This window comes from Mesorhizobium sp. M6A.T.Cr.TU.014.01.1.1 (assembly GCF_004022765.1).
Lineage (GTDB): Bacteria > Pseudomonadota > Alphaproteobacteria > Rhizobiales > Rhizobiaceae > Mesorhizobium > Mesorhizobium mediterraneum.
Window position 1 is genome coordinate 55,793 of record NZ_RZPG01000018.1, and the last position, 89,305, is coordinate 145,097.

86 protein-coding genes, 3 tRNA genes and 2 pseudogenes (1 of these 91 only partly in view) are annotated in these 89,305 nt (G+C 62.0%); 32 read left to right on the forward strand and 59 right to left on the reverse strand.

The window, feature by feature from the left end; genetic code table 11:
- On the reverse strand, nt 1–156 hold the 5' end (the start) of the coding sequence (locus tag EN885_RS20555; protein ID WP_128242697.1) for a heme o synthase. Its footprint begins 792 nt before the window's first position; 156 of the gene's 948 nt are visible here — the first part of the coding sequence; it begins with the start codon at nt 154–156; the stop codon falls past the left edge of the window.
- 87 nt (nt 157–243) lie between these two features.
- Entirely contained in the window at nt 244–624 is a 381-nt protein-coding gene (locus EN885_RS20560) for a cytochrome c family protein (protein ID WP_095485453.1), read from the reverse strand.
- Nucleotides 625–908: 284 nt separating this feature from the next.
- Here EN885_RS20560 and EN885_RS20565 point away from each other — a divergent pair, with 284 nt between their 5' ends.
- Nucleotides 909–1,796, forward strand: coding sequence for an alpha/beta hydrolase (locus tag EN885_RS20565; protein WP_128335212.1), 888 nt, complete (start codon nt 909–911; stop codon nt 1,794–1,796).
- A 23-nt stretch (nt 1,797–1,819) separates the two neighbouring features.
- Nucleotides 1,820–2,146 (forward strand): hypothetical protein, encoded by a 327-nt coding sequence (locus tag EN885_RS20570; RefSeq protein ID WP_095485455.1) that lies wholly within the window; start codon nt 1,820–1,822, stop codon nt 2,144–2,146.
- Nucleotides 2,147–2,341: 195 nt separating this feature from the next.
- Here the strand turns inward: EN885_RS20570 and tig are convergent, their stop codons facing one another.
- Nucleotides 2,342–3,814 (reverse strand): trigger factor, encoded by a 1,473-nt coding sequence (gene tig / locus EN885_RS20575; protein ID WP_095485590.1) that lies wholly within the window; start codon nt 3,812–3,814, stop codon nt 2,342–2,344.
- A gap of 343 nt (nt 3,815–4,157) precedes the next feature.
- On the opposite strand from tig, the gene EN885_RS20580 reads away from it, so the two are divergent.
- Nucleotides 4,158–4,242, forward strand: a tRNA-Leu gene (locus EN885_RS20580).
- Between the two features lie 9 nt (nt 4,243–4,251).
- On the opposite strand, the gene EN885_RS20585 is transcribed toward EN885_RS20580, so the two are convergent.
- From EN885_RS20585 to EN885_RS20595, 3 genes are read right to left on the reverse strand one after another with little or no spacing between them, the layout of a single operon-like run.
- Nucleotides 4,252–5,700 (reverse strand): aromatic amino acid lyase, encoded by a 1,449-nt coding sequence (locus tag EN885_RS20585; RefSeq protein ID WP_128241833.1) that lies wholly within the window; start codon nt 5,698–5,700, stop codon nt 4,252–4,254.
- A 36-nt stretch (nt 5,701–5,736) separates the two neighbouring features.
- Nucleotides 5,737–6,321 (reverse strand): GDYXXLXY domain-containing protein, encoded by a 585-nt coding sequence (locus EN885_RS20590; RefSeq protein WP_128241832.1) that lies wholly within the window; start codon nt 6,319–6,321, stop codon nt 5,737–5,739.
- Nucleotides 6,318–7,436 carry a DUF2157 domain-containing protein gene (locus tag EN885_RS20595; protein WP_128241831.1) on the reverse strand — a complete coding sequence of 373 codons (1,119 nt, stop codon included), beginning with the start codon at nt 7,434–7,436 and terminating at the stop codon, nt 6,318–6,320. Before EN885_RS20595 ends, EN885_RS20590 begins: the two co-directional genes overlap by 4 nt.
- A gap of 237 nt (nt 7,437–7,673) precedes the next feature.
- On the opposite strand from EN885_RS20595, the gene EN885_RS20600 reads away from it, so the two are divergent.
- Nucleotides 7,674–7,814 carry a DUF1127 domain-containing protein gene (locus EN885_RS20600; protein WP_006335194.1) on the forward strand — a complete coding sequence of 47 codons (141 nt, stop codon included), beginning with the start codon at nt 7,674–7,676 and terminating at the stop codon, nt 7,812–7,814.
- Between the two features lie 54 nt (nt 7,815–7,868).
- Nucleotides 7,869–8,009 carry a DUF1127 domain-containing protein gene (locus EN885_RS20605; RefSeq protein ID WP_095485458.1) on the forward strand — a complete coding sequence of 47 codons (141 nt, stop codon included), beginning with the start codon at nt 7,869–7,871 and terminating at the stop codon, nt 8,007–8,009.
- 365 nt (nt 8,010–8,374) lie between these two features.
- Here the strand turns inward: EN885_RS20605 and EN885_RS20610 are convergent, their stop codons facing one another.
- A complete protein-coding gene (locus tag EN885_RS20610) occupies nt 8,375–8,953 on the reverse strand; it encodes a hypothetical protein (RefSeq protein ID WP_245493114.1) in 579 nt (192 codons plus the stop codon).
- Between the two features lie 123 nt (nt 8,954–9,076).
- On the opposite strand from EN885_RS20610, the gene trmFO reads away from it, so the two are divergent.
- The 3 genes and pseudogenes from trmFO (at nt 9,077) to EN885_RS34315 (ending at nt 11,147) form a co-directional block, all read left to right on the forward strand.
- The gene (gene trmFO, locus EN885_RS20615; RefSeq protein ID WP_128241830.1) at nt 9,077–10,489 is read left to right on the forward strand and encodes a methylenetetrahydrofolate--tRNA-(uracil(54)-C(5))-methyltransferase (FADH(2)-oxidizing) TrmFO; all 1,413 of its coding nucleotides are present in this window, start codon (nt 9,077–9,079) and stop codon (nt 10,487–10,489) included.
- A gap of 77 nt (nt 10,490–10,566) precedes the next feature.
- Complete coding sequence (locus EN885_RS20620; RefSeq protein WP_128241829.1) at nt 10,567–10,857, forward strand: type II toxin-antitoxin system ParD family antitoxin; 291 nt, start codon at nt 10,567–10,569, stop codon at nt 10,855–10,857.
- A pseudogene (locus tag EN885_RS34315) lies at nt 10,841–11,147 on the forward strand (type II toxin-antitoxin system RelE/ParE family toxin). The gene EN885_RS20620 and the pseudogene EN885_RS34315 overlap by 17 nt, the downstream one beginning before the upstream one ends.
- Before the next feature lie 60 nt (nt 11,148–11,207).
- Here the strand turns inward: EN885_RS34315 and EN885_RS20630 are convergent.
- From EN885_RS20630 to yajC, 4 genes are all read right to left on the reverse strand, one after another.
- Nucleotides 11,208–12,059 (reverse strand): phytoene/squalene synthase family protein, encoded by an 852-nt coding sequence (locus EN885_RS20630; RefSeq protein WP_164897886.1) that lies wholly within the window; start codon nt 12,057–12,059, stop codon nt 11,208–11,210.
- Nucleotide 12,060: 1 nt separating this feature from the next.
- Nucleotides 12,061–12,450: an Mth938-like domain-containing protein gene (locus EN885_RS20635; RefSeq protein WP_095485461.1), complete on the reverse strand. Its 390-nt coding sequence runs from the start codon at nt 12,448–12,450 to the stop codon at nt 12,061–12,063.
- Nucleotides 12,451–12,464: 14 nt separating this feature from the next.
- Nucleotides 12,465–15,017 carry a protein translocase subunit SecDF gene (gene secDF, locus EN885_RS20640; protein WP_128241828.1) on the reverse strand — a complete coding sequence of 851 codons (2,553 nt, stop codon included), beginning with the start codon at nt 15,015–15,017 and terminating at the stop codon, nt 12,465–12,467.
- Between the two features lie 331 nt (nt 15,018–15,348).
- Nucleotides 15,349–15,687 carry a preprotein translocase subunit YajC gene (yajC, locus tag EN885_RS20645; RefSeq protein WP_008876289.1) on the reverse strand — a complete coding sequence of 113 codons (339 nt, stop codon included), beginning with the start codon at nt 15,685–15,687 and terminating at the stop codon, nt 15,349–15,351.
- A gap of 282 nt (nt 15,688–15,969) precedes the next feature.
- On the opposite strand from yajC, the gene EN885_RS20650 reads away from it, so the two are divergent.
- Nucleotides 15,970–16,845, forward strand: a complete 876-nt coding sequence (locus EN885_RS20650) for an ATP-binding protein (RefSeq protein WP_128241827.1) — start codon at nt 15,970–15,972, stop codon at nt 16,843–16,845.
- A gap of 206 nt (nt 16,846–17,051) precedes the next feature.
- On the opposite strand, the gene EN885_RS20655 is transcribed toward EN885_RS20650, so the two are convergent.
- The 14 genes and pseudogenes from EN885_RS20655 to EN885_RS20715 form a co-directional block, all read right to left on the reverse strand.
- Nucleotides 17,052–18,551: a peptidoglycan DD-metalloendopeptidase family protein gene (locus EN885_RS20655; RefSeq protein ID WP_128241826.1), complete on the reverse strand. Its 1,500-nt coding sequence runs from the start codon at nt 18,549–18,551 to the stop codon at nt 17,052–17,054.
- A 269-nt stretch (nt 18,552–18,820) separates the two neighbouring features.
- Nucleotides 18,821–19,486 (reverse strand): protein-L-isoaspartate(D-aspartate) O-methyltransferase, encoded by a 666-nt coding sequence (locus EN885_RS20660; protein WP_206437509.1) that lies wholly within the window; start codon nt 19,484–19,486, stop codon nt 18,821–18,823.
- Nucleotides 19,483–20,241, reverse strand: a complete 759-nt coding sequence (surE, locus tag EN885_RS20665) for a 5'/3'-nucleotidase SurE (RefSeq protein ID WP_128241825.1) — start codon at nt 20,239–20,241, stop codon at nt 19,483–19,485. The genes EN885_RS20660 and surE overlap by 4 nt, the downstream gene beginning before the upstream one ends.
- Nucleotides 20,241–20,903: a serine--tRNA ligase gene (gene serS / locus EN885_RS34870; protein WP_348631650.1), complete on the reverse strand. Its 663-nt coding sequence runs from the start codon at nt 20,901–20,903 to the stop codon at nt 20,241–20,243. The genes surE and serS overlap by 1 nt, the downstream gene beginning before the upstream one ends.
- 117 nt (nt 20,904–21,020) lie before the next feature.
- A pseudogene (locus tag EN885_RS34875) lies at nt 21,021–21,695 on the reverse strand (serine--tRNA ligase); the annotation flags it as partial.
- Between the two features lie 348 nt (nt 21,696–22,043).
- Entirely contained in the window at nt 22,044–22,853 is an 810-nt protein-coding gene (gene tatC / locus EN885_RS20675) for a twin-arginine translocase subunit TatC (protein WP_095485595.1), read from the reverse strand.
- A 44-nt stretch (nt 22,854–22,897) separates the two neighbouring features.
- Nucleotides 22,898–23,587 (reverse strand): Sec-independent protein translocase protein TatB, encoded by a 690-nt coding sequence (gene tatB, locus EN885_RS20680; protein WP_126106220.1) that lies wholly within the window; start codon nt 23,585–23,587, stop codon nt 22,898–22,900.
- A 29-nt stretch (nt 23,588–23,616) separates the two neighbouring features.
- On the reverse strand, nt 23,617–23,838 hold the full coding sequence (locus EN885_RS20685) for a twin-arginine translocase TatA/TatE family subunit (protein ID WP_013895102.1): 222 nt from the start codon (nt 23,836–23,838) through the stop codon (nt 23,617–23,619).
- 178 nt (nt 23,839–24,016) lie between these two features.
- Nucleotides 24,017–24,796, reverse strand: a complete 780-nt coding sequence (gene scpB / locus EN885_RS20690; protein ID WP_128241823.1) for an SMC-Scp complex subunit ScpB — start codon at nt 24,794–24,796, stop codon at nt 24,017–24,019.
- Nucleotides 24,793–25,593: a ScpA family protein gene (locus EN885_RS20695; protein WP_095485469.1), complete on the reverse strand. Its 801-nt coding sequence runs from the start codon at nt 25,591–25,593 to the stop codon at nt 24,793–24,795. Before EN885_RS20695 ends, scpB begins: the two co-directional genes overlap by 4 nt.
- Before the next feature lie 127 nt (nt 25,594–25,720).
- On the reverse strand, nt 25,721–26,740 hold the full coding sequence (gene nagZ, locus EN885_RS20700) for a beta-N-acetylhexosaminidase (RefSeq protein WP_128241822.1): 1,020 nt from the start codon (nt 26,738–26,740) through the stop codon (nt 25,721–25,723).
- Between the two features lie 180 nt (nt 26,741–26,920).
- Nucleotides 26,921–30,592, reverse strand: coding sequence for an SPOR domain-containing protein (locus tag EN885_RS20705; protein ID WP_128241821.1), 3,672 nt, complete (start codon nt 30,590–30,592; stop codon nt 26,921–26,923).
- Nucleotides 30,593–30,695: 103 nt separating this feature from the next.
- On the reverse strand, nt 30,696–32,453 hold the full coding sequence (gene argS / locus EN885_RS20710; protein WP_128241820.1) for an arginine--tRNA ligase: 1,758 nt from the start codon (nt 32,451–32,453) through the stop codon (nt 30,696–30,698).
- Between the two features lie 61 nt (nt 32,454–32,514).
- A complete protein-coding gene (locus EN885_RS20715; protein WP_128241819.1) occupies nt 32,515–33,729 on the reverse strand; it encodes a deoxyguanosinetriphosphate triphosphohydrolase in 1,215 nt (404 codons plus the stop codon).
- Between the two features lie 73 nt (nt 33,730–33,802).
- On the opposite strand from EN885_RS20715, the gene erpA reads away from it, so the two are divergent.
- The 4 genes from erpA (at nt 33,803) to EN885_RS20735 (ending at nt 35,740) form a co-directional block, all read left to right on the forward strand.
- A complete protein-coding gene (gene erpA, locus EN885_RS20720) occupies nt 33,803–34,150 on the forward strand; it encodes an iron-sulfur cluster insertion protein ErpA (RefSeq protein ID WP_095485474.1) in 348 nt (115 codons plus the stop codon).
- A gap of 2 nt (nt 34,151–34,152) precedes the next feature.
- Nucleotides 34,153–34,545 carry a VOC family protein gene (locus EN885_RS20725; protein ID WP_128335213.1) on the forward strand — a complete coding sequence of 131 codons (393 nt, stop codon included), beginning with the start codon at nt 34,153–34,155 and terminating at the stop codon, nt 34,543–34,545.
- A gap of 7 nt (nt 34,546–34,552) precedes the next feature.
- Complete coding sequence (gene xth / locus EN885_RS20730; RefSeq protein WP_095485477.1) at nt 34,553–35,347, forward strand: exodeoxyribonuclease III; 795 nt, start codon at nt 34,553–34,555, stop codon at nt 35,345–35,347.
- Nucleotides 35,348–35,446: 99 nt separating this feature from the next.
- On the forward strand, nt 35,447–35,740 hold the full coding sequence (locus EN885_RS20735; protein ID WP_126106212.1) for a hypothetical protein: 294 nt from the start codon (nt 35,447–35,449) through the stop codon (nt 35,738–35,740).
- 260 nt (nt 35,741–36,000) lie between these two features.
- Here EN885_RS20735 and EN885_RS20745 read toward each other — a convergent pair whose 3' ends face one another.
- The 4 genes from EN885_RS20745 to EN885_RS20760 form a co-directional block, all read right to left on the reverse strand.
- On the reverse strand, nt 36,001–36,837 hold the full coding sequence (locus EN885_RS20745) for a tetratricopeptide repeat protein (RefSeq protein ID WP_126106211.1): 837 nt from the start codon (nt 36,835–36,837) through the stop codon (nt 36,001–36,003).
- Entirely contained in the window at nt 36,824–38,548 is a 1,725-nt protein-coding gene (ilvD, locus tag EN885_RS20750; protein ID WP_128242598.1) for a dihydroxy-acid dehydratase, read from the reverse strand. Before ilvD ends, EN885_RS20745 begins: the two co-directional genes overlap by 14 nt.
- Nucleotides 38,549–38,829: 281 nt before the next feature.
- Entirely contained in the window at nt 38,830–40,050 is a 1,221-nt protein-coding gene (locus EN885_RS20755; protein ID WP_127205942.1) for an outer membrane protein transport protein, read from the reverse strand.
- Between the two features lie 436 nt (nt 40,051–40,486).
- The gene (locus tag EN885_RS20760; RefSeq protein ID WP_128242599.1) at nt 40,487–43,270 is read right to left on the reverse strand and encodes a valine--tRNA ligase; all 2,784 of its coding nucleotides are present in this window, start codon (nt 43,268–43,270) and stop codon (nt 40,487–40,489) included.
- A 277-nt stretch (nt 43,271–43,547) separates the two neighbouring features.
- On the opposite strand from EN885_RS20760, the gene EN885_RS20765 reads away from it, so the two are divergent.
- Nucleotides 43,548–44,192, forward strand: a complete 645-nt coding sequence (locus tag EN885_RS20765; RefSeq protein WP_128242600.1) for a VOC family protein — start codon at nt 43,548–43,550, stop codon at nt 44,190–44,192.
- Between the two features lie 57 nt (nt 44,193–44,249).
- Here the strand turns inward: EN885_RS20765 and EN885_RS20770 are convergent, their stop codons facing one another.
- The 5 genes from EN885_RS20770 to EN885_RS20790 all read right to left on the reverse strand — a co-directional run bounded on the left by EN885_RS20770 (nt 44,250) and on the right by EN885_RS20790 (nt 48,366).
- Nucleotides 44,250–45,125, reverse strand: coding sequence for a PopZ family protein (locus EN885_RS20770; protein WP_128242601.1), 876 nt, complete (start codon nt 45,123–45,125; stop codon nt 44,250–44,252).
- Nucleotides 45,126–45,337: 212 nt separating this feature from the next.
- Nucleotides 45,338–46,750, reverse strand: a complete 1,413-nt coding sequence (locus EN885_RS20775; protein ID WP_127204445.1) for a TolC family outer membrane protein — start codon at nt 46,748–46,750, stop codon at nt 45,338–45,340.
- A 184-nt stretch (nt 46,751–46,934) separates the two neighbouring features.
- Nucleotides 46,935–47,603, reverse strand: a complete 669-nt coding sequence (locus EN885_RS20780) for a protein-L-isoaspartate O-methyltransferase (RefSeq protein ID WP_128242683.1) — start codon at nt 47,601–47,603, stop codon at nt 46,935–46,937.
- A 107-nt stretch (nt 47,604–47,710) separates the two neighbouring features.
- A tRNA-Cys gene (locus EN885_RS20785) sits at nt 47,711–47,784 on the reverse strand.
- A 321-nt stretch (nt 47,785–48,105) separates the two neighbouring features.
- Complete coding sequence (locus EN885_RS20790; RefSeq protein ID WP_029353198.1) at nt 48,106–48,366, reverse strand: hypothetical protein; 261 nt, start codon at nt 48,364–48,366, stop codon at nt 48,106–48,108.
- A 221-nt stretch (nt 48,367–48,587) separates the two neighbouring features.
- On the opposite strand from EN885_RS20790, the gene EN885_RS20795 reads away from it, so the two are divergent.
- Nucleotides 48,588–48,662 (forward strand) — tRNA-Asn (locus EN885_RS20795).
- Nucleotides 48,663–48,799: 137 nt separating this feature from the next.
- Here the strand turns inward: EN885_RS20795 and EN885_RS20800 are convergent.
- The gene (locus tag EN885_RS20800) at nt 48,800–49,255 is read right to left on the reverse strand and encodes a BA14K family protein (protein WP_128242602.1); all 456 of its coding nucleotides are present in this window, start codon (nt 49,253–49,255) and stop codon (nt 48,800–48,802) included.
- Between the two features lie 998 nt (nt 49,256–50,253).
- On the opposite strand from EN885_RS20800, the gene EN885_RS20805 reads away from it, so the two are divergent.
- Nucleotides 50,254–50,973, forward strand: coding sequence for a DUF1236 domain-containing protein (locus EN885_RS20805; RefSeq protein WP_128242603.1), 720 nt, complete (start codon nt 50,254–50,256; stop codon nt 50,971–50,973).
- Nucleotides 50,974–51,645: 672 nt separating this feature from the next.
- On the forward strand, nt 51,646–52,215 hold the full coding sequence (locus EN885_RS20810; protein WP_245493115.1) for a hypothetical protein: 570 nt from the start codon (nt 51,646–51,648) through the stop codon (nt 52,213–52,215).
- A gap of 34 nt (nt 52,216–52,249) precedes the next feature.
- Here the strand turns inward: EN885_RS20810 and EN885_RS20815 are convergent, their stop codons facing one another.
- The 3 genes from EN885_RS20815 to EN885_RS20825 form a co-directional block, all read right to left on the reverse strand.
- Nucleotides 52,250–52,924, reverse strand: coding sequence for a response regulator transcription factor (locus EN885_RS20815; RefSeq protein ID WP_095485519.1), 675 nt, complete (start codon nt 52,922–52,924; stop codon nt 52,250–52,252).
- Complete coding sequence (locus EN885_RS20820; RefSeq protein ID WP_127294228.1) at nt 52,924–54,333, reverse strand: sensor histidine kinase; 1,410 nt, start codon at nt 54,331–54,333, stop codon at nt 52,924–52,926. The genes EN885_RS20815 and EN885_RS20820 overlap by 1 nt, the downstream gene beginning before the upstream one ends.
- A 303-nt stretch (nt 54,334–54,636) precedes the next feature.
- Nucleotides 54,637–54,828, reverse strand: coding sequence for a DUF3606 domain-containing protein (locus tag EN885_RS20825; RefSeq protein WP_095485520.1), 192 nt, complete (start codon nt 54,826–54,828; stop codon nt 54,637–54,639).
- Nucleotides 54,829–55,135: 307 nt separating this feature from the next.
- Between EN885_RS20825 and EN885_RS20830 the strand changes: the two genes are divergently transcribed.
- Both EN885_RS20830 and EN885_RS20835 read left to right on the forward strand, forming a co-directional pair.
- Entirely contained in the window at nt 55,136–55,435 is a 300-nt protein-coding gene (locus EN885_RS20830) for a DUF1236 domain-containing protein (protein WP_095485521.1), read from the forward strand.
- Nucleotides 55,436–55,507: 72 nt separating this feature from the next.
- The gene (locus EN885_RS20835) at nt 55,508–55,942 is read left to right on the forward strand and encodes a hypothetical protein (protein WP_128242604.1); all 435 of its coding nucleotides are present in this window, start codon (nt 55,508–55,510) and stop codon (nt 55,940–55,942) included.
- An 81-nt stretch (nt 55,943–56,023) separates the two neighbouring features.
- Here the strand turns inward: EN885_RS20835 and EN885_RS20840 are convergent, their stop codons facing one another.
- Nucleotides 56,024–57,196: an amidohydrolase gene (locus EN885_RS20840; protein WP_128242605.1), complete on the reverse strand. Its 1,173-nt coding sequence runs from the start codon at nt 57,194–57,196 to the stop codon at nt 56,024–56,026.
- Nucleotides 57,197–57,303: 107 nt separating this feature from the next.
- Between EN885_RS20840 and EN885_RS20845 the strand changes: the two genes are divergently transcribed.
- Complete coding sequence (locus tag EN885_RS20845) at nt 57,304–58,122, forward strand: AraC family transcriptional regulator (RefSeq protein WP_128242606.1); 819 nt, start codon at nt 57,304–57,306, stop codon at nt 58,120–58,122.
- Nucleotides 58,123–58,192: 70 nt separating this feature from the next.
- On the forward strand, nt 58,193–58,627 hold the full coding sequence (locus tag EN885_RS20850; protein WP_126106197.1) for a cupin domain-containing protein: 435 nt from the start codon (nt 58,193–58,195) through the stop codon (nt 58,625–58,627).
- A gap of 55 nt (nt 58,628–58,682) precedes the next feature.
- Here the strand turns inward: EN885_RS20850 and EN885_RS20855 are convergent, their stop codons facing one another.
- The 4 genes from EN885_RS20855 to EN885_RS20870 all read right to left on the reverse strand — a co-directional run bounded on the left by EN885_RS20855 (nt 58,683) and on the right by EN885_RS20870 (nt 61,341).
- The gene (locus EN885_RS20855; protein ID WP_158302569.1) at nt 58,683–59,129 is read right to left on the reverse strand and encodes a nuclear transport factor 2 family protein; all 447 of its coding nucleotides are present in this window, start codon (nt 59,127–59,129) and stop codon (nt 58,683–58,685) included.
- A 62-nt stretch (nt 59,130–59,191) separates the two neighbouring features.
- Entirely contained in the window at nt 59,192–59,797 is a 606-nt protein-coding gene (locus EN885_RS20860; protein ID WP_128242607.1) for a nuclear transport factor 2 family protein, read from the reverse strand.
- The gene (locus tag EN885_RS20865) at nt 59,794–60,780 is read right to left on the reverse strand and encodes a CocE/NonD family hydrolase (protein ID WP_128242608.1); all 987 of its coding nucleotides are present in this window, start codon (nt 60,778–60,780) and stop codon (nt 59,794–59,796) included. Before EN885_RS20865 ends, EN885_RS20860 begins: the two co-directional genes overlap by 4 nt.
- A gap of 57 nt (nt 60,781–60,837) precedes the next feature.
- Nucleotides 60,838–61,341, reverse strand: coding sequence for a nuclear transport factor 2 family protein (locus EN885_RS20870; RefSeq protein WP_128242609.1), 504 nt, complete (start codon nt 61,339–61,341; stop codon nt 60,838–60,840).
- Between the two features lie 100 nt (nt 61,342–61,441).
- Here EN885_RS20870 and EN885_RS20875 point away from each other — a divergent pair, with 100 nt between their 5' ends.
- Complete coding sequence (locus EN885_RS20875) at nt 61,442–62,350, forward strand: LysR family transcriptional regulator (protein ID WP_127294162.1); 909 nt, start codon at nt 61,442–61,444, stop codon at nt 62,348–62,350.
- Between the two features lie 46 nt (nt 62,351–62,396).
- Here the strand turns inward: EN885_RS20875 and EN885_RS20880 are convergent, their stop codons facing one another.
- Nucleotides 62,397–62,849: a carboxymuconolactone decarboxylase family protein gene (locus EN885_RS20880; protein WP_128242610.1), complete on the reverse strand. Its 453-nt coding sequence runs from the start codon at nt 62,847–62,849 to the stop codon at nt 62,397–62,399.
- A 249-nt stretch (nt 62,850–63,098) separates the two neighbouring features.
- Between EN885_RS20880 and EN885_RS20885 the strand changes: the two genes are divergently transcribed.
- Together EN885_RS20885 and EN885_RS20890 are read left to right on the forward strand one after the other, a co-directional pair.
- Nucleotides 63,099–63,863: a copper homeostasis protein CutC gene (locus EN885_RS20885; protein ID WP_128242611.1), complete on the forward strand. Its 765-nt coding sequence runs from the start codon at nt 63,099–63,101 to the stop codon at nt 63,861–63,863.
- A 20-nt stretch (nt 63,864–63,883) separates the two neighbouring features.
- Nucleotides 63,884–64,381 carry a GNAT family N-acetyltransferase gene (locus EN885_RS20890; protein ID WP_245493116.1) on the forward strand — a complete coding sequence of 166 codons (498 nt, stop codon included), beginning with the start codon at nt 63,884–63,886 and terminating at the stop codon, nt 64,379–64,381.
- A gap of 10 nt (nt 64,382–64,391) precedes the next feature.
- Here the strand turns inward: EN885_RS20890 and EN885_RS20895 are convergent, their stop codons facing one another.
- The 5 genes from EN885_RS20895 to EN885_RS20915 form a co-directional block, all read right to left on the reverse strand.
- Nucleotides 64,392–65,414 (reverse strand): acyltransferase, encoded by a 1,023-nt coding sequence (locus tag EN885_RS20895; RefSeq protein WP_128242613.1) that lies wholly within the window; start codon nt 65,412–65,414, stop codon nt 64,392–64,394.
- 230 nt (nt 65,415–65,644) lie between these two features.
- Nucleotides 65,645–66,442, reverse strand: coding sequence for a xanthine dehydrogenase family protein subunit M (locus EN885_RS20900; RefSeq protein WP_128242614.1), 798 nt, complete (start codon nt 66,440–66,442; stop codon nt 65,645–65,647).
- A gap of 115 nt (nt 66,443–66,557) precedes the next feature.
- Complete coding sequence (locus EN885_RS20905) at nt 66,558–68,906, reverse strand: xanthine dehydrogenase family protein molybdopterin-binding subunit (RefSeq protein ID WP_128242615.1); 2,349 nt, start codon at nt 68,904–68,906, stop codon at nt 66,558–66,560.
- Between the two features lie 114 nt (nt 68,907–69,020).
- A complete protein-coding gene (locus tag EN885_RS20910) occupies nt 69,021–69,515 on the reverse strand; it encodes a (2Fe-2S)-binding protein (protein ID WP_126106187.1) in 495 nt (164 codons plus the stop codon).
- Nucleotides 69,516–69,774: 259 nt separating this feature from the next.
- A complete protein-coding gene (locus tag EN885_RS20915) occupies nt 69,775–70,206 on the reverse strand; it encodes a hypothetical protein (protein WP_095485535.1) in 432 nt (143 codons plus the stop codon).
- Nucleotides 70,207–70,450: 244 nt separating this feature from the next.
- Between EN885_RS20915 and EN885_RS20920 the strand changes: the two genes are divergently transcribed.
- The gene (locus tag EN885_RS20920; protein ID WP_245329864.1) at nt 70,451–71,581 is read left to right on the forward strand and encodes an FIST signal transduction protein; all 1,131 of its coding nucleotides are present in this window, start codon (nt 70,451–70,453) and stop codon (nt 71,579–71,581) included.
- Between the two features lie 9 nt (nt 71,582–71,590).
- Nucleotides 71,591–72,931: a hybrid sensor histidine kinase/response regulator gene (locus EN885_RS20925; RefSeq protein WP_126106186.1), complete on the forward strand. Its 1,341-nt coding sequence runs from the start codon at nt 71,591–71,593 to the stop codon at nt 72,929–72,931.
- A 468-nt stretch (nt 72,932–73,399) separates the two neighbouring features.
- On the opposite strand, the gene EN885_RS20930 is transcribed toward EN885_RS20925, so the two are convergent.
- Nucleotides 73,400–74,083: a response regulator transcription factor gene (locus EN885_RS20930; RefSeq protein ID WP_126106185.1), complete on the reverse strand. Its 684-nt coding sequence runs from the start codon at nt 74,081–74,083 to the stop codon at nt 73,400–73,402.
- Nucleotides 74,084–74,239: 156 nt separating this feature from the next.
- Here EN885_RS20930 and maiA point away from each other — a divergent pair, with 156 nt between their 5' ends.
- Entirely contained in the window at nt 74,240–74,890 is a 651-nt protein-coding gene (maiA, locus tag EN885_RS20935; RefSeq protein WP_127294182.1) for a maleylacetoacetate isomerase, read from the forward strand.
- A 32-nt stretch (nt 74,891–74,922) separates the two neighbouring features.
- The gene (locus EN885_RS20940; RefSeq protein ID WP_128242616.1) at nt 74,923–75,963 is read left to right on the forward strand and encodes a zinc-dependent alcohol dehydrogenase family protein; all 1,041 of its coding nucleotides are present in this window, start codon (nt 74,923–74,925) and stop codon (nt 75,961–75,963) included.
- Between the two features lie 216 nt (nt 75,964–76,179).
- On the opposite strand, the gene EN885_RS20945 is transcribed toward EN885_RS20940, so the two are convergent.
- Entirely contained in the window at nt 76,180–77,043 is an 864-nt protein-coding gene (locus EN885_RS20945; protein ID WP_128242617.1) for a DMT family transporter, read from the reverse strand.
- A 105-nt stretch (nt 77,044–77,148) separates the two neighbouring features.
- Between EN885_RS20945 and EN885_RS20950 the strand changes: the two genes are divergently transcribed.
- Nucleotides 77,149–78,552, forward strand: a complete 1,404-nt coding sequence (locus EN885_RS20950; RefSeq protein WP_128242618.1) for a PLP-dependent aminotransferase family protein — start codon at nt 77,149–77,151, stop codon at nt 78,550–78,552.
- A gap of 39 nt (nt 78,553–78,591) precedes the next feature.
- Here EN885_RS20950 and EN885_RS20955 read toward each other — a convergent pair whose 3' ends face one another.
- The 3 genes from EN885_RS20955 to EN885_RS20965 form a co-directional block, all read right to left on the reverse strand.
- On the reverse strand, nt 78,592–79,089 hold the full coding sequence (locus EN885_RS20955; RefSeq protein ID WP_095486635.1) for a MaoC family dehydratase: 498 nt from the start codon (nt 79,087–79,089) through the stop codon (nt 78,592–78,594).
- A 260-nt stretch (nt 79,090–79,349) separates the two neighbouring features.
- A complete protein-coding gene (locus tag EN885_RS20960) occupies nt 79,350–79,778 on the reverse strand; it encodes a phasin family protein (protein WP_095486636.1) in 429 nt (142 codons plus the stop codon).
- A gap of 96 nt (nt 79,779–79,874) precedes the next feature.
- Nucleotides 79,875–81,170: a DUF445 domain-containing protein gene (locus tag EN885_RS20965; RefSeq protein ID WP_128242619.1), complete on the reverse strand. Its 1,296-nt coding sequence runs from the start codon at nt 81,168–81,170 to the stop codon at nt 79,875–79,877.
- Nucleotides 81,171–81,372: 202 nt separating this feature from the next.
- Here EN885_RS20965 and rirA point away from each other — a divergent pair, with 202 nt between their 5' ends.
- Complete coding sequence (gene rirA / locus EN885_RS20970) at nt 81,373–81,834, forward strand: iron-responsive transcriptional regulator RirA (RefSeq protein ID WP_126106178.1); 462 nt, start codon at nt 81,373–81,375, stop codon at nt 81,832–81,834.
- A 156-nt stretch (nt 81,835–81,990) separates the two neighbouring features.
- Here rirA and EN885_RS20975 read toward each other — a convergent pair whose 3' ends face one another.
- The 5 genes from EN885_RS20975 to hemP are packed head-to-tail and all read right to left on the reverse strand — an operon-like array spanning nt 81,991 to nt 86,129.
- Nucleotides 81,991–82,779 (reverse strand): heme ABC transporter ATP-binding protein, encoded by a 789-nt coding sequence (locus tag EN885_RS20975; RefSeq protein ID WP_128242620.1) that lies wholly within the window; start codon nt 82,777–82,779, stop codon nt 81,991–81,993.
- 10 nt (nt 82,780–82,789) lie between these two features.
- The gene (locus EN885_RS20980; protein ID WP_128242621.1) at nt 82,790–83,890 is read right to left on the reverse strand and encodes an iron ABC transporter permease; all 1,101 of its coding nucleotides are present in this window, start codon (nt 83,888–83,890) and stop codon (nt 82,790–82,792) included.
- An 11-nt stretch (nt 83,891–83,901) separates the two neighbouring features.
- Entirely contained in the window at nt 83,902–84,810 is a 909-nt protein-coding gene (locus EN885_RS20985) for a hemin ABC transporter substrate-binding protein (protein WP_128242622.1), read from the reverse strand.
- 11 nt (nt 84,811–84,821) lie between these two features.
- Nucleotides 84,822–85,901 carry a hemin-degrading factor gene (locus tag EN885_RS20990; RefSeq protein WP_128242623.1) on the reverse strand — a complete coding sequence of 360 codons (1,080 nt, stop codon included), beginning with the start codon at nt 85,899–85,901 and terminating at the stop codon, nt 84,822–84,824.
- A 21-nt stretch (nt 85,902–85,922) separates the two neighbouring features.
- Complete coding sequence (gene hemP, locus EN885_RS20995) at nt 85,923–86,129, reverse strand: hemin uptake protein HemP (protein WP_095494491.1); 207 nt, start codon at nt 86,127–86,129, stop codon at nt 85,923–85,925.
- A 301-nt stretch (nt 86,130–86,430) separates the two neighbouring features.
- Between hemP and EN885_RS21000 the strand changes: the two genes are divergently transcribed.
- Both EN885_RS21000 and EN885_RS21005 read left to right on the forward strand, forming a co-directional pair.
- Entirely contained in the window at nt 86,431–88,590 is a 2,160-nt protein-coding gene (locus tag EN885_RS21000; protein ID WP_245493117.1) for a TonB-dependent hemoglobin/transferrin/lactoferrin family receptor, read from the forward strand.
- Between the two features lie 5 nt (nt 88,591–88,595).
- Nucleotides 88,596–89,039, forward strand: coding sequence for a hypothetical protein (locus EN885_RS21005; protein WP_128242625.1), 444 nt, complete (start codon nt 88,596–88,598; stop codon nt 89,037–89,039).
- Nucleotides 89,040–89,305 lie beyond the last annotated feature (266 nt).

The window sequence follows — 89,305 nt, forward strand, 5'->3', positions numbered from 1 at the left end:
CGGATTCATCACCCCGGGTGCCACCATCAGACCAACGAAAGCGGTAAAAACAGCAAGCGCCATGACGCGTGGTTTCAGAAGCGCGAAGAAATCACTGACCGTCGCTTCCGAGATCTGGATACCGGTATCCTTGAGGCCGCTTTCCCGAGCCGACATTTCAGGCGACCCCAGACGGGGGCATGCAATCTGGCCGGCAGATCGGCCGGCGGAAGAACCGGGTTACTTCCTGGCGGAAGAACCGGGTCATTTGGAGAATTGCTTCAGATAGGCGATGACGTTGGCAAGATCCTCGTCCTTCTTGAGGCCGGGAAACGCCATCTTCCCGCCTTTGATCATGGCTTTGGGATCGCGAAGATAATTCGTCAGCGTGGCTTCATCCCATTTGACGCCGGATTTGCCGGCCTCGGTCATGGCTTTGGAATATTTGAACCCCGGATGCGTGCCGGCCGTTCGGCCGATGACGCCACTCAATGACGGACCGACCTTGTTCTGGTCCTTGTCCACGACGTGACAGACCTTGCACTTGGTGAAGACCTTCTCGCCCGCGGCGGCATCTTGTGCCTGGGATTGGTTCGTGATGAACGTCGCAGCGGACACGGCGGCGAAAAACGCGATTGCGCGCATGGCATTTCCTCCCCGATCGCCAAATCTGCCTTGGACGATCTGCGCGTGCCGACACGGCATGCGCCCCTTTGCACGACAGAGCGGAATATCCGCTTCTGGCGTATGGAATTGCGGCATCTACATACCACAGAATCTGGCTGGCAGATAGAAGAAGCCGACCAGCAAGATTTGCCGCCGAAGCAATGAGGCAACTCGATCGGCGCACAGCCGGAACGCATCCCGGCCAAAGGCGTTAGACCAGCTACGGTTCAGCGTCAGCAAGATCAAATATCAGAGAAGCGTCCATGAACGACAGCAGCGTCCTGGAGGTGCGCCACAGCGCCCTCACGATCGACGGCGAGACGGTCTTCTACAGAGAGGCAGGCCCTGAAGCCGCGCCGGTGTTGCTGCTTCCGCATGGCTATCCCTGCTCATCCTTCCAGTATCGCCGGCTGATGCCGGCGCTCGCCGATCGGTGGCGGACTGTCGCGCCGGACTTCCCCGGCTTTGGCTACAGTGGGACCCCAGATCCGGCACGGTTCGGCTATGATTTCGACGCCTACGCGACTTTCCTGGAGCGGTTCACCGACGCGCTGGGGCTCGAAAGCTATGCGCTGTGGCTGCACGACTACGGCTCGCAGATCGGCCTGCGCCACGCAATAGCGCATCCATCCCGGATCAGGGCCCTCATCATCCAGAACGGCGACATCTACGCGGATGCCCTTGGCCCCAAATACGAAACGATCCAGCGCTTTTGGCGGGATCCTTCACCAGAGAACCGCGCGCCGCTGGAAGAAGCGGTAAGCGAGGACGGCTTTCGCGCCGAGTTCGTCGGCGAAGTCGATGACGACGTCGCCCGACGTGTGCCGCCCGATATGTGGAAATTGCATTGGCCGCTGATGGATACGCCGGTGCGCCGTGCGCTTTCGGTCGGACTGATGGAGAAGCTCAAGGCTAACCTCGACTGGTTCCCTCGTTACCAGGAATACCTGCGCGAACAGCGGCCGCCGGCAATGATCCTTTGGGGGCCGAAGGACGAATACATGCCCGAGCCGGCAGCGCGCGCCTATCTGCGCGATCTCCCCGAGGCCGAACTGCATTTGCTAAACGACGCCGGGCATTGGCTGCTGGAAACCCATTTCGAGGCCGCCCTGCCCTTGGCGCGAGGGTTTCTCGGCGAGGTCCTGCATTAATCGCCCGCACAGAGGAGCACTTCATGAACGACAACGCCACAATTGCCCGGATCTGGCGGGGAAGGACGCGCCGCGATCTGGCAGACGCCTACGAGCCATATCTGCGCCGCGAAGGCATTCCGCCGCTTCAGGAGAAGGCGCTTGGCGTGCAGTTGTTTCGCGAAGATCGCGAAGAAGAAACGGAGTTCGTGACGATCTCATACTGGCCAGACGTCGACGCCATGGCGAGCTTCACCGGCGGCGACCCGCGCAAGATCCATCACCTGCCGCGCGACGAAGAGTTTCTCGTTGAACTGCCCGAACGGGTGACCGTGATGCGGATCCTCGTCACTCAATTGCCTCGCGATTAGAGCAATTCCAGGAAAAGTGTGAAACGGTTTTCCGTCCGGAATTGCGCAAAAACAAAGAGATAGAGCGGTTCGGCGTTTCCGTGAAACGATGAAGCGCTCTAGGGCGGTGGCGGTGACGGTTGCGGCCTTGCGGCATCGACAGCAACGAAAAAGGCCGCCTCGAGGGCGGCCTTTCACCATCCGCAGAACGCGGTGTTATTCGGCGTCCTTGGCAGCCTTTTTCTTCGGCGCGGCCTTTTTCTTCGGCTCTTCCGCATCGTCGGCCTGCTTGGCGTCAGCCTTCTTCGCGGCGGTTTTCTTCGCCGGCTTCGCCTTGGCCGTCTCGGTGTCCTCGTCGTCGGCCATCAGCTCTTCCTTGCTGACCTTGACGTCGGTGACGGAGATCTGGCCGAGCAGATGGTCGACCACCTTCTCCTCGAACAGCGGTGCGCGCAGCGTGTTCAGCGCTTCGGGATTGCTGCGGTAGAATTCGAAGGCTTCCTGCTGCTGGGCGGCCGGATAGCGGCGCACCTGCTCGAACAGGCCGCGCTGCAATTCGTCGTCCGACACGGTGACGCCGGCCTTCTCGCCGATTTCGGCGAGAACCAGGCCGAGACGCACACGGCGCTCGGCAAGCCGCATATATTCGGTGCGCGCCTCTTCTTCCGTGGTCTCCTCGTCGGCGAAGGTGCGGCCGGCGGTTTCCAGATCGCGGTTGACCTGGTTCCAGATGTTGTTGAACTCGGCCTCGACGAGCTTCGACGGCGCCTCGAACGAGTAGGCTGCATCGAGCTGGTCGAGCAGTTGGCGCTTGATCTTCTGGCGCGTCATCGAGCCGAACTGGTTCTCGATCTGGGTGCGCACCACTTCACGCAGGCGCTCCAGCGACTCCAGGCCGAGATTCTTGGCCGTTTCGTCGTTGATCTCCAACGCACCGGGCTTGGACACTTCCTTGACGGTGACGTCGAAGGTCGCTTCCTTGCCGGCGAGATGCGCCGCCTGGTAGTTTTCCGGGAACGTGACCGTGACCTGCGTCTCGTCGCCGGCCTTGCTGCCGATGAGCTGATCCTCGAAGCCGGGAATGAATTCCTTGGAGCCGAGCACCAGCGGCTGGTCCGTGCCGGCGCCGCCGCTGAAGGCTTCGCCGTCGATCTTGCCGACATAGTCGATCGTCACGCGGTCGCCTTCGGCGGCCTTGCCGGTCTTCGGCTCATAGCTGCGCGCCGATTCGGCGACACGCTGGACCTGCTCGTCGATCTCGGTGTCGGGCACGTCGAATACCTGACGCGTCACCTTGATGTCGGAGAAATCCTTGATCTCGATCGGCGGAATGATCTCGTAATTCAGCCGGAACTCGAAGTCGGCGCCGCCGGCCAGGATCTTCTCGGCCTCCTTCTCGTCCTCGGTCATGATCACTTCGGGCTGCATGGCGGCCTTTTCGCCGCGCCCGGTAATGACCGAACGGGTCGAATCGTTGAGGATCTCGTTGACCACTTCGGCCATGAACGACTTGCCGTAGACCTTGCGCAAGTGCTGCACCGGCACCTTGCCGGGACGGAAGCCGTTGATGCGGACCTTGTTCCTGGCATCGGAAAGCCGCGCCATCAGCTTGGCTTCCATGTCACCGGCCGGCACGGTGATCTTGATCTCGCGCTTGAGACCGGAGTTGAGCGTTTCGGTGACCTGCATCATAGAACCTTTGTTTTCACCAATGAGGCCGCCAAACGGCTCCTGCCGTTTACAACCTGCCGGTATGATCTTGCCGAGAATGGCTTTTGGTGCGGGACTTGGCGATCTGTCCGCCCAAAGCGGCTCAAATCCTCCAGAAATACGCTCCAAAATGTGAATAAGTCTTTGTTTTTCCTACTTCTTATCACATTCTGCAGAAGCGGATCGTCGCATCCCGTCACATTCGACACGCCTTTTGTCACAGGCGCGGCTAATTTTCAACCATCTTCGCGCACCGACCAACGGCCCCTATTTTGACCGCGACATTGACAGAATGATGGCTACATGGGATTGGCCGGGCAATGCGGATGTGGCGGAATTGGTAGACGCCCTGGATTTAGGTTCCAGTGCCGAAAGGCGTGGGGGTTCGAGTCCCTTCATCCGCACCAATATGGTGCCTACTCCTCGAAGACCTGGCGCGTGAACCATTCGGTCAAATTCGCAAGCTCGGGTCCCAGCACGCGATCCTCGCCGACCGGCGGCACGATGCTCCTGATATCCGCGACGAACGACTGAAGCGCCGGAGGCGCCACGCGCTCGGTGACATGCAGCGCCTGCGAGGCGATCACAGCCAGCATCGCCATCGCGGCATCGAGGCAGCGGCCGGCGCGTGCTTCCTTCGCCCATGCGAGGAAGACCGTCGTCGCGACATCGTCCTGCCCGGCGCCGGCCGATTCCGTCCCCGGGATGAAGGTGCGCTGGGCCGAAAGTTTCGCCTGCTCCAGATAGCCCGTGATCGCCATCGGCACATAGCCGACATTGCCGTGACCGTCGCTGTCGCTCCAGTCCCGCCCCGTCAGAAGCAGATCGGGTAGGAGCGACACCTTGCCGTTCAGAAGCTTCGAGGCGTGGCGGTCGCACAAGAGGCAGATATCGGCCCATATCGCCGCCAGATCATCCAGGGCGGGAGTTGCCATGGCATTGTGATAACCGCCCGTGCTGATGCAACGCCCGAGCGGATGCCCGTCGTCAGGCGGGATGTAGACAGGGTTGTCCGAGATCGAAGCGAGTGACACGGTGGCCGCACGCTCTGCCGATGCCAGCGCGCGATGCGCGTGTCCGAGGATGCGAGGGACGATGCGGTAGCTGACCGGCGCCTGATAATTACGGCGCCCGGTGCCGGCGCCGGCAAGAAACTCCCTCAATCCCCGCAGGGCCGCTGCTTCATGTTCATCGCCCCAAAGCGCATCGAGCGCCGGGTCGTAATGTTCGAGCGGCGCGCGAAACGCTTCGATCGAAAGCGCAAAGACTTTTTCGGCAAGGCGAATACGGCGGCGAGCCGCCAAGGCCGCATCGGCCACAAGTGCGGCAGCGCAAGGCGAGCCGTTGATCAGGGAGCCCCGTTCCTTGACCTCCAGGTCGAAGCGCGTCGAAAGCTCAGCAAACAGCGGATAGAGCGCGAGGATTTCACCGGCGCCGCCCTGGCCGGAGGATGGCACCATGGGCATCGGTCCGCCGTCCAGCATCGCGGCGACGGCGAGCGCCATGCGTGGTGTGGTCGCGGCGTTTCCTTCGAGGAAATTCGCCAGCCGGGCGAGCACGATCGCCCTCACCACGCGGCCCGGCAAAGGCTCGCCGAACGAAGTGGCGGCTGCAAAGGCCTTGATGCGCGCATGGCGATCCCGCTCGCCAAGTTCGAGCCGCCGGCTCGCCAGTTCTCCCATGGCGGTGGTCACGCCATAGATGACCGGTACAGGGTCGGTTTCAATGAGACGCAGGAACGACGCGCGACACTCTGCGATGCGCTGCAAGGCCTTGCCGCTGATTTGCACCGTGTCTTTCTTCCAGGCGACGCGGAAAACCGAGTCGAGATTTATGTCTTCTCGTGTCGTCAGGATAATTGTCATGTTTGATGCTGTCCGAGCCGGCCACGCTTTTCAATTCTAATAAAGCGGTTCCTCGAACAGCGTCTTGTCGCCGTCCATCAGCGCCTTGATCTGCGCCGTGCCATTGGCTGCGATTGCAACACGGACGCCGAATGGCCGCACCCGCATGTCGTTCTGGATCGCCATCCCCTCGCCTTCGGGCAGATAGAAGCGCTGGATGCCATAGTCCGGCGCGATCGCCGTTGCTTCCGGGCTGAGATCCCAGCCTGCGGATACGTGTCCGACGATGTCGGCTTCGTCCGATGCTGCCGGCGCAGGTGCCTGGCCGAACCAGGCCGAGGTCGCACCCCAATAGCCGTCGGCGCCCTGCTTCAGCCTGACCACGATCGACGTGTCGTCACTCGTCAGCTTGCCGGCCGGAATGTTGCCGATCAGTTGCGTCGGTATGCGCGAAATATCGTAGCTGAGGAAAATGTAGTCGCCTCGCAGGAGATCGCGCGGATCGACCGGTTCCACCCTCAGCAGCACTTGCCTGCCGTCGCGCAGGATCGCTGCCCGGCCGGCGATGATCCAGCTCAGGAAACCGATCTGGACGAGCGCCAGCACCACCGCCGAAATGATCAGTTTTTTACCGGTCATCATGCCGCCGCTCCTTCCATGCTCGGGGACCTCATGCGCTTTTCAATGCGGATGATGACAAGGGCAAGGATGCCGAGAAGCACTGCTGCCGCAAGGAAGAAGCCTGCCGTGTCGAGCATGGACTGCAACATCACCATGTAAATGATGGCGAGTTCGAAGGCGAAGCCGGCATAGGCAACCCAGCGCAAGCCCCTGCTCTCGCGGCCGCCCAGCACGATTGCTGCTACAATGCCGGCGAGCGCAATGGCCGAGGCAATGCCGAAGCCGCTTTTGTAGCTGCTCAAATCGGCTAATTCGAACTGGATCATCGCCAGGCCGGTGAGAAATCCGATCAGCGCGTGCAAGGGCAACCTGCCACCGAGTTGCAAGACCCTGTCGACAAGCTCGGCAGCAAAGATCGCAGCGGCGAAAAGGACCGCCGACGTGACAACGAGCGGGATGGCAACCTGCAGCGTGTCCTGACGCGTCACCAGGAGCACGAGATAGAAGAGGACCGACAGAATGATCAGGTGGCGCGCCGCCTGGCTGCGCGTCCAGAATGAAATGGCAAACAGCACCAGCGCCATGACGATGAAGAAATGCGGGAACTCCGTGCGACTAAAATAATCGAAGCCCTTCAGGAACAGCCAGGCATCGGCAATGCCGACAGCAGCGACTGTCAACGGGTTCGAGCGCAGCGCAACCGCCGCCAAGGCCGTGCCTGCGCCCCAGGTGATCAAGGCCGATGCCTCGTCGCCAGACAGATGATACATCTGGCCGATCAGCGCGATCGATCCGCCGAATGCCGCCGCGGCGACGATCCAAAGCGCCTCGCCGATCGCAGCATGGTCGCGTGTCTTCAGCACCGCGCCGCCGACATAGCCGGCGATGATGATCGCGAAGAGCGCCGCCACCCGCGCCAGCCGCGGGATGGCTTCCCAATTGGCGGCGACGAAGATCAGGACGGCCGCGCCAAACAGCAGCGCCGCCATCATCGCCAGGATCGAACCGAAGCTCAGCGATCTCCGTTGATTGGCTTCGACGTCGCGCGTCAGCGCGTCGGCTGTCGGGGCATCGATCAGGCCGGCCTGCAGCCATCGTGCGATATCGGCCCTGACGCGTGACGAATAGCTCGCCATACCTTTCTCCCCCAGCTTGGTCTTTTTTTCAGCCGACCCGGCCAAATCGTTGACGCCACGACATTTTCCGATTCCGGCTTATCTATGTCGAACACGTGAGCGCCGCGTGATGGTGCATTGCACAATTTGCATTGCTGCCATGCACCAATAGCGCTTTTAAATCGATATGACCCCACCTATCTTCAGGGCGTACACAAAGACGGAATGATCCGAAAGAAAGACGAAACGAGAAATACCATGAACCTGATCCGCAACTACCGCAACTGGCGCCGCTACCGGGACACCGTTTCCGAGCTGAGCCGCCTGAGCAACCGCGAACTGACCGACCTCGGCATCAGCCGCAGCGACATCCACTACGTCGCCCGCAAGGCGGTCTAATCCTCTTCGGACCGCAAATGGTCCGAACCAGTTTGACTTGAAAAGAGAACGACAATGAACCTGATCCGCAACTATCGTAACTGGCGCGTTTATCGCTCGACGGTTACCGAGCTGGGTCGCCTTTCGAACCGCCAGCTGCATGATCTCGGTATCGTCCGCGACGAGATCAAGATCATCGCCCGCAAGGCGATCTAATCAAGGAATTTCGCCAGGGTCGACCTCCTCCCCGACCCTGACGAATACGGTCAGCCTTCACCTCCTCCCGAGGGTTGACCACAAAAACGGCGCCCGCCGCACCTCCTCCCGCGGCGGGCGCTGTTCAAAAGGACGAAACGAGTTTCGTCCTGGGGTTTCGCCCCTTTCATCAGGCGAAAGGAATTTCGTCAAAGCCGACCTCCTCCCCGGCGATGACGAATACGGTCGATCTTCACCTCCTCCCGAGGATCGGCCAGCAAAACGACACCCGCCGGACCTCCTCCCCCGGCGGGTGTTGTTGTTTTCAGGGTCGAGGCACTCTGAGCGGATTTTGGGAGAGCCGTTTTGGCGGGACGTCGCTGTCGTCAGTCCAGCGCACCGCTTTCCAGCACGCCCCGTTTCTTCCACTGGCTCAGCGGAAAAATATCCGGCGCGCCGCCCATCGCCGCATACCAGGAATCCACCACCCATTCGGTGCCTTCGCGGTCGCTGATCACCGCTGTCCAATGGGGATAGCGCCCATCGACAAACAGGCCTCGCGAGGCATTGTCCTCGACCTTGTGAAACCTGAGCAATTTTCGCTCGGCAAGGTAGACCAGCAGCGAATGCGTATTGGTCGATTCGTCGACACAATCCATCTGGCCCCTAATGCGCGATGCACCGAATTCCGACTGCGGCAGATCGCGAACGCCGGTAGCCCGGAAAATGCGCTGCTCGAAATAGCGGACAGCTTTCTTGACAGCGGAACGCTCTGCTTGGGGCGAACCCGCGCCCGCACGCAGGATGGAGCGGAAACGCGCGCTGTCACCGGGGCCAAGCACCAGCATCGTGCGATAGTTGCAACTATAGCCATGGCATATGGGGATCCGCTTGGAAGCCGTCGCGGCCAGTTCGCCGGCGGCCGCTGATCCGCTCGTGGCGATGACGGCTATCAGAAAGATCACTCTGGCAAAGATCCCGAGACTCCCGTCCATTCTCCGACAGTAGACGATTGCGGCACTTGGCGCCAACAGCGCGGCCAACTCGGGCAATTGCAATCGCAGCTACAAGCGACTATTTCGGCGCTCATGAACAAGAATCCCATTCACGTCATCGGCGGCGGTCTCGCCGGCTCCGAAGCCGCTTGGCAGGCGGCCGAAGCCGGCGTTCCCGTTGTCCTGCATGAAATGCGCCCCGTCCGCGGCACCGATGCGCACAAGACGGATGGGCTGGCCGAGCTGGTCTGTTCCAATTCCTTCCGTTCCGACGATGCGCAGACCAACGCCGTCGGCCTGCTGCATGCCGAAATGCGGCTGGCCGGTTCGCTGATCATGAGCGCCGGCGATGCCCACCAGGTGCCGGCCGGCGGCGCGCTTGCCGTCGACCGCGACGGGTTTTCGCAAGCGGTGACCAAAAAGCTCGAAGCGCACCCGCTCATCACCATCCAGCGCGAGGAAGTGCCCGGCCTGCCGCCTGCGGACTGGGACCAGGCGATCATCGCCACCGGCCCACTGACCGCACCTGGGCTCGCCCAATCGATCGCGGAAGCGACCGGCGCCGATGCGCTCGCCTTCTTCGATGCCATCGCGCCGATCGTCCATTTCGACACGATCGACATGGACATTTGCTGGTTCCAGTCACGCTACGACAAGGTCGGACCCGGCGGCACCGGCAAGGATTACATCAACTGCCCGATGGACAAGGAGCAATATCTCGCCTTCGTAGGGGCGGTTCTGGAGGGCCAAAAGACCGAATTCAAGCAATGGGAAGGCACGCCCTATTTCGACGGCTGCCTGCCGATCGAGATCATGGCCGAGCGCGGCGTCGAGACGCTGCGCCATGGGCCGATGAAGCCGATGGGGCTGACCAATGCGCACAATCCGTCGGTGAAGGCCTATGCCGTCGTGCAGCTTCGCCAGGACAATGCGCTGGGCACGCTCTACAACATGGTCGGCTTCCAGACCAAGCTGAAGCACGCCGAGCAGGTGCGCGTGTTCCGCAGCACTATCCCGGGCCTGGAGAACGCCGAATTCGCCCGCCTCGGCGGCCTGCACCGCAACACCTATATCAATTCGCCGACGCTGCTTGACCATTCGCTGCAGCTGAAATCCCGGCCCGGCCTGCGCTTCGCCGGCCAGATCACCGGTTGCGAAGGCTATGTCGAAAGTGCGGCCATCGGCCTGCTTGCCGGTCGCTTTGCCGCCGCCGAACGGTTGGGCCACGCACAGGCGCTGCCACCGTTGACCACAGCCTTTGGCGCGCTGCTCAACCACATCACCGGCGGTCACATCGTCTCCGACGACGAGCCGGGAAAACGCTCCTTCCAGCCGATGAATGTCAATTTCGGCCTGTTCCCACCGGTGGAAGCACCGAAGTCAGAGGGAAAGCGCCTGCGCGGCAAGGACAAGACCGTCGCCAAGCGGCGTGCGGTGACATCGCGCGCGCTGGCCGACTGCCGCGAATGGCTGGGGCTGCCAGCGCGGGCGGAAGCGGCGGAATAGTCCGCCTGTCTGTTCTTGTCGATCGGGCGCCAGGAGAGTAGGATACTATCCTACTCTCCATCATAGGGAGCAATTCCATGGAGCCCGCCGAGAAGCTGTCAGTCACCATCACGCCTGCCATGGCGCGCATGATCCGTGAAAAAGTCGAGGACGGCTCCTTCGGATCGGCAAGCGAAGTCATCCGCGCAGCACTTCGCGCCTTCCAGCGCGAGGAGGAAGAGCATGCCGAGCGCATGGCCTCGATCAGGGCGCGCGTGATGGCATCGATCGAGGATACAAGGCCGGGCTATTCGGGAGAAGAGGTTCGCGCTCACCTTCGGGGATTCGTCGCCCGACATTCGAGCCGTGCTGATGATTCAGCGGCTTGAAGTCGAGTATCGAGAAACTGCCAGGAATGATCTGCCGACATTTTCAGGAACATCGTAGAGGCCGGCGGAAGTCCGGATGTCGCGCTGAAGTTCGTCTTGCGCATCGAAGACCGCTGTCAGAGCATCGGCAATGCGCCTCGCGGTGGCCGATCGCGTGACGACCGTTCGAGCACTCCGCGATCATTGCTTACGTTGTCAGCGACGATCTCGTTCGCATCGTCAACATCTTCTATGGTGGTCGCGACTACGAGATGCTGATGCGCGATGCCGGATCGAGCGATCCATCGTGACAGACCTCAACGGCTGCGGTGGTAGTTCCGGCTTTCTGGATTCCTCATACTTGGCAGCCTTCAGGCGTCCGGCCAGCCTCGCGTCGCGCAGCGCAACAGCAGCCAATGCCGGCGCACAGCCGAGAGTCGCGCCACCTCTCTGAGAGGCGAGCGGCGGGCGCGCTCCATCTTGCCGAGATAGGCGCGCGAGAGGGCCAGCGGCAGAAATGCCGGGCGCACCGAAACCGGCAAAGCCGACGCGCCGCCTTCGAATGCCGCAAGATGTTCCCGCGCCAGCGCGATCATCGCTGCGACAGCGCGTTGCGCTCCAGGCCCACCATCGCCCGCAACGAATTCTTCGGGCGACGACCCTGCCGCGGCCAGAATGTCGGCCGGGAGAAAGCATTGCCCGCGCTTGCGGTGCTGCGGCAGCAGCAGCAACAGGCCGGTCATCGCCTGTGCGCAGCCTGCCCTGCCCGCAAGTTCGGCAAACCGCGGCGCTTCGACGGGATCGAGCACCATTGCTGCCAGCTGGATGAGCGCCGCTGCGGTCTCGCCGCAATAGCCTTCCAGATCGGTGCGCGACGGCATGGGGTCGTCATAGAGATCGAAAATGCGAGCTTCGAGCATGTTCTCGAAGGCGGGTTTTGGAAGACCGTAGGTGGAAATCGTCGCCTTCAACGCGTCCGCGACGGGATGGCCGCTGCCTGCCACGTCGTCATCGGCTGCGATGACATCGCGCCACCATTGCAGCCGCACCTCGCCCGGCAGCGCCTCGCGGATACGGTCGCGGATGCCAGATATCTCGGCATTGAAGGCATAAAGCGAAAACAGCGCGTCACGCTTGTCCTCAGGCGCATAGAGCGCGGAAACATAGCGGTCATGGTCGGCGGCTCGCACCGTTCCCATGACGATTTTGGCGTTTTCGCTCACGTCACTCGACGGCAATTAGTGCGGCGGCCACCGCACGGTTTTCCGCCAGAAGAACATTATAGGTCCGCACGGCAGCACCAGTCGACATCGGATCGGCCGTAATGCCCGCCGTCTTCAGCGCGGCACGCAGCGCTGCCGGCAACGGCTTGAGATCCTTGCCGGCGCCGACCAGCAGGATCTCGACCTTGTCAGCCTCGTTGAGCAGCTTGGCGAAATCCGCCGCCGTCAGCGCCAGGGGGTCGGCCGGCTCCCAACCGTAGATGCCCGACGGCAGGCACAGCAGCGAGCCGCGATGCGACATGTCGGCGAAACGGAACCCGCCATTGCCGTAGGCCTCGATCGGCGCGCGGCCAGGGAAATGCGCTTCGCGGATGACGATGCCTTTTGCCACGGGCGCAGCAATCGTCAGGTTGCCACGGCTTTGCCGCCGCTCACCCGCTTCTCCTCATCGGCCGCCGCGGCCTGTGGCCGCAGCTTGAACAGGATGAGCAACGGAGCGGCGATAAAGATCGACGAATAGGTTCCGAAGACGACGCCGAACAGCATCGCCAGCGTGAACGAACGGATCACCTCGCCGCCGAACAGGACCAGCGCCAGAAGCGCCAGGATCGTCGTCACCGCGGTCAGCGTCGTTCTCGACAGCGTCTCGTTGATGGCGTTGTTCAACAATTCCGGCAGCGGCATCTTCTTGTATTTCCTGAGATCCTCGCGAACACGGTCATAGACCACGATCGTGTCGTTGAGCGAATAGCCGATGATGGTCAGGATCGCCGCCAGCGACGATTGGTTGAATTCGAGCCCAGTGATGACGAAGAAGCCGATGGTCATGACGATGTCGTGGACCGTGGCGATGATGGCGCCGACCGCGAACTGCCATTCGAAGCGGAACCACACATAGGCCAGGATGCCAAGCAGCGCGACCAGCATGGCGATCGTGCCTTGCTTGGCGAGCTCGCCGGAAACCGTCGGCCCCACCACTTCGACGCGGCGGAAATCATACTGGTCCTGCAGCTCGCCGCGCACCTTGTCGATAACGGTCTGCTCGGCATTCTCGCCGCCATCCTGTGTGCCGACGCGGATCAAAACGTCGTTCGGCTCGCCGAATTGCTGGACCTGCACTTCGCCGATGTTGAGTTCCGTCAGCCTGCCGCGGATATCGGCAAGATCGGCGGTGCCATCCTTGGCCTGCACCTCGATCAGCGAACCGCCCTTGAAGTCGATGCCGTAATTGATGTCGATGGTCATGAACAGCACGACCGACAGCACCGATAGCAGGCTCGACAGAGCGAACGTCCAGCGGCGGATGCCCATGAACGGAATTCTCGTACCGGGCGGAATGAAGGTCACCGGCGCCCGCGGCAATTCCTTCGGCCGCGCCCGGCGAAGCCAGATCGACACCAGCAACCGGGTGAAGGTGAAGGCGGTGAAGACGGTAGTCAGAATGCCGATGGCGAAGGATATGGCAAAACCCTTCACCGGCCCCGTGCCGATCCAGAACAGCACCACCGTCGCGATCAGCGCTGTGACGTTGGAATCGACGATGGTCGCCAGAGCCTTGGTGAAACCGGTGTCGATCGCCTGGATGACCGAGCGGCCGGCTCTTCGCTCCTCGCGGATGCGCTCGTAGATGAGAACGTTGGAATCGACCGCCATGCCGATGGTCAGCACGATACCGGCAATGCCCGGCAAGGTCAGCGTCGCGCCCAGAAGCGACAGCAGCCCGATGATCATCGCCACATGCACCGCCAGCGCAAGGTTGGCGAGGAAGCCGAGGAAGCCGTAGGCGACGAACATGAAGGCGACGACGAGAATCGACCCGACCACACCGGCGACCTTGCCGGCGTGAATGGAATCTTCGCCGAGCCCAGGACCTACCGTGCGCTCTTCGATCACCGTCAGCGTCGCCGGCAGCGCGCCGGCACGCAACAGCACGGCGAGGTCGTTGGCGCTCTCGGCGGTAAAATTGCCCGAGATTTGGCCGCTGCCGCCAAGGATCGGTTCGCGGATCTGCGGCGCCGAAATCACCTGATTGTCGAGGATAATGGCAAACAGCTTGCCGACATTCTGCGAGGTCGCCTGGCCGAAGCGCGCCGCTCCCTTGGAATCGAAGGTGAACGAAACCACCGGCTCGTTGGTCTGGGAATTATACGTCGCCTGCGCATCGGTGAGATTTTCGCCCGAAACGATGACGCGGTTCTCGATCAGGTACGGAACCGGCGGATCATCCTGCGAATACAATACCGACGATCCCGCTGGCGGACGACCGTTGAGCGCGTCCTGCACCGGCATCGACTGGTCGACCATCTGGAAGGTCAGCTTGGCGGTCTGACCAAGAATGTCCTTCAGCCTCTGCGGATCCTGCAGGCCCGGCACCTGGACCAGAATGCGGTCTTCACCTTGGCGTTGCACGATCGGCTCGGTGGTGCCGAGCTCGTTGACGCGGCGCTCGACAACCTCGAGCGACTGCGCCAACGCCGTCGACGTGCGGTACTTGATGCCGGCATCGGTGACGGCGAACTTGAGCAGGCCGGGCTCGGAATCATCAAGCGACATCTCCTGGACGGAGCCGCCGCTGAACAGGCCGGCTGCCACCGGGTCGGTCAATGTCTTCAGCGCCGTCTTGGCGGCTTCGAGCTGACCGGGATCGGTGATGCGGACCTGCACGGCCCGGCCTGATCCGGAAAGGCCGGTGTAACCGATCTTGGCGTCGCGCAGGCGTGTCCTGATTTCGTCGCGTGTCGTCTCCAGCCGATCCTTGATCAGATCGTTCGGATCCATCCTGAGCAGGATATGCGAGCCGCCCTGCAGATCGAGGCCGAGCGTCATCTGGCGCTTCGGCACCCAGCTGGGAAGCTGGGCCAGCGTGCTGGCAGAGAACAGATTGGGCGCAGCGAGGATCACTGTGGCGGCCACGGCCAGCCAGATCAGGATCATCTTGAAGCGCGAGAAATAAAGCATATGGCTTCGTCCGTCAGGGCGTTCTGGCGGATCGTTCCGCCTGGAATGGGGTTATTTCTTGGCGTTCTGGTTCGCCAAATGCTCGCCTCGAGCACAAGGCAGTTCACTTTGGTGCTGCCATCGGGCTTTCTTCAACTATTGTCAATCTTGCTGGCAAGGCACCAGCGGGCAATAGCACGACGAGATCGTTGGCGCCCTGGACGGGGCGAGCGGGCTGGCAGCGAGAAGACTGGGCGCATCAGAGCCCCTGCGATGGCCACAGCCACCGCAGATCAGAGTCGTCGGCGTCGTCCGTCAGGGCGTTCTGGCGGATCGTCCCGCCGACATCCGATTATTTCTTGGCGTTCTGGTTCGCCACCGGCTCGCCCTTGACGCGCACGTCTGCGATCGTCGAGCGCAGCGCCGTTACCTTGGTGCCACCGCCGAGATCGATCTCGAGCTCATTGTCGTCGATCACCTTGGTCACCTTGCCGACGAAACCGCCACCGGTGACGACTGTGTCTCCGCGGCGGACCGCCGCCAGCATCTCGCCGCGCTTCTTCAACTGGGTGCGCTGCGGCCGGATGATCAGAAAATACATGATCACGAAAATTAGGACGAACGGCAAAATGCTGATGAACATATCCGGGGAGGCGCCGACGCCTTGGGCGTATGCCGGTGTCACGAACATCTAGGTACTCCTGAATTTTGAAAGACAGCCGCCAAACCGTCCTGGGGAAATTTGGCGGCCCCGTGAAATTTCGCCGGAATATAGTCGGTAAAGTTGCCAATGCAACTGCGGCCAAGCATTTCAGCTGCTTTTCCGGCTGGTTGAGCCGTGTTAGAGCATGATCCCAAAAAACGACGCCCGGTTTTCGGAAAAGATCATGTTCTAACAAAAGGTTGGAACTGGTTCCGAAACGCCGGAACCAGATTAGGTTCCGTGTCATCCCCTCCTGAGTGCAAAGATAGAATGAGCGACAGCACCATCGAAGCCCTGAACAAGAAGCTCGACCGCCTGATCGAGGCGGTCGCCAGCCTCGCTCCGCCGCCGGTGCCGGAAACCGATCTCGGCAAGGCCGATTGCTTCGTCTGGCAGGCTGATGCCGGCTATCTGGAGCCCGTGCTCAAGGTCAATCGCGTCGACATCGGCCTGATCCGCGGCGTCGACCGCGTCCGCGACATATTGGTCGACAACACCGAGCGCTTCGCTTCCGGTTATGCAGCCAACAACGTGCTGTTGTGGGGAGCGCGCGGCATGGGCAAGTCCTCGCTGGTCAAGGCCGTGCATGCGGCGGTCAACGCGTCGGCAAAGCTGGACCTGCCGCTCAAGCTCATCGAGATCCATCGCGAAGACATCGACACGCTGCCAAAGCTTATGAATTTGCTGAAGGCAGCACCTTACCGCTTTATCCTGTTTTGCGACGACCTGTCCTTCGACCATGATGACACGTCCTACAAATCGCTGAAAGCGGCGCTCGAAGGCGGCGTCGAGGGCCGCCCGGCCAATGTGATCTTCTATGCCACCTCGAACCGGCGACATCTATTGCCGCGCGACATGATCGACAATGAACGCTCGACCGCGATCAATCCGTCGGAGGCGGTCGAGGAAAAAGTTTCGCTGTCCGATCGCTTCGGCCTCTGGCTCGGCTTCCACAAATGCTCGCAGGACGAGTATCTCGACATGATCGACGGCTATGTCAGCCATCACGGCCTTGCCATCGATCCCGAGACGCTGCGCGCCGAGGCGCTGGAATGGGCGACGACGCGCGGCAGCCGTTCGGGCCGCGTTGCCTGGCAGTTCACCCAGGATCTGGCAGGCCGGCTCGGCAAATCGCTCAAGGATTAGACCATGATCCCGAAAAGTGGAGCCCGGTTTTCGGACAAGATCATGGTCCAGAAAAGCGACTGAAAAAGCCCGCCCCTTACGGAGCGGGCTGAGCCGGCGGGCCGGACTGGAGGTCAGGCGGCGCGCAATCGCTTTTCTTCTTCTATTCGAGATAGGTCGAAGGATCGACTTCCTTTATTCGAGATAGGTCGAAGGATCGACTTCCTTTATTCAAGATAGGTCGAAGGATCGACCGGCGCCGAGTTCTTGCGGACTTCGAAATGCAGTTTCGGCGAGTCGGTGGTGCCGCTCATGCCGGACTGCGCGATTTCCTGGCCGCGCTTGACCTTCTGGCCGCGCTGGACCTCGATCGAACGGGCGTGGCCATAGACCGTGACCAATCCGTTCTCGTGGCGCACCAGCACCGTATTGCCGAATTCCTTGAGACCATCGCCGGCATAGATGACGACGCCGTTCTCGGCCGCCTTGACCGGGGTTCCTTCCGGCACGGCGATGTCGACGCCGTCCTTGCCGCCGCCAAAGCCGGAGATCACGCGGCCGCGCACCGGCCACCGCATCTTGCCGATGCCGGTGGCGTTGGGCGCCACCGCGTCATCGTCCTCGGCCTGCTGGATGACCTTCGCATCCTTCTTCGGCGGCGTGTAGGCGGCGAGCGTCTCCGACGGCGTGGTCTTTGCCGCAGGCGGAGTGGTGGCTGTCGTTACCGGATCGACCTTTGCCGGCTTGGCGCTGGCAACCGTCGCGGTTCCGCCGGCCGGCACCTTCAGGGTCTGGCCAATCTTGAGCAGGCCGTCCTGCATGCCGTTCGCCTGCTTCAACGCAGCCACGCCGACGCCGGTTTTCCTGGCGATGGCCGACAGCGTATCGCCCTGCTGGACCGTGTAGGTGCCACCGGCACCAGCCGTCCTGGACGCGGGTTTTCCGTCCTTCGGCTGGCTCGCGGCCGCCGAGGCATCCACCTGCGCGGCGGACTTGCCCTCCTTGAGCTTCGGCTGCTGCGGCAGCACGGCTACCATCTCCGGCGCCTTGGCCGGCAAATCGTGCTTGGTGTCGTTCGCAGGCTTGGCGTCGGCAAGCTTCGGCGCCGGTTTCTTGCCCGAATAGGCATAGGCCGGGATGACGAGCTTCTGGCCGGTCTTCAGCCCGTTGGTCGCGCTCAGCCCATTGACTTTCATAAGGGCATCGGCGGGCACGCCGTAGCGCCGCGACAGGCCGGAAATGGTCTCGCCATCCCTAACGATGATCTCGGTGGCGCGCGGTTCGCCGCCTGCCGTCGCCATGCGCGGAGCGTCGGGCTGTGCGTCCTTGAACGGCTTTGCCACTGTCCCGGTTGCAGTCCGGTCGACCTGGGGGGCGGCTGGCGCCGAAGCGGTGCGGGCCGGCACCAACGCGGGGGCTGGCTGCGACTGGCTGACCGGCGGCAATTGCTGTGTCGTAACCGGTTCGAGGCTTGAGCGGCTGACCGACTGGGTATGGCTGCCGTCGAGCGGCGCGGCCGAGACCGGGACATCGCCGGGATAAGGCTGGGCGGCGTCCTGCTTGTCGATGATGGTGCGCTGGTTGTTGGTCGAGGAGGTGAAGACGTCATCGACGCTGTTGAACCGCGAGACCTGGGAACTGCATCCCGCCGCGGTGCCCGCAACCATAAGGACGGCGAAACCGCGCGCCAGGTTGCGTCCGTTTGCCTTCAAAATACTGAATTGCATCGCATTTACCCGCAGATACCCGGTACAGACTGACCGTGATTAAAGCGCGTTAATGTTACTGGTCGGTTAAACCTCTAGAATCAGACGCAAATTTTCTTAAAATATTTAAGGCTGAACGTAGGGGATCGAGATTCAGGCCGAGCCGGAGACGAAGAATTGGCCGAAGGCCCTCAGCTTCGTCATCCTAGGGCGAAGCAGGAGCGAAGCTCCGTCGCGGGGACCCTAGGATGACAAAACACCCGCCCCCAAGCGCGCGATGCTTCGGATAATCAGATGACCGCGGCTACGCTGCGCAGGATCGGCTGCAGGCGGACGAGGCCGATGTCCTCACGTTCGAATCGGCTGCCGACCTTGGTCAGTTTGGCCAGCACCTGCTCGCCCTCCTCGGGTCCGATCGGTGCGATGACGATGCCGCCGCTCGACAATTGATCGAGCAGGAAGCGCGGCAGGCTGTCGAAGGCCACCCATGCGACGATGCGGTCGAACGGCGCTTCATTGGCCAATCCGTTGGAGCCGTCCGCCTGGCGCACGATGACATTGCCGATGCCGAGCGCCTCGAAGCGCTGTTTGGCCTGCTCGGCCAGCGTCTTGTAGCGGTCGATGGTGACGACGCGCGCGGCAAGCCGCGACATCACCGCCGCCGTGTAGCCCGACCCGGTGCCGATCTCGAGCACGCGGTTGCCCGGCTCGATGGCAAGCGCTGCGATCACCGCGGCTTGCAGATCGGCGCCCTCGATCGCCTCGCCGCATTCGATCGGCAGCATCCGGTCCGACCAAGCGATCGGATGGAACTGCGCGGAAAGGAAGCCGCGCCGCGGCGTCGCCTCGAAGGCGGCAATCAGCGCCTTCGGCACGACGCCCTTGCCACGCAAGCGGAGCAGGAACGCGGCGAAGCCTTCCCGGTCGTCGACCGTCGGACCGTGGTTCAGGTTCATGCGAGCGCCTTGGTCAGTTGATCTCGGATTTCATGAGCGGTGAGATCGAGCTGCAGCGGCGTCACCGACACCAGCCGGTTGCGCAAGGCATACAGGTCAGTGCCTTGCTTGCCCTCGACCGGCTCGCGCCCGAAGCGCAGCCAATAATAGGGAAGTCCGCGGCCGTCGCGGCGCTCGTCGACCCACAGGCTGTGGACGAGCTTGCCTTGCGAGGTGACCACCGTGCCGGCGACCTCTTCTGGCGCGCAATTGGGAAAATTGACGTTGAGCAGCACGCCGTCCGGCAGCGGCATGGCGACAAGCTTCTGGAGCAGCGCCGGCGCCAGCGCCTCGGTGGTCTCGTAGGGAACGACGCGATCCTCGCCGACGTAGGAATAGGCCTGGCTGAGCGCGATCGAGCGCACGCCGAGCAGCGCGCCTTCCATGGCGCCGGCGACGGTTCCCGAATAGGTGACGTCGTCGGCGATGTTGGCGCCGGAATTGACGCCGGACAGGATCAGGTCGGGTGCTGCGGGCAGGATCTTCTTCACGCCCATGATGACGCAATCGGTCGGCGTGCCACGCACGGCAAAGTGTTTTTCGCCGATCTTCCTCAGGCGCAGCGGCTCCGAGATCGACAGCGAATGCGCATAGCCGGACTGGTCCTGCTCCGGCGCCACCACCCAGACATCGTCCGACAGCGTCCGGGCGACGCGTTCAAGCGATGCGAGGCCTTCGGCATGGATGCCGTCATCATTGGTCAGGAGGATGCGCATTATTTCGATTCGATCTTTTCCAGACCGCCCATGTAAGGCCGAAGCGCTTCAGGAATGGTTACGCTGCCATCCTCATTCTGATAGTTTTCGATGACGGCAATAAGAGCGCGGCCGAGGGCGGTGCCGGAGCCGTTCAGCGTGTGGACGAAGCGGTTGCCCTTGCCGTCCTTGTCCTTGTAGCGGGCGTCCATGCGCCGCGCCTGGAAATCGCCGCACACCGAGCAGGACGAAATCTCGCGATAGGCGTTCTGGCCCGGCAGCCAGACCTCGATGTCGTAGGTCTTGCGCGCGCCAAAGCCCATATCGCCGGTGCATAGCGTCATGGTGCGGAACGGCAATTCCAGCCGTTTCAACACCGCTTCAGCGCATTCGGTCATCCGCTCGTGCTCGGCGAGCGACGATTCCTGATCGGTGATCGAGACCAGCTCGACCTTGTAGAACTGGTGCTGGCGCAGCATGCCGCGCGTGTCGCGCCCGGCCGAGCCCGCTTCCGAACGGAAGCATGGCGTCAGCGCCGTATAGCGCAGCGGCAGCTTTTCATGCGGGGTGATTTCTTCGCGCACGAGGTTGGTCAGCGGCACTTCGGCGGTCGGGATGAGATAAAAGTTCTCTGCGAACTTCCCACTTTCGAAGTCATTCACCCATTTGCGCTGCCTTGCCATCCCTTCGGACTTAATTCTGTCGAGGCTGGCTTTGCTGTTTCTAAAATCCTCATATTGCTCGTTGCGCGCTTCCTCGTACTCTTTCCAAAACCGATTCAGATCATTGATCGAAGCGCGAAACAAATCCTCCTTGAATTTTGGCAGCTGCCCGGTGCCAAACATCGCATCGTCGCGCACCATCAGCGGCGGCTGGATCTCCTCATAGCCATGCTCGGTCGTGTGCAGATCCAGCATGAATTGGCCGAGCGCGCGTTCCATTCGCGCCAGCCCACCCTTCAGCACCGTGAAGCGCGAGCCGGACAGCTTCGCCGCCCGCTCGAAATCCATCATGCCGAGCGCTTCGCCGATCTCGAAATGCTCCTTCACCCAGTTCGGACGCGTTGGCACCTTGCCGACGATGCGCTTGACGACATTGTCGTCCTCGTTCTTGCCGACCGGCACGTCGTCGAGCGGCACATTGGGCAGCTCGGCCAATGCGTCATTCAGCGCCTTGTCGAGTTCGCGTTCGCGCGCCTCGCCGTTCTGGATGAAAGCCTTGATCTCGCCGACTTCGGCTTTGAGTTTTTCGGCAAGGGCGGCGTCGCCCGAACGCATGGCATTGCCGATCTCCTTCGAGGCGGCATTGCGGCGCTCCTGCCTGGTCTGCAGCTCGGTGAGATGCTCGCGCCGCGCCTCGTCCCTGGCGATCAGATCATCGACCGTGGACTGCGCGTCATCGCTGGACCACGAGCGCTTCTTGAGCGCCTCGACAAGGGCCTTCGGGTTGTCGCGAATCCATTTGATGTCGAGCATGGTTTGATCGTCCTCGGCGGGCATGTCGCCCAAAAGTGCACAGCGGTTTTGGGACAACGACATGCCCAAAACAAAGACCTAAAACGCATCGCGTTTTAGGTCAGAGGGCGTAAACCGCATCCTTGACCGATGCAAGACGTCAAAGTCGAGTTCCTTCGCGCCCCCTCTGTCCTGCCGGACATCTCCCCCGCGGGTGGGGAGATCGGCCGTCACTGCGGCTTTCGCCAACCTCCAGCGCTAAAGAAATGAGCCGTCGCCGAAGCTGCCAATCTCCTCCGTGTGGGGGAGATGTCCGGCAGGACAGAGGGGGCGCTGTCCCGCAAACCTTGATTAAGGCCTCCGGCCAGCCTACGTCGAAGGCGCGTCCGCGGGCTTTTCGGCCACCTCTTCTGCGGCCTCCCGCTTCTCGCGCGCCAGACGTTCCCGTTCCTTGCTACGCTCGATCAGCCGGGCCGACCAGATTGAGACCTCGTAGAGAATGATCGTTGGGATGGCGAGGCCGATCTGGCTTATCGGGTCGGGCGGTGTCAGCACAGCCGCGACGACGAAGGCGATGACGATCGCCCATTTGCGCTTTTCGACCAGCGCCTGCGACGACAGCATGCCGACCCGCGCCATGAGGCTGGTCACCACCGGCAACTGGAACACCAGGCCGAAGGAAAAGATCAGCGTCATGATCAGGCTGAGATATTCCGACACTTTCGGCAGCAACGAAATCTGCACTTGGTCGTCAGTGCCGGCCTGCTGCATGGCGAGGAAGAACCACATCACCATCGGCGTGAAGAAGAAATAGACCAGCGACGCGCCCATCAGGAACAGGATCGGCGAAGCGATCAGGAACGGCAGGAAAGCGTTGCGTTCGTTCTTGTAGAGGCCGGGCGCGATGAATTTGTAGATCTGCGTGGCGATCAGCGGAAAGGCGATCACCATGCCGCCGAACATTGCCAGCTTCACCTGGGTGAAGAAGAATTCCTGCGGCGCCGTGTAGATCAGCTCAACCTTGTGCGGGTCGAGCCCTGCCCATTGGGTCGCCCATTTGAACGGCACGACCAACAGGTTGAACAGTTGCTTGGCGAAAAAGAAGCAGAACAGGAAGGCGACGAAGAACCCGCCGATCGACCACATCAGTCGCCGGCGCAATTCGATCAGATGCTCCATCAGCGGAGCCGCCGATTTATCGATCTCGTCCTTTTCCGAAACGCTCACTTGCTGGCTCCCGCCGTCTTTTTGGCGGCTGCAGTCGGCTTCTTCACCGCTGCCGGTGCAGGCTTCGGCTCGGCCTTTTTAGCTGCGGTCTTTGTCACGGCAGGTCTTGCTGCTGCCGCTGGCTTGGCTGCGGCCTTGGGGGCCGGCATCGCTTTCGCTGGCGCAGGCTTCTTCTTCGCTGCCGAGGCCTTTTGCGGTGCAGCCGGCGTTGCCGTCCCGACAGGCGACGGCACCACCGACTCATCGGTCATCGCCGGAAAGATCGGCGCCGCCGGCGCCGCTTCCGGAGCACTGACGCCCGGCAGCACCGTCGCGCCATTCTTCAGCTCGGTCTCCTGCGGTGGCGAAGCAGCTGGCGTGACCGGGTCGATGGCCGGCTTCGGCTTCATCACCGCATCGACACCTGAACGGACATCGGCTGCCGCCTGCTCGAACGGATTGAGCTGTTTCCTGATCTCGGCGGCCGGGTTGAGGCTCCTGAGTGAATCGACCGACTTCTTGACGTCGTCAAGCTCGGCCTCCTTCAGCGCATCGTTGAACTGTTTCTGGAAGTCGGCTGCCATGCCGCGCAGCTTTGTCGTCGTGCGCCCGAAGGTGCGCAGCATGTTGGGCAAATCCTTGGGCCCGACGACCACGATCATGACGATCGCGATCACCAGCATCTCGGTCCAGCCGATGTCGAACATGGCGATACGTTCCGACTAAAGTTTTGGGCTCAGCTCTTGCTGGCCTTTTCCTTCACTGCCGAAACGGTTTCGTCGGCACGATGTTCGACGGTGCGCTTGTCCTCGGCAACATCGTCGTCGGCCATGCCCTTCTTGAAGCTCTTGATGCCCTTGGCCATGTCACCCATCAGCTCAGGTATCTTGCCGCGGCCGAACACCAGCAGCACGATCACCAGCACGATCATCCAGTGCCAAATCGAAAATGAACCCATAACAATCTCTCTCGAATGTTTTCTCTGACGATGATCTATGCGCTTTCGCGTCGGGATTCAAACACAACCGCGACAGAGTTTATAAATGAGTGGCCGAAGTCACGCACTTTCGGCGCCGTAGCCCGCTACCAATCGGCGCAGCCCCGAAAACCAACGGCTTTCGGCGCGTCGTTTGCGGTCAATCATCCTCGACACGCGGCGTCAACAGGCCGAGTTCCTCGAGGTCGATGTCGGTCAGCGGATCCTCGTCGTCGGTCAGCGCATCCGGATCGGCCGGCGGCAGCGGAATGGAGAAATTCGACGGCATGCGGCCCGAAAGCAGCCCGGCGCCCTTCAATTCCTCCATGCCGGGAAGATCGCGGATCTCCTCCAATGCGAAATGGTCGAGGAAAATGTCGGTGGTGCCGTAGGTGACGGGACGGCCGGGCGTGCGGCGCCGACCGCGCATCTTCACCCATTCGGTCTCCATCAGCGTGTCCAGCGTGCCCTTCGAGGTCTCGACGCCTCTGATGTCCTCGATCTCGGCTCGCGTCACCGGCTGGTGATAGGCGATGATCGCCAGCACTTCGAGCGCCGCGCGGGAAAGCTTCCTCTGCTGCACTGTGTCGCGGCTCATCAGGAAAGCGAGATCGCCGGCGGTGCGGAACGCCCAGGCCTCGGAGACGCGCACCAGATTGACGCCGCGCCGCGCATAAATCTGCTGCAGTTCGGCCATCGCCGCGGCAATGTTGATGCCGTCGGGCAGGCGCGCGGCAAGCTGCTTTTCGCTGACCGGCTCGGCGCTGGCGAAAACGATCGCCTCGGCCATGCGCACGGCTTCCGCCATATGCAGCCGCTCGCCAGGATTCTGGGAAAAGTTCTGCGCCTGATTTTCTGCCGGAGTCTCGCCGAGCATGCCGTCTTCGGTCTCGTCGTCGACCTTGAACGGAATGACCGAAGCGTTGGCGCGTTCACTCATGATGCCACCTCGACTGCCCTGATGCCTTGCGCACGGCCGCGCAGATAAAGCGGCGCGAACACCTCGTCTTGCCGCATTTCCATTTTGCCTTCGCGCACCAGTTCCAGCGTGGCCGCAAACGAGCTGGCAATCGCGGTACGCCGCTCATCCGGGCCGGTCAGATATTCGACCAGGAAACTGTCCAGCGCCGTCCAGTCGGCAAACGTGCCGATCAGCCTGTTCAGGATATCGCGCGCGTCCTTGAGCGACCACACACCGCGCCTGGCGATGGTCACATTGGTGATCGCCTGTTTCTGGCGTTGCTGCGCATAAGCGGTCAGCAGATCGTAGAGCGAGGCCGAATAGGCGTTGCGTTTCTCGACGATGACCATTTCCGGCATGCCGCGGGCGAACACATCGCGTCCGAGCCGGTTGCGGTTAACCAGGCGTGCCGCCGCGTCGCGCATCGCTTCCAGCCGCTTCAACCGGAATTGCAGCACCGCCGCCAGCTCCTCGCCGCTTTCGCCGTCGTCGCCGGGTTGTTTGGGGATCAAAAGCTTCGACTTGAGAAACGCCAGCCACGCCGCCATCACCAGATAGTCGGCGGCAAGCTCCAGCCTGAGCGCCCTCACCTTCTCCACGAAGGCCAGATATTGCTCGGCCAGCGCCAGGATCGAGATGCGCGACAGATCGACCTTCTGGTTGCGGGCAAGATGCAGCAGAAGATCGAGCGGGCCTTCAAACCCGTCGACGTCAACGACCAACGCAGGATCGCCGGTCAGCCGCGAATCGTCGTTCTCGGCCCACAGACGGTCCATCGGTGCGGCCTTGCCGGCCTTACTGTCCAATGTTTCCGCCACCTACTGTCGCTTTCCTTTGCTTCTATCTTCTTGTTTGACCATGATCTGTTCCGAAAAACCGGCTCCCACTTTTCGGGATCATGGTCTAGGCCACCGCATCGAAATAGGTGGCGAATTCGGCGCGTATCTCGGTCTCATCAGCCCGATCGCGGTTCTTGATATAGGTCAGCGCCCGTTGCGCGCGGCGCAGCGACGTGCCTTCAAGCCCTGTTGTGCGCGACGCAATGCCGGCCATCTCCTCGAAAACGCCGTTGCAGTGAAGGACCAGATCGCAGCCCGCCGCAAGGATCGCGGCCGCCTTTGTCGGGAAATCCCCAGAAAGTGCCTTCATCGAGGTGTCGTCGCTCATCAACAGCCCGTCGAAACCAATTTCGCCGCGGATGATCTCATCGATGACCTTGCCGGACGTCGTGGCCGGGTTCTTCGGGTCGATCGCGCTGTAGACGACATGCGCCGTCATCGCCATCGGCAAATGATTGAGCTCCCTGAACGGGGCGAAATCATGCCGCTGCAAGTCGCTCATCGAGGCATCGACGGTCGGCAATTCGAAATGCGTGTCGGCAAAGGCACGTCCATGCCCCGGAATATGCTTCATGACAGGCAGCACGCCGCCCGACATCAACCCTTCAGCCGCCGCGCGACCCAGTTCGGTGACGGCGCGAGGCTCCTTGCCATAGGCGCGGGCGCCGATGACGTCGCTGGCGCCCTCGATCGGCACGTCGAGCACCGGCAGGCAATCGGCTGTGATGCCATAGCGCGAGAGATCGAAGGCATGCAGCCGCGCCAACAGCCAGGCGGCGCGGTTGCCGGCGTCATGGTCATTGCGCCACAAGGCGCCGAGCGCACCACCGGCCGGATAGTTCGGCGCCAGCGGCGGCCGCAGGCGCTGCACCCGGCCGCCTTCCTGATCGATGAACACCGGGGCGTCCGGGCGCTCGATACAGTCGCGCATTGCGGCGACCAGATCGCGGATCTGCTCGGTCTCGCCGATGTTGCGCGCAAACAGGATGAATCCCCACGGGCATTCATTGCGATAGAATTTGATTTCGTCGCGTGTGAGCGATTTCCCGGCGCAGCCGAGGATCATGGATTTTGATTCGGTCATGGACAGGAGTTTAGAGCTTCACGCGAACAAAGGGAATCGCATCGAGCCACATGCGGTTGAGCCAGAATCCCTTCCCACAAAGATCTCCCTTCCACATAAAAAAACCAGCCACATAAAAAAACCGGCGCGGTCTGTGACCGCGCCGGCTCTTTCCGCCCAAGGGCGGGAGATTTGAAACGGCTAGCGCGACACGAAGCAGTTGCCGCCGGCAGCCTTGTAGCTGGTGCACAGGTTGATCGCATCGTTGCGCGACTGCGCCGGCACCCGGACGCGGTAGAACGTTCCCTTGCCGGCGATCTCGGCCTTGACGATGTTGGCGGTGCGGCCAGCCAGCACGCTGCCGTAGCGGCGCTGCAGGTCAGCATAGCTGGACTGGGCGCTTTCGACAGTCGGCTGCGAGGCGATCTGCATCGACCACGAGCCACCGCCGGTCGAGGCCGCCGCCGGATTGATGGACGCAACCTGGTCCGGCTTGACCTCGCCGACGACGTCGACAGGCTGGTCGGACGGACGTTGCGGCGCCACCGGAACCGTGGCCGGCGTATTGGCAGGCTGGCTGGTTTGGGCATCGGCCTCAGACTTGGGCGCGGCTGCCGGCTCGGCTGTTTCCGGCCTGGCGGTTTCGGTCTGGTCGCCACCCAGTTGGTCGCCACCCAGTAAGTTACCACTTGCCTGGTCGGCAATAGGCGGGACCGTGCCGGTCTGCTCCGCTTCGCCGGCCTGACCCGCCGGGGCCACATGCTGCGGCGCCGGATCGACAGGGTCGACGGCAGCCACCTGCGCCACCGCAGGCGCCGGATCCTCCCGCGCAACCAGTGAGCCATCTGATTTGACGACCATGGTTCTCACCTTGCGCGGCGCGACGGCGACGACATCGGGGTCTATGCCTTTGTCAGCCTCTTGCAGAACCTGGGCAATACGATCCTCGGACTTGGGCGTCGGCGCGGCGGCGACGTCGGCATTTCCGGCCGCTTGCGTGCCGCCGGCCGCATCGACGCCTTCAGCCGCGTCGAAGTCGTCGGGCGAAAGATCGACCACACGGCTCTGCGGCGGCTCCTTGGCCGTGACGTCCACGGGCTCTTCGGCGTTGGTGACCAGTTTTTCCTGGACCGGTTCGGCAGGCTTCGCGCCACCCTTGGCCACGGCGTCATAAACCTTGTTTTCCTGGTTCGGCACGACGGTGCCGCCCGGATTTTCAGGCCTGATCTTGATCGGTGCGTTGTCCGCCTTGACGATGACCGGCGCGTCGTTGCCGCCGTTGCCACCGAAAGACAGCGCGAAGGCGCCGAGACCGCCGGCGATCGCCACGGCGCCTACAACCGCGGCGACCAGCAGGCCGCGGCGCCGGGGCCTCGCGGTATCCTGCTCCAGGCCTGGAACCGACATGGCCTCATCCAGCTCGGGATCGTAGTCGAGTTCGTCTAAGCCAAAGTCGTTGGCCTGCGGAGCCGGCCGGCCGGCTGGCAAGTCGCCCAGATCGAAGCCGCTGGCGGCATCGGCATAAGCCGCACTGACGGGCGCTTCTGCGGGTCTCGCCGCATAGGTCCGCGTTTCAACGCGGTCGGGCTCATAGCCTGACTGGAACCCGGCCCCCGACTGAAACCCAGCCCCCGACTGGAACCCAGCCCCTGACTGGAATCCGGCATTGTAGGATTCGTCGTCATACGTCGCGCTGCGCGCCGGGGCGGCAGCGACGTCCACGGCATTCATTTCCGTGAGAAGGCTGGCGAACTCGGTGTCGAGATCGTCATAAGCAGGCGCCGCCGGTTCGTCTTCATTGAAGTCGAGGTCCGGAATATCGAGGTCGTCCGCCAGCGCCACGACGCGCTCGGGCACATCGACCGTCTCGACATCGGGCATCTCGTCATACGCCGAAGACTGTTCGCTTTGCGCTGGCGCAGATGCCGCATTGGCGGTATCGTCTTCGGCCGGCTCATCCTGATAGGCCAGGTCGTCCTGATAGGAGGGGGCCGCAGCCATTGGCGGTGTCGTTTCCGTGGTCTTCACCGAGGCCACTTCCGTGGTCCTCGCCGAGGCCGTCGGCTGGGCTGCAAAGGCAGGCTGCGACTGTGCGACCGGCGTTACGCGGCTCCACGAACGGGCCGGCGCCGGCGCAGCGGAGCGTGCCGCCATCCAGTTGAGCGAATCATCCGGATCTTCCTGGTGAGCGGCGGCCGCAACGTTATCGTCGTCGCCATGATCCAGACCGATGTCCTTGGCGAAGGCAGCATGCAATGTATCCTCGTCGAAATCGACATCGGCCGGCCCGGCGGCATCTTCAGCGCCGAAATCCTGGCCCTCGAGCTCATCGAAGAGAACGGTGTCGAGATCGGCATCGGCGGCTTGAACCGCGCCATCCTCCGGCTGCTCCGAAAGGTCTTGCTCGTCAAGGCTCCAGTCCAGTTCGTCGACAGTATCCGTTGGTTTGCCGGCGACCTTTTCAGCTGCGGCCACAGGCTGCTGAACCACGGGTGGCTCGTTGGCCGCGGACGCCGCCACGGGGGCAGTCCGTGTGCTCATGGTGCCCAACAGCGCGTTCAACTCGTCTTCGAGGCTCCGCTCATCAGCGATAGCGGTTGGCGCCGTCGGCTGGGCTGCAACGCCGGAGGCCGGCGCAACCGGCTCTTCGGCTTTCTCGGCAAGCGCGTCCTCGAAACTCAAATCGAAATCGGCGTCGAACGCGTCTTCCAGGGTCGTGGCGGACGGCTCGTCCTTGGCGGCGATAGCCTCCGGTTCGTCAATTTCGGGCGCGTCAATTTCGACTGGTTCATCCGTGCGAACGTCGAAATCCATATCGACATCGGCCATGGCGTCGTCGAAATGGCCGGCAAAGTCCTCCTCGGACTCTTCCGAAACGGCTCGAACAGGCGCAGCAGGAGTTTCAACAGCGGCCTGCTCTAACGGCATATGTTCGTCGAGCATCAACTCGTCTTCGAGCGAGCTTGCGACGGCATTGTCGAATTCGTCGTCGAAGGCGGGCTCGGCGGCCGGCGCGGAGATTTCGGCGGCTTCGGCAGCGGCGGCGTGCTCCGTCGGAACATATTCGTCGAGCGTCAGCTCGTCTTCGAGCGAGCTTGCGACGGCATTGTCGAACTCATCGTCGAAGGCGGGTTCGGCGGCCGGTGTGGAGACTTCGGCAACGGCCGCCTGCTCCATCGGCACGTGCTCGTCCAGCATCAGCTCGTCTTCGAGCGAGCTTGCGACAGCGTTGTCGAATTCTTCATCGAAGGCGGATTCGACCGGCGCGGAAACGGCGGCAGTATTCTGTTCAGCCTCGTCCGTTGCATCGTCGTCGAGCAGGAAATCCGGTTCGAGCGAGGCGGTAAGCTCGTCGTCCCCGAGCTCGACGTCCCCAATCTTGTCGTCCATCGCCAAATCGTCTTCGAATGGCGACACATCTTCGAGCGAACTGGCGAGCGCATCGTCGAAATCGTCATCGAAAGCAGCTTCAACAGCCGGCGCCGATGCTTCGGCAACACCAGAACGCATGTCGTCGGCAGCAACGGCATGGGCAGCCTCATCCGCCGCTTCGTCGTCCAGCAGGAAATCCTGTTCGAGCGCCGCGGCAAGCTCGTCGTCCCCAAGCTCGTCGTCCACCGCGTCAGTGGCATCGAAAACCGGCTCGCGAACCTCGGCGGCGCTGTCATTATCGTCGGCGCCGAATTCGCCCATCAACTCCTTCTCGAGGTCGATGTCGAAATCGCCGTCGTCCACCGGCTGGGTGACGGGAGCCGCCTTCGGCTTGACCGGCTGGCGCGGGTCGAACCCCATGATCCTGGTCAGTTCCGCGAACGGATCATCGTCGGCGATATCGTTTTGGGCGGCTGCTCTCAGCTGGGTTCTGTCTGCCATTATTGTTCCCGAACTCGCACTCATTCGGACGCCATGGACGTCGCGTAGGGTTGGCCCTTACCAGCGCAATGTGGGCAAAAGGTGACAGGTTTTTTAGTCAAACCTAACGCATTTCGGTGGGCGCATCGGCTCCGATCAGCGTCAGGCCGGACGTCAAAACGTCCGAAACAGCCTGCACCAGCCCTAGTCTGGCATGCGTCAATTGTCGGTCGTTAACCTTAACAAAACGTAAGTCCGGATTTTCGGTGCCGCGGTTCCAATGTCCGTGGAAGCTGGAGGCGAGATCGTAGAGGTAGAATGCCAGCCGGTGCGGCTCGAGCGCAAGGGCCGCGGATTCGATCAGCCGCGGATATTCCGCAAGCTTCCTGATTAGGCCGATCTCGCCTTCGTCGGTCAGCCAGGCGGTGGCGGCGGCCAGCCGACTGCGGTCGAAATTGGCCTCGCCCAACTGCTCGCTCGCTTGCCGGAACACCGAATGGCAGCGCGCCGAGGCGTACTGCACGTAGAACACCGGATTGTCCTTCGACTGCTCGGTCACCTTGGCGAAGTCGAAATCGAGCGGCGCATCGTTCTTGCGGTAGAGCATCATGAAGCGGATCGGATCGCGGCCGACTTCCTCCACCACTTCGCGCAGCGTCACGAATTCGCCCGACCGCTTCGACATGCGCACCGGCTCGCCTTCGCGAAAAAGCCTCACCAGCTGGCAAAGCAGCACGGTAAGTTTCACCTCGTCGCCGGCGATCGCCCGGGCGAGCGCTTCCAGGCGCTTCACATAGCCGCCATGATCTGCGCCGAGCACATAGATCAGCTCGACGAAACCGCGATCGACCTTGTCCTTCAAATAGGCGACATCCGCGGCGAAATAGGTGAAGGTGCCGTCGGACTTGACCAGCGCCCGGTCCATGTCGTCGCCGACTGCTGTCGAGCGGAACAGCGTCTGCTCGCGATCCTCCCAATCGTCCGGCTTCTCGCCCTTGGGCGGCGGCAGCTTGCCTTTGTAAATATGGCCCTTGAGCGTCAGGTCGTTGATCGCCAAGCGGATTTTCCGGGCGTTGTCCGCATGCAGCGTGCGCTCCGAGAAAAAGACGTCGTGATGCACGTTGAGCAGCGCCAGATCCTCACGGATCATCGCCATCATCGCATCGATCGTCCTGTCCTTGACGATGGCAAGCGCTTCCTCGTCCGGCATCTGCAACAAGGAGCGGCCAAATTCGCCTGCCAGAGCCTGGCCGACCGGTACAAGATAATCGCCCGGATAAAGCCCGGCCGGAATCTCGCCGATCTCGTCGCCAAGCGCCTCGCGGTAGCGCAGCATGACCGAGCGGCCAAGCACGTCGATCTGCGAACCAGCGTCGTTGATGACATATTCCTTGGTCACGTCATAGCCGGCGAAAGCCATCAGATTGGCGAGCGCATCACCAACCACGGCGCCGCGGCAATGGCCGACATGCATCGGTCCGGTCGGGTTGGCCGAGACATATTCGACATTGGCCTTCCTGCCGCCGCCAACCGTCGAGCGGCCGTAGTTGCGGCCTTCGCCGAGCAGCGCGGTCAGATGCACCTGCCAGAACGCATCCTTCAGCCTGAGGTTGACGAAGCCCGGACCGGCAATTTCGGCGGCGGCAATGTCGGTGTCGGCGCGCAGCGCCTGCGCCAACCTTTCAGCCAGAGCACGTGGCGACTGGCCGGTCGGCTTGGCCAGCACCATTGCCGCATTGGTCGCCAAGTCGCCATGGCTGGCGTCGCGCGGCGGCTCGACGGCGATGCGCGATAGGTCCAGCGTACCGCCGTCCTTGTCTTTCAAATCAAGCGCTTCGACAGCTCTGGTGATTCGCGCGTTGAAATCGGCGAAGATGTTCATTGGTGTGGCTCTGGCGGCTTTGCAGGGATCCGGCTCATTGGCCGGCAAAATCGAGCCCGCCCTAGCTCAATTCAGGCGTATGGTCAAACAAACGGCGGTGTTCTTTCAAAGCGTAGGTATCCGTCATGCCCGCCAGGAAATCGGCAACGCTGCGCGCCTTGATGCGATCGTCGGCCCGGTCGAGCCCTTCGCGCCAGCCATCGGGCATGGCGCGCGGATCGGCGAAATAGACCTCGAACAGGTCCTTGACGATCTGCTCGGCCTCGGTGCGCACGCGCATGACCTCTCTGTGCCGGTAGAGATGCTTGTAGAGAAAGGCCTTCAATTCCTTTTCCGACGCGGCCATTTCGGCGGAAAAGGTCACCATCGTCTCGCCTGCCGCCCTCACCGCGTCGGCGCTCTCCGGCTTGATGCGCGCAAGGTTCGCGGTTGTCGACACGATGACATCTTCGACCATCATCGTGATCTGCCGTCGCATCAGTTCGTGCCCTGTCCTCACATCGTCCAGCGCCGGATAGCGCTGGCGCACGCCTTCGAGGATCGATCCAGGCAAAGAGATCTTTTCCAGCATGTCCAGCGTCAGGAGGCCTGATCTCAGGCCGTCATCGATGTCATGGGTGTTATAGGCGATGTCGTCGGCGATTGCCGCGCACTGCGCCTCGATACCGGCGAAGCGGTCGAGCTTGAGGTCGTGCAACTCCGAATAGTCGCGGATCGCTTGCGGCACCGGCCCCTTCAAGCCCTTTCCCCTGGCGTCGGTCAGCGGTCCGTTGTGCTTGACCAGCCCCTCCAGCGTTTCCCAGGTGAGGTTCAGCCCGTCGAACTCGGCATAGCGGCTCTCCAGCCGCGTCACCACGCGCAGCGATTGTGCATTGTGGTCGAAGCCGCCCCATCCGGCCATCTTCTCGTTCAGCGCGTCCTCGCCGGTGTGGCCGAAGGGCGTGTGGCCGAAATCGTGCACCAGCGCCACCGCCTCGGCCAGATCCTCATCGCCCCGCAGCGCCCGCGCCAAGGCGCGCGCGATCTGCGCCACCTCGATCGAATGCGTCAGCCGGGTGCGGTAATGGTCGCCCTCATGCGCGACGAACACCTGCGTCTTGTGTTTCAGCCGGCGAAAGGCCGTCGAATGGATGATGCGATCGCGGTCGCGCTGGAACGACGTGCGGGTCGGGCTCTCCACCTCGTCGAACAACCTCCCGCGCGACTTCGCCGGATCGCAGGCATAGGCTGCGCGCGGCCGATAGCCGAACCCGATGTCGCCCAACTCGTTGGTCATCGCCGATACCGCAGTTGACTTGCCCCCTCGCGCTTCATACCTATCATGTGAAACCGAAAGCAAGGTGACGCCCATGGGCGCTGATGCCAAGACTGCCATGAAAGTCGAGATGACCGACTCTGCCGCCAGGCGGATCGCCAAGATCGTATCTGGCGAAACCGGCAAGACGGCGCTGCGCGTTTCGGTCGAGGGCGGCGGCTGCTCCGGCTTTTCCTATAAGTTCGACCTGGTCGACACCCGCAACGATGACGACGTCGCGATTGAGAAAGACGGCGCCACCGTGCTGATCGACGACCTCTCGCTGGTCTATATGGGCGGCTCGGTGATCGATTTCGTCGACGATCTGATGGGCCAGTCGTTCCAGATCAGGAACCCGAATGCGGTCGCCTCGTGCGGCTGCGGCACCAGCTTCAGTATTTAGAAATGCCTGCCATCGGCGCGGTCCGTCAGGTCGCGCTTTCAGCCGGGCGCGATCTCGATGCAACGCTGGCGTTCTGGCACGACGTGCTCGGCATGGCGGTCCACGTGCGCTTCGATCCGCCCGGCATCGCCTTCATCATGGCCGGCGACGTGCGGCTGCTGTTCACCGATGGCCTGCCGGCCGGCACCGTCTATCTCGATATATCAGACCTCGACGATTCCCACGCCTCGGCAAAAACCGCCGGTGTCCCCTTCACTGCGCCGCCGATGCTCGTCCATCGCGATACCGAAGGCCTGTTCGGGCCGGCGGGGGAAAGCGAATGGATGGCCTTCCTAAAGGACCCGGCAGGCAATACGATCGGCCTCGTCGAACGTCATCCGCCGGAACAGCAATGAGGCCGCCATGAAAATCGTCACCTGGAACATCAACGGCGTTCGGGCCCGCATCGGCAATCTGACCCATTGGCTGACGGAGAGCGCGCCTGATATCGCCTGCCTGCAGGAGATCAAGACGGTCGACGAGCAGTTTCCGCGCGCCGAGATCGAGGCGCTTGGCTACAACGTCGAAACCCATGGCCAAAAGGGCTTTAACGGCGTCGCCATCCTGTCGAAGCTGCGCTTCGACGAGGTTATCAGAGGCCTGCCTGGCGACGATGCCGACGAGCAGGCGCGTTTCATCGAGGGCGTGTTCTCAACCGACAAGGGCGCGTTGCGCGTTGCCTCGCTCTATTTGCCGAACGGCAACCCAATCGATGACGAGAAGAAGTTCTCCTACAAACTGTCCTGGATGGCGCGGCTGGAGCGCTGGGCCGAGGAACGGCTCTCGCTCGAAGAGGCGCTGGTGCTGGCCGGGGACTACAATGTCATCCCCGAATTCATCGACGCGAAATTCCCGGAGAACTGGCTGGGCGATGCGCTGTTCCAGCCGCAGACGAGGCAGGCGTTCCGGCGGCTGAAGAATCTCGGCTTCACCGAAGCCGTGCGCGCGGTCACCGACGCGCCGGACACCTACACATTCTGGGACTATCAGGCCGGCGCGTGGCAGAAGAACAACGGCATCCGGATCGATCACTTGCTGCTTTCGCCCGAAGCCGCCAACCGCTTTTCCTCAGCCTCGATCGAAAAGCACGTGCGCGCCTGGGAAAAACCCTCCGACCACGTGCCGGTGGCCGTCGAGCTGGCTTTTGCGCCAATCTGATCATTTCGAGGTTCGGATCGCCCGGATTCCCGGCCGATAGACCGTCATATCGCCACAATCCGGGGTTCCGCTGCAATTCGGGTTCGGCTGGGATTCAGGATGACGATCAGGTTTGCGCTTTGCCCATGTGCTGCGGCGCTCGCCCTCGCGGCGAACCCGGCTTTTGCCGACGCGGAATGCCTGGCCAACGGAAAATCATTCCAGATCGGCCAGGTCGCCTGCCTGACGCTTTCCGGCCAGAGCCACCTCGCCCGTTGCGACATGGTTCTCAACAACACGTCGTGGACAAAGATTCGGGACGATTGTCCGGAAAATACGACGCCGCGTCCGCACGCCACGCCAATCTCGACACCGGCGCCAAGCCCGGTGCCGGCGGAGCCCATCGAGAACTGATTTTTACGCGGCCGGCGCCGCCCCTCATTGCCCTGCCGGGCATTTCTCCCCGTATAGTGACGGGGAGAAAGACGCTGTCATCACTGATTTCGCCAATCACCAGCGTTGCAGAAAGTGCGCCAAGGCTGCAGCAAGCGCCCTTCTCCCCGTCACTATACGGGGAGAAGCTGCCGGCAGGCGGATGAGGGGCGGCGCAAAGCTTCGAAAGCTGAATTCGCCACTCTAAAGAGTTCCAGTTCAGTCCTCAGCGAGCGCCAATCCTATTGGTCGCTGCCGCCCTTGGTGAGGATGTCATCGGCCAGCGAAATCGCAGTACGGCGGTCGGCCTCGCCCGCCGCAGCGAACGCCTCTTCCTGCATGCCGCGTATCCATGGCTGGTCGGAAGGTGAGGCCCGTTCAAGTGCCGCGGTCATCATTGCCAGTCCCCGAACGATCTTGCCGCTCTGGAAGAGCAGGTTGCCGAGCGTCGCCTGCGCACCGGCATGGCCCTTTTCCGCAGCGAGCTGGAACCAGCGTCCGGCCTGCTTGATGCTGGCCTTGACGCCGCCCTTGCCGTTCAGAAAGATCTGGCCCATCTCGAACTGCGCATTCGGGTTGCGGTAGTTGGCGGCGGCACGCATGTAATATTCCTGGGCCGCCACCTCGTTCTCTGTGATGGGGCTGCCGGGGATGCCCTTCCTCAAATAATCGCCGAGCGCCACGAGCGCATCCGATACATAGCTCTCTTCCGGCGAGCCGGGCTCAACGTCCTGGTCAACGATCTCTGAGAAGAACTTGAATGCCGCGTAATCGTCGCGCTCCACGCCGTCACCCTCGGCATACATGCGCGCAAGCTTCCAGGTGGCGCCGATCTGGCCATTTTCGGCCGCGTATTTGTAAGCTTCCGCGGCCTGCTCCTTGCGGCCGTTCTTGTAGGCAGAGAAGCCGAACTGGAACACCGCCCACGGGCTCGACTGCGGCTTCACGCCGGTCTTGTCGTCGAACACCTTATCATCGAAGGCCACGGCCTGGCCCGCGGCGCCCAAGGTCGCGCCAAAAGTGGCGATCGCGACCAGTGCCGAAAAGACAGACGACCTCAGCAACTCAGATATCCGCATAACAATGTGTTTCTTTCGCACCACCGGGATGGGTGACCGCGCCGTCGCGGGCTGGCCCAACCGTTTGTACATATTTCCAGATCGCGCCCGACTGATAGTCGGTCGCGCGCGCCTTCCATGCCTTTGCCCTTGCCGCCAATTCGGTATCGGACAGATCAACCTCGATCGTGCCGTTCACCGCGTCGATCGAGATCAAATCGCCATCCTTGAGCAGCCCGATCGGACCACCCACGGCAGCTTCCGGCCCGACATGGCCGATGCAGAAACCGCGTGTCGCGCCCGAAAAGCGTCCATCGGTGATGAGAGCCACCTTGCCGCCCATGCCCTGGCCATAGAGAGCAGCCGTCGTCGATAGCATTTCCCGCATGCCCGGACCGCCGCGCGGCCCCTCGTAGCGGATGACGAGAACCTCGCCCTCGCTGTAGCTGCGATCCGTAACCGCCTGGAAACATTCCTCTTCCGAATCGAAGCAGCGCGCCGGACCAGAGAATTTCAGCTCCGACATGCCCGCGACCTTCACGATCGCGCCTTCGGGGGCAAGGTTTCCCTTCAAGCCCACGACACCACCCGTTTGGGTGATTGGTCGGTTGGCGGGACGGACCACATCCTGGCTATCATTCCAGGCTACATGCTCCATATTTTCGGCTAAAGTGCGGCCGGTCACTGTCAGGCAGTCGCCATGCAGATAGCCGTGGTCGAGCAACGTCTTCATCAAGAGCGGAATACCGCCGGCCTCGAACATGTCCTTGGCTACATATTTGCCACCCGGCTTCAGGTCGGCGATGTAGGGCGTCTTCTCGAAGATCCTGGCCACGTCGAAGAGGTCGAACTTAATCCCCGCCTCATGCGCGATCGCCGGCAAATGCAGCGCTGCGTTGGTCGAGCCGCCGGTGGCCGAAACCACAGTTGCCGCATTCTCCAGCGCCTTCAGCGTGACGATATCGCGCGGGCGGATATTCTTTGCGATCAGCTCCATGATCTTTTCGCCGGAGGCGAAATTGAAGCGGTCGCGCATCTCGTAAGGCGCCGGCGCCCCGCAGGAATAGGGCAGCGCCAGGCCGATGGCCTCGGCGACGGTGGCCATGGTGTTGGCGGTGAATTGGGCACCGCAAGAGCCGGCCGACGGACAAGCGGCCTGTTCGATTTCGAGGAGTTCGGCGTCATCGATGGTGCCGACCGAGTGCTGGCCGACGGCCTCGAACACGTCCTGGATAGTGATTTGCCGGCCCTTGTAGGAACCGGGCAGGATCGAGCCGCCATAGATGAAGATCGACGGCACGTTGAGCCGCACCATGGCCATCATCATGCCGGGCAGCGACTTGTCGCAGCCGGCAAGGCCGACCAGCGCGTCGTAGCAGTGGCCGCGCATGGTGAGTTCGACCGAATCGGCGATGACCTCGCGCGATACCAGCGACGATTTCATGCCCTGGTGGCCCATGGCGATGCCGTCGGTGACGGTGATGGTGCAGAATTCGCGCGGCGTGCCGTTAGCCGCGGCGACGCCCTTCTTGACCACCTGCGCCTGTCGCATCAGCGAGATGTTGCAGGGTGCCGCCTCATTCCAGCAGCTCGCGACGCCGACCAGCGGCTGCGCGATCTCGGCCGCCGACAATCCCATCGCATAGAGATAGGAGCGGTGCGGCGCACGCGCCGGACCGACGGTCACGTGGCGGCTGGGCAGCTTGGCCTTGGAGATGACTCTGGCGTCCATACTCGTCCTTGCCGCGGGCGATGCGGCCCTGCCCCATTGCCGAACCTGTTGGCACGTATCCCGAGACAAATCCGAGGTGCGCCGGGTTTATGGCGGGAAATAGGCAATGTCCCTGGGCGCCCTTGCGGCGCGAGGGTTGCCCAGAAACTGTTGCCAAAACGTCACAATAGCAGGAGGCATAGGAACGCGGCGTATTTGCGACGCCGCTTGGATGTTCGGGAAGGCCACTCGAACAAAAAAGCCGGGCATTGCCCGGCTCTTTTACTATTGAAAACTTATACTTAGAACTTGACCTTAACCGAAGCTGAGCCTGCAAGGAGCAGATCGTCGCCGTAGGTGTAGGTAATGGCATTTGCCGTGTCGCCAACACCGGTGAAGGTAGACGACCCACCGGTCAGAACACCGATCGAGCCACCAAGTCTAACTTCGATCTTGTCGTTGGGCGAGTAAGAAATGCCGCTGGCCACGGACCAGGTGTCCGACTGATAGCCGGAGGTCGTCGAGGTTCCACGATCCCAGGTCAGCGAAACCGCGCCCGACAATTGGTCGGTGAACTTGTGAGCTATGCCGCCCGTGACCGTCCAGCCATCGCGATACAGCAGGTCGAAGGAAACGGGCGATGGAGCACCGGTCACAGGACTACGCACGCCATTGATGGGAATGATGCCAAGCCTGCTCCATTCTTGCCAGCGGATAGAGCCAAAGGCCAGCCAGCCAGGAGCTATGCCGCTCTGCAGCTTGAGTTCCACAGCTTGGGGTATCTCGGCCGAGGCGGAGACAGGAAACACCCCGGTAGAGCCTGGAATCAGATCCGCTGGAAAGGCGCCCCTAAAACCGGTCGAGTCGACGGTTCCCGACAGTCCATCATATTTGTAGCTCGAAGAGTATATCAGGCTTGCGCGCAAGGCGATCTCGGGAATTTCATAGGCGGTGCCCACGCGCCAACCCCATGCCTCATCGGAAAGCTTGAATTTTCCGAGGCCGGTATTGCCGAAGGCCAACAGTGTCTGGCGGGACAGAAACGCATCGACCTCCTGGTAGGAGACGCCGCCGATGAACCGGATGGCGCCCTTGCCGAGATTTACCTTGTAGGAGCAGGTAAGGCCGAAATCATTTGTTTTGACGTAGTATTTGACCGCCGTTGGCGAATAGGCGTTGTTCATTCCGAAGTCTGCCTCCGCACCGTACGGTTCCGTATACGTCGCAAGACAATCCACTGGTTCGAAGATGTTGGCCTTGAAGCCGACGCGCGGCACCGCGTAGTCGCCACCAACGTCTATTTCCGACGTCGACATTCCCGAGCCATCCAGGCGCTGCACATTCTTCAGTGTGCGCTGTGGCGAAACATAGGTGATGCCGGCATCGAACGAATACGGTGCGGCATCAAATAACTGGTCGATGTTGACACCGCCGCGGTCGAAGCCGCCGGCATTCGCAACGCCCGAAATCAATAGCGAAAAGCACCCCGCCCCCAGCAGCGCTTTCAGACGCAAATTGTTCATGAATCTCCTCCCCGAACATTAGTGGGGTCAAGCTAGAACCAATTCAGGTTAACGGCGCAACAACGAATTCTCGATGTGTACACGTACACCTGCGACGACCGCATTTTAGACAAAGTGACAGCTTCACCGCAGAGCCGGAAAACGGCCTATTGGGTTGCAAATCGACGAAAAAATTGAGAAAAATCGCATGAAACGACGCAAAAACAGCCCGTTTTGCAAAAATAAGCCCCATTGTTACATTACGGCAACAATAGGGCCAAAACATTCCGTTTACGTCAGGATTTACGCTGCGGAATGCCTATTTTCGTGGCAGGAAGCCCATCCGAAAAGCGGGTTCGGAGACTCGGGAATCCAGAGCATCGGACCCAAAAACGGAACGCCGGTTTTGGAACGATTCGATGCCCAAAAAGTCCGATGCTCAAACACCAGAGATAGGTTAACCGGCCTCACGCACCCGCGTCAGCGCCACCGAAAGCTTTTCTTGCGCCTCGCGATACTCGGCGAGTTTTTCGCGCTCGGCTTCCACGACATCTTCCGGCGCGTTGGCGACGAATTTCTCGTTGGACAGCTTCTTGTGCAGGCGGGCGATCTCCTCGGTCACCTTGACCAGTTCCTTCTGCAGCCGCGCCGCCTCGGCGGTAAGGTCGATCAGGCTGCCGAGCGGCAGGCAGATGGTCGCCTCGTTGAGCACGATCTGGGCGGAGCCCCTGGGCGCCGTATCGACCAGCGAGATGTCGCCGACCCGCGCCAGCCGCTTGATGGCCGATGCCTGGCGCTCAAGCCTTTCGCGGGTCGTGGCATTGGCGCCGATCACCATCAGCGGCGCGATCGCGGCCGGCGGCACGTTCATCTCCGAGCGCACGGAGCGGATACCTGAGACGAGATCGACCAGCCAGTTGATGTCGGCGGCCGCTGCCTCATCCTCGAAGTCGGGCGACGGCCAGGCGGCATGGCAAAGCAGCGACGGCCGTTCCTTGCCCTCGCCTGATGTCTCAGCCCACAGTTCTTCGGTCATGAACGGCATCATCGGATGCAGCAGCTTATAGATCTCATCGAGCACGAAGGCGACGCAGGCCCGGCTCTCGGCCTTGGCAGCCTCGTCAGTGCCCATGAACACCGGCTTCAGCAGTTCCAGATACCAGTCGCAGAACAGGTTCCAGACGAAGCGATAGGCCGCACCCGCCGCCTCGTTGAAGCGGTATGAGGTGATGCCATCGGTGATTTCGCGCGCGGCGCGCGTCAGTTCGGTCAGGATCCAGCGGTTGACCGCCAGCTTGGCGTCGTTCAGCCAGAAATCGTCGTTCCTTGCGACGTCATTCATCTCGGCAAAACGCGTCGCGTTCCACAGCTTGGTGCCGAAGTTGCGGTAGCCGGCGATGCGAGCCGGATCGAGCTTCACGTCGCGTCCTTGCGCCGCCATCACCGTCAGCGTGAAGCGCAGGGCGTCAGCGCCGTATTCGTCGATGAGATCGAGCGGGTCGATGACGTTGCCTTTCGACTTCGACATCTTCTGCCCGTTCTTGTCGCGCACTAGCGCGTGCATATAGACGGTATGGAACGGCTCCTCGTCCATGAAATGCAGGCCCATCATCATCATGCGAGCGACCCAGAAGAAGATCAGGTCGAAACCGGTCACCAGCACGTCGGTCTGATAGTAGGTCTTCAGTTCCGGCGTCTTTTCCGGCCAGCCAAGCGTCGAGAACGGCCACAGCGCCGAAGAGAACCATGTGTCGAGCACGTCCTCGTCGCGGGTCAGTATCTCGCCCGGCTTGAAGTTCTCGAGCTTGTCCTCGACCCAGGCCTTCCATGGCCCTTCCAGCGCCAGATAATATTCGACGGCGGCTGCGAGCGCCTCCTCCTCGGTCTTCTCGACGAAGACACGCCCGTCCGGCCCGTACCAGGCCGGGATCTGGTGCCCCCACCAGAGTTGGCGCGAGATGCACCAGGGTTCAATGTTTTCCATCCACTGGAAGTAAGTCTTCTCCCAACTGCCGGGTATGATCTTCGTGCGGCCTTCGCGCACGGACGCGATCGCCGGCTTGGCGAGTTCGGCCGCATTGACATACCACTGGTCGGTCAGGAACGGTTCGATCGGCACGCCGCCGCGATCGCCATGCGGCACGGCATGGCGGTGCGGCTCGACCTTTTCGAGGAAACCGCCCGCCTCCATCAACTCGACGACCCTTTTGCGCGCGGCGAAACGATCGAGGCCGTTGAGCTCATCCCAGACGGACTCGCGCTCGGGGGTAACTTCAAGCCCGGCGAGAAAATCTTCATTGTCCGTGAGGGTCACCGCCGCCTCGACGGTGAGAATGTTGATCGCCGGCAGCCTGTGGCGCTTGCCGACCTCGAAGTCGTTGAAATCATGCGCCGGCGTGATCTTGACCGCGCCGCTGCCCTTTTCCGGATCGGAATATTCGTCCGCCACCACCGGGATCTTGCGGCCGACGATCGGCAGGACGAGGTTTTTGCCAACCAGGTGCCGAAAACGCTCGTCGTCCGGATGCACCGCGACCGCCGTATCGCCCAGCATCGTCTCGGGGCGCGTCGTCGCCACGGTGATGAAGGTTTTTGGATTTTCCGGATCGAAGATCTCGCCTTCGACCGGATAGCGGAAGTGCCAGAGGTTGCCGTTGACCTCCTGCTGCTCGACCTCAAGATCGGAAATCGCTGTCAGCAGCTTCGGGTCCCAGTTCACAAGCCGCTTGTCCTTGTAGATCAGCCCTTCCTTGTAGAGCGTCACGAACACTTCGAGCACCGCCTTGGACAGGCCCTCGTCCATGGTGAAGCGCTCTCTGCTCCAGTCGGCCGATGCCCCCAGCCGCTTCAGCTGGTTGAGGATCGCGCCGCCGGATTCGGCCTTCCACTCCCATACTTTCTCGATGAACTCATCGCGCGTCAGGTCGCGGCGGTGGATCTGCTTCTCCATGAGTCGGCGCTCGACCACCATCTGCGTGGCGATGCCGGCATGGTCCATGCCCGGCTGCCACAGCACGTTCTTGCCGCGCATGCGCTCGAAGCGCACCAATATGTCCTGCAGCGTGTTGTTGAGCGCGTGGCCCATATGCAGCGAGCCGGTGACGTTCGGCGGCGGGATGACGATGGTGAAGGCTTCGGCACCCTCCTCGGCGCCTGCGCCGGCACGAAACGCGTCGGCCTCTTCCCAGATTTTAGCGATCTTCGGCTCGACGGTTTTGGCGTCGTAGGTTTTTTCGAGCATGGAAAGGCGTCCGAGCTGTCGGGATTGTTGGGTTTGGTGTAAATCGGAAGGCAGTTGGCAAGTCAACCGGCCGCAGATGGCATGGCCAATAGATAGGGGCCTCATAGTTCGAGGCAATTCGCATAAGCGATCCTCCATGCAGCCACGCCTCTTGACCGGCGATCGCGAACCGCAATACCTTGCCAATGCTGCTGTAGGGCGCATCGGCTTCCCGCCGGAGGGGCATTGCCCGCCTACGACACTTTAACCCTCACCGCGCCCAAGCCGAATTTCGAACATGTCGAATTTCGAAAACTTCAGGAAACAGGCCAAGCTCCACCTGCGCTGGCATCGCGAGCGGTACTATCCCGTCGCGGCCGCGATCGGGTCGATACTGCCGCGTTTCCGCCATCTGACCGATCGCCAGATCCTGGATCACAGTTTCAAGCTTGCCGACGCCCAGGAACTGGTTGCCAAGAAGGCTGGTTTCGAAAGCTGGCAGGCGCTGAAGAAAGGCCTTCAAACCATGACCGACAGCACGACATCCGATGCCGAAAAACCCTTCCTTGCCTTGGCCGAGCCGCAGCTTTTTGTCTGCGACATCGCTGCCGCCCGTGCGTTCTATGAACAGAAGCTCGGCTTCACGACGCGCTTCACCTATGGCGAACCGCCCTTCTATGCCCAGGTCTTTCGCGACGGCGCGCGGTTGAATCTGCGCCATGTCGACAAGCCTCTGTTCGACAACGGCTTAAGAGCAAGAGACGACTTGCTGTCGGCAACCATCGCGGTCGACGCCATCAAGCCGCTGTTCCTGGAGTACCAGGCGGCTGGGGCCAGCTTTCATCAGACGTTGCGGACCGAACCGTGGGGCGCCCGCACCTTCATCGTGGCAGATCCCGACGGAAACCTGATCGCCTTTGCCACATCGGTTGAGAGCGGTTGACCTCCCAGGCCAACGAGACCGCCGCCGCGGTGGTGGTCTCATCCGCTGTCGGATTTGTTACTGCGCGCCGCGCGCCACGCGTTCGATTTCCTCGCGCACCAGCCGCTCGACCAGCGTCGGCAGATTGTTGTCCAGCCAGTCTTGCAGCATGGGCCTGAGCATCTCTTCGGCCATCTCGTCGAAGGTTTTCTTGCTGCGGCTGGCGAACGCATCGGAAAGCTCGCCGAAGGCGGCGGCGACCTGCCGGCCCGTATGTTCGGAAAGGATCGCCGGACGAGCCGACGATGCCTCGTTTGTCGCCGGGCGCGCCAATCCGCTTTGCGGCGGAGCCGGCTCGAAAGCAGGTTCGGCCGCGTCCTCGAAAACCTCGGCCTTTGGTTCGGCATCCGGCGCCAGTCGCACTTCAGCCCTGTCCGGCTTGGCCGCGGTCATCACTTCGCCGACTGCGGCGATCTCACGCCGCCAGTCGGCAACGATGCTGTCGGTCGTTTCCGCAACCGTTGCCGTCGCATCCGGCTTGGCGGTCGGGGCCGGCTCGCCAGCGACCCCGGCAAGCGCCACGGGAGCTTTGAGCGGAGCCGGATCGGAACGCACCGGCGGCTCCATGCGCGCGACGACGGGCTCGGCGGCCGATGGAGGCCTCTGCACCTCAGCCAGCGTGGCCGGCCTTCTGGCGTCAAATCCCGGACGCAATTCGGCGCGAAACGCATCCACCTCCGGCGGCGTCCCGCCTGCCCCCGACGGCGCCCTGCCTGCCTCCGGCGGCGCCCCGGCCACCGGTGCTGGCACAGTCACCGACGCCAAATCCTGCAGCAGGTCGTCCGCTTCGTCCGGCTGCTTGCGACCGGTATCATTGTCCTCGATGATCCTCCTGATGGAAGCCAGTATCTCTTCCATGGAAGGTTCGCGTTGCACGCTGCTTGCCGTCGCCATCGTCACATCCGCCGCCCTTGTGACTCGTTGCAGATTTCCAGTCCGGCCAAGCCGGATTCGAATCATGGCAACAGCGTAACCGACGGATCGCCTTACGAGAATCCCCAATCTGAGGGTGTGTTGGATTTCAACAGATTAGAGCCCGCGCATTCCTTGGGAACGCGCGGGCTCTAATGCCGGAAATTGGGCGGAATTTGGAACTGGTGGAGCGATTAGCGGCCGTCTGGCGTGCGCAGGCCGATCCACTTGTCCTTGACCGCATTATAATGTTCTTCAGGCCTGTATTTCGTCACCTGAAGGGCGAGGCGATCGACCGAAAGGCGACCGACCGCCGAGAGAATGGCATAGCTCGCCACCACCAAATCGCGTTCGGAACTGGCTTGGTTGATCTTGGCGGTGATCAGGGTGGCTTGGGCATTGAGAACGTCGAGCGTGGTGCGCTGGCCGACATTGCGCTCCTCGATGACGCCGCTCAAGGCAAGCTGCGCGGCGGCGATCACCTGCCTGTTGGCCACCACGGTTTGCTGGGCGGCAGTGTATTGCGTCCACGCCGAGGTCACGGCTTGCCGCACGGTGTCGCGGCTGACATCGACCTCGATCCGCGCCTGGCTGAGTGATTCCTTATTCTGGCGCACCGTCGCCGAGTTCCGGCCGCCCGAATAGATCGGTATAGTCAGCGTGGCGCCGATGCTGGCCGAATTGGTTGTGCCATCCCGCCCCTGCCCGGGATCGAAGCGCGGCACGGTGTTTTGATAGGCGCTGGAAACGCCGGCGGAGGCCGAGAGCTGCGGCAGCAGCGCGCCTTCGGCCGATTTCACCGAAAATGCCGCCGCGTCGACCAGATGCTGGGTGGCGAGGATGGCGGGGTGCTCAATGGATGCAATCGCGATTGCCGCGTCGAGGTTCGACGGCAACAGCTTCGACAGCGGCGAAGCGGCCCTGAGCCTGCCTGGCTCATCGCCGACGATCTGGCGATAGGTCGCAGCGCTTGCCAGCGCCTGGGCGCGGGCGGCGGCCAGTTCCGCCACGGCGGACGAGCGCTCGGCATCGGCCTGCGCGACGTCGGTGCGGGTGCCTTCGCCGACTTCGAAGCGCGAGCGCGCCGCGCGCGCCTGCTCGGTCAGGAATTGCAGGTTCTGCTCCGTCAGCACCGCCACTTGCCGATCGCGAATCACGTCCATGTAGGCGCTTGCCGCGTTGAACAAGATATTCTCTTCGGTGTTGCGCAGGCTCTCGACCGAGGCGCGGACTCGCGATTCAGCGGCGGCGACATTGTTCTTGGTCTGAAAGCCGTCGAACAGGGTCTGGTCGATCTGGACGCCAAAGTTACCCGTGGTCAAACGCGTGCTTTGGTTCACGCCGGGTACATTACCGCGGGCATTGAAATGGCTGCTGGAGTAGTCGATGCTCGCGGAGCCGGTGATGGTCGGGCGCCACCCCGACTTGGCGATGGCGACGCCCTCGTCGGTGACGCGGACGCCGGCACGAGCCGAATTGAGCGAGGAATTGTTCTGGTAGGCCTTTGAAAGTGCACCAAGGATGGTTTCCGCCGAGGCGGCCACCGGAGAAAGCGCGGTCGCGGAAACAAGGACGGCGGCAAAAAGACTCTTGCGTAAAGACGGCACGTTATTCCCTCATTCGTTTTGCATGGGAACCGCACCGCGCCGGCTTCTCTCATTCGAGCAGCCGGCGCGGTGTGTTTCAGGTTCCCTGCTGTCAGCCCCCAAGAGTACCCCAGTCATGCGGATCAGCAACGATTGTTCAAGCGCAAGCGAACATGACAACGCCTCTGCTGCAAGCCAAAATCATTCAGAACTCAAACGCACGGATACGTTCAAACCCAGGTAGTGGCTTAATTGCCGCATTAAATGCGCCTCTTCCGGTTACAACCCCCCCTGTCTTAAAGAATAATCGGGCCACACCCGAATTCCCCTGCCCTTCGACGGCGACGAGACGGCCGCCTTCCGCAAGCTGGTCGAGCAGCGAATCCGGCACTTTCTCCACACTGCCGCCGATGAAAATAACATCGTAGGGCGCCTCCGCGGCATGGCCTTCCGGCAGCGATCCCTTGACCACGCTGACGTTGTCGCAGCCCAGCGCCGAAAGCGTCGACATGGCGGTCTCGGCCAATGCCGGATCGCTTTCCAGCGCGACGACCGACTTTGCCAGCCGCGACAGGATCGCCGCCGCATAGCCGGTGCCGCAGCCGACATCGAGCGCCGAATCGCCAGGGTCGATTTCGGCCAGTTGCATCAGCTTGGCCAGCGGCGAAGGCTCCATGAGATAGCGTGGGCCATCCGCTCCATTGGCAATGCGGATGTCTTCGTCGATATAGGCTAGATCGCGCTGGCCGGGGGCGACAAAAGCCTCGCGCGGCACGACGAGCATTGCGTCGAGCAGCGGCGCGCTGGTCACGTCGGTGGTGCGGATCTGGCCATCGACCATTTTCACCCGGCGTTCGGCAAAATCAGCGCTCATATCCCAACCAATCTGCCCAAAACCAATCTGCTCGCCGCGCCGGGGCCGCGGCTCATTTCGACCGGAACTCGAGCCCCCTGGCGCTGGTGCGCGGGAGCTTGGGCAATTGGAGGCCTCGCCCGGAATCGAACCGGGGTGCAAGGATTTGCAGTCCTCTGCGTAACCACTCCGCCACGAGGCCTCATTGCTCCCGGCGTTCCACCCGGTTCCAATAGGTTGCGGCGAAAATGCCGTCAAGCGGCCATGGTGCATTCCGGACGGTTTCCTCTGGGCCATGATGCCACGTGTCGAATCGTCGATACGCATGCTGCAATTAATACATTAGTTAACCGTTAAGTACGGAATATGGCAAAGAGAAGCCTGGGGCCTGGACTTACGTCGGGTAAGCAGAAGGCTCCGCCATTCTGAAGGAGAATTGCGAGGGCCGGGAAAGCGCTCCGGGCATTAGCCGGGGCTGAGTCGGGCTGGAAAGACGCCCCCCTCACAGAGGCTTGCCGCGTCGTCAGTTCGGCCGCCGCCGCCGCTCCCACCACACGACGAGCCGGCGCCGATGGCGGCGCACCAAGGCAAACTCGTAGGAGAGCACCAGCAATCCGATCGGAATCATCCAGAAGCCCAGGATCGGCAGGAAGCCGAGAATGCCGCCGAAGATCAGCACGACGCCGATCGCAATCCTGAGGCCGCGCGAGCGCGGCATGGTGAATTGACGGCCGAAGACCGATATTTTCCGTGCCGGTGGATGGTTGTGGCTTGCTGCGCTCATGTCTGGTTGGTGGTCCGTTCGGGCAAAGTAAAAGCACCAGCTGACGAATGCCGCAACCACCTTTTCGGTTCCGCGCAGCCCGTCAGACGGCTCATATGAGGACGCGCGCACATGATTGCGAGAAGTCGTCGCGCGAAAAAGCGCCGAAAAATACGAAATGCTTCTTTGCAAAGCCGAAACGGGTTTGCTATAGGCTGCGCCACTCACATGAGAGCGTCTGTTCCCCGGTAGCTCAGTGGTAGAGCAACCGGCTGTTAACCGGTTGGTCGCTGGTTCGAATCCGGCCCGGGGAGCCAAATTCCACGCATACCCATTGAAGCTATCAGGAAATGGCAGCCTCCCCGCCGAAGCGGGGTGCGGTGATGCGGTCAGTCGGCATAAAAAGCCCGCGCCGTCGCCGGCACGGGCTCTGTCAACATCTCAGCTCGCCGAATCAGTAGGGCGAATTGCACTGCTGTCGAGGTCCGTAGTTGGGCTGGAACGTATTGTCGGACGCGCGGTAACTGCGGTACCGGTCGTAACACCACTCGACATGGGCGTCGTCACGATTAACACGGTTCTGGTTGTTGTTGATGATCGCACTGCCGATCACCGCGCCGGTGGCGAATGCAGCCAGCGGGAACCAGTAGTCGCCATGACGGCGATGGCCGCGACGGTACTCACGATAACCGCGATGGCCGTTCCAGTGGGAGCCATCGTGGCGCGAAAATTTGCGGTTTTTGCGGTTGTGGCGCTTCCCCCACGGATTATGGTCAACCGTCTGCACATCAGTCGAAACGGACGGCGCTTGCGGCAGGAATACCTGAGCTGCGTCAGCAGGCACTGCTATGGTGGTCGCGAACGATACCGATAACGCGACCGCTAGCAAACCCGACATGATCTTGTTCATGATCTCTCCTTAAACGAAAGTTGAGGCTCAGTTCCCTAAAGCGAATGTTACAGGCCACCTTACTATTTCGCCGCCTTTTATCAAAGACAAAAACCGTGAAACCGGGCTAGTCTTGATAAAGTGGCGAAGTATGGTCAACCGCGATTTAATCCAGTTTAATATAGCCGTCGTAAAACACGAGTCTCGTCCGGCATTACAGCCGAGTGGCCAGATCGTTAGCAGCCGGTATGTCTGAGACCGGCCACGACTCACCGGACAGTCACCGCAAATATGGCGGCGTAGCCTGCCACGAGCGAGCGGATCCTATAGCTTTGGAAAGAAAAATCTCATGACCAAAGTCATGATCGCATATTGGAGCAGCACGGGCGTTCTGCGCCTGTTGTACGCAGCCGGACCCTGATGTATCTCGCCCAGCTCGGGACAGGATCGGAAGCATCGAGGTGCGCCTGCTATGGCTAGACCCGGCGAACTTCCGCGATCACGCCATAATCAATCCGGCGAATTTTGCTACTCTTTCTTCGTGGCGAACCCCAACGCCGCTTGGCCGGCGCCAACCTAGGCAACGCCACCTTCCCCCGCCCCCTGCGGCGCCGGCCATCTTTCACTAGGTTCTTCGTCGTCACGCCGTCACGACGGTTCAAGCGCATAGACACGTCCTCGAGGAGCGCGCTGGCAAGCTCGGGCGCCGTAACGGCCCTGGCAACAGCAGAAAGCCCGCGCCCTCCGGGAGAGGACGCGGGCTGATCGGGGCCACCGATCTCGCAGCATTTGTATGAGGGGACAATACGATGCTGCTGGCGTTTAAACTTTCGTCGCAGGACAGTGTTCCATCCTCAAAGGAAAAAACCGCAGGCTCATGTTCGGAGGTTGGCGCTATGGAAATTCCTCCCGACGAAGGAACGCGTACACCGCTTCCGCCCGGTCAATTCGCCTGGAACAAAATTTCTTGGAGGTGGTTTCCCCCCTGAAGGGACAGACTTTTCGATGGAGATTATCTCATGAAAAAAGTTCTGATCACCAGTATGCTGGCCATCGGCGTTGGCTGTGGAGCAGCACTCGCTCAGGAACAGCAGCCGGCCGAAAGCCAATCGGGCGCCGGCACCAGTTGCGCACCCGGCTCGGCCGATTGCCCTAGTGGTTCGACGACGGGTAAACAGACCCAGGACGAGACCGGTACCGCCACCGAGGAGCAGGCTCAAGGCAAGGCGAAGATCCAGACCGATGAGCAGGCTCAGGGCAAGGCCGGCGCAACCACCGACCAGCAGGCGCAAGACAAGATGAAGGTCAAGCCTGAGGATCAGGCTGAAGGCAAGGCCGGCACGACCACCGAGCAACAGGCGCAGGACAAGGCCAAGGTCCAGACCGAGCAGCAGTCCCAGGGCGAGACCGGTACCACCACCGAGCAGCAAACCCAAGGCAAGGCCTCCACTCAGCAGGATGAGACTTCGACCGGCTCGATCGAGAATGTGACCGTTGAACAGAAAACGGAGATTACCCAGGTCCTGAAGGAGGAGAAGGTCGAACCGGTTTCCGACGCCGATTTTGACATTTCCGTGGGCATCGAGGTCCCGCGGCAGAAGGTCAGATTGCATCGTCTGCCACCGCGAATCGTCGAGATCGTCCCGGCTTACGAATCCTACGAGTATTTCGTGTTGGCTGATGGCCGAATCGTCATCGTCGACCCGGATACGCTCAAGATCGTCCTTATTCTGACCTAACGCCCTTGTCGGGCGTGAAGGGGCTCGCCGCACCCGCGGCGGACCCCTCACCATTCATCGTTTGAAGGTGGAGGGCCACTCATCGGACGGCGACAGCCATTTACGTCGCCAATACACTCCGCTGTTCAAGCTGGCGGGCATTTTGCGTGTCGAGGACCCTTCCGGCCGAACCCTCATCGATCATCCCTCGACGGTGCCTTCATCAACCCCGGGCAGGACTTCAGTCTGCCGGCTGGCAGACCATGGGCTGGCACAGGCAGTGCTTTGGTCCGGGGCTGCTATCGCAAAAGCCCCCAATAGGGGAGTTTCAGGAACCGGGCTCCGGCAGGCGTCGTTGCGATGCCGACCCCCCTGACAGGAGGCTGCAATGGACCACAGCATTCAGCAGGCACGTTGGCTGCTTTTCCCGGTATTTGGCTTGGTGTTCGGGGTTGCGGCCGTTGGGCTTATTATCGGCTGATGGGACCCGATCGATGAAGGCAACACGCTTGCGCAGCAATGAGTCCCTTCCTGCGCTAGCGAGACCCACCGGTTTCTCCCCTGAGACCGGTGGGCCTTGACATCGCCTTGTGATGGCGGAAGCGTGACAAGTCGGTGCAGCGCACAGAGGATTGGCTCGGAAACAATAGGCATAATGCAGCGCAGACCGTAACGGTTAGAGGATATTCTAACGTGACATTGGCAAGTCTATTGATGACGCCTGTCGTGCGGCGACGAAGGCTTCGCGTCGCCATCTGCCTCACTGCATCGACCTTGATTCTCGTCGTGAGCCCCTACCGTGTGGCACAAGACGGCCTGACGCTTGGCCCGCAGACTGCCTGGGCACAGAATGGTGGCAACGGGAATTCCGGAAACGCTGGAAACTCCGGGAATTCTGGAAATGCCGGGAATTCTGGCAACGCGGGAAATTCTGGCAACTCGGGAAATTCTGGGAACGCGGGAAATGCTGGAAAGTCCAGTGCCAACGCGGGCAAGGGCAAATCAAAATCACCGAAAGACAATCCCCCCGAAGATGCGGTCACCGCGGTAAACCCCGGCAACAAGCCAAAACTATATATCAATGCGGCCACTGGAGACCGGATCGAAGTGCACGGGCCAAGTGTGGGTGTGGTGCATTCCAACGGGCTCAGCGAGCGCATCGACGGTCGCCATTATGAAATGCGGGATGCCATGGGCCGCACCATCATTCGGCGGCAGGCAACGAACTCCGATCGGGCAAGACTGCTCGCCATGATCGAGTGATGACCAGTTCACGGGCCGCAAGGCCCCATTTGCTTCAGGCAGAATGGGGAACAGGCGAATGCTGACGCTCGGTGGCGTCGCGCAACGTCATCGCAGCTTCGGTCCGGTTGCTCACGTTGAGCTTGGAAAGAATGCGCGTCATGTGGTGCTTTATGGTTTTCTCGTGCAGGTTCAGCTGAAGACCGATCCGTTTGTTGCTCAATCCCGCGGCAACGAGCGTCAGGATCTCTCTTTCGCGACTGGTGAGTTCGGCCAGCACGTCGGCTTTCGCCGTCGTGGTTGATCGGGTAGACAAGTCGACCAGCACACGCGCCGACAATTGCGGGCAAACATATCTTTCGCCTAGCGCCACCGTGCGCAGTATGGCGGCCAGGGTTCTCGACCCGACACCCTTCAGGACATAGCCTCGTGCCCCGCTCTGCAAGGCGGTCACGACGTCCTGGTTCTCCTCCGAAACCGTCAGCATCACAATTTTCAGATCCGGGTGTCGCTGCAGAGCCGGCTCGATCGCACTCAGGCCCCCTCCAGGCACCGAGATGTCCATCAGGAGAATATCGAGCTGCTGGTCTTCCGATATCCGCAGGGCGTCATCTCTGCTGCTGCCTTGCGCAATAATCTCGAAGCCGCCGATCTGCTCGAGAGTGCGCACGACGCCTTCCCTGAACAGCGGGTGGTCATCGATGACGGCGAGTTTTATGGCTGCTGGCATCACGCCTGTCCCATTTCAACTGTATTGAGAACCATTTTCACCATCGTGCCATTTTGTGAAGATGTTACGGCAAACTGGCCACCGAGGCTTTCTACCCGCTCACGCAACCCGACGAGCCCCAGCCCTTCAGGGTGGACGATCTTCGGGTCAAAACCGGGGCCGGTATCGGAAACCTCGATAAAAACGCGCTCCCCGTCGAAATGTTTCGCGACCGATTGACCGGCACCCCCGGCGTGGCGGAAGCCGTTGTTCAGCGCCTCCTGGATGAAGCGAAAGATGCAGATCTTGGCCGATGGCGACAAGGGTGTGTGCCCTCCGGTCATGGACAGCATCACTTTGACGCCGGTTCGCTCTTCGTGCGCTCGCACGGCAAGCTCGAGGATTTCCGTCAACTCGGCATTCTCGACATGCGGCAGCACAAGGCCCTTGCTGACATTCCTGATCTCTCGCATCGCGTCGTCCAAATTGGCTTTGACGGCCCGCAATTCCCGTGCACGCGTCGCAGCCGGCGTGGCAGGATCGGCAAGCACCGGACTGTCGATCCCCAGCGCAGCGAGGGCAACCAGTTGCGCCGGCCCATCGTGCAGGTCCGCGCCGATCCGCCTGAGATAACGTTCGTTAAGCGCCGTGGCGCGCTGCGAAGCACGCTGCACCCGCAATCTCAACATCCGGTTTTGAGCAAGCAGATCGGAAAGTTCGGCAATGCGCTGCTTCAATGACCGGCTCTGGGAACGAATCGTGCGGCTGCCGCGAAAGACGATCGCCGAAAGCCCGAGGAAAAAAATTGCGGTGACGGCAGCGACATCGAGCCAGGTTCGGACGAGTGCCTGCCGGAGGTTCGTTTCAAAATCGGTGGCGATCTCATAAAATTCCAAAACAGCCACGACTTCGCCCGACCACGGCTGAAGTACCGGATTATAGATTTCAAGAAGATGCAAGCCGCTGTCCCGCTCAGCCTGGCTATCCAGGTCATCGAGTTTGTCGAATTCAGCGACCATGTCGCCTGCGAATGCGGCCCGGAGATTGTCGCTGGGTGGAAAGCGCTTCCCGACCAAATCTTTGTTGGTCGAATAGAGGATGGTTCCGTCGCGGCGCCAGAGCTTGAAGGATTGGAGCCTTTTGCCGAGCGCGCCTTGCCCCAGCGTTTCATCCAGCGCATGAGCAACGCTCTCCTCCAGCACTTCGCTCCTGCGCATGTCGGGGAGCAGCGGCGCGATAACGCTGTCGACGTAAAGAGCTGTCGCAGAAGCCGAGTTCCGGGTGACCGCGGCTTCTATCTGGCTTGTCACGGAAATTCCCACCACGATCATCGCCGACAGCGAGAATAGTCCGCCCGCGAGCAGAAACTGAGTGGCAAGCGACAGTGCGTTCCATCGATCGATCAGTCTTGTCGCTCTGTGTGGCGCCATATCCCCAACGGCCCGGTCGGCGGCGCGTCGCGCCAGCGGCGCGATTCGAGAGAACCGGCCAATCTGTTGTCGAACGACGCTAAGCGACGCCATCTTTGATCTGCAACTGATCAATCCCTGGGGAACTTAGGGCTTTACGGACTGGACGGAAACCGCACCCGGCGGATTTTTCGCATAAGCTCCATTGCCCTCATTGAGCGAGGCGGCAAAGCCATGAAACGCCAGCTCCGATGCTTTCGATCTCCCCGGCACAGATGATGCAACGCCTGACCGCCAATCGCGGCGCAAGGTGCGGCGTATTTTTCACTTCTGGTCGCGCAATGCTCTCACCGCTTGAGTGAGCGTCATCCGATCGTTACCGTTCTTTTTGATCAGCCTACTGACTTGGCTCGGCGAAACGCCATTTTCTCGCGCGAAATGTTCCACCTCGTAGTACTCGTCGACCGACAGGCGCCTGCGGTCGAGGAAGTCTTGGTTGCTTTTCTCGTCGGCCATTTCCTTTCTCCTGGCGAGTTTGACACGGGTGAGAAATGTCGGTCGGAAGCGGGCTGCCGAATGAGGGTGGCGGCCACCCCTCTCCATGAACTCGTCCCGTAAATTTGCGCCGAACGAGTCCGGGCAATCGCGGTTCCGGACCGCTCGACATCCGGCCCCATTGCGCGCAGCAGATCAGACTTAAGTCCAACGGCAGGGCCTCACGGATCGGACCGAAGCCCAGCCAAGGAACGTTTGCAGCGGTCTCATGTTTGAGGGAGTCTAGCGCGAAGAATGATGCCAAGAGAGCTCACATAAGGAGGCAACCATGAAAATGCGTCTTTCCACTGCAGCCGCCGGATTTCTGCTATTGGCAGGTGTCGGCACCGCTGCCGCTCAGGACGTGATCATCGCGCCTGAGCAGGAGACCGTCATTAGGGAATATGTGGAAAAGCAGCCGCTCGCATCGGTGGAGCTCCCCGGGGTGGAACTCAATATCGGCTCAACGCTACCCGATACGGTCGAGCTTCATGAAGTTCCCGACGTCGAATACCGGTACGTTGTCGTGGACAATCGGACCGTTGTCGTTGATCCAGGCACACGCAAGATCGTCAAAATCATTCAGTGACCTGAACGAGAGGGAGGAGACGCCCGCCGCTTCTAAACGAGCGGCGGGCGACTATGTTATGGGCAGCGTCAAATGAGAACAATCAGCAGACTCTTCGATTCCCGCGACCAGGCAGCGCGTGCCGTTGCCGCGCTTCAGGCGGCAGGAGTTTCTCACGAACAGATCAGCGTCATCGGACCCTACGACGACGAAATCGGCGCTGTCCTGCGCGGTCCGGGCGGTGCCGCCCTTGGCGCGGCAGCTGGTCTGTTAATCGGCCTGTGGACTTTTGGAACCACCGGCATTGATCCTGTCGGAGCGGCGGCTGGCCTGACTCTCGTCGGAGGAGCCTGCGGCGGCTTTGCTGGTGGGCTTCTCCAGACACTCGCCAAAAAGCCGGGTGAGCCCAACCTTGTTCAAGGAGTTATTCTGGTGATGGCGCATGTCGACGAAAACCAGGCCGATACGGCGCAGGCGGCGCTCGGAAGTCCCGTTCCCGTAGAGCAACTCGAGGCCACGGCCGGGTGAAATGCGCCGGGTTGGCGCGCTGACGACGAAGCGCGTTCAGATCGGCAGTTCTCGCTGGACCATCAATTCCCCTCTGACGGTTCACGAGACGGCAAGCGTTTGCTCAACCAGATTGACGTAATAGCGCATCACAGTCGGCACGATTTCGTCGTTGAAGACATAGCGATCGCCGTGCAGGCCCTCGCCGGGGCCGACATCGCCGGCGCCGATCCACACGTAGCAGCCGCCGGCCTCGCGGATCATGAAGGCGAAATCCTCGCAGCCGAGGCTCGGGCTGAAGTCGGTCGAGACGTTTTCCTTTCCGACGGTTGCGGCGGCCGCCTCGATGGCGCGGGCCGTCGCGTGAGCGGTGTTGATGAGCGGTGGATAGCCCTTCCTGTAATCGAGCGTGGTCTTGAGCGAATGGGCTGCGGCAATGCCCCGGGCGATCTCGCCGATCAGCTTCTCGCAGTGATCGGAATGGCCCGGCTCGAAAAACCGACAAGTGCCTTGCAGCCAGACCTTGCCCGGCACGATGTTGCCGACATTGCCGCCGTGGATCTGGGTGAGACTGACGACAAGCGCGGTTTGCGGATCGACCGAGCGGCTGACGATGCGCTGAACGGCCTGGACAAACGCACCCGCCGCCAGGATCGGATCGTCGCCGAGCTGTGGCATAGCGGCATGCGCGCCAAGACCCTCGAAGGTCAGCTCGAAATTGTCGACCGCCGCCATCTGCGGTCCGACGCGAGCGGCGATCGTGCCGAGCCTGCCCCCCGGCCAATTGTGGACGGCATACATCGCCTCGACCGGGAAGCGCTTGAACACGCCGTCTTCGATCATGCGCATGCTGCCGCCTTCGTTTTCCTCGGCTGGCTGAAAGATGAAATAGACGGTGCCGTCGAAGGCACGGGATTGGCTGAGCAGACTGGCGGCGCCGAGCAGCATGGCGGTGTGGCCGTCATGGCCGCAGGCGTGCATCACGCCCGCATTCCTGGAGGCATAGGGCAAGCCGGTCCTCTCCACGACCGGAAGCGCGTCCAGCTCGGCGCGAAGACCGATGGCGCGTGTGCCCGTGCCGCTGCGCAGGATGCCGACAACACCGGTGCCGCCGATCCCCTCATGAACCTCGTCGAAGCCGAAGGAGCGCAGTTTCTCGGTGACGAAGCGTGCGGTTTCGTGCTCGTTGAATCCGAGTTCGGGATTGGAATGGATGTGGTGGCGCCAGGCTACGACCTCTGGCGTCAGGGCGGCGATGGGATCATTATGGAGCACGATGCTCTCCTTCTACGCCGGCAACGGGGCGGTTTGATCGGAATCACGATTAGAAGGTCGCACAAGAGGCGTCTTGAACCAGATTGACCGCAGTAGGGACGAAAGACGTGCACGCGAACGAAACCAGTAAATACTGGCGTCATCCCTGCTTCCCTGACCTTGGCCTGTTCAAGGCGCGCTTCACGCAGCATCGTTACGAGTTGCACACGCACCCCACCTATGTGATCGCGCTGATTACTTCTGGCTGCGAACGCATTCGCATCGGACGCCACAGCGTTGTCGCTCCGGCAGGCACTATTGCCGTCGTCAATCCCGAGGAGTGGCATGACGGGGAACAAGGTGCTGATGAAGGCTGGGCCTACCGGACCTTTTATCCCTCGGTGCCGCTGATGACGGCGGTCGCGCGCGAGCTGGGAGGCGATGGCGCTCCGGTTTTCTCGCACGCGATCATCGAGGACGGCGGTCTCGCAACAGCGTTGGCGGCGGCGCATGAAGGCTCGACGTCCCAGAACGCGACGCAGGCCGAAGCGTCGCTGCTCGTCGCCTTGAGGCATCTCATCGTTCGGCATGGCGATTGGGGCGGGCTGGCAGAGGAGGTCGAAAGCTCGGGATCGTGGCAGAGGTTCTCGCTCTACGAGAATCTTGTCGAAAGCGAACTTGGCTCGCAACTCAACCTGCAGCGGCTTGCCGACGCCGCGCGCGTGACCCGGTTCCAGGTCATCCGGGATTTCAAGAAGGCGATTGGCCTGACGCCCGCAGCCTATATCCGCGACCGGAGACGGCGTCGCGCCAGCTGCTTGATCGAACAGGGGCTCGGCCTCGCCGATGCCGCCATTGCGGCAGGTTTCGCCGACCAGAGCCATCTTTCCCGCACGTTCCGGGCTGCGCATGGCATGACGCCTGGCATGTTCAGGAGAGGCGCCTAAGCCTCGCGAAAGGAGACGCTTGCGCGCGGATATCTGCTGCGCGATGGTGAAGCTGGGCTTGGGAGGAATCATGCGAAAAATCCTGGTATCGACGACGCTGCTGCTCGCGGCCGCGCTATTTGCGAATGCCGCTCAAGCGCTGGACAGCAGCGGGACGCCGGTTGTCGTGTCTCCACTTGCGTCACGCACGCAAACCGCATCCGGCCAGCCGATAACACTGCCGCAGAAAAACGTGCAGGTTCTGGTTTCGTCCTTTGAGATAGCGCCGGGCGCGACCTTGCCGGTCCACAAGCACCCGTTTCCCCGTTATGCCTATGTCCAAGGCGGAACGCTTCAAGTCACCAATGTCGAGACCGGCAAGAGCAACACATACAAGTCAGGCGATTTCATCATCGAAATGATCGGGCAGTGGCATCAGGCCACCAATGTCGGCGCCGATCCGGTGAAGCTGCTGGTTATCGATCAGGTCGAAGAAGGCACCAAAAACACGGTGTTGCGCCAGTAGCTGGCATTTCTGAACACAGCGTCCGTGGCGGACCCCTCAGAGGGCGTCACTGAGGTCAGAAGGTGAACCCCTCCGGCAAATTGTGAGTCCAATACCCTTCCTCGACGAGTTCACTGATGCGCCAGCCCTCGGGCGTGCGCACGACGCGGTCGCGATACCAGAGCCCCTGGAAGAAGACCTGCCTTTTGCCGTCGCCGAGGTCGACCACCATTGGGCATGAACAATGCACGCGCGCGCTGGCCTCGTCCCCTCGGACTTCAAGAAGAATTGTCGAAATGGCATGCTGCGAGATCAATATCTTCGACAGGGCGCCTTTCATGAAAGCAACATGCTCATCCACGCCGCTCCTGATTCCGCCCGTCACAGTGTCGTCAAGCACGGCATCGGGTGTGAATACGTTCCGATAGGCTTCCCAGTCGCGATCGTCCACGGCGTAGCAATAACGAACAAGCAGTTGTTCGATCTCAAGCCGATCCGAAATCTCCTGCAGTGAAAGGGTCATGTCTTGCCTCCGCAGTTCGCGGCACTGATACCGCATGCGCCAAGCCTACCCCGACATGTCGATCAATATTCCCATTGATGACGCTCCGAGCAACCTCGAATCGGCTGCTCAATTCGCGCCGCATTCACCCGGTCCGCGGCGGCGGTCAGCACGGCGCGGTCCCCCTCTTCGTATAAGCGATGGATGGAGATGGCGCTGACGCGCCAGCCTTCTGGTGTCCGCACCAGTCGGTGGAGATAGCTTGCGCCGACCGTCCAGAACCGGGTGTCGATCCAGTGGGTCGCGCGAACATGGCTGCGCGCAACGGCATCGTTGCCCGCGCCTTCGACAACGATGTTGGTGATGAGGTGCTGGGTAGCGTCGAAGCCCGGCAGCAGGTCTTGCCACTGGGCAATCAGCGCGTCGCGGTCGCTGGTCGCGACCTCGCCACCGAAAAGGCTCGTATAGTCGGTCGTGACGCGGGCCGCGAAATACGATTTGACCTGGTTCCATTCGCGCAAATCGGCATAGAGGCCGATCCCCGCCACTGCCTCGGCAATGGCGATCCTGTCTTCGACCGTCAGCGCAGCTGGGGACGGCGTAGTGCTCAAGGCCGGCGCAGGGGTGGCGGCAAGCGTCGCGACGAAGACTGCCGAGGCCAAGACGTGCCGGCGGCTGACGGGGCTCATTGTCCCGCCTTCCCTGCACTGCCCAGCGTGGTGCGGAAGTGCGCGTCGACAGCGTCGCTCGCCGCCTTCACCGGCGCGGCGCGGTCATAGAAGTCGAACTGGGTAACCTCGTCGAGCCACAGCACCCGCTTGGGCTTGGAGTTGGTCAGCCGCGTGTAAAATTTGTGCGCGCCCTGCGGGATAGCAGCCGCCTCGCTATGCACCATCAGAAAGGGCTGGTGCAGGCGCGGAGCAGCCTGGATCGCATCGAATGTCAGCCACCCTCGCCAGAAGGCCGGATCGGTCTCGTTGCGCCAGGCCGGGATCATGCCGCGATCGGGCTCGGTGTAATAAGGCACCTTGAACATGATCGCGCGATCGTCGGTCAGGCTGGCGGCGGGCAGGAAGGCCTGTTTGCCGGTGCTGCGATACGCGGCCTCGGCCGCATCGCCGACAGCTTCGAGCTGCGCGACGCCGTCCTTGCCGCCATAGGTCCTCTCGACCACCTCGGCATCGTGCAGCCAGGGCGCGACTAGGGCGACCGACTTGATCGCCGTATTTTTAGCGGCGGCAGTGACCATATAGCCGGAGCTGGCGCAAATGCCGAGCCCGCCGATGCGGACGTTGTCGGTCTCGGGCCGGGTCGCGAGATAGGCGACCGCCGCCTCGATATCGGCGATCTTGTCGCTGGGATCCTCGTATTGGCGACGTGCGCCGCCGCTTTCGCCCCAACCGCGAAAATCGAAGGTCAAGGCGACGAAGCCGCGGTCGGCCATCTCGCGGGCGTAGCGGGCCGACATCTGTTCCTTCACCGTCATCCAGGCGCCGGTCACGACCAGCGCGGGCCGAGCTTCCATCGCGTCCAGATCCTCGGGCAGATAGAGGTCGCCGACGATCTGCTCGCCATGCGAGGCGAAAGTGACGCGCTCGACGCGCTGTGCGGCGAAGGCAGTGGAGGCGAGCGCGACGGCGGTTGCCGCGGCTAGTGTCAGGGTTTTCAGCATCGCAAGTCTCCTTTGGTTTGGAGCGAGAAGCGCGGCAAGTTGAGGAAAGCCACCGTCTCAGCGATCATCCGTCAGTCGGCCAGGCAGTGGCTTCAGCGGGTAGTGCGCCCAGTAGAAGGCGTCCGACTGGTACATGTCGGTCAAAAAATTCTGTGCTTCAGTGATCTTGCCATCCTTGATCCGGAACATCAGGGCGTAGAGCTGGTCGATCTCGGGACCTGAGCCGACGTTCGACCAGCCGCGATGAATGTCGACGACGAGGTCGCCCTGTGCCTGGAAGAAGATCGGCTCAGCCCTAAAATTGCCGTCGGCCAGGCCACGGAAGAAGGCGACCACTTCCTCCGGTCCGCGCTTGTCGCCGGCGAGCGGATGATGGCCGGGAATGCGCCACACGATGTCGGGCGCGAGGAAGGGCCGGACCGCCTCCGGATTCCCGGTCGCGTAAGCAGCGTAATAGTCCTTGATGAGCTGGATGTTGCGGTCTTCCTGCGGACCGCTGTTCGCGGGGGCGGTAGACACCGCCAGGAGAGCGCCGGCGGCAAGCGAAGCAAGCCTGGTCATCGGTCCTGTCTCCTTGCTGTTTCGTCGGACCCAACATGACGCTTTTTGTTCACCGGAAAAATCCGTATAGTTCGACAAGGCTATTTGGAATTTCCTCACAATGCGCCTCGACCAGTTCAGCGGGATTGTCGCCTTCGTGAAGGTCGCGGAGGCCAAGAGCTTCACCCGCGCCGCCGCCGAGCTCGGCGTCGCTCCGGCCTCGTTGAGCGAGGCCGTCAAGGGGCTCGAGGAGCGTCTGGGGGTGCGGCTCCTCAACCGCACGACCCGCAGCGTCGGTTTGACCGAAGCCGGCGCCCACTACCTCGACCACGTGCGCCCAGCGGCCGAGGAGATCTGGGCAGCTGGCGCGGCGCTGCGCGAGACCCGCGATCGCCCCGCCGGCACGCTGCGCCTGAGCCTGCCGTGGATCGCCGCGCCGCTGCTGATCGAGCCGCTGATGGGGCCATTCATGGACGCTTACCCGGAAGTGAGGCTTAGCGTGATCTTCGACGACAATTTCGTCGATATCGCCGCTCAGGGCTTCGATGCCGGTCTGCGGATCGGCGAGCTTCTCGAGAAGGATATGATCGGCGCGCGTCTGGGCGGGCCGCTGCAGACGGTCGTTTTGGGGAGCCCGGACTATCTGGCGAGGAACGGCACGCCGACGCGGCTGGCCGACCTCGCCGCCCACCGCTGCATCGCCTTCGCCTTCACCCGCACCCGCGCCATCTCGCCCTGGGAGTTCGTCGTAGATGGACGTCAGGTCGAGTTCACGCCCGACGCACGTCTGATCGTGAACACACTTCCGCTCTGCATTACCGCCGCCGCGCAAGGGCTTGGCCTTGCTTTCGCCGTCGAAGGCCTGGCTGCGCCGCTTCTCGCCTCAGGCGCGCTGGTCAAGGTGCTGGAGCCTTTCTGTCCCACCTACGAACCGCTCCACCTCTATTATCCCAGCCGCCGCCTCGTCCCGCCCAAGCTGCGGGCCTTTATCGACTTCGTGCGCGCGAACGCTCACAATTTGCGGATCTGATGCACCGCCGCGAAAACCGACATGTGTCACGGCGAGCCGCTCCGGCTCATCCCCAGGCGCCGACCATCTGCCTGGTGGCGGCGTTGAGTCGGTTGAAGGCGTTGATCAAGGCAATCTGGACGACCAGGGCGGCGAGTGCCTTTTCGTCATAGTGCCGGGCGGCCTCGTCCCAGATCGCGTCCGGCACCGGATCCGGCCGGTCGCAGAGCCGGGTTGTTGCCTCGGCAAGCGCAAGAGCCGCGCGTTCAGCGTCGGTGAAGTACGGCGTCTCCCGCCAGGCGGACACGGTGAAGACGCGCTCATCCTTTTCGCCGGCCTTCTTCAATTCGCGCGCATGCATGTCGATACAGACGCTGCATCCATTGATCTGACTGGCACGCAAATGGACGAGCTTGCGCGTCACGTATGGCAGGTCAGCCGTCTCCGTCGACTTGTCCAGCGCGAGCGCCTGCAGCGCGCCGGGAATGAGAAGCACAGGGTTTTTCAGTCTTGCTTGCACGGTGGCCTCCTTCAGACGTGTTTTGTGCGAGTGCGTTCTGCCGAGCCGGATGTCGCGCCGTCCATGCAAAACAATAACTGATTGGTTATGAATTGACGCATAACTCACGGGTTATGAATCTATCAAGTGAGGAACTGGCGGCAATGCAAACGGCAACGACCTGTCGCGCGTTGAGCCAATAGTTCCGGCTTTCACGGCAAGGAGCCCGATGCTAGGGCTGCACGTCTTGAATCAGCAACGGATGCCCCCGTGACCGACACCGAACGCCCTCGCCTGCCGCTGATCGAAATCTGCGTCGAAGGCATAGATGGCCTGCTCGCCGCCCAGGCCGCCGGCGCCGACCGGGTCGAGCTGTGCGCCAGCCTCGTCGAAGGCGGCATCACGCCGAGTTTTGGCACCGTGCGCGCCGCGCTTGAGCTGGCGACGATCCCATTCCACGTCATCGTGCGGCCGCGCGGCGGCGATTTTCTCTACAGCGAGGCCGAATACAATTCGATGCTCGCCGATGTGCGCGCGCTGCGCGAGCTTGGCGTGGCCGGTGTCGTCGTCGGCTGCCTGAGCGCCGACGGCACCATCGACGAAAAGCGCATGAGCGAATTGGCACAGGCGGCAGGGTCCTTGAACGTGACCTGCCACCGTGCCTTCGACATGACGCGCGATCCGGCAGAAGCGCTGGAAGCGCTGATCCGCAGCAAGGTCGGCCGCGTGCTGACCAGCGGCCAGCGCGACACCGCATTGGAAGGCATAGCCCTGCTGGCGGACCTCGTCCGGCAGGCGGGGAAGCGCATCATCATTCTCGGCTGCGGCGGGCTCGACCCGGGGAATATCGCCGAGGTGCGGGAAAAAACCGGACTGACGGAAATGCACTTCGCCGCACTCAAGGACGTGCCGAGCGCCATGCGCTACCGCAATCCCCAGGTTGGCATGGGCGGCACCGACCTCGACCGCGAGTACCGCAACACGGTGACCGACGCGGCGCTGGTGGCGGCGACGATTGCGGCGGCGAGAGCATGATCCCGGAAGGAAGAAAACACGTGACGCAAGCACGCTTGCCGATCGACCGGGTCTCGCCGCAGGACGAGTCCGCCGTCCTCGCCCTCAACAACGAGCACGCGGCCGAGTTGTCGTGGCTTGAGCCAGAGCGCCTGTCCTTCCTGCTCGCCGAGGCGTTTTATGCGCGTCGCATCGGTGCGCTCGAAGCCTTCATCATGACCTTCGACCAGGACGCCCGCTACGACAGCCCGAACTTCCTGTGGTTTCGCGAGCGTTATCCGCGCTTCGTCTATGTCGACCGTGTCGTCGTCGCGGGAGAAGCGCGTGGTCGCGGCCATGCCCGCAGGCTCTATAAGGACCTGTTCGACCATGCCCTGCGTGCCGGCCAGACCATCGTCACTTGCGAGGTGAATGCTGAGCCGCCCAACCCGGCTTCGGATGCCTTTCACGCAGCGCTCGGCTTCGTCGAGGTCGGCGACGCGGTGATCCACGGTGGCAAGAAGGCGGTGCGCTACTATTCCAGGCAGATCACCGGCTGAGGCGACAACTCTACCAGTTGCGGTTCAGCCAAGCGCGAGCCGGCTTTTCGACGATGTAATAGCTGCACAGGGCGCAAGCGAACGCCCCGGCCAGCATCAGCAGCGGCGCACTGCCTTGCGAATAGACGAATTTGTAGAACGGCTGCTGCCACAGATAGAGCGAATACGACCACAGCCCCAGCGTCGCCATCGGCCAGCAGGACAAAAATCCCGTCAGGTAACGAGCGCTGAAGTCGAGCGAATTGACGGCGAGCGCCAACAGCGGCACCGCGACCAGATAGTGGATCGGCGTCGGCACCGCATCCATGAACAGAAGGACCGCCCCGACGGACGCCGCAACCGCGACATGCGGCCCCTTGAACAAGGCCGGCAGTCTGTCGCCGGCCTTGAGCAGGCATATCACCGCCGACAGCAGGATCGAGGCGATGTGCACGTCGGTCCGCCAATAGGTGGTCTCGTAGTCCATTCCGAAGACCCAGTATGAAATCGCGCCATTCGCCATGGCCAGCACCGACAGCGCACTAAGCAGCATGATGACGCGCGCACGCCCCGAAACGACAAAGCTGATCAGCGCCAGGATGACATAGGCATGTTCTTCGACGCACAGCGACCAGATATGGTCGAGCGCGCCGGCGCGGCTGACGAGAATCCCGGCATAATTGTAGGTGAATGTCAGCGCCGTCAGCGCCGCCTTCCATTTGAAGGCGACAAAGGTGCCGGACAAGGCAACCATCGAAGCGACGACGAAAACCAGCAGCGCCGGATAGATGCGGGAGAACCGGCGCTTGAAGAACGCCTTGAGCGGGTAGCGTTCGACAAAGAGAATCTCGGCCATCAGCCGGCCGCTGAGCACGAAAAAGAACTCGACGCCCATGACACCGAGGTTGATTCCGGGAACGGGGAAAAAGTGGCCGATCAGCACCAATGCGATCGACAGGCCGCGCCAGCCGTCGAGATAGGCCAGCCTTGTTCTCGACGATGTGTCGGCGGCGGACCGGGACACGACAAGCTGCGTCGCGGAGATATCCGTCATACCGGTCCCTTCGCATTTGAATGATGCGAAAGGGCTGCAGGCTATGACTGTGCGCTCCGAGCCCCGGCTCGCATTTCCTCCAGGCATATTGCAGTGCAATAGAATGTTGTGCAAGTGCGAGATGGCAACACTCTGGCATGTCCGGCCATCTGACCCGAGAGCGACGAAAAAAGGGGCCGCGAAGGCCCCTTTCCCAAAGCTGGCAATCCCAGGGCCGGCAATCGGAATCTTCAGCCGTTGGCGGCAGCCACGGCGCGCTTGGCCATCACCGCGATCAGATTGGCCCGATAATCGGCCGAGGCGTGGATGTCACTCATCAAATTCTTCGCCGAAATCTTCATGCCGTCGAGGGCGGCGGCCGTGAAACTCTTGGTCAGCGCCGCCTCGATTTCCTTCGAACGGAAGACGCCGTCGTCGCCGGCCCCGGTGACGGCGACCCTGACGCCGTCCTTGCCCTTGGCCACGAAAACCCCGACGATCGCATAGCGCGAGGCCGGATTGCGGAACTTTTCATAGGCCGCCTTGGCCGGCGCGGTGAAGGTCACGGCAGTGATGATCTCGCCGTCTTTCAGCGCCGTCTCGAACAGGCCCGTGAAGAACTTGCCGGCCGCGATCTCGCGCTTGTTGGTGACGATGGTGGCGTCGAGCGCCAGAAGTGCTGCCGGATAGTCGGCCGCCGGATCGTTGTTGGCGATCGAGCCGCCGATCGTGCCCTTGTAGCGCACCGCCGGGTCGCCGATCCGGGACGCCATATGGGCGAGTGCCGGACAGGCCTTCTTCAGCTTCTCGTCGCTGGCGACATCATGATGCGTGGTGCCGGCGCCGATAGTGACGGTCTTGCCCGACACCTTGACGCCTTGCAGGTCCTTGATCCGCGACAGGTCGACCAGGTCGGAAGGCGCGGCAAGCCGCGTCTTCATGGCAGGGATCAGCGTCATGCCGCCCGACAAGAGCTTTGCATCGCCGCTCTTGAGCAGCTTGGCGGCATCGGCGACGGAGGCGGCGCGGTGATAGTTGACTGAGTACATTGGGAGTCTCCCGTGAAATAGTGGGTAGTTAGTAGTGAGTAGTGAGTAGTAATTCCGGTCGATTTTGCCTCAATCGTAACTATTCACTACTGACTATTCACTACTCACTCCTGTTTCAGTGTTTCGTTGCCCGGATCGCTGCCCAAACCGTGGACGGCGATGCCGGCATGGCGATATCGGTGATGCCGATGGCGTCGGTGATGGCGTTGATCACCGCCGGCGGTGAGCCGATGGCGCCGGCCTCACCGCAGCCCTTGATGCCGAGCGGATTGCCCGGGCACGGCGTGTTCGAGGTCGAGACCTTGAACGACGGCAAATCGTCGGCGCGCGGCATGGCGTAGTCCATATAGCTCGCCGTCAAAAGCTGCCCGCTGGCGTCGTAGCGAGTGCCCTCCAGCAAGGCCTGGCCGATGCCTTGGGCGACGCCGCCATGCACCTGGCCTTCGACGATCATCGGGTTGATGATGTTGCCGAAATCGTCGGCGGCGACGAACTGGACGATCTCGGTCACGCCGGTTTCCGGATCGATCTCCACCTCGCAGACATAGCAGCCGGCCGGGAAGGTGAAGTTCGACGGATCGTAGAACGACGTCTCCTTCAGCCCCGGCTCCATGCCGCCTGGCAAGTTGTGGGCGGTGTAGGCCGCAAGCGCCATCTGGAACCACGGCACGCTCTTATCGGTGCCTGTGACCTTCAACGCGCCGTTTTCGATGACGATGTCGCCCTCGTCGGCCTCGAGCAGATGCGCGGCGATCTTCTTGGCCTTGGCCTCGACCTTGTCGAGCGCCTTGGCGACGGCCGACATGCCGACGGCGCCCGAGCGCGAACCGTAGGTTCCCATGCCCATCTGCACCTTGTCGGTATCGCCATGGACGATCGAGACGCTGTCTATCGGCACGCCGAAGCGCTGGTTGACCAGTTGCGCGAAAGTCGTCTCATGGCCCTGGCCATGGCTGTGCGAGCCGGTCAGCACCTCGATGGTGCCGGCGGCATTGACGCGCACCTCGGCACTTTCCCAAAGGCCGACACCCGCTCCAAGACTGCCGACCGCCGCCGACGGCGCCAGGCCGCAGGCCTCGATATAGTTGCTCAAGCCGATGCCGCGCAGCTTGCCTCTGTTGGCGGCGGCGGTCTTGCGCTTGGCAAAGCCGGCATAGTCGGCAGCCGCCATCGCCGCGTCGAGCGAGGCGGCATAATCGCCGGCGTCATAATTCATGATGACCGGCGTCTGGTGCGGGAACGATGTGATGAAGTTCTTTCGGCGAAGCTCCGCCGGTGACACGCCCAATTCGCGAGCGGCGGTCTCCATCGTGCGTTCGAGCAGATAGGTGGCCTCCGGCCGCCCTGCCCCGCGATAGGCGTCGACCGGCGCGGTGTTGGTGTAGACGGCGCGCACATTGGCGTGGATCGCCGGAATATCGTACTGGCCCGACAACAGCGTCGCGTAGAGATAGGTCGGCACACAGGACGAGAAGAGCGACATGTAGGCACCGAGATTGGCGATGGTGTCGACCTTCAGTCCGGTGATCCTGTTGTCCTTGTCGAAGGCCATCTCCACCGTCGAGACATGGTCACGGCCATGGGCATCGGTGAGAAAACTCTCGGTGCGGTCAGCCACCCATTTGACCGGCACGCCGGTCTTCTTCGAGGCCCAGAGGCAGATGATTTCTTCCGGATAGATGTAGATCTTCGAGCCGAAGCCGCCGCCGACATCCGGCGCGATGACGCGCAGCTTGTTTTCCGGAGCGACATTGTAGAAGGCGCTCATCACCAGGCGCGCGAGATGCGGATTCTGCGAGGTCGTCCAACACGTGTAGTGGTCCTCGGCCTTGTTGTAATAGCCTAGTGCCGCACGCGGCTCCATGGCGTTGGGCACCAGCCGGTTGTTGACGATCTTCATGCGGGTGACGTGGGCAGCGGCCTTGATCGCCGCATTGGTCGCTGTGCTGTCGCCGAGCTCCCAGTCGAAAATCAGGTTGCCGTCGGCTTCCGGATGGATCTGCGGTGCGCTCCTTTCGAGCGCCTTCGGAGCATCGACGACTGCTTTCAATTCCTTATAGGTGATGTCGACCGCTTCGGCCGCGTCGCGCGCCTGGCCCTTGGTTTCGGCGACCACGATGACCACCGCGTCGCCGACATAGCGGACCCTATCGAAGGCCAGCGGCGACCATGCCCCCATCTTCATCGGCGAGCCGTCCTTGGAATGAATCATCCACCCGCAGATGAGATTGCCGATGCCGTCGGCCTTGAGCTCCTTGCCGGTCAGCACACCGATGACGCCCGGCATGGCCTGAGCCTTTTTGACATCGATCTTCTTGATCTGTGCATGCGCGTACGGGCTGCGCACGAAGGCCGCATGCTTCATGCCGGGAACCACCATGTCGTCGACATAGCGCCCGGCGCCGGTAATGAACCGCCTGTCTTCCTTGCGCGCTACACGAGCGCCAACACCTTCAATGCCCATCGCAGAAATTCCTCCCGAATTGCTGAACTAGGTGAGTAGGGCAGTAGGGCAGTAAGGCAGTAGGGATTTGAGCCAATTTCCCTACTGCCTTACTGCCCTACTCCCTTACTGCCCTTATGCTGCTTGCTTGGCCTTGCCCTTCGAAGACATCGTCTCCGATGCGGCGAGGATCGCCTTCACGATGTTGTGGTAGCCGGTGCAGCGGCAGATGTTGCCTTCGAGCTCGGCGCGCACCGTGGCCTCGTCGAGGCCTTCGGGGTGACGGTTGATCATGTCGGTCGCCGCCATGATCATGCCCGGCGTGCAGAAACCGCACTGCAGCCCATGATGCTCTTTGAACGCCGCCTGCACCGGATGCAGGTCAGCGCCGTCCGCCAAGCCTTCGATCGTCACGATGGTCGACCCGGAGGCTTGCACCGCAAGCATCGTGCAGGATTTTACCGCCTTGCCATCGACATGGATCACACAGGCGCCGCATTGCGAGGTGTCGCAGCCGACATGCGTCCCGGTCAGGCCGAGATTCTCCCTCAAGAAATGAACCAGAAGCGTACGGTCTTCGGCAGCGCCGCTGACTCGCTTTCCGTTGACCGTAAACGATACGTCCGACATGAAACCTCCCTGGGTGCTACCTTGGTCGTTCTGGCGTCGGTGTTGCCCGAGCCCTCCATCTGTCCGCTATTCTTATACCGCATAAAGCACGGGGAAAAAGTGCCGCGGAATGCCGAGATTGCGAGAATGCAGTTCGTCCGAAAATCCGCCTATTGTACTTTCGGTCACGCAAAGACAGGAAATGGCGCAACGAAGCGAAACACGGTCGCTGTGCGATGCCGCCTTCCGGCCATCAGCGGCCGGGCTGGCCAAGCCGATTTCAGCCGATGCCGTGTTTTCTCAGAACCTCCCGCTCGTCGCCTGATACCCACCCAAATACTTTGGGCTCTCCGCCCAGCTTCTGCACGAGGTAGTGGACGTCGAAATCTATCGTGACGTCCGGTCCGTCTTTTCGGGCATAGATCGACGTCCAGGCGACGTGGGCAACGCAATGATGCTCGTCTATCGGCGAGATGCGAACATCGCGTATTCGCATCTCCTTCGTGCCGATCGCCCGATAATGAGCATAGCCTTGCTCCATAGCCTGCTTGAACTGGTCGTCGTTGTTCCCGACCATGACGCCGGCAGGCGACGCCGCGATGAAGGCGGAGGCGTAGACCGATGCGACTTCGTCCATGTCGGCATCGCCGGCGAGGGATTTCCGGAAAAGCTGCTCATACCTTTCGAACAGCTTCCTGACCTGGGCGTCCATGGATCACGCTCCCTTCCAGTGTAGTTCTGGCCAGTGTGGTTCTGGATTTGAAGTTTCTGAACGCTGACGCCGTCAAAAATAGCAGAAAATTCAAATCCGTCATGTTGGCTCATTGCCAAAGTGGCGCTTGAAGACAACAATGCCCTCGACGCCGGCGCGCCAGACGCGCACAAAAAGCGCGTCGGAGGAATGGAGGAGGAAGCCGCTGGCCAGTTCACGGACGCGCTATGCATGCGGCCTATCGGTGCTCACTACCGACGAACCCGACGCGGATGCGTTCGCCCGGGCGGTGGCGGTGGAAGCCGCAGCCGTCGATGCCGGCTTCGCCCTGCTGTTTTTCTCGCAGAGCCTCGTCGAGGCAGTCGCCCTTTCGGAAGCGCTGAAAGCCCAAGCGCCGGCGCTCCTCTATGCCGGCTGCTCGACGGCCGGCGAGATTACGCCCAAAGGCCTGGAGGACGGCCAGGTCCTGGCCATGCTGCTTCCCTCCGCAACGTTTTCGGCAGCCAGCACCATGGTCGAAAATCTGTCCTCATCGGGCATGGACGGGATCACCGGCGAAGTCGAGGCGCTGAGGCGTTCGTTACGCGGGCGCGTCGGGCACGAGCGAGCTGACACCACTTTCGCGCTCTGCTTCATCGACGGGCTGTCCTATGCCGAAGAAGCCGTGACCTCCGCCATCCATTGGGGGCTCGACGACATTCCGCTGATCGGCGGGTCGGCGGGCGATGATCTGAAATTCGAGACGACGCGGCTGATCTCGAACGGCAAGGTTGCCTCCGACAGCGCCATCATCGTGCTGATCACCACGGAAATTCCTTTCCACGTGTTCAAGACCGACAATTTCGTCCCCACCGACGAGAAGCTGGTGGTGACCGCATCCGATCCCGATCACCGCACCGTGCGCGAATTCAACGCCACCAATGCCGCCGAGGAATATGCCGCCTCGGTCGGCGTCATCCCGCAGATGCTGACGCCGCTGAGTTTTGCCTCGCACCCGGTGGTGTTGAAAGTGGGCGGCGAATTTTACTGCCGCTCGATCCAGAAGATGCACGCGGACGGCTCGCTGTCGTTCTTCTGCGCCATCGACGATGGCGTCGTCCTTTCCATCGCCCAGCCCAAGAACATGGTCGAATCGACGCGGGCCGCCCTTAGGGATGTCGAGGAAAGGCTTGGCGGCATCGACATGATCCTCGGTTTCGACTGCGTGCTGCGCAGGCTCGACGCGCGCAACCGCCAGGTCTTTCGAGAGATTTCGGAACTCTACAAGGTCAACAACGTCATCGGCTTCGGCACCTATGGCGAACAGTACCGGTCGATGCATCTGAACCAGACTTTCACCGGCATCGCTTTCGGAGAGCGGCAGGCGGCGGAGTAGGAGGTTCTTATGCCGCTCAGGAACATCAACGACCTGGAGAAGCTGAAGAAGATCAACGCAGCCCTCGTCAGCCGCGTCGAGCGCTCTATGGAACAGCAGGGCAACGCGTTCTCGCTGTTCCAGACCGCGATTTCGCTCGAGAATCGAGTGCGTACGCGCACCGAGGAATTGCACTCGACACTGCGTAGATTGGAACAGTCCAATATCGATCTCAGCGCGGCCAAGGAAAACGCCGAGCTGGCGAACCTGTCCAAGACCAGGTTCCTGGCCGCCGCCAGCCACGACGTGTTGCAACCGCTGAACGCCGCGCATCTCTCCGTCTCGGCGCTGGCCGAAGTGCAGACCAGCGACGAAGGCAAAAAACTGGTCCGGCAGGTCGAGCGGTCGCTGGAGACGATGGAGGATCTGCTCCGCACCCTGCTCGACATTTCCAAGCTCGACGCCGGTGTCGTGCAGCCCGATATCGGCGACGTCAGCCTGGAGATGCTGTTTTCGTCGCTGCGCTCGGATTTCCTGCCGGTCGCCGAAATGAAGGGCCTGACGCTAAAGTTCCGGCCGGTCAACGCCGTCGTGCGCTCGGACCGCACCTTGCTGCGCCGTATCCTGCAGAACATCCTTTCCAACGCGCTGCGCTACACCCGCTCCGGCGGCGTGCTGGTCGGCACCAGGCATCGCGGCGACACGATCCGCATAGATGTCGCCGATACCGGCTGCGGCATACCCGACGACCAGCGCGAGGCCGTGTTCGAGGAATTCCACCGCGGCACGATCCCGACCGATGCCGGGCTTGCCGGCGGCGGGCTGGGATTGGGCCTGGCCATCGTGCGCCGCATCGCCGCCGCACTCGGCCATCCCGTGACGTTTTCGTCGAAGGTCGGACACGGCACGATTTTCCATATCGACGTTCCGGTCGGGATCGGCGCTAGCGTCGATGCCATTGCCAGCACCGCCGACATGGAGCGGCCGCGCGGCTACGGTCTGTTCGGCACAAAGGTGCTGCTGGTCGAGAACGACATCGAGGTGCTGCAGGCGATGACGTCCCTGCTCGAGCGCTGGCAATGCCTGGTGCGCCCCGCCACCTCGACCGGTGATGCGCTCGACATGCTTGGCGATACGGACTGGGTGCCGGACATCGTCATAGCCGACCAGCATCTCGACGGCGGCGATCTCGGCACCACGACCATCGCCGAGGTCCGCGATTATCTCAGCCGTGCCGTGCCGGCGCTGATCGTCACCGCCGACGGTTCGGAAAAAATTGCCAAAGCCGCCCGCGCGGCCGGCATCGAGCTGATGCGCAAGCCGCTGAAACCGGCACAACTGCGCGCGCTGCTGGCGCATTTGCTGGCTTGATCCCTCAAAGACACGGGCAGAAGACCGCTAGCGACAAGAAAATGGTGCACTGTCACCGTGTTCCGTCCTAGCTCTGGGGCAAAGACGAATGGCCACTTTAGAACTTAGTTCATCCGAAAGAGACCGAATCGAGAGGGTATTGCAGGCGGCCATCTCAGGCTCGTGGGAAGAATTCAAGTCTCTTCCGGATGAGCCCTTTCGAGTGACAAATCGATGCTCGAGCAATTCGAAGATTCTTCAAAGAGGATTCGACGAGCCGAAGCGAATTTGGAGAAATCGACGGGCATTGAGTTGCAGGAGGATGGGACGCGTTTCATCTTAACGAAGTTCAAGTCGAATGATGGAACTAACATTATCCTAACATTGCATAGCACCGACGAATCAGAACTCAGCATCATAAGCATATGGAACTTTTTCCAGGAGCTGGACCTCAAATCGTTTTTCGATAGTTAAAACCGCAGCCGGCTCTCAAAACCCCGCCTGGCCGCGAAACAGCTCGGCACTGTCGAGCTTCGAAACCTCGATGACGGCTTGCGTCCGGCTGTAGACGTTGAGCTTGCGCAGGATCTCGGAGACATGTGCCTTGACCGTGGTCTCGCCGACCTGCAGCTCGTAGGCGATCTGCTTGTTGAGCAAGCCCTGGCGCAGCATCTGCAGCACCCGCAATTGCTGCGGCGTCAGCTTGGCAAGCCGCTGCACCATTTCGGCGCGGTCGGTGCTGTTGGCGTCCGGCGGCTGGCCTTCGTAGGTTTCGGGCACGTAGATCGCACCTTCCATCACCGAGCGGATGGCGGCGGCCAGATCGCTCTTGCGCGCCGATTTCGGGATGAAGCCGGCCGCGCCATAGGACAGCGCCTCGGAAATGATCTTGGGCTCCTCATGCCCCGAAACGATGACCACCGGCAGGCGCGGATAGCGGGTCCGAAGCTGCAGCAGCCCGTCGAAGCCATGCACATCCGGCATGCTGAGGTCGAGCAGCGCGAGATCGAAGGGCTTGGCATCCGCCAGAAGCTCAAATGCCTCGGTGATCGAACGCGCCTCGACAGTGTCCACGTCCGGATAGGCCATTTGCACAGCGCTGTGCAGCGCCTCGCGAAACAGCGGGTGGTCGTCGATGATCAGAAACCGGGCGCGATCGTTGACTGCGGTCATGGCATTCGTTTCGGTTCAGGCAGGATAGAATAGCCCAGTGACCATGGCCAGATTATTGGCAAATAGTACATCGCCATCTCTAGCCGAAAGGCGGAGATGGCAATTTCCGGACCACCATGCCTTGCCCGGCCGCCCAAATCGGCCGAATGTGCGGGAATGAGCGACCTCGTCCTTCATAACTACTACCGCTCCTCCACCTCTTACCGGGTGCGGATCGCGCTGGAGATGAAGGGCCTGACCTACCAATACGTGCCGCATCATCTTCGGCACGGCGAGCATCTCGAGCCCGCCTATCTCTCGGTCAATCCGCAGGGGCTGGTGCCGGCACTGATCCTGGGCGACGGCACGCTGCTGACGCAATCACTGGCAATCATCGAATTTCTGAACGAGACTTGGCCCGAACCGCCGCTTTTGCCCCAGGACGCCCTTGGCCGGGCCCGCGTCAGGATGCTGGCGCAGATGATCGCCTGCGACATCCATCCGGTGAACAATCTGCGTGTGCTGACATCATTGCGCACTCTGTTCGGCGCCGGCGACGAGGACGTCGCCAACTGGTTTCGGCACTGGGTGAACGAAGGCTTCCAGCCACTTGAAAAAATTCTGGCTTCCTCGTCCGAAACCGGGACATTCTGCCACGACGACACGCCGGGGCTGGCCGACATCTGCCTGGTCGCTCAGGTCACCAGCAACGCCCGTTTCGGCGTCGACATGACGCCCTATCCGACGATCACACGCATCCACGCCGCCTGCATGGCGCTGCCGGCCTTCCAAAAGGCGGCACCCGAGAACCAGATCGATGCCGAATAGAGCGAGTTGGATAAAAGCATGAGGAATTGCCGATGAAAGCCGTTGTCTTCGAAAAGTTCGGTGAAACGCCGACGATCCAGACTGTTCCCGATCCGGAGCCGGCGTCGGAGGGTGTCGTCATCAAGGTCGAGGCGACCGGTCTTTGCCGCAGCGACTGGCACGGCTGGATGGGCCATGACGACGGCATCAGCCTGCCGCACGTGCCGGGCCACGAGCTTGCCGGCGTCGTGGTGGCGGCCGGTAGCCAAGTGACCCGCTGGAAGGCCGGCGAGCGCGTCACCGTGCCGTTCGCCGTCGGCTGCGGCCGCTGTTTCGAGTGCAGCTCCGGCAATCATCAGGTCTGCGAACACCAGTCCCAGCCCGGGTTCACCGCCTGGGGCTCGTTCGCCGAATATGTCGCCATCGACCATGCCGACACCAATCTGGTCCGCTTGCCGGACGAGATGGAATTCGCCACCGCCGCCAGCCTCGGCTGCCGCTTCGTCACCTCGTTCCGCGCCATTGTCGACCAGGGCCGGGTGACGCCCGGCGAATGGGTGGCCGTGCATGGCTGCGGCGGCGTCGGCCTGTCGGCGATCATGATCGCCAGCGCCATGGGCGCCAACGTGATCGCCATCGACCTGACCGACGAGAAGCTGGACTTCGCCAGCAAGATCGGCGCCGTTGCGACCATCAACGCCGCCAAGACGCCGAATGTGGTCAAGGCGGTCAAGCAGATCACCAATGGCGGCGCGCATATGTCGATGGACGCGCTCGGCCATTCGACGACCTCGTTCAACTCGATCGCGAACCTGCGCCGGCGCGGCCGCCATGTGCAGGTCGGCCTGATGCTCGGCGATCACGCCAGGCCACAGATCCCGATGGACAAGGTGATCGCCTTCGAGCTCGAAATCTTCGGCAGCCACGGCATGCAGGCCTACCGCTACCAGGCGATGATGGAGATGATCCGCACCGGCAAGCTGAAGCCCGAACTGCTGGTCGGCAAGAGGATCAGCCTCGACGAAGCGCCGACGGCCTTGATGGCAATGGGCGGCTTCGAAGGCATCGGCATCGGCGTGGTGACGAAGTTCTAGCCGTTCGGCTCTTCCTTCTCCCCTTGTTGTGGGAGAAGGTGGATCGGTGCGCAGCGCCGAGACGGATGAGGGGTGTTGGAAGAAACGCGGCGTGAAATATCGAAGAATTTTAGGCGTTTACGTCTTCAATGGAGTGATCCGGCCAGCACCCCTCATCCGACCGAGCTTCGCTCGGCCACCTTCTCCCACAAGGGGAGAAGGAAGAAGGGCTGACGCCTATCTCGCATATCTCTTCGCGCCGACCACGCAAAGCACCACGGCAGCGGTGACGGCGATCATGGCGGAACTGACCTGCTCGTGCAGCAGCATTGCCGCCAGCCCGAGGCCGAAGAAAGGCTGGAGAAGCTGCAACTGCCCGACCGCGGCGATGCCGCCTTGCGCCAGTCCGCGATACCAGAACACAAAGCCGATCAGCATGCTGAACAGCGAGACATAGGCCAGTCCAATCCAGGCGGCGTTGCCGACGCTTTCGAGCGACGGCGGCATGGTGATGAGCGTCAGAGCCAGCATGACCGGCAGCGACAACACCAGCGCCCATGAGATCACCTGCCAGCCGCCAAGTTTACGCGACAGCGTGGCTCCTTCCGCATAACCCAGTCCGCACAGGATGATTGCGCCCAGCATCAGCATGTCACCAACCGGCGAGGCCGAGACGCCTTGCGTCGCCGCAAAACCGGCAACAAGGGCGCTGCCAAGGCACGAAAACAGCCAGAAAGCCGGTTTGGGGCGATCGCCGCCGCGGATGACGCCGAAGATCGCGGTCGCCAACGGCAACAGGCCGACGAAAATGATGGAATGGGCCGAGGTGATGTGCTTGAGCGCCAACGCTGTCAGCAAGGGAAAGCCGACCACGACGCCGAGCGCCACGATGGCCAGCGATAACAAATCCTGCCGCTCCGGACGCTTCTGGCGGAAAATGAGCAGAAGCACGAGGCCGAGTATGCCCGCCGTGGCAGCACGGGCGACGGTTAGGAAGGTCGGATCGAAATCCATCACCGCAACACGCGTTGCCGGAAGTGATCCGCTGAAAATCAGCACCCCTACGAATCCGTTTATCCAGCCACCCGCCGTCTTGTCCATCGCACGCTCCTGATGTTCTCGCCTCTATCGGGCCTGATGTATGGCGCCACCAGAGACAATGAGGTACAGTTTTGCAAAACTGTCATGGTAAGTTGAGCAGTACGGATGGATGAGCAGACGACGGCAAGTGAGGGCAGCGGGACGCTTGTCGAAAGCGTCATGGCGACGATCAGGCAGAGGATCGCCGCGCGCAGCCTGACACCGGGAACACGATTGCCTTCGATCCGGGCTTTCGCGAAGACCATGCAGGTTTCCAAATCCACCGTGGTCGAAGCCTATGAGCGTCTTGCGGCGGAGGGCATCATCCGCTCGCGGCCAGGCTCGGGTTTTTATGCTGGCGGACCGCTGGCTCCTTTGTCCCTGGCCGAGATCGGCCCCAGGCTTGACCGAGCTGTCGATCCGCTCTGGGTTTCGCGCCAGTCGCTGGAAGCCGGCGACGGCGTGCTCAAACCTGGCTGCGGCTGGCTGCCTGCCTCCTGGATGCCGGAGGCTGGATTGCGCCGGGCACTGCGGACAATGGCACGCGGCGATGATGTCACGCTGACGGATTACGGCACCCCTCTCGGGCTGCCGCCGCTGCGTCATCTGCTCGCACGGCGCATGGCAGGGTACGGCATCGAGGCATCTCCTGACCAGATCATGCTGACGGAATCGGGCACCCAGGCGATCGATCTCCTGTGCCGGTTCCTGCTCGAGCCGGGCGACACGGTGCTGGTGGACGATCCCTGCTATTTCAACTTCCATGCCCTGTTGCGCGCCCACCGGGTCAAGGTGGTCGGCGTTCCCTATACGCCGTCGGGACCGGATATCGAGCTGTTCGCGCAGGCGCTGACGGAGCACCAGCCGCGTCTCTACATCACCAATTCCGCGCTTCACAATCCGACGGGTGCAATTCTGTCGCCGGTCGTCGCCCATCGATTGCTCAAGCTCGCCGACCAATCGGACCTGACGATCATCGAAGACGATATCTTTGCCGACTTCGAACACACGCCCGCACCCAGGCTGGCGGCGTTCGACGGCCTTGGCCGCGTCGTCCATATCGGCAGCTTCTCAAAAACGCTTTCGGCGTCGGTGCGCTGCGGCTTCATCGCGGCTCCGCGCGACTGGATGGATGGGTTGACCGACCTCAAGATCGCCACGTCCTTTGGCAGCGGCAGGCTTGCCTCCGAACTGGTGCTGACGCTGCTGAAGGACGGTCTCTATCGCAAGCACGTGGATTTGTTGCGCACGCGGCTTTCACGCGCCATGGCTGAGACAAGCACGCGGCTGAAGGCGATCGGCATCACGCCGTGGATCGACCAGCCGGCCGGCATGTTCTTGTGGTGCAGCCTACCGGAAGGCGTGGATGCAGCTGAAATGGCCCGCCGCGCCTTGTCGGCCAATATCGTGCTGGCGCCCGGCAATGCGTTCAGCCTGTCTCAAACTGCCAGCCGTTTCCTGCGCTTCAACGTCGCGCAGTCGGCAGACGAGAGAATTTTCAGGACACTCGAGGAGGCGATGTCGCGTTGATTTTCGCTATCACGGAAATGCAGGCCTTGGCGCTTCGCCTCAGGCCCTGCCCCGCTTGCGCCGCTCGTAAAGCATGACGAGCGTTTCGGCCGTCAGCGCCGGCTTCTGCTCACCTTCGATCTCGACGATGTTGGCGGCCTTCATCAGATACTGGCCGGGGCCCTTGTCCTCCACGGACAAAAGCGTGATGCGCAGTCTGATGCGCGCGCCGGCCCTGACCGGCGCCAGGAACCGCACCTTGTCGAAGCCATAGTTGAAGGCGGCTTGCGTGTTTTCGGGCACGATGCCCATGTCCAGCGCCAGCGCGCCGATGATCGACAGCGTCAGATAGCCGTGCGCGATGGTGGTGCGGAACGGGCTTTGCCGCTTCGCCCGCTCTGGATCGACATGGATCCATTGGCGGTCGCCCGTGCATTCGGCGAACTGGTCGATGCGGCTCTGGTCGACCGTCGTCCAGTCCGACACACCGAGCTCCTGCCCGGTCATCATCCTGAGCTGCTCGTAGGTCGGCGGCGTCCTCGGCCGTGTTTGCGTCATTCTTGCTTTCCCGATCGCCTGCTTTCCCGATCACTTGTCCTGCCTCCCGACCACGAACCGGCCGCCTCTGTCAATTCGCTCCGCGCGTTCCGCTGCGGTATCCTCGGTCGGATCGCGTCAACGCCTGTGTCCAGCGCCGCAAAACAGGCTATCCGGGCCAAGAGAAACTTTGTGCCTCGCCGAGGCCGAGAATCAACAATACGACTTTCAGGAGCCGGATAGGCGGGAGAAAAGTCCGTCTGCTTTGGCTTGGGAATAGCCTACTTCTTGTCGTAGCCGGTGCGGATTTCCTCCATCGCCTCCTTGATGCGGTCGCGCAGGATCTCGACCGATTCGGTGCCGGATTTCCTTGCCAGTTCGGCCACTTCGCCGGCATTCTTCAATGCGGTCTCGAAGGATTTCCTGGCGAACGCCGCTTGCTTGGCCATCAACTCCCGAGGATCGCCCGGCGCTCTGTAGCTCTGCGCCATGTCGGCGATTTCGTGCAGCGTGTCCTGCAGCATCTCGCGTTGTCGGGAGAATAGCGACGACGCGCCGGCGGCACTTGCCCTGGCTGATTTTTCCAGTGCCTCGAGGTTCTTGCGATGATGGTTGAGGATCGCCTCGACGTCTACGTTCGGCAGCTTCAGGTCGCGGCCGAACCTGCCGAACATGTCCATGAAAGAGCCGGGATCCGGTTGCTTTGCCATGGTGGGTTCTCCCCTCTTGTTGCGAATGCAGCGCCTGAGGAGAAGAATAGGGCACTGGTGCTTCGCGGTCCATTCGAAGGCGCAACACATCGCGGTTCAGCCGACGAGGAACAGCCGTTCCACCGTATAAAGCGCGACGCCGGCAAGGCCGCCGATGACCATGCCGTTGAAGCGGATATATTGCAGGTCCCTGCCAATGTTCATCTCGATCAGCCTGGTGAGCTGGGCGAGGTCCCAGCGCTTGACCTGATCGGCGATGAATTTCGAGACGCCGCTCTTCTGGCTTTCGACGAAGGAAGCCAGCGCCACGACGAAACCCTGGTTCATGTCGGCTCTGATCTGCGCGTCGCCGGAAAGATGGCGGCCGACTTCGACGAACATGTTGGCGAGATGGGCGCGAATCATCGAATTCGACGCCTTGGCGTCCTGCTCGATGAACAGGCTGAGGCTTTCCCACATGTCGCCGGCCAGCGCCTTCAGCTCCGGCCTGGCGAGGAAATCGCGCTTCAGTTTCTCGGCGCGCTTGGCGTATTGCTTGGATGTCCTCAGCCGCTCGACGAAGGTCAGGACAAAACGGTCGAATTCGGCGCGCATCGGGTGTTCGGGATCGGCCCTCACCTCGTCGAGCAGCGAACCGGCGGAGGCGACGATCTTTTTCAGCAGATAGGCGTCGGCGCGAAACAGGTTGAACAGCGACGGCAGTTCCTCGCGGATCTTCTCGCGCATGCTCGCCAGCGCCTGCTCGTCGCTCAAAAAGCGGCCGACGACCTTGGTGAATTCGTCGAACAGCCTTTGGTGGCGGCGGTCGTCGGTCAGGGCCGACAGCAACTCGGCGGCGAGCGGCGCCAGCGGCACCTTTTCGATCTGCTCCAGCATGCGGCTGGTGACGAAGCCGCGCAGGCCCGATTGCTTGACGGCCGCCAGCGTCTGCGGCACCAGCCGGCCGACGAAATGCGATAGATCGGCGGCGCGGTTGGGGTCGGCCAGCCAGTCGGCGACGAGCGCGGAAAAGTCGACCTCGGCAAGCTTTTCGCGCACCGGCTCGGGCGCCAGGAAATTGACCTCGATGAAGCGGCCGAGATTGTCGGCGATGCGGTTCTGGTTCTCCGGAATGATGGCGGTGTGCGGGATCGGCAGGCCGAGCGGCCGCCTGAACAGCGCTACCACCGCATACCAGTCGGCCAGCCCGCCAATCGTCGCCGCCTCGGCGAAAGCGGCGACGAATCCCAGCCACGGATAGTGGCCCTCGAACGACTTGGCCGCCGCGAAGACGAGGACGCACAGCGCCAGCGCTGCGGTGGCGACGAACTTGGTGCGCCGAAGCGCCGAAAGCTTGGCGTCCGCGTCGGCATCGAACCGGGCGGATGCCAAAGTCGGTGCTGATTGTGACATGGATGAACTGCTCCTGGTCGATCTCGCGGACTTAACTTAGTAATCCGCCCACCCGAATGCGCGCCAGACCAATCGGGGCCATGTTTTGCACGACCCTGTGCGCAAACTTGACAAAAATCTTCACCTATTATGCGATGCTTGTCTGGAATTATTCCAAGGTATAGGCCATATTAGGCTTGAGCTAATGCTTCGTGAGGACAAAATGCGGCTGACACGCCAGACCAACTACGCCATGCGCATCCTGATGTATTGCGCCGCGAATACCGATCGGCTGAGCCGCATCCCAGAGATCGCGGCCGCCTACTCGGTGTCCGAGCTTTTTCTCTTCAAGATCCTGCAGCCTTTGGTCGAGCATGGTCTGGTCGAGACGGTGCGCGGCAGGAACGGCGGCGTCAGGCTCGGCCGCGCGGCCGAATCCATCACGCTGTTCGACGTCGTGCGCGTGACCGAAGAGAGCTTCGCCATGGCCGAATGCTTCGAGAACGATGCCGCCGAATGTCCGCTGGTCGACAGTTGCGCGCTGAATTCGGCGCTGCGCGAGGCGCTCAACGCCTTCTTCGCCGTGCTTGAGCGCTACACGATCGCCGACATGGTGGCGGCGCGTCCGAATGTGCGACACCTGCTCGGCATCGACATGCTGGTGCAAAGGGCGCCGGCCGCCTGATCCTGGTCGCATCGCGGTTTGGCTAGGTCTGTTGAGATTCAGGTCAGGCCGAGCCGAAAATGGTGGGTTCCGAGAACCGGAACGGAGCGTACGTTTGGGTACGTGAGTACCGGAAGTGTAGGAAATCGCCATTTGCAGGCCGGCATCACCTGAATATCAACAGACCGACTGCGGCAATACGAACGGCATGTCTCCGGCCGGCAGCACGCCTACCCTCAGCCGGCAATCGAACACTTTTTCGATCAGATCGTCGCTCAGCACGTCCTGCGGTGAGCCGGTGGCGGCTAGCCTGCCGCGATGCATGACGAAAATCCGGTCGGCATACATGGCCGTCAGATTGAGGTCGTGCAGGATGGCGACCACGCCGCCGCCCCGTCTGGCGAAGTCGCGGGCGATGTTCATGATGATCAATTGGTGCTTGATATCGAGGCTGGAAACCGGCTCGTCGAGGAAGAGATAGCGCGGTTTGCCGTCGAGGACCGGCGCCCAGACCTGGCAGAGCACGCGGGCCAACTGCACGCGCTGCTGCTCGCCGCCCGAAAGCTCCTGGTAGAAACGGCCGGCAAAGCCGTCGAGGTCGACCCGCGCCAGCGCCTGTTCGGGCAGGCGCTCGTCCTCACCGGGAAGCGCGCCCGAGCGCCCGCCGAGCAGGCCGAGCCTGACGATCTCGCGCACAGTGAAGGGAAAGGACAACGTCGTCGCCTGCGGCAGGACGGCGCGCATCGTCGCGGCCTCGACCGGTTTCATCACCGACAGGTCGCGGCCGTTGATGGTGACCTCTCCCGAATAGGCAAGATCGCCGGACAGCGCCCTCAGGAAGGTCGTCTTGCCCGAACCATTGGGGCCGACGATGGCCGCGATTTCGCCGGGCCGCATGTCGAAATCGACATTGGCGACGATACGCTTGCCGCCGATCGCCACCGAGACATCTCGCGCATCGATCATAAAAACCCTCTCACAGGTCGATGACCCCACGCTTGCGCAGCAGGATCCAGAGGAAGAACGGAGCGCCCGCGATCGCGGTGACGATGCCGATCGGCAGCTCGGCCGGCGCAACGATGGTGCGGGCGATGGCATCGGCCAGCAACAGCAGGCAAGCGCCAAGCAGGGCCGAGGCCGGCAGCAAATAACGGTTGTCCGGGCCGATAGCCAGGCGCAGCAGATGCGGCACCACGATGCCGACAAAACCAATGCCGCCGCTGACCGCGACAGACGCTCCGACCGCCGCCGAAACGCCGATGATTGCAGTGTATTTCAGCCGCTGCACCGGGATACCGAGATGGCCGGCGGTGGCCTCGCCCAGCGCCAGCGCGTTGAGGCCGCGCGCCAGGAACGGCATCGCCACCAACGCCAGCACGATGATCGGCCCGACTGAGCCGATTTTTTGCCAGGTCGCGCCGGCAAGCGAGCCGAGCTGCCAGAAGGTCAGGTCGCGCAACTGCCGGTCGTCGGCCATGAAGATCAGGATGCCGGTCAGCGCCATGGCAAGGGCAGCCAGCGCAATACCGGCGAGCAGCATGGTGGCGACCGAGGTTCGGCCTTGCCGGGTGGCGACCTGATAGAGCACCAATGTCGTCGCCAGCCCGCCGCAGAACGCGGCAAGCGGCAGAGCGAGCGTGCCCAGCACCGAAGTTATCGGCGCCAGCACCGTGGCGCCAAGCACGATGACAGCCACCGCGCCGAGGCTCGACCCGGCCGAAACCCCGATGAGACCGGGATCTGCCAGCGGGTTGCGGAATAGCCCTTGCATGACCGCTCCGGAGACGGCAAGCGCGGCGCCGATCAGCACACCGAGGATGACGCGCGGCAGGCGGATGTCATAGACAATCAGGCGGTCGCGGGCGCTCAGCGCCTCATTGCCGGGTGCTGCGCCCAACAGCCAGTCGCCAACGACGCTGACGGCCGAGGCATCGGATGCGCCTGATGTCAGCGACAGCAGGACGGCAACGGCAAGTCCCAGGCACAAAAGCAGAATGACGATGCGCGCCCGCCCCGAACGGTCACCGTCGGATGCTGTCGCCATGGTGCCCGCACCAGCGATCGATTGATCCACCATTGGAAGCCCGCTCAGTCCGCGGCCTGCCCGCCATAAAGCGAGGCGGCAAGGTCGTGGATGACGTCGGCCGTGCGCGGCCCGAAGCCGAGCAGATAGCCGCCATCCATGCGGATCACCTTGCGCGCAGCACCCGCCGGCGTCGACAAGATGGCCGGGTTCGCGAACAATTCGTCATCCGATGCGGCGGGACCGGCATTGTTCATCATCAGGATGACGTCCGGCTTGGCGGTGATAACAGCCTCGTCGGACAATTGCTTGTAGCCGGAATAGCCGTCAACCGCGTTGTCGCCGCCCGAAAGCTTGATGATGCCGTCGGCGGCAGTCTCGCTGCCGGATGCGAGTATCTTGCCGCCCTGCATCGACAGCACGAACAGGACGCGCTTGCGCTCCTTGATCGAAGCGGTCTGCTTTTCGGCGGCCTTCAGCTTGGCATCGATCTCGGCTGCCAGCGCATCGGCCTTGGCGTCCACGCCAAGCGCCTTGCCGACGATATGGATCTTTTCGAGAATGCCTTCATGGTCGTAGCGCTCGGGCACCTCGATGAATGGAATGCTCGTTTTCTTCAGCACGTCGACGGCCTGCTTCGGCCCGCTGCCGTGCAGCGCCAGGATGCCTGACGGATTGACCGACAGGACACCTTCTGGCGACAGCTGGCGCATGTAACCGACATCAGGCAGCTTGAGCGCCGCCTCGGGATAACGGCTGGTCGAATCGCGAGCGACCAGCCGATCCTGCTCGCCGAGCGCAAAGACGATCTCGGTGATCGAACCGCCGATGGCCGCTACCTTCGACGGATCGGCAAAGACCTCCGTGCCTTCGGCGGCACCGGCCGGCAGCAATGCGGCAAAGGCCAGGGCAAGGCCGATCGCGGCCCCAAGCGTCGTTCTGAAAACACGCGCCCGTTTAAGCAAAGGAGCCATTGTCGTTGTCCTCAGGCTGCGGTCGGGCTTGGAATGCGCGGCAGGTTCTCTGCCAGGAACCGCCAGTCCTCGCGCTCGCTTTCACCTTCATGGCGCTTGCCGAAGAACTGGATGATCATCTTGCCGTCGGCGCCATAGGCTTCGAGAGACGTGACGTGGCCATCCTTGGTCGGTTTGCGCACGCCCCAGACCTCATGGATGTGGTCGGTCCGCAGATGCAAGTGGAAGGTCTCGTCCAGCACGTTGATCCATGGCCCCATCGGCTTGATCGACTTGATCGGACCCGAATGGATCTGGATGCAGCCGCGATTGCCGACAAAGCACATGATCGGCATCTCACCCTCGGCGGCATGGTGGAACATGGCGCTGACGGCATCGTTGTCGAGCAGCCAGGCGTAATCCTGGCCGACCATGCGCATCGCCTGGCGGCGATCGAGCTTGAGCGTCTTCAGCATGCCGAAGAACTGGTGCACGTCGGTCAGCCGGCTCCAGCGGTCGCGCAGATCGTCGACATCAGCGGAAGCGTCGGAAGCCTCGGCCTCGTTTTCAGGCCCGGCTTCTGAAATCGCCCCTCCTTCCGAAGTCGCGACCATCGACTCCTGGTTCGGCGATTCAAGTTCGGCCACCAGCTTCTGATAGGCATAGAGGTTGGACGCGGGCCGCAGATGCACCTTGTGCACCGCCTCGCCCGCCGCATCGAAGAACTGCAGGCTGCGCCTGATATCGCCGCCGTCGCGCTTTTCGACGGCAAAGCCGTGCGCCCAGACTTTCGGGAAGATGCGCAGGTCGATGTTCTCGCCAAGCACCATGGCATTGTGGTTGCCGGTGACGACTTTGTCGTAGACGCCGATCTTCTCGTGCACAGCGCTTTCGTTGCGCGTCAGCGCCATGACCTCACCGACGGCCTCGAGGCCGGTCAGAAGATCGTTGACGCGCGGCTCGACGCGGACGACGCCGTCGCCGCAATGCGCGGCGACCAGCTCGGCCTCCGAAATGCCAAGCTGGGCGGCCAGATCGCGCTCGCGCGTCTTCGGATTGTCTGCCCGCGCCCGCCGGATCTCGTGCGGAGCGGGTTTTACGCGCTGGTCCATCTCTTAAATACCTACTCTTGCCTACTTGTTGAGGATGAGCTTGCCCTGGCGGGTGATCTTCAGCCGGTAGAGCGCTCCGTGATGCTCGATGCCGATCTCGTGCTCGCCCTGGAACAGCGTGTTGCTGGACAGGGTTCTCACGGTCAACGGAACCCGGTCGAAACGAGCCGAATTGTCGTCGGAACGGCGGACGCGATAGCGAAAGTCATTGGGATTGTGCGTGTTCATCTGGTTCGATCCCTTTCCTGTGCCGGGCGTCTGGCTAGGCGTTGCGTAGATGCCGATTCATTTCTTGACTTGAATAATCATGTTTATTAGTCAGTGCAATACCGGACTAAGTGAGTCAAAGATTTAAGACGCCGGACACGACGAAAAATGCCAGCAAGCTTCAAGCCAGCCAGCATCGAACCAGGTATTTTGGAGTTGGGGCATGGGGTTGGCGAATTGGGGACGGCTGGGGCTGGCGAATAGCAGCCCAGGTCCGGCGCATCGAGGTCCGGCGCATCGATCGATGGCAAAGGGCCGGTCTATGGCAACGGGAATCGCCGCATTGCTGGCGGGTGCTGCGGCGATCGCTCTGCTCACGCCGTCAGCCAACGCTCAACAGGCCGCCCAACCGGCAACAGACCAGCAGCAGCCCGAACAAGCGCAGACGCCTGAAGAGGCTGCGCCGGCCCCGGCAGGCGCAACGCTGCTCGACCAGATCCTGGTCATCAGCCGCACCGGCGAGACGGCGATCGATTCCCTGGCTTCGGTCAGTCATGTCGATCAGGAGCAATTGGAACGCCGCATGGCGACGACGCCAAACGAAATGCTATTGGGTGTGCCTGGAATAGCGGTCCAGACAGATGCAAGGCGCGTCAGTTCCAGCATCAATATCCGTGGCTTACAGGATTTCGGCCGCGTCGCGGTGATCGTCGACGGCGCGCGGCAGAATTTCCAGCGCTCCGACCACGGCACGCAATCCACCTTCTATATCGACCCGGAGCTCATCAAATCTGTCGACGTCATCCGCGGCCCGGTCGCCAACACCTACGGCTCGGGCGCCATCGGCGGCGTCGTCTTGTTCGAGACCAAGGACGCGGAAGACTATCTTCGCGACGGCGAGACATGGGCGGCGTCTGCGACTGGGCGCTTCGAGAGCAATGGCGAAGGCTGGACGACCAGCGCCGCCGGTGCTTACCGTTTCAATGAAAACTGGGATGTCCTCGGCAACATCGTCTATCGCGACTATGACGACTACAAGGATGGCGGCGGCGATACGGTGAACGGCACCGGCTTCGACGTCTTGAGTGGCCTTCTCAAGACGACCATCCGCCCCACTGAAAACAGCGAACTGAAGCTGGGCTGGAATGGCACGAGCGACGGGTGGGACGAGGTCAGCGGCGGCACATCGGTGAACGATGTCGAGCTGAAAGCGAACACCTTCACGGGCCGCTACAACATCACCGACGAAGACAAGAGCTGGCTCGATCTCCACATCAACGCCTCCTACAACAAGACCGACATGGAAATGACAAGCCTTGTCCCGCAAAACCGGTTTGATCCAGTCACCGGTCTTCCCATCGTCTTGCCGGCGGGTTCGATGTCGACCTTCGATATCGGCACTTCGGGCATCGACATCTGGAACACCTCGCGGTTCGAGACCGCCGGCATTGCGCACGAACTGACCTACGGTGGCGACTGGGTTGGCGACGACGTCGAGACGGGTGGTGCCGCAGGCGGCGCCAGTTTCTATACCCCTTCGGGCAAGCGAAACGTTTCCGGCGCTTACGTCCAGGACAAGCTCACATGGGACTGGCTCGAAGTTATCGCCGGGCTGCGTTACGACAGCTACAAGCTCGAAAGCGATGTCGGCGAAACCTCCGGCGACCGGCTGTCGCCGCGCATCACCGTCGGCGTCTCGCCATTCGAAACCGCCAGTCTTTCGGGACTGCAATTTTACGGCACCTATGCGGAGGGATATCGCTCCCCGTCGCTGTCGGAAACTCTCATCAGTGGCAATCATCCGGCAGGCGTCAGCTTTCCGTTTCTCCCCAATCCCGATCTGAAGCCTGAAACCGGCAAGACCGTGGAATTTGGCGTCAACTACAAGCATGACGACATCCTCGAAGCCGGCGACGCGTTTCGTTTCAAGGCGGCCTACTTCAACAACGACGTCGACGACTACATCGACGGCGTCACCCTGTCGGCCTTCGATCCGACCAGCGGCTGCCCGTTCGGCTCCGGCATCCCGATCTGCTTCCAGTACCAGAACTTCGCAAAAGCCAAGATCCGCGGCTTTGAAATGGAAGGCGTCTATGACGCCAGCTGGGGTTTCGTCGGGCTGTCGGCCTCGATCATCGATGGCCACACCATCTCCTATGAAGGCGAGCGGGCAGACCTCGTCACCGTCCCCTCTTCCCAAGTCACCGCGCAACTCGGCTTCCGCTTTCTGGAGGACAAGCTGACCGTCGGCGGCGAGGTGCAGTACAATGGCAAGCCGAAGGGCAACGCAGTGGCCAAGGACTACACCCTGGTCAATGCCTTCGCCAGCTATCAGGCGACCGACAATTTCAAAGTCGACTTCCGCGCCGACAATTTGTTCGACGTGAAATACACCAATCCGTTGAATGCATCGGCCACGAGTGTAATTTACGAGCCCGGCGTCACGCTGAAGCTGGCGGCGACAATGCGATTTGGAGGCTGACGACAATGGCAAGCTTGACGGCATCGCTTCGCCTGCTGACCTCGGTGCTGACGATGCCGCTTGTGATGGGTTCGGCGTGGGCGCAAGAGTCCGCGCCGGTCCCTGGTCTCACGCTTGAACTCAACGGCGCACAACCTTCCGACAAGGGCTGCCGTTTGACGTTCGTGGTCAACAACACTCTCGGCGCCGACCTCTCGAAAGCGGCGTTCGAGATCGCGCTGTTCAACGAGGCTGGTGTCGTCGACCGGCTGACCGTTCTCGACTTCAAGGATCTGCCGGCGGGCAAGACCAAGGTGACGCGTTTCGATCTTGCCGGCGCAGACTGCGCCAAGGTCAGCCGCGTGTTGATCAACAGCGCGACCGAATGCGCCGGCACCGGCATCGAGCCGGACGCTTGCATGCGCAGGCTGAAGACCGAGACCAAGACCGGCATCGCCTTCGGGGTCTGAGACCACAGTGGGACTGGAGCCCGCACTCGGACGGAACATCGTGGCATGGCCTTTGGCCACCTCCGTTCTGTGGCCGCTAGATGCCAACGATCTTGATTTGACAAGTCCGCACCGGTCGCGGCAGGTCTCGTTGCGAACCATGCAGGAAATCAGTCCCCTCCCCGACGCCAATGGCGAACTGGCGATTGCGCCGACCGAACCGCTTGCGCCGGCCCGGCCGTCAGCCATGAGCCGCAAATGGACGGCGGCGATCATCGCCTCCTGCC

Excerpts from the sequence above, each read along its gene's own strand:
- EN885_RS20560 (WP_095485453.1), bottom strand. The coding sequence starts at position 624 with ATGCGCGCAATCGCGTTTTTCGCCGCCGTGTCCGCTGCGACGTTCATC.
- EN885_RS20565 (WP_128335212.1), top strand. The coding sequence starts at position 909 with ATGAACGACAGCAGCGTCCTGGAGGTGCGCCACAGCGCCCTCACGATC.
- EN885_RS20570 (WP_095485455.1), top strand. The coding sequence starts at position 1,820 with ATGAACGACAACGCCACAATTGCCCGGATCTGGCGGGGAAGGACGCGC.
- tig (WP_095485590.1), bottom strand. The coding sequence starts at position 3,814 with ATGCAGGTCACCGAAACGCTCAACTCCGGTCTCAAGCGCGAGATCAAG.
- EN885_RS20585 (WP_128241833.1), bottom strand. The coding sequence starts at position 5,700 with ATGACAATTATCCTGACGACACGAGAAGACATAAATCTCGACTCGGTT.
- EN885_RS20590 (WP_128241832.1), bottom strand. The coding sequence starts at position 6,321 with ATGATGACCGGTAAAAAACTGATCATTTCGGCGGTGGTGCTGGCGCTC.
- EN885_RS20595 (WP_128241831.1), bottom strand. The coding sequence starts at position 7,436 with ATGGCGAGCTATTCGTCACGCGTCAGGGCCGATATCGCACGATGGCTG.
- EN885_RS20600 (WP_006335194.1), top strand. The coding sequence starts at position 7,674 with ATGAACCTGATCCGCAACTACCGCAACTGGCGCCGCTACCGGGACACC.
- EN885_RS20605 (WP_095485458.1), top strand. The coding sequence starts at position 7,869 with ATGAACCTGATCCGCAACTATCGTAACTGGCGCGTTTATCGCTCGACG.
- trmFO (WP_128241830.1), top strand. The coding sequence starts at position 9,077 with ATGAACAAGAATCCCATTCACGTCATCGGCGGCGGTCTCGCCGGCTCC.
- EN885_RS20620 (WP_128241829.1), top strand. The coding sequence starts at position 10,567 with ATGGAGCCCGCCGAGAAGCTGTCAGTCACCATCACGCCTGCCATGGCG.
- secDF (WP_128241828.1), bottom strand. The coding sequence starts at position 15,017 with ATGCTTTATTTCTCGCGCTTCAAGATGATCCTGATCTGGCTGGCCGTG.
- yajC (WP_008876289.1), bottom strand. The coding sequence starts at position 15,687 with ATGTTCGTGACACCGGCATACGCCCAAGGCGTCGGCGCCTCCCCGGAT.
- EN885_RS20650 (WP_128241827.1), top strand. The coding sequence starts at position 15,970 with ATGAGCGACAGCACCATCGAAGCCCTGAACAAGAAGCTCGACCGCCTG.
- EN885_RS20655 (WP_128241826.1), bottom strand. The coding sequence starts at position 18,551 with ATGCAATTCAGTATTTTGAAGGCAAACGGACGCAACCTGGCGCGCGGT.
- EN885_RS20660 (WP_206437509.1), bottom strand. The coding sequence starts at position 19,486 with ATGAACCTGAACCACGGTCCGACGGTCGACGACCGGGAAGGCTTCGCC.
- surE (WP_128241825.1), bottom strand. The coding sequence starts at position 20,241 with ATGCGCATCCTCCTGACCAATGATGACGGCATCCATGCCGAAGGCCTC.
- serS (WP_348631650.1), bottom strand. The coding sequence starts at position 20,903 with ATGGCAAGGCAGCGCAAATGGGTGAATGACTTCGAAAGTGGGAAGTTC.
- tatC (WP_095485595.1), bottom strand. The coding sequence starts at position 22,853 with ATGGAGCATCTGATCGAATTGCGCCGGCGACTGATGTGGTCGATCGGC.
- tatB (WP_126106220.1), bottom strand. The coding sequence starts at position 23,587 with ATGTTCGACATCGGCTGGACCGAGATGCTGGTGATCGCGATCGTCATG.
- EN885_RS20685 (WP_013895102.1), bottom strand. The coding sequence starts at position 23,838 with ATGGGTTCATTTTCGATTTGGCACTGGATGATCGTGCTGGTGATCGTG.
- scpB (WP_128241823.1), bottom strand. The coding sequence starts at position 24,796 with ATGAGTGAACGCGCCAACGCTTCGGTCATTCCGTTCAAGGTCGACGAC.
- EN885_RS20695 (WP_095485469.1), bottom strand. The coding sequence starts at position 25,593 with ATGGACCGTCTGTGGGCCGAGAACGACGATTCGCGGCTGACCGGCGAT.
- nagZ (WP_128241822.1), bottom strand. The coding sequence starts at position 26,740 with ATGACCGAATCAAAATCCATGATCCTCGGCTGCGCCGGGAAATCGCTC.
- EN885_RS20705 (WP_128241821.1), bottom strand. The coding sequence starts at position 30,592 with ATGGCAGACAGAACCCAGCTGAGAGCAGCCGCCCAAAACGATATCGCC.
- argS (WP_128241820.1), bottom strand. The coding sequence starts at position 32,453 with ATGAACATCTTCGCCGATTTCAACGCGCGAATCACCAGAGCTGTCGAA.
- EN885_RS20715 (WP_128241819.1), bottom strand. The coding sequence starts at position 33,729 with ATGACCAACGAGTTGGGCGACATCGGGTTCGGCTATCGGCCGCGCGCA.
- erpA (WP_095485474.1), top strand. The coding sequence starts at position 33,803 with ATGGGCGCTGATGCCAAGACTGCCATGAAAGTCGAGATGACCGACTCT.
- EN885_RS20725 (WP_128335213.1), top strand. The coding sequence starts at position 34,153 with ATGCCTGCCATCGGCGCGGTCCGTCAGGTCGCGCTTTCAGCCGGGCGC.
- xth (WP_095485477.1), top strand. The coding sequence starts at position 34,553 with ATGAAAATCGTCACCTGGAACATCAACGGCGTTCGGGCCCGCATCGGC.
- EN885_RS20735 (WP_126106212.1), top strand. The coding sequence starts at position 35,447 with ATGACGATCAGGTTTGCGCTTTGCCCATGTGCTGCGGCGCTCGCCCTC.
- EN885_RS20745 (WP_126106211.1), bottom strand. The coding sequence starts at position 36,837 with ATGCGGATATCTGAGTTGCTGAGGTCGTCTGTCTTTTCGGCACTGGTC.
- ilvD (WP_128242598.1), bottom strand. The coding sequence starts at position 38,548 with ATGGACGCCAGAGTCATCTCCAAGGCCAAGCTGCCCAGCCGCCACGTG.
- EN885_RS20755 (WP_127205942.1), bottom strand. The coding sequence starts at position 40,050 with ATGAACAATTTGCGTCTGAAAGCGCTGCTGGGGGCGGGGTGCTTTTCG.
- EN885_RS20760 (WP_128242599.1), bottom strand. The coding sequence starts at position 43,270 with ATGCTCGAAAAAACCTACGACGCCAAAACCGTCGAGCCGAAGATCGCT.
- EN885_RS20765 (WP_128242600.1), top strand. The coding sequence starts at position 43,548 with ATGTCGAATTTCGAAAACTTCAGGAAACAGGCCAAGCTCCACCTGCGC.
- EN885_RS20770 (WP_128242601.1), bottom strand. The coding sequence starts at position 45,125 with ATGGCGACGGCAAGCAGCGTGCAACGCGAACCTTCCATGGAAGAGATA.
- EN885_RS20780 (WP_128242683.1), bottom strand. The coding sequence starts at position 47,603 with ATGAGCGCTGATTTTGCCGAACGCCGGGTGAAAATGGTCGATGGCCAG.
- EN885_RS20790 (WP_029353198.1), bottom strand. The coding sequence starts at position 48,366 with ATGAGCGCAGCAAGCCACAACCATCCACCGGCACGGAAAATATCGGTC.
- EN885_RS20800 (WP_128242602.1), bottom strand. The coding sequence starts at position 49,255 with ATGAACAAGATCATGTCGGGTTTGCTAGCGGTCGCGTTATCGGTATCG.
- EN885_RS20805 (WP_128242603.1), top strand. The coding sequence starts at position 50,254 with ATGAAAAAAGTTCTGATCACCAGTATGCTGGCCATCGGCGTTGGCTGT.
- EN885_RS20815 (WP_095485519.1), bottom strand. The coding sequence starts at position 52,924 with ATGCCAGCAGCCATAAAACTCGCCGTCATCGATGACCACCCGCTGTTC.
- EN885_RS20820 (WP_127294228.1), bottom strand. The coding sequence starts at position 54,333 with ATGGCGCCACACAGAGCGACAAGACTGATCGATCGATGGAACGCACTG.
- EN885_RS20825 (WP_095485520.1), bottom strand. The coding sequence starts at position 54,828 with ATGGCCGACGAGAAAAGCAACCAAGACTTCCTCGACCGCAGGCGCCTG.
- EN885_RS20830 (WP_095485521.1), top strand. The coding sequence starts at position 55,136 with ATGAAAATGCGTCTTTCCACTGCAGCCGCCGGATTTCTGCTATTGGCA.
- EN885_RS20835 (WP_128242604.1), top strand. The coding sequence starts at position 55,508 with ATGAGAACAATCAGCAGACTCTTCGATTCCCGCGACCAGGCAGCGCGT.
- EN885_RS20850 (WP_126106197.1), top strand. The coding sequence starts at position 58,193 with ATGCGAAAAATCCTGGTATCGACGACGCTGCTGCTCGCGGCCGCGCTA.
- EN885_RS20855 (WP_158302569.1), bottom strand. The coding sequence starts at position 59,129 with ATGACCCTTTCACTGCAGGAGATTTCGGATCGGCTTGAGATCGAACAA.
- EN885_RS20860 (WP_128242607.1), bottom strand. The coding sequence starts at position 59,797 with ATGAGCCCCGTCAGCCGCCGGCACGTCTTGGCCTCGGCAGTCTTCGTC.
- EN885_RS20865 (WP_128242608.1), bottom strand. The coding sequence starts at position 60,780 with ATGCTGAAAACCCTGACACTAGCCGCGGCAACCGCCGTCGCGCTCGCC.
- EN885_RS20870 (WP_128242609.1), bottom strand. The coding sequence starts at position 61,341 with ATGACCAGGCTTGCTTCGCTTGCCGCCGGCGCTCTCCTGGCGGTGTCT.
- EN885_RS20875 (WP_127294162.1), top strand. The coding sequence starts at position 61,442 with ATGCGCCTCGACCAGTTCAGCGGGATTGTCGCCTTCGTGAAGGTCGCG.
- EN885_RS20895 (WP_128242613.1), bottom strand. The coding sequence starts at position 65,414 with ATGACGGATATCTCCGCGACGCAGCTTGTCGTGTCCCGGTCCGCCGCC.
- EN885_RS20900 (WP_128242614.1), bottom strand. The coding sequence starts at position 66,442 with ATGTACTCAGTCAACTATCACCGCGCCGCCTCCGTCGCCGATGCCGCC.
- EN885_RS20905 (WP_128242615.1), bottom strand. The coding sequence starts at position 68,906 with ATGGGCATTGAAGGTGTTGGCGCTCGTGTAGCGCGCAAGGAAGACAGG.
- EN885_RS20910 (WP_126106187.1), bottom strand. The coding sequence starts at position 69,515 with ATGTCGGACGTATCGTTTACGGTCAACGGAAAGCGAGTCAGCGGCGCT.
- EN885_RS20915 (WP_095485535.1), bottom strand. The coding sequence starts at position 70,206 with ATGGACGCCCAGGTCAGGAAGCTGTTCGAAAGGTATGAGCAGCTTTTC.
- EN885_RS20925 (WP_126106186.1), top strand. The coding sequence starts at position 71,591 with ATGCCGCTCAGGAACATCAACGACCTGGAGAAGCTGAAGAAGATCAAC.
- EN885_RS20930 (WP_126106185.1), bottom strand. The coding sequence starts at position 74,083 with ATGACCGCAGTCAACGATCGCGCCCGGTTTCTGATCATCGACGACCAC.
- maiA (WP_127294182.1), top strand. The coding sequence starts at position 74,240 with ATGAGCGACCTCGTCCTTCATAACTACTACCGCTCCTCCACCTCTTAC.
- EN885_RS20940 (WP_128242616.1), top strand. The coding sequence starts at position 74,923 with ATGAAAGCCGTTGTCTTCGAAAAGTTCGGTGAAACGCCGACGATCCAG.
- EN885_RS20945 (WP_128242617.1), bottom strand. The coding sequence starts at position 77,043 with ATGGACAAGACGGCGGGTGGCTGGATAAACGGATTCGTAGGGGTGCTG.
- EN885_RS20950 (WP_128242618.1), top strand. The coding sequence starts at position 77,149 with ATGGATGAGCAGACGACGGCAAGTGAGGGCAGCGGGACGCTTGTCGAA.
- EN885_RS20955 (WP_095486635.1), bottom strand. The coding sequence starts at position 79,089 with ATGACGCAAACACGGCCGAGGACGCCGCCGACCTACGAGCAGCTCAGG.
- EN885_RS20960 (WP_095486636.1), bottom strand. The coding sequence starts at position 79,778 with ATGGCAAAGCAACCGGATCCCGGCTCTTTCATGGACATGTTCGGCAGG.
- EN885_RS20965 (WP_128242619.1), bottom strand. The coding sequence starts at position 81,170 with ATGTCACAATCAGCACCGACTTTGGCATCCGCCCGGTTCGATGCCGAC.
- rirA (WP_126106178.1), top strand. The coding sequence starts at position 81,373 with ATGCGGCTGACACGCCAGACCAACTACGCCATGCGCATCCTGATGTAT.
- EN885_RS20975 (WP_128242620.1), bottom strand. The coding sequence starts at position 82,779 with ATGATCGATGCGCGAGATGTCTCGGTGGCGATCGGCGGCAAGCGTATC.
- EN885_RS20980 (WP_128242621.1), bottom strand. The coding sequence starts at position 83,890 with ATGGTGGATCAATCGATCGCTGGTGCGGGCACCATGGCGACAGCATCC.
- EN885_RS20985 (WP_128242622.1), bottom strand. The coding sequence starts at position 84,810 with ATGGCTCCTTTGCTTAAACGGGCGCGTGTTTTCAGAACGACGCTTGGG.
- EN885_RS20990 (WP_128242623.1), bottom strand. The coding sequence starts at position 85,901 with ATGGACCAGCGCGTAAAACCCGCTCCGCACGAGATCCGGCGGGCGCGG.
- hemP (WP_095494491.1), bottom strand. The coding sequence starts at position 86,129 with ATGAACACGCACAATCCCAATGACTTTCGCTATCGCGTCCGCCGTTCC.
- EN885_RS21000 (WP_245493117.1), top strand. The coding sequence starts at position 86,431 with ATGGCAACGGGAATCGCCGCATTGCTGGCGGGTGCTGCGGCGATCGCT.
- EN885_RS21005 (WP_128242625.1), top strand. The coding sequence starts at position 88,596 with ATGGCAAGCTTGACGGCATCGCTTCGCCTGCTGACCTCGGTGCTGACG.